Below are 96493 nucleotides of genomic sequence, written 5' to 3'. Positions count from 1 at the left end.
TGCGGGAGTAGCTCAGTTGGTAGAGCGCAACCTTGCCAAGGTTGAGGTCGCGAGTTCGAGACTCGTCTCCCGCTCCAGTTTTCACACTGGGCATTGAGTGAGTTGATCCTTGGTGTTCGGTGTCATGCGGGAGTAGCTCAGTTGGTAGAGCGCAACCTTGCCAAGGTTGAGGTCGCGAGTTCGAGACTCGTCTCCCGCTCCAAATCCAGAGGGAAGCCTGGCTTCCCTTTTTATTTGCCGAAAGCCCACGGCGATCGATCCGACGGGCGCCTTCGATGGCAACATCGAGCGGTTACAATGCGGCATACCTGATGGCGGGATGGCAGAGTGGTCATGCAGCGGCCTGCAAAGCCGTGTACGCCGGTTCGATTCCGACTCCCGCCTCCAAAATTCAAAAGCCCTGACTTGTCAGGGCTTTTTCTTTTTCTGCGTCACAGTGACATCCCGGCTCACTGGAAGAGGGGCGCGGCACTCGACAGCAAGATCAAACCCTGGAAAGCGTACTCGGCGGCATACATGAGGGCGGGGACGATCGGCATGGTGTTTCTCCTTGAGAGTCGCTCTGCGCCGTATTGCGTGAGCTGTTGAGTGAAGTATCTTCCTTGCGCTGCGCCGCCGAAACTGCGATTAATACAACTGTTGTCGCGCCCCCCGCCGATTCGGCGGAAATGTCAGACGCGTCATGCACCCAAGCCACCCGCACACGTGATCGCCGACGTGTTGTCATCTCGCAAGTGAAGAAACGGCACGTTGCCTCGCGCTTCAATCGCCCGACATCTATTTCGGAATGCGATGTTTCGTGGTCGCCGATCCCGGCGGCAATCGTATCGATGCCGGCGAACCGGTCACGCGCGGATGAACGCTGCAGCCTCAGAAGCCAAGTTGCTTGACGAACTTGTCGACTGACGTCGACCACATCTTCCCGCCATAGGTGAGCAGCAGATGGCCGTCGTGGCCGGGTAAGTCTTCCGTGTGGACGAACTGCGCGGGACTGCCCGACGCGGCGAACGCATCGAACCATTGCTGGGGTGCGTCGGGGCCCCAGTACTGATCGTTGTGCGCATAGAGCCAGAGACCGGGGATCTTCGTCGTCTTGCCGAATTCGCCGTAGACGGTTTTCATCTGTTCCGGATCGCAACTGTGTCCCGGCGCGCGCTCGGGCATGCCCCCCGCCCCTCCCGAGAAGTTGATGTAGCCGACTACCCCGGGCGGGTTGGTAGCGGCCGTGGCCACCGTGGTGAAGCCGCCGACCGAGCGACCTTCGAGCACGATGCGCTCCTTGTTCGCCCACGGCTGCGCACGAACCCAGTTCACGGCGGCGAGATTCGCTTCCGCCGTGACCTTGCCGAGCTTCTCGAAGTCAGGACGGCGTGTGCATCGGCCCTGCATGTCGAACGATGCCCCCGAGTTCTCGCGATCCGGCCCTCCCGTCGAGCCATAGCCAACGCGAACCGGTGCAACGATGGCGAAGCCCTTGGCGAGCCAGTAACGCACATGTCCCTTGAGAATCGGTTGATTCATTTTGGCGCGGACCAGGGCATCGGAGGCGCGGCCGTGCTCGAAGACGAGCACAGGGAACGGCCCATTGCCTGACGGCTTGTAGACCTCGGTATGCATGGCGACATCGCCGCCGAAGGTGCCCGCACCCGGCACCACGACGGACACGATTTCCGGTGCGGGATCTGCGGCAGCGGCAGTCGGCGTCGCGTGAACGGCGGCGTCGTCGGTGGCGGCAAAAGCCGTCGAGATGCCGGAGAAGGGCATCGCCAGAAGGAGGGCGAAAAGCCATCCTGCGCGGTGTTGTGAGCGTGCGGCGAAACGTTTCATGGTGATATGTGCCCCCGTGTTTTGGTGCGTGCATGGTGTCTCATGGCGGTACCTCGGCCGTCATTGGACGCGCAGACTGGCGCTCATACTACTTCGCGGCATGGGGCGGCGGCACTCATGCGAACGACTGATGGACAGGTGTCGATCCGGTCGCTCAGATCGTCAGCCTGTCGCCTCGATGAGGTCCGTCGAATCGGCGGCAAAGTACCGTCCCGGCGTGGTGTGGAACGTGCGACGAAAGAGCGCGATGAAGGCGCTCACGTTCTCGTACCCGAGGTCGAGTGCGACCGTCCCGACGGGTTGCCCCGATGCCAGCAGCTCAAGCGCCCGCAGCAGCCGTGCCCGTTGACGCCACGCCGTGAATGTCAGCCCCGTCTCCTCAACGAAACGCCGGCTCACCGTGCGCGGCGCAGTGTTCGCCCACGTTGCCCAGGCATCGAGCGTGCGCGCGTCGGCAGGGTTGTCGACGAGGGCGGCGGCGATGCGCCGCAGGCGCACATCGCTGGGCATCGGCAGACGGAACGCGTCAGCGGGGCTGACGGCGATCTCATCGAGTATCACGTTGATGACGTTGGTCTGCACCCGGTCAGGTGTGCCCAGATCCCATTGCGCTGCGCGCACGACGCCTTCGCGCAACAAACCCGACACCTCGATGGCTCGCGGTTGCTCGGGCAACCTCTCGCATTGGTCTGGCCGAACGTACACCGCCCAGCCGTAAAAGGGGCCGTGAGAAAACGCCGCGTGGGGGACGTTGGGCGGCACCCAGACGGCACGTGTCGTCGGAATCACCCAGGCACCCAGGCTCGTGCGAACGGTAAGCAACCCGTTGAACAGCCCGAGCAATTGTCCCGACGTGTGTTGGTGCGTCTGAGAGACACGCGGCTCGCTGTCTCGCCCGACCAGCGCGATCAACGCCGGATCTTGCATCCCCATGCGATGCACGCGCTCCATCTTCGGTTTCAGATGCTCAGGCAAACTCATGGCTTCATTGCGCTATTAAATGGCGTCAATAGTCTATCAGCGCCAATGATCGGCGCGATATGCTCGGCGCATGTTTCCGAAGGAGCGTTCATATGTCGCATTCCAATCTGCCCACGCTGTCCGCCGTCGATCTCGATCAACGCTACGATCCGCCGTCGGAGATGATCGTCAAGGGCGTCATGCCGAGGTTGTTGCCGTTTCACGTCGCCTATCTCGATGTCGCCACCTTCTTCTGTCTGGCAACGGGAAGTGCCCAGGGCCTCGACGCTTCCCCGCGCGGCGGGGAGCCGGGATTCGTCAGGGTGCTTGACGAGAAGACCGTCGCATTTGCGGACTGGCCGGGCAACAACCGCATCGCTTCGCTGCGCAACCTGACCGAGGACAACCGCATCGGCATGCTGTTTCTGTTTCCGGGGCTGGAGGTCTTCATGCGCATCAACGGCCATGCGCAGATCCGTGTCGAGCCTGCGCTGCTCGATCGATTGAAGGAAGGGGAGCGCACGCCAAAGACCGCCATCGTCGTGACCATTGACGAAGTGCTGTTTCACTGTGGCAAGGCGATCAACCGGGCAAAGCTATGGCGTGCCGAATCCCAACTCGACCGCAACGCGGTGCCGTCGATGGGCGACATGAAGGCCGCGCTGACAGGCATGGACAAAGCCACGGCTAGCGCGATGGACGAAGGGTATTACCGCGCGGTGCGCGGCGATCTGTATTGACGCCGCCGGGCGATCCGGCTTACCCCTGCGGGTTGGCCGATTCCTGCGCGCGGCGCAAACGTTCGCGGCTGTTGGTGAGGTGAGTGCGCATTGCGGCGCGAGCCGCTTCGGGGTCGTGACGGGCGATGGCGTTGTAGATGTCTTCGTGCTCGCGATTCACGCGATTGAGATACGACACCTGATCGTCGTCGGCGAGCGCCGCCGAATTCACGCGCGTACGCGGAATGATCGTGTTGCCGAGCTGTTCGAGGATGTCGTGGAAATAGCGGTTGCCGGTTGCATTCGCCACTTGCAGATGGAAGGCGACGTCGGCCGTCACGGCGTTGCCGGTGCGTTGACGAACGTGCATCTCGAAGTCATCCAGCGCCTGACGCATCAGCTTGAGTTGCGTATCGGTGCGGCGATTCGCTGCCAGACCTGCCGCTTCCGTCTCCAGAGAAATCCGCAGCTCCAGAATCGCCATCACGTCGAGCATCGTCAGAATGCTGTTGGTGTCGACCTGCAGGGAATTCTCGCGCGGCGCTTCAAGTACGAACGTACCGATGCCGTGACGCGTCTCCACCAATTGGCCCGCCTGCAGCCGCGAAATCGCTTCGCGGACAACGGTGCGGCTCACCCCGAGGCTTTCCATGATGGCCGACTCGGTCGGCAGCTTGTCGCCCGGGCGGAACGTGCCGCTGCGAATCTGCTCGGACAAGGCACTCACGACCTCTTCCGTGAGGCTGCGAGACTTGCGGCGAGGACGTGCGGGCAACGGGCTGTTCATGGACATGGCGTCGGTTGGAATTGTGGGTGACGAAACTCGCCCCCAGTTTACCTTATCGACCGTCGCATACATACGACAACCGATAAGAATCGACCGCCAATGCCACACCTCAATGACTGCCGGGCATTGGCGGCCCAAAGCACAACCTCGTGCGACTTCTCGCGATCACTCATGACTGTCTGGATCGGCACCTGGACGGCGCCGGCCCGGACAGCGTTGCTACAGGCGGACAGGCGTCAGAAATCGACCCGAATCCCCAACATGCCGACGAACTGCGAACTCGTTGCCGACGGCGTGCTGTTCTGCGAGTCGCCTACCACCGGACCGGCATTGATGATGCTCGTGGCGTTCGCCGCGAGCGATTTGCCGTTGGCGTGCTGCCACGCTTCGAGCGCGTACAGCGACGTGCGCTTCGAGAGCGAATACACCTGCGCGAGCGAGACCTGATGATAAGTGGCGGAATCGTTGATGCCGTTGGCCTTCGACGCTGCCGTGTAGCTGTACGCCGCCGCCAGGCGCCATTGCGGGGACGCGATCCACGACGCATGCACGCCCGCCGTGTTGAAGATCGCGGTGTCGTGGAACAGCGAGGCTGCCCCCGGCTTGTACTGCACGTTGCTGTAGCTCGCGCCCAGCGTCACGCTGCCGATCGTGTAGATGCCGGCAAAGGCGATGTGCTGCAAGGTATCGGCGGAGAGATAGCCCTGATTGACCGCCGACGCACCGGGCACCCCCGTCGACGCCCCGTTCCAGCTCGTGCCGGTGCCCCCCGCGTTATTCAGCCGCAGATAGCCGGCGGCCAACGACAGCGGGCCGCCGTCGTAGCGCAGTGCGCCGGAATAGGTGTTGCCCTTGCTGAATGCGCCCGCCTGTCCCCCGAAGCCGTATTGCAGGCTGGCCGTCACGCCCCACAGGACCGGCGAGGTGTACGTCACTGAGTTGTTGATACGGATCGTCGTATCGAGACCGTCGATATCGCCCGGGTGCGCGCCGGTCGCCCCCGTCACATATGCGACGGGGCCGATGGTGCCGACCATCAGGTAGTACGGCGAGTACTGACGGCCAATGGTGAGCGTGCCGACCTGGTCGTTCTTCAGGCCGACGAACGCCTGACGATTGAACATCACGCCCGACGAACTGAACGCGCCGCTGTTGACGTCGAAGCCGTTCTCCAACTGGAACAGCGCCTTCGTGCCGCCGCCAAGATCTTCGGTGCCGCGCAGGCCCCAGCGGCTGCCCGCGAGGTTGCCGTTACGCAAGTAGGTGTTCGACTTGCCGTTCTGGTTGCTGCTGTAGGTCAGTGCATCGTCGACGATCCCGTACAGGGTCACGTTCGACTGCGCGAACGCCGGTACGGCGCCGGCGGCGAGACCGGCCAATACTAGCCCGGCAAACAGTTTCGAATGTCTCACGACTTCTCCTTTTGTGATGTGTTTTGTTGGACTTCGCTTGAAACGTTGCTGCGTGCTCACTGGTGCTAAAAACGGGGTGCCTTGCCGCTCCAGTCGGCTTGGTATTTGCGCATCTGTACCGCGTCGTTACGGGTGCGCAGTCCGCAGCGCAGGTACTGCTCGTGCAGCTTGGCCAACTGGTCCTGATCAATTTCGAGGCCAAGTCCCGGTGCTTTTGTCACGGCGACTGCCCCGTTGCGGATGGCGATCTTGCCGCCGCGCACGACTTCCTCGTCTGCGGCTTGCCACGGGTAGTGCGTGTCGCAGGCGTACGACAGGCGCGGCACGCTCGCGGCGAGGTGCGTCATCGCCATGAGGCTGATGCCGAGGTGCGAGTTCGAGTGCATCGACAAACCGAGATCGAACGTCTCGCACATGCGCGCGAGCAGTTGCGTGTCGCGCAATCCGCCCCAGTAGTGGTGATCGGAAAGGATGATCTGCGCGCCATTCAGACGCACGTTTTCGCGGAATTGACGTAGATCGGTCACCACCATGTTGGTGGCGAGTGGCATGCGGGTGGCGCGGTGCAGCTCCGCCATGCCTTCGAGCGTGGGCGTGGGGTCTTCGTAATACTCGAGATCGCCGGCGAGTTCGCGTCCCATCGCAATGGCCGTAGGGAGCGACCAGTTGCCGTTCGGATCGATGCGCAGCGGCTTGTCCGGGAACGCGCGCTTGAGCGCCTTGAGGCACTTCACTTCCTCTGCGGGATCGAGCACGCCTGCCTTGAGCTTGATGCTGCCGAAGCCGTAGGTGTCGATCATCGTGCGAGCCTGCGCGACGAGTTGTTCGGCGTTCAGCGTTTCGCCCCAGCCGTCGGGGGGATAGCCGGTCGCCGGCGCGTCGATGTGGTGCGCGTACTTGAAGAACAGATACGCGCTGTACTGCACTTCCTGACGGACCGCGCCGCCGAGCAATTCGACCAGAGCAATACCCAGATGACGCGCCTGCAAATCGAGGAACGGCACTTCGAACGCGGAATAGATCTTCTCCACGTCCTTGCGCGGGTCGGTGCCCGGTGCGAGTTCGTACGCCACGCGCTCGCCGCGAACGCCCTGACGCACCACCGCCGCCACGCGCTCACGCAGGCCGTTGGTATCGAACGGGTCCATGCCGATCAGGTGGGAGCGGGTGTTCTCAAGCAACGCCAGGACCGGTGCGTCGCCATACGTCTCGCCCAACCCCACATGCCCGTTATCGGTCTCGATTTCGATGATCGACCGTAGGGCATACGGCTCGTGAATGCCGGCGGCGTTGAGTAGCGGCGGGTCGCGAAAAGCAATCGGAGTGATCGTGATGCGCTGGATTTTCACGGCGGCTAATTCCTTTTCTTCGCAGAGGCAGGCAATGGACGAATACGCAATGTGCGTTGATGAGCGTCACTTTTACGTCATCGTATGACTGGCCGTAATTTAGGTGACGCTTAGGGCACCTCTCTATCGGTGTAATCCCTGACGGACGAGAAAATATTCCGAGAAAATCGCCTGAAAACACAAGGAAATACGCGGGTGTTTCGATTTCTTAGGGAAATCTCTGAGGCGCTTGGGCATGTCTTCCGATTGCAAATTCATCACTTGAGTCATATGATGACTTACGAGAAATTCAACTCATAAGAGGAGACAGCATGGCCTTTAGCCGCAGGGGATTCTGGCAACGCACGCTTGGCGCGCTGGCATGTGCCGCCGCACTGGGAAGCATCGCGAGCACCGCAACCGCTGCGCCGGTCGCACTGAACGTCGTTGACGTCGCAGGCAACCTGGCGCTGACGCAGAAGGGCTTCGAGGCATTCCGCGACAAGTACCCGGATCTCGTCTCGAAGATCACGTTCACCAATGCGCCTGCCCCGCAACTGCCGGGCAAGATCAAGGCCATGCAAGCCGCCGGCCGTTCCGACATCGACATCGTGCTCACTGGCACCGACGCGCTCGCCGCCGGTATCCAGCAGAACCTCTGGCAGCGCCTGCTGCCCGACTACAGCGCGAAGTTTCCGGGCGTGCTCGACAAATACGCGCCGAACGTGCGCGCCATGCAGGAACTCTCGAAGGGCTACGGTCTGACCGTGACGTTCATGCCGGCGGGCCCCCTCGTCGAATACAACCCGGCCAAAGTGAGCAACCCGCCGAAGACGCCTGCCGAACTGCTTGCGTGGTGCAAGGCGAATCCCGGCAAGTTGATTTATGCGCGTCCGGCCAACTCGGGTCCGGGCCGCACGTTCCTCATGGGCTTGCCGTATCTGCTGGGCGACAAGGATCCGCACGATCCGGTCAAGGGCTGGGACAAGACGTGGGCGTTCCTGAAGGAACTCGACACGTGCATTCCGTACTACCCGGGGGGCACGTCGGCCGTGATGAAGGAACTGGGTGAGGGCAGCCGCGACATGACCGTGACCGTCACGGGCTGGGACATCAATCCGCGCGCGCTGGGTATCGTGCCGGCGACCTTCAAGGTGCAGTCGTTCGACAAGTTCACGTGGGTCAACGATGCGCATTACATCGTTGTGCCCAAGGGGGTTCCGAAAGAGAAGATGGATGTCATCGTCAAGCTGATCAACTTCATGCTCGAGCCGGCACAACAAGCGCTCACGTATGACGACGGCTACTTCTATCCGGGCCCTGCCGTGAAGGACGTGCCGCTGTCCGCCGCACCGGCAAAGAGCCAGGAAGTGATCGCGAAGTACGGCCGTCCGGAATACGCGAAGCTCATCGCCGACTTCCCGCACGCCGTGCCGCTCGATGCGACGGCGATGGTGGCGGCGTTCCAGAAGTGGGATGCCGAGATCGGCTCGCTGAAATCGAAGTGACCGGAGCGATCGGAGTCGCGTATGAAGCACAACTTTCAACACCTGCGCCTCGATAACGTGGCGCGTAGTTTCACCAACGCCGAGGGACAGTCCGTGGCCGCCCTGAACGGCCTGGACCTGACCATCGAGCGAGGGGAGTTCATTGCGCTGCTGGGGCCCTCAGGGTGCGGCAAATCGACGGCGCTCAACTGTATTGCCGGACTCACGCCGCTGACCGGCGGCGCGATCTGGCTCGACGACGAACGCATCGACGTGCTGCCGAGCGAGAAGCGCGGCTTCGGCATGGTCTTCCAGAACTATGCCCTGTTCCCGCACATGAGCGTGCTCGATAACGTTGGCTTCGGCCTGCGCATGCGCGGTGTGTCGCGCGCCGAGATCGAGAAGCGTGCCCGGGCGGCGTTGCAACTCGTGCAGCTCGTGGGGCACGAGCGCAAGCTGCCGGGGCAGCTCTCGGGCGGGCAGCAGCAGCGTGTGGCGATTGCTCGCGCCATCGTGATCGAGCCGCCCGTCGTGCTGATGGACGAGCCGCTCTCGAACCTCGATGCCAAGTTGCGCATCGAGATGCGCGCCGAGATCCGTCGCATTCACGGCAAGCTAGACCGCGCCACGATCTACGTCACGCACGATCAGGACGAAGCGCTGTCCATGGCCGACCGCATCGTGGTCATGAAGGAGGGCGTGGTGCAGCAGATCGGGGCGCCGCGCGATGTGTACTGCCGTCCGCGCAATCTGCATGTGGCGCGCTTCATGGGCTATCGCAACGTGCTCGACGTGTCGATTACGTCGGCGCAGGGCGATCACGCGCGCTTGTCGTGCGGTGGCGCCTCGTTCGATGGCGTGCTCATGGAGTCGCCCGGCGCTGAGGGCAAGGTCAGCGTGGCGATTCGTCCCGACGATTTCGAACGCGCGCAGGCCGCCAACGACAACGCCTTCGAAGTGGTGGTCGAGACTGTCGAGTACGGTGGCCGCGATTCCCTGTTGCGTGTGGCGTCGCCGTTCGGCCCGCTTTATGCACGTTTGCCCGGCGACTACGCCATCGGAGAACGTGTGCCGCTTCATGTGCCGGCCGATCGCACGCTCGTCTACGCTGGGGAACGGGCATGAGTGCCGCCGCGACTTCCGCGTCGCTCACACCGGCCCCGCGCTTCGACGGCCGGGGCTGGCTGGTCGCCCCGGCGCTCGTGTGCCTGATCGCGATGTTCGTGTACCCGTTCGCCTACGGACTGTTTCTGTCGTTCCAGCCGATGGAGGGCGGTGGTGTCTTCGCGAACTATCTGAAGTTCTTCACTGAACCGACGCTGTGGCCGACAGTGCTCATCACGCTCAAGCTCGCGGTGCCCGCGACGTTGATCAATGTGGGCGCATCGATTCCGGCGGCCTTCGCGCTGCGCAAGAGCACCCGCGCTTCTAAGTTCGTGACGATGCTGCTCGTGGTGCCGGTGACGCTTGGCACAGTGCTCATCGCCGACGGCATGCTGACGTATTACGGTCCGAACGGCTGGTTCCCGCAGGCATTGCACGCACTCCACCTGTACAGCGACGAAGTGCGTCTGACGCATAACTACTGGGGGGTATTGATCTCGCTGGTGATCTCGGGCTTTCCGTTCGCCTTCCTGCTGATCCTGTCGTACGTGACAGGCATCGATCCCACGCTCGCACGTGCAGCCGGTACGCTTGGCGCTGGGTCGTGGCAGCAGTTCCGGCTGATCTATCTGCCCTTGCTGGTGCCCGGACTGACGATGGCCGCGTGCCTGTCGTTCGTGCAGGCGTTCTCGGTGTTTCCATCGGCCGTGCTGCTCGGCGTGCCGGCGGGTGCGACGCGAGTGGTGTCGATCGCAGCGTATGAAGCGGCGTTCGAGAGTTATGACTACTCGCTCGCGTCATGCGTTGCCATCGTGATGGGTTTCGTTCAGTTGCTGATCGTGGCGGGCATGCTCGGCGCGCGCCGGGCGTTCTACAGTGGACCGACGACGGGAGGCAAGGGATGAGCGTGACGGACAAGAATCTGGCCGGAACCCTGGCCGTGCAGAACGGAGATTTCATGACGACGCCTTCGCCCGTGAGTGCGGCAGCGGTGACGCCCGCGGCACGTCGAAAGATGCGTCGCGAAGGACCGGGCTCGCGACTATGGCGCGTGCTGGTGTGGGGTGCGATGATCTTCTTCCTCGTGAATGTCGGGCTGATGATCGCCACCGTCACGACGAACTCTTTCGCGACTCGCTGGTTCGGCACGCCCTTGCCCGAGGGCTTCACGCTGCATTGGTACGCGCAGGCATGGCAAGACTTCCAGCTTGCCCAGGTGCTGTGGGTCACGGTCGAAGTCGTGGGCGCCGTCGTGCTGTTGTCGATCGCGTTGGGTGTGCCCGCGGCGTATGCGCTGGCGCGGGTGCAGTTCCCTGGCAAGCGTCTCGCGATGCTCGTGTTTCTGCTGCCGATGATGGTGCCGCCTGTCACTTACGGCATTCCGATGGCGACGGTGCTCTACAAGGTCGGGCTGGGGGGCACGCTCGCGGGTGTGATTCTCGCGAACCTCGTGCCATCGCTACCGTTCGTGATTCTGGTGATGACGCCGTTCATCGAGCAGATTGACCCGAATCTCGAAGCCGCTGCGCGTATCTTCGGCGCCAACACGCAGAAGTACTTCCGGCACGTGCTGCTGCCATTGCTGGTGCCGGGCATTCTCGCGGCCGGATTGCTGACGCTGGTGCGCACCATCGGCATGTTCGAGCTGACGTTCTTCACGGCGGGGCCCGATACGCAGACGCTGGTCGTTGCGCTCTATTACGCAGTGTTCTCGACCGGGGTGCGGGCACCACAGTCCATCGACGCGATGGCCATGATCTACATGGCCATCACCCTGCTCTGGGTGCTCATTGCATTGCAGTTCGTGAGTCCCACGCAGTTGGTCAGCCGCGTCAAGGAAGCGCCGAAGGGCGAGTAAAGGGGGTGGGAGCTGCGCGGTCCTTCGAAACGACGAAGGCCGTCCGCAGTTCCCGAAGGTTCGCCCTCGCCGTCAACGATCCGTTGAAGCGACTTGCATGGGCATGCGGTGTCTGGCGAAGACAGCGCTGCCCGATTGTTGCGTCGCAACGAAACATATCGATGGAATTCAATGGAATAAGGCGCGTGGCCCGGGCGTTCTGAGAGTGTCGTCACCGACATTTCACTCAGGAGCCAACGTCATGAACCAACGTCAATCGATGTCCGCCATGCTTACCGCAGTCGTGGCCGCCGCAGGTCTCTTCACCGCTGCCGCTGCGCACGCCGAAACCCCGCTCAAAGCCATGGGCGGCATGCTGGTCGATGGTCAGAACCGTACCGTCTACACGTTTGACAAGGACGTGGCCGGCAGTGGCAAGAGCGCCTGTAACGGTCCGTGCGCTGAAGCCTGGCCTCCGGTGACGGCGGCGCCGGGCGCAAAAGCCGAGGGCGATTACACCGTGATCACGCGCGACGACGGCAAGATGCAATGGGCTTACAAGGGCAAGCCGGTCTACCTGTTCACGAAAGACGCCGCGCCCGGCGACATGAAGGGCGATGGCTTCAAGGACATGTGGCACGCTGTCAAGCCCTGAGCGAGGGCATGGGCGGCACTGACGGGGAGCAAGAGGGTGTTGGCGTTCCGGCCGGCCGCGCGGCAAGAGGCAAAGTCGCGGCGGCTCAGTATAATTTCGCGGCAGGCGCCGGCAGTTTCCGCTGGCGATGCTTTGGACTGGCTCGCCGCCAGGCACCCTCCGCCAGGAAATTCGCCGATGACCGGTCAGGATTTGCCCAGCTTGCTCCCGGGCCTGCTGCCACGCCTATGGGCGTTCGCGCTGCGTATCACGGGCGATCGCCACGATGCCGAGGATCTCGTGCAACGCGCTTGCGTGCATGCGCTCGAGCGCGCACATCAGTGGCAGCCAGGCACCTCGGCATTGAGCTGGATGTACCGCATCGTGCATACCACCTGGATCAACGAGATCCGCGCGCGCCGCGTTCGTTCGCGCGGCAGCCTGGCGTGGGAAGACGCCGACGTCGAAGCGGTCCCGGATCTTCAGGCGTCCACGCCTGAAGACCTTGCCAGTTATCACCAGGTGTTCGGCGCCGTCGACCGTCTGCCGGAAGCGCAGCGATTCGTCGTGTTGCTCGTCGCCGTGGAGGGGCTGAGCTATCAGGAGGCGGCGCTCGTGCTCGACGTGCCTATCGGTACGGTCATGAGCCGCTTGTCACGCGCACGCCGCACCATCGGCGATCAGTTCCGCAACCCAGAGGGGCAACCCCGCCGTGCCGACAGTGCCGGCCCTGCGTCCGGCGCATGTGAGGAGGACGCGTGATGAACGAAGACGATATCCGCCTGCTCGCGTACGTCGACGACACACTCTGCGCTGCGGAGCGGCCGGCAGTGGAGGCTGCCATTACCGCATCACCCGAATTGACCGACGCGGTCGAGTCGTTGCGCGCATCGCGTCTGCCCTATCGCGAGACGTTTGCCGCGCAAGTCATTCCGCCGGTGCCGGCAAGCCTGAGCGCCAATCTCCATGCCCTGCTGCGTGCCCATGCGTTGCGGCAGATGCCGGGGGAGGCGAACGCAGCCGATGTCGCGACGCCGCTCGAGTCAGCCGCACCCCTTCGTATCGACGAGGCGCACAACCTGCCAGCCGCCAACGATTCCCCTGTCGGACGACGCGTTCGCGCGGGGTGGCTCGTTGCGGCGTTTGCCGCAGGCGTGGCGGCGACCGTCGTCACCTTGCCGTTGCTGCCGGGGATGTTGAACAAGCCGCGGGCGGGCAATGGCGGACTCACGACCGCCTCTGCGCCGCCGCCGAAGTCGCCGCAAGGCACCACGTGGGTACGGGCCGCAGCCGAATACCAGCAGCTCTATGCGCGGGACACGATCGCGTCCGTGAGGGTCGACGATAGCGACACCGAGCGCACCGTCAACGATATTCGTCAAAACGACAAGCTCGATATCAACGTTCCCGATCTGCGCTCGCAGGGGCTGACGTTCAAGCGTGTGCAACGCTTGCGTTGGCAGGACCGGGCCCTGGTGCAAATGGTGTACCTGCCGCAGACGGGCGATCCCATTGCGTTGTGCGTGGTGCGCGACCCGCGTCCGGATCAAGGGGTGGCGGAGCAGCAAATCGACCGGATGGGGGTGGTGACGTGGCGCAAGGGGCAGGTCGGTTACGCCCTCATCGGCGCACCCGGCTCGGTAGACCTCAAGGGTGTGGCCAAGGCGCTTTCGGACGGGCCTGTCGCGCCGTTGTACGGTCTGTTGATGCTGCCCGGGATTGCACGAGGGCATTCGGCTTCGTAGTCGCTCGATAGCCGCATTCTCGACGCTTTGGCAGGTTGCCCCAATGACAAAACGCCCTCGAATCCGAGGGCGTTTGCCGTTTCAGTACTTGCGTTCGCTGTGCCGGGCGCGTGCCGAGGTCACGACTGCGACAGGGCGCCATCGCGAAGCCGCCACAGGCCGAGCGGATTGCCTTCTTGCAGGGCTTCGGGCAACAGGGCGTCGGGCAGATCCTGATAGCACACCGGGCGCAGGAACCGGTCGATGGCGGTCGCGCCCACCGACGTGAACATCGCGTTCGAGGTGGCCGGGAACGGGCCGCCATGCACCATTGCATGACACACCTCGACGCCGGTCGGGAAGCCGTTGGCGAGAATCCGTCCGGCGCGGCGCTCCAGACTCGGCAGCAGGCGGCGTGCCGTCGCGGTATCGCCCGTGTCGAGTTGCAGCGTTGCCGTGAGTTGCCCTTCCAGGCGTTCGGTGATCGCGATCATCTCGTCCACCGTATCGCAAGCAATCACCACCGACGCCGGCCCGAAGACTTCGTCATGCAGCGCTGGCGCGGCGAGGAATTCGGCCGCCGTCGTGCGAAAGAGCGCGGCTTGCCCCTGACATCCTTCACCGGACTGACCGCGTGCGAGCACCGATACGTTCGGCTCGCCGGCCAGTCGTGCCACGCCCTTGTCGTACGCCTGATGAATGCCCGGCGTCAGCATCGTGCCTGCGGACTTCGCCGTGAGCGCTTCAGCGGCCGAGCGGCAGAAGCGATCGAGCGCGTCGCCCGCGATGCCGAGGACCAGCCCGGGGTTCGTGCAGAACTGGCCGACACCCATCGTCAGCGAATCGACGAAGCCCTTGGCCATCGCGTCGCCACGTGCGGCCAGTGCTTCGGGCAGCAAATACACCGGATTGATGCTGCTCATCTCGGCATAGACGGGGATCGGCACGGCGCGCGCCTGAGCGATACGTTGCAGGGCAAGGCCGCCGTTGCGAGAGCCGGTGAAGCCCACGGCGGCCATTGCCGGATGCGCGACGAGCGCCTCTCCGACGGCGCGCTCGCCCACCAGCAGCGAGAACACGCCTTCGGGCAGGCCGAGCTTCTGCACGGCGGAGCGAATGGCACGCGCCACGAGTTCCGAGGTTCCCAGATGCGCGGAGTGCGCCTTGACGATCACCGGGCAGCCAGCAGCGAGTGCCGATGCCGTGTCGCCGCCCGCCACCGAGAACGCCAGCGGAAAGTTGCTCGCGCCGAATACCGCCACGGGGCCCAGACCGATCTTTGCCAGACGCAGATCACTGCGCGGTAGCGGTTCACGCGCGGGCTGGGCAGGATCGATGGTGGCGTCGAGGAAATGGCCGTCACGCACCACGCGGGCAAACATCCGCAACTGGCCGACTGTGCGCCCGCGCTCGCCTTGCAGGCGGGCGATCGGGAGTCCGGTCTCGGCATGGGCGCGCTCGATGAGGGCGTCGCCCAGATCGAGAATCGCCTGTGCGATGGCCTCCAGAAACTCGGCGCGCCTGGCCAGCGGCAGCGCTCGGAATGGATCGAACGCGGCGCCCGCCAGTTGGCACGCGCGCGCCACATCCTGCACGGTGCCTGCACCGAACGCCGGTGTCAGCCGCTCGCCGCGCGACGGATCGAACGCCTCAAGCGTACCTGCACTGCCGCGCACGTCGGCGCGGCCGATCAACATCTCGCCGGTGATCTGCATGCGCTTTCTCCTCAGCCTTCGACTTGTTTGATCAGCGCATTGAGCGCGTCGAGTTCATCGGGCAGCAGGTCGGTCAGCGGTGTGCGCACCGGACCGGCATCGTGCCCGACGAGCTTCGCGCCCGCTTTGACGATACTCACGGCGTAGCCCGCGCGACGGTTGCGAATCTCCAGATACGGCAGGAAGAACGTGTCGAGCAGATGGCCCATCGTCTCCTGATCGTTCTCGCACACGGCGCGATAGAACTTCATTGCCGTCTTCGGGATGAAGTTGAAGACGGCCGACGAGTACACCGGCACACCCAGCGCTCGATAGGCTGCGGCATAGACTTCGGCCGTCGGCAGGCCGCCCAGATAGGAGAAGCGCTCGCCCATGCGGCGGCGAATCTGCATCATGCGTTCGATGTCGCCCACGCCGTCCTTGAAGCCGATCAGGTTAGGACACTTCTCGGCGAGACGCTCCAGCTCATCGGCACCCAGCTTCGAATTGGCGCGGTTGTACACGATCACGCCGATGTTCACCGAACGGCAGACCTGTTCGACGTGAGCGGCAATGCCGTCCAGGCTCGCTTCGGTCAGGTAATGCGGCATGAGCAGCACCCCCTTCGCGCCAAGGCGCTCGGCTTCCTGAGCGTACGCGACGGCCATGCGGGTCGGGCCGCCCGCGCCGGCGAGAATCGGCACCTTGCCTGCGCAGGTGTCGACGGCCGTCTTGATCACGGCGCTGTAATCCTGCGGCGTGAGCGAGAAGAATTCGCCCGTGCCGCCGGCCGCGAACAGCGCCGTCGCGCCGAACGGTGCCAGCCACTCCAGACGGGCCGCATAGCCACGCGCATTGAAGTCGCCGTTGGCGTCGAAGTCGGTCACGGGGAAAGACAACAAGCCGTCGGAGACGATCTGCTTCAGTTCTTGAGGTGCGGTCATTTCAAGCGTTCCTGTCGGCCGTAGGGCCGGATTCGATGTGGGAAAAAGGCGCTCAACCAGCGCTCGGCGCTGAGTTATATGTCATCGTATAACATGTCATCGGGTCGGACAAGAGGGCGTCCGGCCGAATGGCAGTGGGATAAACCCGCAAAAGCATTGGAAAGGGTTTTTCCTGATTACCGTGAAGCCTCTCGGGCACGCGCGCAACCGGGCATCTAGATGTATGATGACGCATAAGTGACGGCTGGTTGAGCCAACGTCAACGACAGTGGCGGATGATCGAGACAATGGGTTGAGAGGCGTGGCAAATTGCACACATCGACATGTGCGGACGTTGCGTCGCATCAGGAGAGCAGGGGGAGGAAGTGAGCAACATGGCATCGACGACGGACACGGCCCGCACGGCGGCGGGCGAACCGGGACAAGCGGCGAAGGACGTGCCGCGCTATATCCGGATGCAGGCAGACGACAACGTCGCCATCGTCGTGAACGACGGCGGTTTGGCTGCCGGGAGCCGGTTTGCCGACGGGCTCACGCTGGTAGACGCCGTGCCGCAGGGGCACAAGGTCGCGCTGGCGGATCTGGCCGAGGGCGCGGCGGTGGTTCGCTATGGCGTGGTGATCGGCTACGCTGCGCGGGCGTTGCCCGCAGGCAGTTGGGTCAACGAGCGCAATCTGAACATGCCCGAGGCGCCGTCGCTGGATCGTCTGCCGATCAGTACGCGGGTGCCCGCAGCGTTACCGCCGCTCGAGGGCTTCACGTTTCAGGGTTATCGCAACGCCGACGGCTCGGTCGGCACGCGCAATATCCTCGCGATCACCACCACGGTGCAATGTGTTGCCGGCGTGGTCGAATTTGCCGTCAAACGAATCAAGGAGACGTTGCTGCCGCAGTATCCGAATGTCGACGACGTGGTCGCGCTGGAACATACCTACGGCTGCGGCGTCGCCATCGATGCCCCGGACGCCATCGTGCCGATCCGCACGTTGCGCAACATCGCTACGAACCCGAACTTCGGCGGCGAGGTGATGGTGGTAAGTCTCGGCTGCGAGAAACTCCAGCCCGAGCGGCTTCTGCCTGCGGGCAGCATTCCCATCGGGAGTGCGGGGGCTGAGGGAAAGCCCGACACCGTTTGCTTGCAGGACGAGGCGCACGTCGGCTTCCTGTCGATGATCGACTCGATTCTGGCGATGGCCCGCACGCATCTGGCGCGGCTCAACGCACGGCAACGCGAGACGGTACCGGCATCCGAATTGATCGTGGGCGTGCAGTGCGGCGGCAGCGATGCGTTTTCCGGTGTCACCGCGAACCCGGCCGTGGGCTTTGCAACGGATCTGCTCGTGCGCGCCGGGGCGACGGTCATGTTCTCCGAAGTCACCGAGGTGCGCGACGGCATCGATCAGCTCACCTCGCGCGCGGCGACACCGGAAGTCGCCGAAGCGATGATTCGGGAGATGGCGTGGTACGACGCGTATCTCGAGCGCGGACGCGTGGACCGCAGCGCCAACACGACGCCGGGCAACAAGCGCGGCGGGTTGTCCAATATCGTCGAAAAGGCGATGGGGTCGATCGTGAAGTCCGGCACGGGGCCGATTCACGGCGTGGTCGCCCCCGGCGCCAAACTCGACCGTGCGCATCAGCGTGGTCTGATCTACGCGGCCACGCCAGCGAGCGACTTTATCTGCGGCACGCTGCAACTCGCGGCGGGCATCAATCTGCACGTCTTCACGACTGGCCGGGGTACGCCGTACGGACTGGCCGAGGTGCCCGTGATCAAGGTGGCAACGCGCTCTGATCTGGCGCGCCGCTGGCACGATCTGATGGATGTCGACGCGGGCCGTATCGCGACGGGCGACGCCACGATCGAAGACATCGGCTGGCAACTCTTTCACCTGATGCTCGCCGTGGCGAGCGGTGAAAAGACCTGGGCCGAACGTTGGGGGTTGCACAACGCGCTGACGCTGTTCAATCCGGCGCCGGTGACCTGATCCGGCGGCCGGAGCTCGGCGGCGCGCGTCTCAGAGTTCGGCTTGCGTGCGCGCGAGTCCGAACTCGAGCATGGCGGGGACGAAGCAGTGATTGAGTGTGTCGCGTCGCGAGAGCTTCGTGAGCACATAGCGGCGGAAGGGCGTGAGCGTGGCCCAGTCGCCGAGATCGGGCGGCAGCAGGTCGGCCAGTTCGCATTGCTTGAGTAGTCCCGGCGGCAGCGCATTCGAATCCTGCCACGCGCTCGGGGCAGGGTCGACACTGCGCCCGACCGCTTGCCCGAGATGGTGGCGCGCAATCTCATCGAGGCGCGCGGCAAAATCCTCGTCACCCGGCATGCAGGACGCCAGCGTTTCACGCGCTTCTTGCGGCAGACGCTGCCAATCGGCCAGCGACAGGTGTAGTCCGTTACGATCCAGATTGAAGCGAATCGCCATCGTGATGAACGTCAGGTTCTCGCAGGCTTCGATCTCGAAAACAAAGATAGGCAGACGCTGATAAAGATGCATGAGAGTCGCTCCCGGGAGCACCATCGGAAACAACCATGGTACTTCAAGTGAGCTAACGCCCACGCATGGCATTTCGCCGCCTGTATTTCGTGGCGACGCGTCCGATGCTCCGGGGACGATGGGTCTGGTTCTTGGGAATAGTCTCAAAATTGTCGGTTTGAGCGTGAATGTAGGCGTTTGCCGTTCAGGATGGCAACCGATGCTGAACCTTCGCCATCTCGAAAGGAGCCGACATGCCGTCCAATGCACCGCCGTCACCTTTTCCTTTTCTTCCTGTCGTGCTCGAGTCCCCCTCGGGGGCGCAAGCGCGCACGCTGACCGCTGGAGGCGGCACCGCCCGTTCGCCTGGCAAGGCAACGCGTCAGTTGTCACGCGCCAAGGGGCGTGCTGCATGCCGCAGTGCCGCGGGCGCGATACAGAGCGTACCGGGCCTGACGTTGAACGAGGAGACGGAGGCGCTTCGTGTGGAGGTTGTGCGGCGCATCGATCCCGCGTGGGTGATGTTGCTGGGGGCCATCGTCCGATGAGTGCCCCGGTCGTTTCATCGGTGGCTTGCCCTGCATCCACGTCGCTACCCACGCCGGAGGCGTCCGCCAAGGCCGTATGGGTTATCGTGTCGCCGCATGCGCGATGGACGAGTGATGCGCAGGCCGTCACCGTGTCGTCGCACGAAGTGTCCTGCACGTTGCACGGGGCGCCTGCCGATATTACCGTCTGGCTCGACCGTCTGCGGCATGGATTGCTGCTTGCAGAAGCGCCGGTGCCGGGCACGTGGCTCGCAAAGCTCATCGACGAATCGCTGGCGCATGTGCTGCCGGCAACACGTCACGATATCGTTCCGGCGTTCGGGCAGATTTGCGATGACTGGGTGCGCGGTATTTTTGCCGCACCGTTCTGGGCACGCTTTCTGGCGGGCGAATCGAGCGACATCCAGGTGCTGGCGTTTCTCGCGCAGCACTATCATCGCGCGGCCGGGGCGGACGTTCACAATCGCATTGCCGTCGAGCGCTGCACCGACGCGGCGCTGCGTCCGTTGTTGTTGCGTCAGTACCGCGAGCAGCGCGGGCAGGCGACGATGCTCGCCGCCGGACTTCTGCGTTGCGGCCCGACGGCGCGCACGTTCCTCGACAGCGGCGCGTTCGACGCGACTCATGCGCTAATCGACTTCATCATCGACGCGGCGGGCGACATGCCGACCTACGTCGGCTGTTGTGCGCTTAGTCAGGCCCCGGCAACGGTGCGTGCGGCCAGCGAGATCGAGGCGCAATTCGAGGCTATGGCGCAGCGGTATCCGTCAGCCGCCGAGGGTTTCGCGGCAGTCGGTGCCCACGCGCGGCACGATGCGAGCGTCTGCGGCGGCACGTCGTTACTTGCGCAATGGGTGGAGGAGGCCGGCGAGCCTGACGTCGCATCTCGTTTGCGCATGTTGCGAGGCGCCTATGGCGTTGCGGCGGCCTACCGTGAGATGTTCGACGCGTTGCATCGTCTCGACGAAGATATCTGAGGTCAGGGCGCGAGTCATGCCCCCGAACGGGGCATGCGACTCGTATAATGGCGTCCCAACGGCGGGGGCGGTTGCGACCCCGCGCCGTCCGCCCCCTGACCATGACAACCCAACTCGCTTACCTCGCCGCACTCGGCGCCGCGCTTTGCTGGGCCTGCAGCGGCATGATCGCCATCACGCCTGTGCGACAGGCCGGTTCCTTCCCTTTCAACTACGCGCGCATGCTGCTGGTCTTCGCGATGCTGCTCATCGCGCTGGCGGTGTTGCGCGGCTGGCCGTCGCTGACGCTGGAGCAGTGGCTGCGGCTCACGGCGTCGGGGTTGATCGGCATTCTCGTGGGCGACACGATTCTCTACACGTCGCTCGGCCGTCTCGGGCCGCGGCGTAACTCCATCATCTTCGCGACGAATGCCCCGATGACCGCCGTGCTCGGCTATTTCTGGCTCGGCGAGGCGCTCGGCTGGCGCGCCATGGCTGGCGTTGCGCTGGTGACGGCGGGGGTGGCGCTGGCCATCGCGTTCGGCGGGCGTCGAGAGGATGCGCACCACTGGGAGTCAGTGCGTGGCGACGTGCGCGTGGGCGTTGCGATCGGCCTGACGGCGGCACTGTGCCATTCCATCGGCACGCTTATTGCCAAGCCGGTCATGGCTGCAGGTGTCGATCCGGTGGGGGCGTCGGCGGTGCGCGTGGGGGTGTCGGCGTTGGGGCTTACGATGGTCGCCGCGCGGCGCGGACGCGCTATCTTCTCGGCCTTCACGCCGGGCACGCTGGCGCTGACGGCCGCCTCTGGCTTTGTCGGCGTGGCGGTGGGCATGACGCTGCTGCTTTACGGCATGGGGCACGGTAACACGGGCGTCATCGCGACGCTTTCGGCGACCACGCCGGTCATGGTGTTGCCATTGCTGTGGTTGCGCACGCGGCAGCGTCCGGCGGCGGGTGCCTGGTGGGGCGCGCTGATCGCAAGCGCGGGCGTCGCGCTGATCTTCAACCGGTAAGTGTTGCGTCGGACGGCGCTCGGGGCGAGCGCATCCGCGCCGTCCGGCCGTCAGCGCGTGAGGGGAGATTGCAGTGTGTCGGCGTTCGGATGCGACGCATCTACGCTCGCGCTGGGCGGCAACGCTTCCTGCACGGCTGCCGGACGCGGCATGGCCGGCGTCAGCAGACGTCGCAGCCACGCGGCAAAGCGCTCGAAGACGCTCGGGTCGTCATTGAACAACTCGGGACGTAGCACGCGCAGATAGTCCAGAATCTGTTCGGCCTCCTGAGCACCGACTGAACCGTAGATCACGGCCAGATCGAGGAGTGCCCGCAACTCGCCGAGTTTTTCGCGCGCTTGCAGCGACCGAGCTGTCTCCACGCTGCGCTTGGCTTCGAACACGCGCTCGCGCAGTACCGATGCGGTGCGCCATGCCGGTGTCTGCAACGTCGCTTCGAGTGTGCGCAGGTCTTGTGCCGAACTCACGATCTGCCCGGCGAGCGACTCCACGATACGTTCCTCGCCCTTCGCTTCGCGCACAATGCCTTCGGCCCAGCGGCTTGCCTGACGCGACATGTCTTCGCGCGTCCATTCGGGGCGGGACACGAAATAGAACCCATGCTGACGCGCCTGATTCAGGATGATCGAGACGACGTCCGGGAACTGCTTGTCGAACGTACGCTTGGCCCATGCATAGTGACCACCCGCGAGCAATTGCGCGACGGCGGCCTCGGTGAGCGGCACGGTGCTGTCGAGCAGACGGGCGCGCAGGAAGTCGTCGAAAGGCGGGGGTGTGAAGTGACGGTCGACGGCGGCGGAGATGCGCACGAAGGCGTCGAAGTCCTTTTGCAGATCGGCCAGCGCGGTGTCGGAGAGGGTCAGCGAAATGCGGCTCATCGTGGCAGGCTCCCTGACGTGGCGGCGATGGCGCGAAGCCACGGCGCGCGCGAGCGCACGCCCGCCAGTCGAGCGTCTGTGTGAGTGCAGCGAGCAGCAGGCGTTACCGCCGAAGCTCGTGCCACGTGCATCCCCATTGCGCGTGAAGTCATGTGCAGCGATACGTCGTGTCAACGGTGCGCTGCGGTCGTGGCCGCGCGCTGTGAAGATGGCCAGGAGGGAACACTTGCCGGCGTCCCGGCGTGCTTGATCCTCCGGCGAATATGGCGGCGATTCTAGCGTATCCGTCGCCAATGAATCACCGTGCCGCTGGCAGTCCCGACAGAATTCACATTTCGCAGGGTGCACAGCAGGCGTCTGCATGCATCAACGGCACGACGCCGCCAGAACTTTAGCGGTATCGGCCAAAAGTTCAGATCGTCATGCGGGAAGGACGGCCCGGAGGCGCCGGATAGGAATGGGGCGGAATGGGGCCTACCGGGGCGCTGCTGCACGTGGATGACCTTGGGTATTGCCAATGTCATCCACGTGCCGGGCGATGCGGCCGGGGCATGGGCGGGTCAGCCGCCAGCGGCGGGGCGCAGCAGATAGACGGCGAAACGCGAGCGAGCGTCGAGCCAGACGCGCTCGATATCCCACCCGGCAGAACTGGCCAGGGCGCGGAATTCCGTCTGACCGTATTTGTAGGAGTTCTCGGTGTGGATCGATTCACCGGTCAGGAATGTGAAGCGCTGGCCCAGCACGGTTGCCTGAAAGGGGCGTTGTGCGACCAGATGCATTTCGATACGGCTCGCCCCCGCGTTGAAGCGGGCTTCGTGACGGAAGGCGTCGAGCGGCAGATCGCCGTCGAGTTCACGGTTGATGCGTACGAGTACATTCAGATCGAACTGGGCGGTCACGCCGCGCGCGTCGTCATAGGCGGGCAACAGCACGGCCGGGTCTTTGCACGCATCCACCCCGACGACCATCCGGCGACGCGGGCCGAGCATCTTGCCGACGTGCGCGAGAAACGCGGCGGCTTGCCCGGGCGCGAAATTGCCAATGGTCGAGCCGGGGAAGAAGCCAAGCCGCGGCCCCTGCGTGGTTTGTAATTGCGGCGGCAGGCGGAACGGGCGGGTGAAGTCGGCGCGCACCGGCAACATCGGCAGGCCGGGGCATCGCCGGGAGAGGGTGGCGACCGCGTCGTCGAGGAAGTCACCGGCAATGTCGACGGGGACGTAGGCACGCGGGGTGACGAGGGCGTCGAGCAGCAGGGGGGTCTTGCGGCTCGAGCCGCTGCCGAATTCCACGACGACGGCGTCAGGTCCAACGACATCGGCAATCGCTGCGGCGCATTCGCCGAGCAGCACCGTTTCGGTGCGCGTCTGGTAATACTCGTCGAGACCGGTAATCTCTTCGAACAGTTCGCTGCCGCGCTGATCGTAGAGCCAAATACTGGGCAGCGACTTTGGGGTGTGGCCGAGACCGGCGAGTACATCGGTGGCGAAAGCGTTTTCCGGCAGAGACGGACAAACGAACGCCGTGGCTTCGTTGGCTTGGGTGGCTTGGGACATCAGCGGTCCTCCGCGAGCCTCAGGCCGCAGAATTGCCAGCGCTGATGCGGGTAGAAGAAGTTGCGATACGTGGCGCGCGAGTGTCCCGGCGGCGTGGCGAGCGATCCGCCGCGCAGCACGAACTGTCCGCACATGAACTTGCCGTTGTATTCGCCGACGGCCCCCGCTGCCGTCCGGAATCCCGGGTAGGCGACGTACGGACTTGCCGTCCACTGCCAGACCGGGCCATAACATTGCGCCATCGCTGGCTGCGTTGGTGAGGCGGCGCAGGCTGCCACCTCCCATTCTTGTTCTGTCGGCAGACGCTTGCCTGCCCAGCGAGCAAAGGCGTCGGCTTCGAAGTAGCTGACGTGCCGCACGGGGGCGTTGTCGTCGACAGGCTGCATGCCGGCGAGCGTCATCGACTGCCATTCGCCGTCATGCAATTCCCAGTACAGCGGATGTCCCCAACCTTCGCGTTGCACCGTTGCCCAGCCGTCGGACAGCCAGAGCCCCGCCATGCGATAGCCGCCGTCTTCGATGAACGCGCGCCACTCGCCGTTCGTGACGACCCGCGAAGCGATCGCAAAGGGGCGCAGCAGCACATCGTGTGCAGGGGTTTCGCAATCGAAAGCGAAATGGCCGCCGGCGTCGCCCGGGTGCCCGATGCGATGCTGCCCGGCGTCATGCGCAATCCAGTGCAGCGCAACGGCGATCTCGTTGGCAGGCGACGGATGACGGTGCGCTGGGCGCAGGGGATTTTGCGCGAAGAGATGCAGCAGGTCGGTGTGCATCAATTCCTGATGCTGTTCTTCGTGATTCAGACCCAGGGTGATGAGTGCGCGCACGCCGGGCGTCGGATCGGCGTGCAGTAGCCGCTCGTGCATGGCGGCGTCGACGTGTTGGCGATAGCGCAGCACCTCGTCGAGCGTGGGACGCGTGAGCAAGCCGCGCTGCGGGCGGGGATGGCGCGGACCGGCGGCTTCGTAGTACGAATTGAAGAGATAGGCGAAGCGCGGATCGTAGGGGCCGTAGCGTCTGCCTGACGGGACGTTCGACTCGCCGAGCAGAAACGTCTCGAAGAACCAGGTGGTGTGAGCGAGATGCCACTTGATGGGACTCGCGTCGGGCATCGACTGCACGGTGGCATCGGCGTCGGAGAGGCCTTGTGCGAAGGCGACCGACGCGGCGCGCACGGCATCGTAGCGGGCATGCAGCGGTTGGGGCGCCGTCGGTGCGTGCACCGGCAGGCCGTCGCGTGCAGTGCGCGAGCGGATGGTGTTCTGGGAGGTGCCGGAGGGCGCCTCGGCTTGCGACGTACAACAGGGGAGGGTCATGGGACACACCGTGTTGTGAAACGTGCCGACTATTGTAGACCGGTTGGCCGCCCCCGTCTGTGACGGTTCGTAACCGTGGGCGGGCGGCCGGGGTTAGGGGTCAAACGCTCACATCAGCCAGCCCGTAAGGCCGAGCAGGCTGCCAGTGGCGATGAGCCACAGCGGATTCCAGCGTGTGCGCAAGGTGATGACGACGGCTGCGAGCGTTACCAGCCCGCGCGCGACATTGACGTCGACTTCACGCGCGACCACGGCACTGCTGGCCGCGAGCAGACCGACGGTGATCGGTGCGAGGCCTGCCCGGACGGCGCGCACCCAAGGGGAGCGTTCGTGCCGGTCGACCCATCCGCCGACGAGATAGGCGAGCAACGAACTCGGCGCACATTTGGCGAGGGTGGCGGTCAGCGCGCCAGGCAATCCGGCGGCTTGCAGGCCGATCAGCGTGACGGCCATGCCGTTGGGGCCGGGCGCGGCCTGAGCGAGCGAAAAGAAGGTCACGAACTGGGCGTCGGTGATCCAGTGGCGGGTCTCGACAGCGTAGCGGTATATATCCGCAAGGGTGACATTGGTGCCGCCGACAGCCAGCAGCGACCAGAGCGAGCCGTGCAGGAAGAGATCGACGAGCGTGTTCATGGGGCGGGTTGCCGCAGACGCGCCAATCGATAGGCGCAGAGAATCGCGCAGGGACCAAGCACGCCCAGCACGAGTTGCAAAGGCAGGCCGAATACGAAGCTGCCGATGAAGGTGGCGGCGGCGAAGGTCAGCGTGCTCCAGTGTCGTTGCAGTCCGGCGAGCAGGCGCAGTGCCGTGGCGATCACCAGCCCGGTGGCGGCGGGCATGAGGCCGGAGAGCAGGTGCTGGACGAGAGGCGTTTGCCCCCATTTCGCATAGGCGAAGCCGATCAGGATGATGACGATGGTCGGGCAGAAGTAAAGACCGGCAACGGCGGCGAATGCACCGCGCGGTCCGCGAAACCGGCGTCCCAACAGGGTGGCGATGTTGGCGACGTTCGGCCCGGGCAGCAGTTGTGCGAGCGGCAGCAGTTCGACGAATTCCTGGTCCGTCAGCCAGCGGCGTTGATCCACAACCATGCGACGCGCCCACGGCAACACGCCGCCGAAGCCCGTCGCGCCGACGGTCCCGAAGGCCACGGCCAGTTCCCAGCAGGTGGGGCGGGGCACAGGGGGCGCCACGATTAGCTGTTGCTGGCGGGGCCGTGGAATTCGTGTTCGAGACGAACCACTTCCTGAGCGACGAGCGCGATGGCGTTGCGGATTTCCATGAGCGCGGTGTAGAGGGCTTGCGCGTTCTGGGGGGATTGCAGCGCGACGTCACGGGCAGCGGCTTCGATGGCGTCAAGCGACAGGGCAATGCGGTCGAGATTCTCCAGCATGGATCGATCTCCGTTGGGGCGCGCATAGCGTGCATACTCTCATCATACCCAACTGACGTATCTCGGTGGGGGATGTTAGAATGCGTGCCCTTGCCGGGGTGATGAAATTGGTAAACATAGCGGACTTAAAATCCGCCGCCTTCGGGCTTGCCGGTTCAAGTCCGGTCCCCGGTACCACTTAGGCTTCGAGCCACATCAAGCTAAGCACAGCGACAGGCGCGTGCCGTATTTCGTCTGATTGGTGCTGTCATGGGATTCCAGGCGACAAAGTTCGCGCCGGCTCAACGAAGCCGCTACATAACGATCATGCGAGTCGCAGAAGCTTCCGAAACATCTCGTTCCCCTTTGGCGTGACGGTGACAAGGCGAGACTTGGGCGAGCGCACGATCCACTTTTGATCGATGTAGAGCTTGAGCATATGCGTCCCGAGCGCACCGCCCAGGTGAGGGTGCCGTTGCGTAATATCGGCACATGGGCGTGCGAACACGCGACGTTCACGTCGCGCCGAATCCAGATCGACGCCAAGTGCATGCAACTGGAGCTCCCCGAATTGGGTTGCGACCAGTTCGGTGCCCTTCTGTCGTAACCAATGCGCCTTCATCATTGAGGCAAGTACGCTCACGGCGATCTCCCCTGCCAAGTGGTCATAGCAGGTTCGAGCATGCATGAATGCCTCGGTCGACGAACGCGTTGACGGAAGGCTCCGTGGCAAGCCTAGCTCTGTTCCCGAAGCGAGGGCGGCCATGCTTTCGATCATGCAGGCAACCTCGGCATTGGCGATCCGAAAATAGCGGTGACGCCCCTGCGCCTCAACGTCCAGCAGACCGCCCCGGACCAGCTTCATCAGATGTGCGCTGGACGATTGTGCCGAGATGCCTGCTTGATACGCCAATTCGCCCGCTGAGCGAGCCGATCCGTCGATCAATGCCCACACGATCCTGGTGCGCGCTGCGTCAGCCAGGAGTTTGGCAACCCGTGGGATATCCGGCGTATCGTCCATATTTCACCGTCCGATGAAACGTTGTCGAGTTTGATTCGTTGATACTAGCACTGCCGTCCAATGCGAATTTGCCCTGTCGTTTGATCGAGCCGGCACAGGGCTGGGCTCGTGGCGGCACGCGAAACACCATTTCACTCATGCGGGAGGCAACGCGACATGGAAATTGACAACATTCAGCAAGCTTTGCAAATTTACTTCGACGTCATGTATGAATGTGATCTGGAAAAATTTGATTTGGTATTTCACCCGACCAGTTCGCTCTTCACGATGAAAGATGGGGAATTCGGCCTGCGTCCGTTTGCTCAGTATCGCGCGGAGATTGCCACCCGTAAGCCGCCGAAGAGTGTGTTGCAGCCGCGCGTGGATGACATTCTGCAGATCGGCGTGCTGTCTCCGGAGATTGCGTTTGCACAGGTTCGCGTTCGCATCTTTGAGAAGATCTTCATCGATAATCTCAATCTGTTGAAGTTCGAAGGGCGCTGGATGATTGTCGCAAAAATCTTTCAACATGCTGAGACGGTCAATGCCTGACGAAGAAGGCTACGGCTGGCTCGAATCCGGCGGCAGGTAAGCGTCAAGAATTTGCGCGGCAGCTTTTAAACGCTACGGCAGACCGCTGTGGGTTGGGTGGAGCCAGTCGCGGTTTGTCGGAGCGGCCACCGACCGGGTTCGGCCATGAGCCGCCGCTCACCGGAATTCGCTATCACCCCTCTGTGGGGCAATTGGGCTTTTGAAAGCGGTCACCAAAGGCGGAACGAGACGAATCGATTCAGTCCTTTGATACTGGTAAAGCCTGCGCTCCTTGACGCAGGGCATTAGCCAAGACGACGAACGCCGGAGTCGGCTGGCGGCGGCTCGGATAGTACAGATGGAACCCTGAAAATGGCTGGCACCAGTCGCTCAGCACCCTCGTCAGTTCCCCGCGCTGAATGTGGGATAGCACGCGCTCTTCAGGAACGAACGCAAGCCCGGCGCCGGCGAGTGCTGCCTTCGTGGCCATCGTCGCCGTGTTGAACACAAGCTGCCCCTCGACGCGGACTCTCAACTCGCGTCCCTCCTTTTCAAACTCCCACGCATAGAGGCCCCCAGCCGTTGGCAACCGGATATTGATGCAGTTGTGTGCCGTCAGGTCCTGTGGCGTTTTCGGCTTCGGATGCTTCGCAAAATAGTCAGTTGTGCCAACGACGGCCATGCGAACGTCGGGTCCGATGCGCACAGCGATCATGTCCTTCGCAACCGATTCGCCGAGCCGGACGCCCGCATCGAGCCGTTGTTCGACGATGTCCGTGAGACCGTTATCGATGACGATTTCGATCTTGATGTCGGGGTAGTCGGGCAACAGGCGCTCAATCGCGGGCCACAGCAACAGCTCTGCGGCGTGCTCGCCAGCCGCGATGCGCACCGTTCCTGCCGGCTTGTCTCGCATCGCCGTCAGGGCGGCCAGTTCGGCCTCGACTTCTTCGAGCCGGGGCCCGACCGCCTGGATCAGCCGCTCGCCGGCTTCCGTCGGTGAGACGTTGCGCGTTGTCCGTGCCAAAAGCCTAAGCCCTAACCGCGCCTCCAGATTCCGAATAGTCTGGCTTAAGGCCGACTGCGAAACACCAAGTTTTGCGGCGGCTTTCGTGAAGCTGCCCTCGTGGGCAACGGCAAGAAACGCGGTGATATCGGAGAGATTGGATCGCGCCATTGATAAGCCTGTCTTCTAACTTCATGCCGATTCTAGCTCTTAATCGCGCGAAGCTGCGCTGCTACATTGAAAGTCGATCTATCAATGCAGGAGCGCTCATGGACATCCAAAAATGCGGTTCGCAACCTTCCGCAAAGGGACCGGCCGAGTATTTCACGGGAACCGCCAGGATCGACGCGCCATTCGCTGGCGAGGCGCCTGCCCGAATTGGCGGTGCAACCGTGACATTCGAGCCCGGCGCGCGAACCGCCTGGCACACGCACCCGCTCGGCCAAACGCTGATCGTGACGGCCGGCCTCGGCTGGGTGCAGCGCGAAGGCGAACCGGTCCAGGAAATCAGACCGGGCGATATCGTCTGGATCGCGCCGGGAGAAAGGCACTGGCATGGTGCAACGGCGACCACGGCGATGACGCACATCGCAATCGCCGAATCGCAGAACGGCAGCCCCGTCGCCTGGATGGAAAAGGTGACGGATGCGCAATATGAGGCCGGCGCGGCCGCAAACCGATAAGTGAGTCCCATGATGGAGAAACGTTGTCTCGGGAACAGTGGTCTGGAAGTTTCTGCGATCGGCCTCGGCTGCATGGGTTTGAGCTACGGCTATGGGCCGGCTACCGAAAAAGCGGATGCCATCCGGCTGATCCGGTCTGCGTTCGAGCGCGGCGTGACGTTCTTCGACACGGCCCAAGCCTATGCGCAGGGGGCGAACGAATCGTTGCTGGGAGAGGCCCTGGCGCCGTTTCGCGACCAGGTCGTGATTGCCACTAAATTCGGCTTCGAAGACGGTGACGTCCAGAAGGGGGTGAACAGTAAGCCGGCCAATATTCGCGCAGTCACGGATGCCGCTCTCAAACGGCTGCGCACCGATCGCATCGACCTTCTTTACCAACATCGTGTCGATCCCGACGTGCCAATCGAAGATGTCGCGGGCGCTGTCAAAGAACTGATCCAGCAAGGCAAGGTGAAGCATTTCGGCATGTCGGAAGCCGGTGTGCAGTCGATCCGTCGCGCCCATGCCGTACAGCCGGTGGCGGCGCTCCAAAGCGAGTATTCGCTGTGGTGGCGCGAGCCGGAGAAGGAGATCCTGCCGCTGCTCGAAGAACTCGGCATCGGCCTCGTGCCGTTCAGCCCTCTCGGTAAGGGTTTCCTGACCGGCGCGATCAACGCGAGTACCCGTTTCGATCCGTCGGACTTCCGCAATGTCGTGCCGCGCTTTTCGGAGGAAAACCGTAAGACCAATCAGGGGCTGGTTGACGTGCTGAAGGCAATCGCGGCAGGGGTGAAGGCGACGCCGGCCCAAGTTGCGCTCGCGTGGCTGCTCGCGCAAAAACCCTGGATCGCGCCGATCCCCGGCACGACGAAGCTGCATCGGCTGGAAGAGAACGTCGGCGCCGCCGATCTTGCGCTGACGGCCGATAACCTGCGCGCCATCGACGTTGCCCTCTCGACCGTCGCTGTGCAGGGCGACCGTTACCCGGCACATCTGCAAGCGCGCGTCGGTAAGTGACCGGCGGTGATCTTGCCCGACGGTGGCTCGATCGCTACAGGCCTCGCAAGCAACAGGAGCATTACCATGAAAGCATTCGGTTTCGCCGCACAATCCGCTGAATCCCAACTCGTCCCCTTCAGTTTCGAGCGGCGCGAGCTCAGGCCGGAGGACGTCTCGATCGATATCCAGTTTTGCGGCATCTGTCATTCCGATATTCACTCGGCCCGTAACGAATGGGGCGGTACGCACTATCCATTTGTGCCGGGCCATGAAATCGTCGGCCGGGTGTCAGCCGTCGGCGATACGGTCACAAAATACAAGGTGGGCGACCTTGTGGGCGTCGGCTGTCTTGTCGATAGCTGCCGCCACTGCACGTCGTGTTATGACGGGCTCGAGCAATATTGCGAGAACGGCTTCACGGCAACCTACAACAGCGAAGACACCATTGGCGGCACGGCGCATGACTTCACCTTCGGCGGCTATGCCAACAAGATCATCGTCGATGAGCGGTTCGTGCTGCGCATCCCCGAGCATCTCGACCCCGCTGCTGCTGCGCCACTACTATGCGCAGGCGTGACCACGTATTCTCCGCTCAAGCACTGGAAAGTGGGCGCAGGTCAGAAAGTCGGCATTATCGGACTCGGGGGCCTGGGCCATATGGGAGTGAAGTTCGCCCATGCAATGGGGGCGCATGTCGTGATGATCACGACGTCGCCGGCCAAGGGCCACGACGCAAAGAAGCTAGGCGCGCACGATGTTCTGATTTCGAAAGACGCCGACGCGATGGCGCAGGCCGCCAGTTCCTTCGACTTCCTGCTCAACACGATCCCGGTCGGCCATGATACCGACCCCTATATGAACCTCCTGAAGCGCGACGGGACGATGGTCATCGTCGGCGCCGTCGAGACGTTGACGCATACCAGCGGCGTTCCGTTCATCTTCAGGCGGAGGTCGATGGCGGGGTCGCTGATCGGCGGCCTTCCCGAGACGCAGGAAATGCTCGATTTCTGCGGCGAGCACAACATTGTCTGCGACATCGAGACGATCGCGATGAAGGATGTCAACGCCGCCTATGACCGCACCGTCGCGGGCGATGTGAAGTACCGCTTCGTCATCGACATGGCGACGCTCGGCGACGCTGCGGCCGGGCTGGGGACGGAGCACTCATCGTGACGCACAAGGGTGAACCGTTCCAGGGGCGCGATATTGCTCGCGACCGCGTCGGCACTGCGACGCGTCGCGCGGCTCTGCCTCCGGTCAAACGCCTAACGCGCCTCAGTACCCCCTGAACATCCCGGCACGATCTGCTGGTCGATGTTTCCAAACGGGGCGTGGCCGGTGGCGTCGAGCGCCGCCATCCTCACGCGTTCGCCAAACGCCAGATAGCGGGTGCGGGCTTCGCCATGCTCCAAAATCTCGATGCCGCGGCATTCGGCCAGGCATGCCGAGCCAGCTTCGCGCGCAGCGTTCGAGACCGTGCCCGAGCCGATGATCGTACCTGGACTCAGTTGGCGCGTGCGCGCGGCATGGGCGATAAGCCTGCCAAAATCGAAGTTCATCTCGCTACCGCTGGGCTGCCCGATCCATTCATCGTTGCGCTGCACATGCAAACGCAGATGCACCCGGCCGTCGCGCCAGTCGGTCCCTAGCTCGTCGGGGGTGAGCGCGATCGGGGCAAAGCTCGTGGAGGGCTTGGCTTGCAAGAAGCCAAAGCCCGTGCGCATTTCGCGCGGACCTAGCGCCCGCAAGCTCCAGTCATTGATCTGCACAAGCAACCGCACATGCGCGAGCGCGTCCAAAGCGCTGACCCCCATCGGCACGCGATCGACCACCACGCCAAATTCTCCCTCGAAGTCGATGCCGTCGGCCTCGCTCGCTTGGGGCACATCGACGCAAGGCCCCAGAAAATCGTCACTCGCGCCCTGATACATAAGGGGAATCGTGTCGAAGTCCGGGATCGGGGCCGTGTTGAATGCCCGCTCCATCAAACGGCCGTGATTGAGGAAGGCCGATGCGTCGCACCATTGAGGGCTGCGCGGTAGTGGGGCGGCGCAGGCGCGCGCATCGAACGCCCGCGCTTGCCGGCTGTGCGCAGCGTTGCGTGTGTCGTTGAGCGCATCGTAGCGTTGCCGCAGGGCGGGCTCGACGTCCTCCCAGCGCTCGATCGCCTCGATCAGACTTGACGCAATGCCGTCGGCCGGCACGGCTCTCGTGAGGTCACGCGAGACGATCAGCAGTTGTCCATCGCGGGTGCCATTGGCGAGGGTAGCGAATTTCATTGATCCACCTCTTCCAGAATGGCGACCGCTCGCGTCCAGCCCGCCGAAGCGGCACGAATCTTATGAGGGAAACAGCTCACGGTAAAACCGAAGGCAGGCAGCGCTTCGAGATTGTGCAGTTTTTCGAGATGGCAGTACCCGATCTCGCGTCCGGCCTTGTGCCCCTCCCAGATGAGCGATTTGTCGCCGGTCTGCGCGACACGCGCTGCCGTGTAGCTGAACGGCGCGTCCCAGCTCCACGCGTCGGTCCCCGTCAGACGGACTCCTCGCTCGAGCAAAAACAACGTTGCCTCATGACCCATGCCGCAACCCACGCTCACATAGTCGGCGTGCCCGTAGCGGCTACCGGCGCGTGTGTTGACCAGCACGATGTCCAGTGGCGAGAGCGTGTGCCCGATACGCTCGAGCTCGGCGGCCACGTCCGCAGCGGTGACGACATAACCGTCGGGGAAATGACGAAAATCGAGCTTCACGCCACTTTGGAAACACCACTCGAGCGGCACTTGGTCGATCGTGATCGACGGCTTGACCTGTCCCAGGCGCGCGTCCATGGTGGAGTGAAAGTGCCACGGCGCGTCGAGATGCGTGCCGCTATGGGTGGTCAGCGTGACCCATTCCGCAGCGGCGGCCTCGCCATCAGGGTAGTCCTCGGCCCGTGTACCCGGCAGCATGGCCATGAACTCGGGCAGCGTGTCGGCGTGCTTCTGGTACGTGATTTTCGGCGCCAGGGGCGGTGGGTCCGAGAGCACGTCGTTTTCGAGATAGATCGACAGATCGATGAAGCGGCGTTTGACTTTCACTTGGAGGCCTCCGACTGGCCGTGACAATGGGGAATGCGTGAGAAGCAGATCAGGGCAACGGCGCCGAAGAGCATGCCGGCGTAACCAAGGCTCGCGAGCGAAACGAACTTGACCAGCGTGCCGCCGAGCAACGGCCCGATGGCCGCACCGGTCATCACCATGGCGGGCGTGGCCGCCACAGCTCGCCCAGTGGGATCAAGCCGCGCGAGCAGCCCAAAAGCGAAGGTGTGGCAAAAGATCATCACCGCGGAGAGCATTGCGCTGGCCACCGCCCACGCGGCAAACCCGGTGTCTGCGGTGATGAGCATGCCCAGCACGGCCTGCACGACGGGGCCGATGAGCAACACGACGCGGGCATTCAGGCGCCGCTCGAGCAACGCAGCGGCTGGCGCGGGTACGAGATTGATCATCCCGAGCGTGATCAGCACGGCGGTAATGGCCGTCTCGCCAAAGCCGCGCACGGTGCCGATGTGCACGACAAAACTGATCAGCATCGCCTGGGTAAGCGCCATGGCGCTCACCCCGCCGATCCCGAACCAGACGTGAGCGGCAAGCCCCGGCTTGGAAACGTGCGCCATATCATTGGCGGCCCCGGTGACAGCGGACGATGCCGCCACCGTCGTGAAGGGAAGACCGATCGCGCTGACCAGCGCGGCCAAACTCATGACCACGCAAAGGATCGTGAAGAACATGCCGCCCCCGTGCGCCTGAATGAGCGGTTGCGATATGCCTAGAAACACGATCGAGGTTAGCCCCAAGCTCAGTCCTGCCAGCGCAAACACGCGGTGCGGACGCTCACTGCGGCCGATGATGCCGTGAGTCAGGCTCAGGCTTGCGCCTACCGCCAGACCCGCGACGGCATGCAAGGCCGCTATCGCCGGGAAGAGGCTCGTCGTGCGTGCGACGAAGAACGCGGCGGCAGCGATCGCAAAGCCCGCAGGCACGATCGACCGCGCGGACAGGCGCGCGAGCAGCGGGGAGCAAGCGATGCTGCTCAGTACCACGCCGGCGAGAAACAGTGTGGGCAGCGCGCCTGCGCGCTGTGGGTCGAGGCCGTAGTGGCTCACCAGCGTCGAGATCCACAGTGGCAATGCGACGAGATCAATCATGCCGGCACAGTGCGCAATCATCAGCGACAACACGCCGAACCTGCGCAAGCGAGCCGGTGTGCCTGACGCCACGTCGAGCGAGGTTGCAGGCGCAATCGTTTGGGGGTCCATCGTGCTCTCCCGGCTCAGATGGCTTGCGCCAGATACTGGTGCGTCTCGCGCATGATGCGCTCGTGCTCGGCACGGTCACCGCGGGCAATCTCGATCTCGCCCAGCCGCGCCGAGTTCTCGACGACAATCCGGCAGCGGTCCCAGCGACGCGCCTCGAACGCCATGATCGCGTCGAGCATCGTTGCGGCGCGCGCGAGTTCCTCTGCCAACACAATCGCATCTTCGATGCCGATGCCGGCGCCCGAAGCCATGTGCGGTGTGGTGGCGTGAACGGCATCGCCGACGAGCACGATGCGGCCCTGATGCCACGGGCGAGGTAACAGCAGTCGCTCAAGCGGCCGGTAGATCACCGACGCGCGTTCGTCGATCGCTGCGCGAATGGCCTGCAGGCGCGGCGCGGAAAAATCGGCAAGCAGCGCCTTGAGCATGTCCGGCGCTTGCTGCGGATCGATGAAGCTGCGTGTGGGAGCGTCTTCGGTCACAAACAAATACATCTGCTCGCGTGAGACCGGGTTGATGCCGGCCTTCACGCGTGCGCCGAGCCACATTTCCGTGCCCGCTACGTCTTCCGGGCGCGGCACGATGGCGCGCCACACGCCCTGACCGGTATAGCGTGGCGGTTCGGCATCGGCAAAGAGGGTCTCGCGAACTTTGGAGTACAGGCCGTCGGCGCCCACGACCATGTCGTAGCGGCCTTGTTTGCCGTCCGTGAATGCGACCTCAACCTCCTCGCCGTCGGCCAACAGGCTGGTGAAGGTGGCGCCGAGTGTGACATTCACGCCCGCAGCCAGCGTGGCCTTGGCGAGAATGTCGGCCAGTATCGGACGCATGATCGCGCCACCGCCGGGCACCTCGTCACCCGCCAGACGTGGTGTGGGGATCTGCGCAATCGGCGCGCCATGCGGAGCAAACAGTTTCAGGCCGTCGGTGGCCGCCCCGCGCTCGAGAAAGGCGTCGAGCACGCCGAGTGTGCGCAGCGCACGCAACGTGGGGCCGCTGATGCTGATGCCCGCGCCGTAGGAGCGCCAATCCTGGTCGATCTCCACCAGATCGACCTGCATGCCCCGCTTGGCGCATTCGATGGCCGTGGCCATGCCCGAGAAACCGCCGCCTATTACGAGCAGGCGTTGGGTCGTCATATCCATTCGATGTCTCCTTGTTCCACGTTTCTTTTTTTGCGTTTGTGACACGTCGGCGGGTTAAGGTACGCCGGCGTCGGATGCGACCAGAAACACTTCGCCCTGGGCGTTGACGTGCAGTGCGAGTTGCGTAAGCGACTGGCCCAGACACGGCCCTGCCAGGCACGCGCCGCTGACCAGATCGAACTGCGCGGCGTGGGCATGGCACACGATGCGCGAGCCGTCGTGGTTCAGATAGGCGTCCTTGCGCCAGGCCATTGGCGTATCACCGTAGTGAGGGCATGCGTTGCGCCACGCTCGCACCTGGGTCCCGCTGCGCACGACGAACATCGTGTCGTGCCCCGCACCGTGCGGATCAAACCCGCGCGCACCGGGGTCCGCCATGGCGTCAAGATGCACAAGAAAGATCGGCGGATTCACAGGCAAGCTCCGGCGCAGAGCGTTGATTGACGTACTGTCATATCAGGCAGGTCCAACCCTGGGCGCGGCACTGCCTCCAGGCGCGCCGCCCGGTACCCATTTCTCGCGCGACTGCAGCAAAAACAGTTGCGAAGCATCGGCACTCATCGGCGCACTGCGTGCACGCCACTCGTCGTCGTGCTGGTCCATGTCGGCGTCATACTCGACATGGCACCCCAGGGGACTATTGAAGTACCAGAACCAGTTCGAACCGAAGCGGTGACGGCCCGGGCCCCAGAACGACTGATAGCCTTTTGCCACGAAACGCGTGCCGGCCTCCATCAGTTCGGTCGGGCCGCCCATGTGGAACGTGAAGTGCTCGCATCCCTTCATGAATGGCGGCGTCTGGATAAAGAAGAGCGTGTGGTGATCGAGCGTGCCGGCCGGGCGCAGGAACCCTCCCACGCCCTCGAAGCGATCGGTGCAGCGAAAGCCCAGGCGCTCGACGTAGAACGCTTCGGCACGGGCAGCGTCGGGCACGAAATAGACCACATGCGAGAGCGTGCGCGGAGTGAGCGGCATATCGTCGCGCACAGCGACAACGTTGGGCCGGCGTTGCGCTGGCGCCCCCGGCGCGTTGATCGCTTCGGCCGGAAGTTCTAGCTTTTTTCTCCGGGTGACGACGAAACCCAGCGCGAAGCCCATATCGTCGACGGTCTCAAGTGAGCCGTCGGCGAGTACGCGCACTTCGCGATCGCGCCGCAACGTCTCGGCGATGGTCACGAGATCCTGGGGTGCAGCCACGCCATAAACCGTTTTTCGCAGTTGACTCGCGGTGCCCAGTGCCGGGGGCAAACGCGCGTCGGTGGCGGGCCACACTTCGATGGCGGTGCCGTCAAGTGCACAAAAACGCCCGGCTTCGCCGGGGCCCTGCTGTGCGACGAGGCCGTAGTCGATCAGATATTGGGTAGTACTGGCGAGGTCGTCCACGCCGAACACAAGATATTCGAGTCCGAGGATGTTCATGAAAGCATTCCGGCTTGGGAAAGAATGGGGGGCATCGACTCAGGCATTAGCGACGGGTGTGGCCGCCTAGCGTTTCCGCGACCCAGTCGGCGATGTAGTGGCCCGCGTTGATCGAGTTATCGAAGCTCGCATGCTGCACACCGCCCTCCCGATCGGTGAAGATCTTCAGCTCGCGCTTGGGGCTATTGACCAGTTGCTCGTACGTGCGATGCGCCCACGACAGTGGGATTTGCGAGTCACGCTCGCCGTGCGTGACGAGAAACGGCACTCGAATTCGATCGAGCACTCCATCGAGATGCACGTCCTCGGCGATGCGCATGAAATCGTCAATGTCCTTTGCACCCCAGACCCAGCACACGTGATTCCAGTAGTGCGGCACAGGGAAGTCGCCCTCGCGCTGCAGGCGCTTCTTTTGCACGTCGCGCCAGTCGTGGTTGGCCCCCCACGCCACGCCGCACGCAAAGCGGGGCTCGAACGCCACCGCGCGCGGGCAGTAGTAACCGCCCAGCGAGACGCCTTCCATGCCGATGCGCTGCGCGTCGATATCCTCGCGCGTCTCTAGCCAGTCAACCACGCGGCTCGCCCAGTGTTCGGCATCAAAGCGCGCGTGCATGCCGTGCAAGCGAAGCGCCTCGCCGGTGCCGGGCTGATCGACGATGAGCGATGACACGCCACGCTCGGCTAGCCACGCGGGCAAGCCGACGAGGTACTTCATCTCCTTCATCGAGTCCAGCCCGTTGACCTGCACGAGCACCGGCGCACGCTTCACGCGCGGCGCGCGTACGAGCAACGCCGAGAGATGCCCTTCGCCATACGGTATCTCCACGCGCTGGCAGTTCTCGCCCGTGAGCCCGATACCAATGGCAAACGACTTCAGTGCGCGTTGGTAAAGATCGACACGCCCAGGCGCGTCGTGCGCAAGCATGCGCTCGCAAGTGATCAAATAAGCGCTCGCACGCTTATATTTCTCTCCGGCCGAGAGTTGCCGCCCGCGTGCCTCGTCTTCGGTGGCAAGCTCGTGCAGCCGGTCGGCCATGGCTACCCACGCTTCGCGAAAAGCGCGCGTGCCCTGTGCATCGGGTTGTTTGGCGGCTTCTTGTAGCGGTGCGCAGATCGTTTCGATCTCGCCCATGCGCGCGCCCATTTCGATGGCCAGATTGACGGACAGATTCCAGACGTAATTTGTCGGAAAGTAACGGAACATTGCCTAACCTTTGGAGAGTGAGAAATAGGAGTTGCAGCGCATGCCTGCTGCGTCAAAGAAGTGGGATGGCGATGTTCAGCCATACGCTGCTCGATTTGGCGGTATTTGCCGCATACAGGCCTCGCTGGTAGTTCAGCGCAACGTTGAACCAGTGGCCGTCATAGGAGACCGCGGGGCCTATCGCGAAGCTGCGAGCGCGATTGCCGGCGGCGACGGTCACACCGGACTGCGCGTCGTCCGCGAACTGGTTCAGGTAGGCACCCACGACGCCGGCTTTCCAGGGCCCGAAGTTCCAGCCGAGGGTGAATTCGCCGACATACGTACTACCCGAGTGATAGCTCGTGTCGCGATTGGTCTGGTTGATCATGAGCCGGTTCGACAGTCCCACGTCGAGTCCGTCGGGGGTGTTGTAGCGAATCGCAAAGACCGGCTGCAGCGACGAGTAGCCCACCGCAACGCTGTTTTTCGTGGCGCTGTAGGAGCCCGAAGCCGTCATCAAGTCCAGGCCCGTGGCAATCGTCACGGAGGACGACGGACGCCATTGCAGAATCACTGGCGAGACGGTGACGTTAGCCAAGCCGTTCTGCACGCTGCTCTGTCCGGCGATGCTCATGTGCAGCGAGACCACCGGCAACACCAGTTGCGAGTAGACGTTGGCGCCCAGGAAATGGATCGGATATGAAGCAATAATGCGGGTCGTTGCGACCGAGGCTGACGAGCGGAACGGCAACGGCAATTTGTTGCCGTCATTGCCGTACAACGCGTTGGCAAACGTGTAACTGAATTGCTGCAGCACGAAGAGCCCCGGGATTGGCGGCAGCGAGGCGATGCCCGTGACCGTCGCACCTGCAGGGTAAGGCGAAACACCGTTCTCGAAGGCATGCGCTTGCTGCATCGCACAAGCTGCAACGAGCATGCAGCCCGGCAATAGGCTCCTGGTCTTAACGGCCATCTTGTCTCCTGATCGATCTCGCGGATCGAGTTTGTGGTGGTACTTCTTTTTTGTTCCGATCAGGTTAAGATGCCCGCTTGCATGTGAAAAATTGATTCGATCCATTCGCGAAATCGATTCGCCGAATACATCAAGGGCAAACCCGAGGGGCGGCGAATGCGCGATCGACGCATGGCCACCAGGCGCAGCGCACGACGAAAACCATTCCCCATGCGTTTCAACAAACTCGATCTCAATTTGCTGGTCGCGCTCGATGCGTTGCTCAGTGAGCACAGCATCAGTCGCGCTGCGGAGAAGGTGCACCTGAGTCAGTCGGCAATGAGCAATGCGCTCGCACGGCTGCGTGAGTATTTCGACGACGAGCTGCTTGTGCAGGTGGGCCGGAAGATGGAGCCCACACCACGCGCGGAGGGCTTGGCGGACGCGGTACGCGACATCCTCGTGCGGGTCGAGGCGAGCATCGCCACACCGCCAACGTTTGTGGCGGCCGAGTCCACGCGTGTGTTCCGCTTGCTGGTCTCGGATTTCACCTTGTCGACGCTGATCCCCCATTTTCTGAAGCGGATCTATGCGTGTGCACCAGGCGTACGAATCGAACTCTGCCCGCAGGTCGCGCAGGCAGCACGCTCGCTCGAGCGTGCGGATGTCGACATGCTGATCATCCCGATCGATTACTGCACGGGCGAGCATCCGACCGACATTCTGTTTGAAGAGGATTATTGCTGCGTGATGTGGAACGAGGCCACCCTCGCCGGCGCTGCCATCACGCGAGAACAATATCTGGGGGCGGGACATGTCGTGGTCACGCCCGGGCACGTCGATGCGGTTCTCGCCGACTGGTTTGGAGAACGCATCGGGGTGCAGCGCAAGGTCGAGATCACTACCTTCAGCTTTGCGGCGCCGGCGCAACTGGTGGTCGGCACGCAGCGTGTCGCCACGATGCATCGCCGGCTAGCGGAGCATGCGGCGCGCAGCCTGCCCATTACGATCTGCGACGTACCCGTCACGATCCCGAAGATGCAACAGGCGATGCAGTGGCACTCGCATCGAAGCGCAGATCCTGGTCTGCGTTGGTTGCGCGAAAACCTCAAGGCGTCCGTGCTAGACATGGATGGCAGGAATGCGACGGGGGCAACGCGTGTTCCCGCGGGCACTGCCGCCTGCGCGGCGGTGAAACTTCGTTGATCGCGCATGCATTGCCGTGGGTCGGTCCCACCGGCACCTCACATACGCACGTGCGAAATCGCCAGATCCATCGGGGCGCGATTCACTTCAGAACAAGCGGAGTGGGGTGTTCGACTGCAAAGCTGGAGAGTGGCGTTTGACAAACATCGCCTTCATATGACGCTTCCGGCAACTTCGTTCCTCGCGCCTTCCCGGGGCGGCGATCGCGAGTCGATCAGACGAGAAGCGGGGCGATCCGGGGGATGATGAAATCCATGAAGGCATGGACTTTTCGCGACTGCCGGCGGTTGACGTTATAGACGAAATGGATGCCGGTGGCTTGCAGGCTGCTTTGCAATGGATGATCGGGCATCAGCTCGATCAGATCGCCCTTCAGAAGCGCCTCGCGCGCCAGCCAATAAGGCAACAACCCGATGCCGGTGCCATCCAACGCCGCTGCATAGATCGCTTCGACATCATTGGCGATCAGATTCCCTTGCGGGGTGATCTCCGCAACGACATCCGTGCCGGGACAGGAGAATTTCCAGATCACCCGTTCGCCGGATTTCCGGTATCGCAGGCAATTGAAGTGCGCGAGATCGGCGGGCACCCGCGGCGCTTCGCGGTCGACCAGATAGGACGGATGGCAGCAGAGAACGCGTCGATAGCGGCCCAGCGGACGGCTCACCAGACTCGAGTCGCCCAGTTCGCCAATGCGAATGACGATATCCGTGTCGGTTTCCACAAGATCGACGTAGTCGTCGGTGATCGCGAGTTCCAGCGTCACTTTGGGATGCGCGCGCAGGAAGTCGTGGATCAGCGGTGTGACAAGGCGCTTGCCGAACATGCGCGGGGAACTTACCTTCAGCCTTCCCTGCGCCTCGTCCGAGAACGACGAAATGCTCTCGTGGATGCCATCCAGCTCGGCGAGAATCGTGTCGAGATTTTCCTTGTATGTCGCACCGGCTTCGGTCAGCGACAGCTTGCGCGTCGTTCGCGTCAGGAGCTTCACGCCAAGTTGGTTCTCCAGCGCATCCATCTGTCTGGACACGCTGGAAGCCGACAGCCCCAGTGAGTCGCCGGCATCGGTGAAGCTGAGCGTGCTGGCGACTCTCTGAAAAATTCGCATGGCTGACAGCATGTCCATCACTTTCCTCGCACGTGTTTCAAGACTGGAGAATGGCCTCGGCGCCCGGAGCGAACTTGGTCGGATGGAACTCGATCACCTGGTACTGCGCCACGCGTTCGCGCAGGAAGGGATCTTCGGCGAGCACCGCATCGAGTGCCTGCCGCGACAGATTGCCGGCAAGGATTACGCCACCCGTGCGCGGCACCTGCGGACCGGAGGCCACGAAATGCCCCGCCGCGTAATGACGATCGAGGAATTCCCGGTGTTCCGGAATGTGTGCTTCAACGACGTCCAGCGGCTGGACGTAGTGTAACAAGACGACGAACATGATCTTCACCCTATTAAACGGTCAGCATGATTTTGCCAAAGACCTCACTGGATTCGAGCATCCGGTGTGCCTCGGCGGCTTGTTCGAGCGGTAACACCTGATGCACGTGCGGGCTGAGTTCGCCGCGCGCCATATGCTCCAGCACACGGTCGAGATCGATGCGTCCGCTGCCCCGGCATCCCAGAATCTCGAGCCGTTTAGTGAAAATCGCCTTCAGGTCCAGGGGCGCTTGCGTGCCGGTCGTGACCCCGCCGAGCACCAGTCGGCCGTCCATGGCCAGCGAGGCAAGCGATTGCTCGAACGTGGCTGCGGCGACGTGCTCGAAGACCATGTCCACGCCACGACCCTGCGTCAGGGCACGCACGTCATTCGCCATGTTGGGCCCAGGCGCAACGACTGCCGCAGCGCCCAGCTTCAGGAGGCGCTCGTTGGCATGACTGTCGCGGCTGACGGCAATGACCGTTGCGCCGGCACAGCGAGCCAGCTCGACGGCCGCATACCCAAGGCCACCGTTGGCGCCGAGAACGAGCACCGATTCACCTGCACTGAGACGCCCGCGTCGCAGCATCGCCGCTGCGGTGGCATAGGTCAGTCCGAAACTCGCCCCCGCGACAGCGTCCATCCCCTCAGGCAGCGGGACCGCATTACGCGCCGGGAGGCTCACGTACTCCGCATACCCGCCATCGATCGTCGACCCCACCGTACCGAACTGACGGCACAAATTGTCTTCGCCTCGCAGGCAATGCGCGCAAGTGCCGCAAGACAGGATGGGGGCGGCGAACACGTGTTCGCCGACTTTCCTGTCCAGCACCGCGTCGCCGAGCGCGACGATCTGGCCGGAGAAGTCGGTGCCGGGAATGCGCGGCAAGGGGACTTGGAAAATGTTCCCGTCGCGCAAAAGCAGATCAAGTCGGTTCACGCCGATGGCGCGCACGCGCACAAGGACGTCGGTCGGCCCGGGCACAGGGGGCGGAACGTCAACGATACCGAGCGAATCGGCGGGACCGTACTGGTCGATGCGAACTGCAAGCATGAGATCTCCTTGGTTCTGTTGAGGAGCGGTGGAACATGCGTGCAGTTTAGAAAGCCCCCTCGCTGGGAAACAGCCGCCCTCGTGCAGAACACTTTTGAGATCCATGCAAAACCCGGTTCGGTCTTCGCCTGACCGAGCACGCCGCCAGCGGCGACGGCATGCGACGAAGCTCGGGCAGTTGGGTATGCCAAAGCCCTGGGTTCGGCAATGTCAGTTCACTTGAATGTGTGCAGGTAAGCGATCAGATCGGCGACCTTGCGTTCGTTGCCAATGCCCCAGAAGCGCATCTTCGTGCCGGGCACGGTCTTGCCGGGATTGGCGATGAAGGCAGCGAGCGTCTTGTCGTCCCAGACGATACCCGACTGCTTCATCTCTTTCGAGTATTCGAAGTCCGCCAGACTACCTGCCCGCCGGTTGGCGATGCCATTGAGTTGCGGACCGAACCCCGACGCCGCCATCGGTCCAACCGAATGGCACGACGCGCAGCGTGACGCAAACAGCGCCTTGCCCGCTTCGATATCCGGTGCGGCGAATGCCGATGCGCTGATTATGGTGAGCGCAAACGTCAGCGCGCCGATTCGCATGCGCGCGGCGGGCAGGAGAAGGGGGGCCGACGGGTTCGGGGAGATAGGGCGGGCAGTCATCGGAGGATGGAGAGTCGGTGGCGCGGTTTGACGGCAAGCCGCTAACTTACCGCTTTCCGCCGGGCACGGCCAGTGGTTCCCGCCCGGGACGGTGTGACATCGTGTCGCGAGTGCTGCGCTCGGGCATTTCCCGTCTGGCGGATGCCGGGCCGGAGCCCCCGTTCGCACCATCGCGAGCGCCGTTCGCGCTGCCCGGCCCCCGTCCGTCGCAGACGGCTCGCGCACCGCACAGCACCGCGCGATGCTTCGGGCACCGCATGCTTGCATGCCAACGTGTCCTGGAGCCTGCCCATGTCATTTGCTTTCCTCTCTCACGTCCCCTTGTGGGTCTGGTGGCTGTTCGTGGCGTTGATCGCGCTTGGGTTAGCCGCAACGCGCACGCAGCATAAGCCCTTATGGGCGGCGCTCGCGATGCCGCTCGCCATGACGGGGGTGTCTGCCTATGGGGCGGCCAGCACCTTCACGACACACGTTCCGTCGTTGATCGCGTGGGCGAGCGCCGTGGTAATTGCCGTCGTGCTGCGCGTGGCGCTGGGATGGTGGGGGAAGGTGAGCTGGGTGCCTGAGACGCGTCGCGTGCGGGTGCCGGGCAGTTGGCTGCCACTGGTCTGGATGCTGGCGATCTTCGCGGTGAAGTTCACTGTTGCCGTTTCGCTGGCGATCCATCCCGATCTCAAATCGAACGGTGGTTTCGCGGCGTGGATCGGCTTGTCGTATGGCGCGTTCAGCGGCATTTTCCTCGGACGCGCCCTGGCTATCCGGCGCGCCATGCGCAACGCCAGCGTTACCGGTGAGGCGTCGCTGGCGTCGTGAGCGGTGCTTGCGTCGCGGTGATTGCGAGATGGCGAAGGCTGTCGGCGTTTGTCCGTCGACGGCGATTCACATACGGTGATCGGCGCGTTACGCCGCACCCTTCGTCACGCTGTCCGGCAGGTCGCGGCCGTGGTACTTCTTGTAGATCGCGTTGAGCTTGCCGTTTTTCAGATTGGTCTTTACCCAGTTGTTGATCCAGTCCTTGAGCGCCGGCTGATTCTTGTTGAGCGCGATGCCCAGATCGAATTCCTTCTGCGCGAACTTCAGTTCGAGGTGCTTGTCCGGCGCGCGCTTGATCATCTCGCCGAGATTCGACGGCGTGCTCGAGAAGATGTCGACCTGACCCGTCACCATCGACGTGATGAGCGTGGCGTCGTCTTCATAACGCACGATCTGCGCACCCTTGGCGTTCTGCGTGGTGAGCGTGTCGTTCACGGTCGCGCGCGTGAGGCCGATGCGCTTGCCGTTGAGGTCTTCATAGCCCTTGATGTTCACGCTCCTGGGCCCGCCGACGATGATCGAAATGACGGCGTAGGGAATCGAGAAGTCGATCACCTGCGCTCTTTCCGGCGTAATCGAGAGATCGGCCACCACGATATCTGCACGGTTCGCTTGCAGCGTCGGCACGCGCGCTGCGTTCGTCACGGATACGATGTCGAGCTTCACGCCCAGATCCTGCGCCAACAGCTTCGCCGTGTCGACGTCCGAGCCCGCCGGTTGCAGATTGGCATCGGCAAACGAGTACAGCGGCGTACCCATGGCGATCGCAACGCGAATCTTGCCGGCCTTCTTGATGTCGTCGAGCTGATCGGCAAAGGCGGCGTGCGCCATGGCGCCGAGCAGGACTGCGGCGCAGGCCTGGGTGAGGAACGTCTTGAGTTTCATGCAGTGGTCTCCTTGGGTGTTGTGTTGTCGTGACTGCTGGCTTACAGCCCGTTGGCGAGGAACGCGCGCAGTTCGGGCGTCTGCGGGTTGTCGAGCATGTCGCCCGGACCGACTTCCCACACCTTGCCCTGATGCATATAGATGATCTGATCGGCGACGCGCTTGGCGAACGCCATTTCGTGTGTAACGAGCAGCATCGTCATACCGTCGGCGGCGAGGTCTTCCATGACGCGCAGCACTTCGCCGGTGAGCTGCGGATCGAGTGCCGATGTCACTTCGTCGAAGAGCATGACCTTCGGCGACATGGCGAGCGAGCGCGCAATGGCCACCCGTTGCTGCTGGCCGCCCGAGAGCTGCTCGGGATAGCTGTCGGCTTTTTCGGACAGCCCCACTTGCGCGAGCACGCGCTTGGCCACTTCCTCGGCTTCGCTGCGCGCGAGACGCTTCACATGCCGCAGCGCGAGCATGATGTTCTCGCGCACGCTCAGGTGCGGGAACAGGTTGTAGCTCTGAAAGACGATGCCAACTTCCCGGCGCAGTTGATGCAGATCGATGTGCGGATCTTCCACGCGAATGCCGCACACTTCGATGGAGCCGTCGTCGATGGTTTCCAGCCGGTCGATGCAACGCAGGGCCGTGCTTTTTCCCGAGCCGCTGGCGCCGATGATGGCAACCATTTTGCCGCGCTCCACTTCGAACGACACGCCCTTGAGCACGGGGTTGTCGCCGAAGCGCTTGTGAATCTGGTTGACCTTAACGATTGCCGACATTGAGCCTGTCCTCCAGTGCTGCGCTCCAGCGCGAGAGCGGGTAGCACAGCACGAAATAAAACACCCCTACCAGAGAGAACACGAGGAAGGGCTGGAAAATCGAGTTGTTGATGATCTGCCCGGCGCGCGTGAGCTCCACGAAGCCGATCACCGACGCCAGCGATGTCATCTTGATGATCTGCACGAGAAAGCCAATGGTCGGCGGCAGCGACAGGCGCACTGCCTGCGGAATGATGACCAGGCGCAGCGTCTGCCAGCGCGAGAACGACAGGCACTCGGCGGCCTCCCACTGCGCGCGGGGCATCGCTTCGACGCACCCTCGCCAGATGTCGCCCAGATAGGCGCTGGTGTAGAGCATCAGCGCGAGTGAGGCGGCCACGATGGCGGGCAGCTCGAAGCCATACACGGACAGGCCGAAGTAGACGATGAACAGCAGAATCAGCAGCGGAACGCCCTGAATCGCTTCGATGAAGACCTGTGCGGGCAGCCGCAACCAGCGGCGCGGTGAAATGCGCGCGAGCATCACGAGGAAGCCGCCTGCGCTGCCAAGCACGAACGCGATCAGAGAGAGCACCAGCGTCCAGCCGATGGACTGCACCAGATACCCGAAATAGGTCCAGGAAAAGCTGCCGATCATGAAGCGCTCCGTTGTGCCGTATCGCTGCCCGAGGTGCCTGTGGCATTCCCATTAGCGGCGCGCGACGCGGCCGCACGACGGCGCGAGGCCTGTGCCGCTTGCGCAGCGGCGCGTCGCACAGTACGGCGGCGTTTGAAGAAGTACTCGCCGGCGGCCCACGCTACGAGCTTCACGAGCAACGACAGGCCAAGGTAGAGCGCCGCCACGACGATGTACGTCTCGAGCGAGCGGAAGGTGTCCGACTGCACGGTGTTGGCGACGGCGGTCAGCTCTTCTGCGGAAATCTGCGAGGCCATGGCGGACGCCTGCATCATCAGAATGAATTGGGTGGTGAGCGCCGGGTACACCTTCTCGATGGACGGTTGCAGCATCACATGCCATGCGATGCGCCATTTCGACAGCCCCAGGCACTCGGCGGCTTCGATCTGACCGCGCGGCACCGATTCGAGTCCGGCGCGAATGATTTCCGCCGCGTAGGCGCCAATGTTGATCACCATCGCGATGACGGCCGCTGCGAACGTCGGCATGTGCACGCCAAGGCTGGCGAGACCGAAATACAGCAGGAATATCTGGACGAGGAACGGCGTGTTACGAACCGACTCGATGTAGACACTGCAAAGGCGAACGAGCCAGCGATGGCGGCTGCGCTTGGCAAAGGCGACCAGCGTGCCAGCGGCGGTGCCGATCACGACCGAGAGTGCGGTCATCTTCAGCGTGAGCCACGCGCCTTCGAGGAAAACTGGCCAGTAGGGCACCAGCGGAGCGAAATTCAGCGAGAAATGCATGGCAAACGCCTGTCTCCGGTGACGTTTCGGGGCCGACGCGCCAGGCAACTTCCGCTACGGGAATGACATCCGTGACAGCCGTGGTGGGTCTTTCTTGTACGTCGTCATATAAGTGCTGTGATTTTGCGCAGCGCGGATCGGCGTTGTCAATAGCCGGAACTTGGGGGGATACCCTTGGCCTTTACCCTGATGGAACAAGGGTTAAACGGGGTTTTGGACCGCTGCGCGGGGCGCCTCTGGTTGCGTGAAGCGGCCTCAACGACAGGTTGATGTCGACCGGCTTTGCACCTTCGTCATCGTATCTCTTGCCATCGAAGGTGACGGACCGCCCGGCACGACGGCGTGGTTCTATAATCGCGCTTTGCCGGCCTTGCGCCAGAGACGCGCGGGCGCCTTCGACCGCGTTGCCCTGATTCCACCGATTCGCCCGCTCAGTCCGATATGACGACCCTTACCGACCGCAAACCGCTTGCATTGCCCGCGATTCTGCTTGGCGTGAAGTTCTACGGTGACGACGCGTCCCAGAGCGAAGCCCGATGACGTTGTCCACGACGGCACTCGACGAACTCGACCGTAGCCTGCTCGCGTTGCTGCGCGTGAATGCGCGCGAGAGTACGGCCAATCTGGCGCGCCGCCTCGGCGTAGCGCGCACGACCGTGGTGGCCCGCATCGGCCGGCTCGAGCAAGCCGGGGTCATCGCCGGATATACCGTGCGACTCGGGCAGGACGCCGCCGGTGGCGGCCTGCAGGCCTGTGTCGGCATCAGCGTGCAGCCTCGCTCCGGTCGCGACGTGCTGCGGCGTCTGAACAAGATGCCTGAGATTCACCTGCTGTGCACCGTGAGCGGTGAGTTCGACTACGTGGCGTGGCTGCACGCCGCCTCGCCGGACCAGCTCGACGGGTTGCTCGACACCATCGGCGAGATCGACGGCGTGACCCGCACCACCACGTCGGTGGTGCTGGCGCGCAAGATCGACCGGGGCGGCGTACTCCCCTGATCATTGGCGGAGTGACAAACCCGCCATGCCCTCGACAGGCACAAGCTCCCCGGCAAATGGTCCGATACGGCCGCCAGTAATTTTCCGTAACCGGCTGTTAAGAATCGCCGCATGTGCCCGCCAGTGCTTGCGCAGCCCTCACATTTCCCGTTGATCCCCGTGTTGCCTTGACTTCGCCAGTTTGTCTGATAGTGGCGATGGTGCTAAACTTATTGAGAATTGTTTGCATTAACTTCTTCATCAATCTGGAGTGCGTATGCGCGTGAAATCCCTCGTGGCAGCGGTGTTGCTCGCCGGTGCGGCCACCTTGGCTCAGGCCGCCGAGTTTCCCATTGGCAAACCGCTGAATGTGGCGGGCATGGAAATCAACACGGTGTATCTCCAGCCGATCACGATGGAACCGGCCGGCATGATGCGCGATGCCGCCAAGTCGGACATCCACCTCGAGGCGGATATTCACGCGATCGCCAAGAACCCGAACGGTTACGCCGAAGGCGACTGGATTCCGGGTCTGGAAATCACGTACAAGCTGCAAAAGATGAAGAGCGACGGAAAGACCGCCGATGGCGCAGCCATTGAGGGTCTGATGATGCCGATGGTTGCGAGCGATGGTCCTCACTATGGCGACAACGTCAAGCTGGCGGGCGTCGGCAAGTACAAGCTGACGATGGTTGTCAACGCACCCGGCACGTTGCAGGAATTTGGTTGCAAGATGGGCGGCGCACCGGCCGCTGGCGCACACGCGGCGCATGGCGGCATGGGCCCGTGGTGCTTCGGCCGTCACGTCGACAAGGAAACCGGCGTGGGTCCGTGGTTCAAGCCGATCACCAAGGAAGTCGATTTCACTTTCTCGGGTATCGGCAAGAAGGGTGGCTACTAAGCCCGCATAACCCAGATGCAGCGTTGGCCTGTGAGCCAGCGCTGTTTTCGTTTGGAGCAGAAGGATGAATCAGCGCATCGCGCGCCTGCTGGCCACGATAGCGGCCCTGGTGGTGACTTTGTTGGCATTGGGCGCTCCGTCGCTTGCTCGCGCCGACGACTTGCCCACCTTCAAGCTGGAAATGAACAACGGCAAACTCAACCCGGCGCGTATCGAAGTGCCGGCCGGCAAGCGCATCAAGATCGAGGTGCACAACACCGGAACGAATGCCGTCGAGTTTGAAAGTCTGCAACTGCGCAAGGAAAAGGTGCTGGCACCGGGCGCGCAGTCGTTTGTCGTGATCGCACCGTTGCAGCCGGGCGAGTACAAGTTTTTCGACGATTTCCATCAGCAGGCGCAAGGCGTGATCGTCGCCAAGTAAGCCCTGCGGAAATCGTTTCAGCCATACGGTAAGACACGCATCACGAGAGGAATCATACGATGGGTCAGGTCATGTTCATCGTCTGGCGCGAAAGCGTCGAGGCATTGCTGGTCGTCGGCATTCTCCATGCCTGGCTGGCCAATCCCGAGCACGGTGCCAAGCGCGGCCTGCCGTATCTGTGGGCCGGTGTCGCGCTCGGGATTGCGGCGGCTGTGGCGCTGGGCGCCGCGCTGGTCGGCTTCACCGAGGTGCTCTCGGGCGACGCGCAGGATTACTTCCAGACCGCCATGGTGCTGATCGCCAGCGTGCTGATCGTGCAGATGGTCTTCTGGATGAAACGCCACGGGCGCACGCTCAAGCGCGATATGGAATCGTCGCTGCAGAAGAACCAGGATCGGGGCACATGGTGGGGCGTGCTCGTGCTGGTTGCGCTGGCCATTGCCCGCGAAGGCAGTGAGACGGCGATCTTTCTCTACGGCATTGGTTTCGGCCAGCAAGGCAGCGTGCCGCTGTCGATGTGGCTCGCGGTGCTGATCGGCTTCGCGCTGGCGCTCGTCACGTTCTGGCTGCTGCAGTTGGGCGGGAAGATTTTCTCGTGGCGTCTGTTCTTCCGTGTCACCGAAATCATGCTGCTGTTTCTGGCGGCGGGGCTGCTCGAGTCGGGGCTTGACCGCCTGATCTCGCTCGAGCTTGTACCGACGCTGGTCGATCAACTGTGGGATACTTCCGCGATTCTTGACGACGCCAGCCCGTTTGGCAGCCTCGTCGCTACCCTGACGGGCTATCGCGCGCATCCGGCCGGCATGAATCTGTTGGTGTACGCCATGTATTGGGTGTTCATGTGGGCGCTGCTCAAGCGGGCAGGCGCTCCGGCCAAGCAGGCCAGGCCCGCCTGAGCGGGCCGGGCGCACCGGGGGAGCGAGTCCCGTGCGGTGCGCCACAACGGTCTGAACGCACGCGCCCGGGCAGGATTCGCAAGATCCGCCGAATCGATAGACGTCTTCAGCCGCCAGGTAATCCCCCGACGTACGAGTTGAGCATGAGCATCGCCATACCTGTCCCGAACCGACTGGCCCGAGTGGGCCTTTGGATGCAACGCCACGGCAGGCTGATACGTGGCGTGCAGTGGGGCGTCGTGCTGGTTTATGCGTTCCTCATCTGCGTCCCGGTCATGATGCCGTTGCCTGACGAGACGGCGCACATCCTCGATAACCTCACCGTCTTCGCACAGTTCACGTTCTGGGGCATCTGGTGGCCGTTCGTGCTCATCAGCATGGTGCTCATGGGCCGTGTCTGGTGCGGTGTGCTGTGCCCCGAAGGCACGCTCTCGGAATTTGCGAGCCGTCATGGGCGCGGGCGAGCCATTCCTCGCTGGATGCGCTGGGGCGGCTGGCCGTTCGTGGCGTTTGCCGGCACGACGCTGTACGGTCAGATGGTCAGCGTCTATCAATATCCGAAGGCGGTGCTGCTGGTGCTCGGCGGCTCGACCGTCGGCGCGATGGTCATCGGCTATTTCTACGGCCGCGACAAGCGCGTTTGGTGCAAGTATCTGTGCCCGGTCAATGGCGTGTTCTCGCTGCTCTCGCGTCTGGCGCCGTTCCACTTCAAGGTCGACGAAGACGCCTGGCGCCGGTCGTATCACACCAACGGCCGCAAGATCATCCCGATCAATTGTGCGCCGCTCGTGCCGCTGCGCAATATGAAGGGCGGCGCGGAGTGCCATATGTGCGGCCGCTGCGCCGGTCATCGCGACGCCATCGCGCTCACGAGCCGCTCGCCGAGCGAAGAGATCGTGAAGTTCGGTGCGACCGAAAACAACAGCGTGTGGGACAGCGTGCTCGTCATGTATGGCCTGCTCGGCGTGGCCATCGGCGCATTCCACTGGACGGTCAATCCGTGGTTCGTCGCCACCAAGACCGTGCTGGCCACGTGGCTCATCGATCACAACATCATGTGGCCGTTCGAGACGAATGCGCCGTGGTACGTGTTCACCAACTACCCCGACCAGAGCGACGTCTTCACATGGCTCGACGGCGGCATGGTCGTCACCTACATCCTCGGCAACGGGCTGCTGCTGGGGTTGGCCTTCACGATCATCTTCGCGCTGGCCAACCGGGCGATGGGGCCGTGGCAGACGTCGCGCTTCAATCATCTGGTGCAGTCGCTGATTCCGATTGCCGGAGCCGGGGTCTTCATCGGTCTGTCGGCCACGACGATCAGCCTGCTGCGTGCCGAGCATCTGCCGGTGTACTGGGCAAACGACGTGCGTGCCACCATCCTTGCCGTGACCACGCTGTGGAGCCTGTGGCTGGGCTGGCGCGTGACCGGGCGTCATACCCGCTCGTTCGGGCGGCGTCTTGCCGGTATGGCCGGTGTGGTGGCGGCGCTGGCGCTGGTCAACTGGCTCTGGCTGCTGATGTTCTGGATCTGGTGACGCTGGCGGTGCCCGGGGCGTGCGCCGATTGGCGGGCGTCCGGCCCGTGGCCTACAATGTCGCCACAAGTCTTTCTGTGTGACGCCCATGTTGCTCGCTCAACGCCTCCCGCTGTATTTCCGCCTCGTTCGTCTCGATAAGCCGATTGGCACCGTTTTGCTGCTGTGGCCGACGCTCGCGGCGCTGTGGATCGCGGCGAACGGCCATCCCGACCCGCTGCTGGTCGCGATCTTCACGCTCGGCACCTTCCTGATGCGCTCGGCGGGTTGCGCCATCAACGATTACGCCGACCGCGACTTCGACAAGTTCGTCAAACGCACGAAGGAGCGCCCGATCACGTCGGGACGCATTCGCGCATGGGAAGCGCTCGCCGTGGCAGCGACGCTGGCGCTTGTGAGCTTCCTGCTGATTCTGCCGCTCAACGCGCTGACCAAGTGGCTGTCGATTCCGGCCCTGTTCGTCGCGGGCACTTATCCCTTCACCAAGCGTTTTCTGGCGATACCGCAGGCCTATCTCGGCGTGGCGTTCGGCTTCGGCATTCCGATGGCTTTCGCCGCGGTGCAGGATCAAGTGCCGGTCATTGCGTGGGTGCTGCTGCTCTCGAACGTGTTCTGGTCGGTTGCCTACGACACCGAATACGCCATGGTCGATCGCGACGATGATCTGAAGATCGGCATCAAGACGTCGGCAATCACGTTCGGACGTTTCGACGTGTTGGCGATCATGCTCTGCTATGCCGTCGCGCTCGGGATTCAGGCGGGTGTCGGTGTGTATCTCGGCTTTGGCTGGCCGTTCTGGCTGGGCATGGCTGTGGCGGTGAGCTTCGCCATCTATCACTACTTCCTGATTCGCGGACGTGAGCGCATGCCTTGCTTTGCGGCGTTCCGTCACAACAACTGGCTCGGCGCCGCCGTGTTCGCCGGTATCGCCGGACACTACCTGCTGAGCGCGTAACCCCGGCGGGGCTGCACACCGCTCTGGCGTCGTTGGCCTGGCACCCGAGAAAACGGCCCGCATGCGGGCCGTTATTTAATGACTGCGTGTAAGGCGGGGCTGTCAGGCGTCGCCCAACTCGTCGCCGAGTTCCTTGGCGCGCGTGTTGGCCGCGTGCACGCCGCGCACGATCGCGGCCTTGATGGCGTCGCGCTCGAACGAGCTGAGGGCGGCAAACGTTGTGCCACCCTTGGACGTCACACGCTCGCGCAGCACGCTCGCCGGCTCACTCGACTGCGCAGCCAGTTGCGATGCGCCCGTGAACGTGGCGATGGCCAACTGGCGCCCCTGCTCGGGCGTGAAGCCCAGTTCCTGCGCCGCTTGCTCCAGCGCTTCGATGAAATAGAACACGTACGCCGGACCGCTGCCGGAGATAGCGGTCACGCCGTCGAGCTGGCTTTCCTTCTCGACCCAGACGATCTGACCTGCGGCGCCCAGCACGTTCTCGGCGCGCTTGCGTTGGTCGGAATCGACACCTGAGAGCGCGGCCAGACCGGTAATGCCCATGCCGATCAGCGCGGGCGTGTTCGGCATGCAGCGCACGATCTGGTTGTGGCCGCCGAGCCAGCGCGCCAGATCCGACGCGCGAATGCCCGCTGCGATGCTGATGACCAGTTGTCCGTTCAGATGCGGCTGGAGGGCTTGTGCAACGTCCTTGAGGACTTGCGGTTTGACGGCCAGCACGAGCGTGTCGTAATCGCGCAGGCGGTCGTTGGGGGCGCTGGCGGTCTCGACACCATACTGCTTGGCGAGGCCTTCACGGGCCGATTCGTTGACGTCGATGGCGAGAATGTCGCGCGGGGCTGTGCCGCGCTTGACGAGTCCGCCGATCAGGGCGTTGGCCATGTTGCCGCCGCCGATGAATGCAATTCTCATAACCATCCTTTGCGTTGCGTATGTCGTTACCGTCGCTACCGTCGTTACCGTCGTTACGTCTTGCTGTGGCGAGTCGTCACGAGGCGCTCACCATCGGGGCGCGTCGCGATCAGGCCGGGGGGCCGTAATCGCGCGCGCCGAAAATCGCGGTGCCAATGCGCACCATTGTCGCACCCTCGGCAATCGCTGCCTCGAGATCGCCAGACATGCCCATCGAAAGCGTGTCCAGCGCCAGTCCGCTGGCGCGCAGCGCGTCGAACAACTCGCGCACCGCCTTGAAAGGCGCCCGTTGGCGCGCTGGATCGTCCTCGGGTTCCGGAATCGCCATCAGGCCGCGCAATTGCAGATTCGGCAGCGCGGCGATGGCACGCGCGATAGCCGGAACGTCTGCTGGCGCGACACCACTCTTGCTCGCTTCGCCGCTGATGTTCACTTGCAGGCAAACCTGAAGGGGCGGCAGATCTGCGGGCCGTTGTGCGCTCAGACGTTCGGCGATCTTCAGTCGATCGACTGAATGCACCCAGTCGAAATGTTCCGCCACCGCTCGCGTCTTGTTGCTTTGCAATGGGCCGATGAAGTGCCACTCGAGCGGTTTGCCGTCGACCGTCTCGCCAGCCAGTGCAGCGATCTTCTCGAGCGACTCCTGCACGTAGTTCTCGCCGAAGGCGCGTTGTCCGGCGGCCAGCGCGTCGCGCACGGCGTCGGCACCAAATGTCTTCGAGACGGCGAGCAATCGCACGCTACCCGCTGGACGGCCAGCACCGGCAGTGGCGCGGGCAATCCGGGAAAGGACATCGGCGAGATGTGAAGCAATGGTCGACATGAGGCAGGTTCAGGCGTCGGTCGGGCGGTGTCGTTGGCGCGAGGGGCATTGCAACGGCGTTGCAGGTCAGGGATTATAGCCGTGCCCGCACCGGAGGTGCTACCCGGGAAAAACGAGGTGCTACCCGTGCCGGCGGCACGTCAAGCGGTCGAATCGCGCGGCTTGTGGCAGACTTCGCGGTGCCAACATCCACAGGGAGCCGGAGATGAGCGCGAATTCGCAGCATGTGTACGATTTTTCAGTCCAGACGCTGTCGGGCGAAACCGTCAGCCTGTCGCAGTATCGTGGCAAGGTGCTGCTGATCGTCAACACGGCGAGCGAGTGCGGTTTCACGCCGCAGTACGCCGGCCTGCAAACGCTCTACGAACAGCTCGGCCCGCGCGGCTTCGAAGTGCTCGCGTTCCCATGCAACCAGTTCGGCAAGCAGGAGCCGGGTGATGCGCAAGCCATCCGCAGCTTCTGCGATCTGCGCTTTCACGTGACGTTCCCGATGTTCGCCAAGGTCGACGTGAAAGGGCCGCACGCCGCACCGCTCTATGCTTATCTCACGCAGGAAAAGCGCGGCGTGCTGGGCACGAAGACAATCAAGTGGAATTTCACGAAGTTCCTCGTCGATGCGACGGGCAACGTGGTGGCGCGCTATGCGCCGACGGCCAAGCCTGACGCCATTCGCGCCGACATCGAGAAGCTGCTGCGGGCCTGAGGGGCATACGGCCGGACGAAGACGCGCCCGTATGCCTGCGTCAGGCGGGCGCGCTGGTTGGCTCAGAAACCGAAACGCTCGCGAAAGCCCTGCCTTAGACGGGCGGCGCGACGAACCGCGCGCGAGCGCGGCCCGGCGGGACCCCGGGTGTCACCGGCGTCTTCACGCAGCACAATACGGGCGCCCGTGCCGGCGCTCAACGTCATCCAGCCGGACGTCTCGGCCACATGCGTCTGTCCGGCCGTCAGCGAGACGGTGTTCCGCCAGAAACTCGCGGCCAGCCACCGCGGCGCGGCGCAAAGCACGACGTCGCCCCGTTCGATATGCAGCACCGTGCCCCGGCTCACATAGGCATGAAACGATTGCCCGTGTGCCAGCGTGAGGTGCGACGGGCGCGCGGCGAATGCGCCGTTGTCGACGTTGGCCGGCGGCGCGGCGGTGTGCGCTCGGGCAATCGGCTCGCCGGCTCGGCCGGCGTTACCGTGACCTCGCGCAAGCATCGAGTCGGGGGGGAGGGGACGCGAAAGCGGCTTTGCCATGACGGGCTCCGGGGCGTTGAACAGGTGAGTACAGCGTATCGGCCGCCAGACACTCCCGGTAGGCACACAGATGCCCTGTTTCGCCCGTAACAGAGCGGCTTGCGGCAATCTGTTACGATGCCGATTCAACGAATCTGTATCTGTTATGGTCGCGTGCAATGCCCGATCATCTGCGCATGGACGCCGTCACCCCGACTCTCACCGCCCCGGACAGCACGCTGCTCATTGCGGACACCCCGAAGGCATCTTCCGCAGCCGCTGCAACGCAGACGGCTTCGGAGGATCGCACGCCGTTGTATCGTCAGCTTGCCGATCACTACCGTCATGCCATCGAGGCGGGCACGCTTGCGCCGGGCGATCGCATGCCGAGCGTGCGCACGTTGATGGAGCGGCATCAGGTCAGTCTGTCGACGGCCTTGCAGACGTGTCGCCACCTGGAGGCGCAGGGTGTCCTGGAGGCGCGTCCGCGTTCGGGCTACTTCGTGCGCACGCCTGCGCGGGCGAGCCTCGTGCCGGTGGCCGAGCCGCGTCCGTGGGTGCCCGACCTGATGCAATACGTGGGCATCAACCAGCGTGTGTCGTCGATCCTCGCAAGAGGGCTCCAGGCGGACGTCAAAATCAATCTCGCGGTCGCCCACGGTTCCCCGTCGCTCTACCCGGTCAACGAACTGCGGCAGGCCACTGTGCGGGCGTTGCGCGACAATCCGCTGCTTTACGGCACGCCGCCGCCCGGCGGCGGGGAAGCGCGCTTCCGCTCTGCGATCGCCCGGCGGGCGCTAGAGGCGCGCATGAACATCAACCCCGAGGAGATTGTCGTCACGCACGGCTGTATCGAGGCGATCAATCTCGCGTTGCGTGCGGTCGCGTCAGCGGGCGACGTGGTGGCCGTTGAGTCGCCGACGTACTACGCGCTGCTGCAAACGCTGGAGAGTATGGGCATGCGGGCGCTCGAAATTCCGACGAGTCCGCAGACGGGCATCTCACTCGAAGCCCTCCAACTGGCGAGCGAGACCTACGACAACATCAAAGCCGTCATCGTCGTGCCGCATTTCCAGAATCCACTCGGGTCGGTGATGCCGGATTCGCACAAGGCACAGCTCGTGAAGTGGGCGGAGTCGCGCGACATCGCGATCATTGAAGACGACACCTACTCGGCGCTGGGCGACGACGGCAATATTCCCGCGTCCATCCGCTCGTGGGACACCACGGGCAACGTGATTCATTGCGCGTCGCTGCACAAGACGCTGGCGCCGGGCATGCGGCTTGGCTGGATCGCGGGCGGCAAGTGGCAGTGGCGAGTGGAGATGCTGAAGTACGCGCAGACGCGCCCGAACGAAGCGCTCGCACAGATCGCAATGGGCGAGTTCATGGATTCTCCCCGCTACGACCGTCACCTGCGGCACTTGCGCACGCAGTTGCGCGAGCATCGCGCCGCGATGGCCGAAGCGATTGCCACGCATTTTCCGGCGGGCACCCGCCTGACGTTGCCTGCAGGCGGACTGAGTCTGTGGGTGGAAATGCCAGGCGGCGTCAGCTCGGAGCGACTGTTCGACGCGGCGCTTGCGAAGGGAATTCGCGTTGCACCGGGCAGTCTTTTCTCGAACTCGTCACGGTACGACCACTTTCTGCGCATCAACGGTGGCCAGCCGTTCACCCGTGAGGTCGAGAAAGCGGTGCGCACGCTGGCGACGGAAGTCTCGCGTCTGCTGGACATGCGTTCCTGAGCGGCCGGGGCCGCAGGAGCCGTCGCTTCGCTTTACACCGCGCTCAGAACTCCGGATACATCCGTCCCGGATTGAAGATGCCCGCTGGGTCGAACACCGACTTCAGATTGCGGTGGATGCGCATGAGCGGTGCGGGCAAAGGGGTGAAGACCCCAACGCCGGGTTCGCCGTAGCGGAACAGCGTGGCGTGTCCGCCGTCCTGCCGCGCCGCAGAACGTACGATCTGTGCGTCGGCGTCGGTAATCCACCATCGCTGGGCACCGCCCCACTCGATGAGCTGTTTGCCCGGCAGGCGGTGCGGTTCGGCGGTCGAGGGCACGGCCAGACGCCACAACGCCTGCCCCGGCCCGGCATCGGCGAAGAAGTTGTCCGTCTGCTCACGGATCGCGTGCCAGAATTTGGCCGCGTGAATGGCATCGACCAATTCGCCGCCCATCTTCACGCGCGCGGCCTTGATGGCGGCCGAAGCCCCCGCCAGACGAATCACCAGCAAGTCGTTGCGCCATGCACTGCCGGTGATCGGCAGCGGCTGCCCGCCCCATTCGTTGAGCTTGCGCACGGCATCGACGGCATTCATTTCGAATTGCAGCGTCAGTTCGGCAAAGGGTTGCGGCAACACTTTGAGCGACACTTCGAGGACCAGACCCAGCGTGCCGAGCGAGCCGGCGAGCATGCGCGAGACGTCGTAACCCGCGACGTTCTTCATCACCTGACCGCCGAAGTTCAGCACATGACCGCGCCCGTCCATCAGCTTCGCGCCAAGGACGAAGTCGCGCACGGCACCGACCGCGCTGCGGCGGGGCCCGGCGAGCCCGGCGGCCACCGCGCCGCCAATCGTCGCGCCCGGCCCGAAGTAGGGCGGCTCGAACGGCAGCAACTGATTGTGTTCGGCGAGCGCCGTTTCAATGTCGGCCAGCGGCGTGCCGCAGCGAGCCGTGATGACCAGTTCTGCCGGGTCGTAGGCCACGATGCCCCGATAAGCGCGCGTGTCGAGCACGTCGCCCACACGTTGCTGGCCGTACCAGGCTTTGGTGCCGCCGCCACGAAGCTGAAGCGGCGCGCGGCGTGCCGTGGCGTGCTCGATGACGGCGCGGAAGGTCTCGAGAGTGTCGTTCGTGTCGGTCATCAGCTCGGTTCAGGCGGCGGTGGCATGTCGGATTGATAGGGGCCCAGCTCACTGCCGCAGTGTTTGCAGTAGGTCGCATCGGGATCGTGCCCTTCGGTATGGCATTGCCGGCAGGTGCGCGTGGTGACGGCTTGCTTGCGCATGGCCGAATGGATTTCCGCTCCCATGATGCCGGTCGGAATGGCAATCACGCTGTAGCCTAGCAGCATCACGAAGCCGGTAATCGCCTTGCCCAGTCCGGTGACGGGCACCACGTCGCCATAGCCGGTGGTGGTGAGCGTGACGATGGCCCAATAGATGCCCACCGGAATGCTCGTGAAGCCATGTTCCGGCCCCTCGATGATGTGCATGAGAGTGCCGAAGATCACCACGATGATCGAGATGAACCCGAGAAACACGAGGATCTTGCGGCGCGCGTTGTAGAGCGCAATGCTGAGCACCCCGGCTTCGTTCACATACGCCGTGAGCTTGAGAATCCGGAACGCACGCATCAGACGCAGCAGACGCACGTCGATCAGCCCATGCAGTTCGGGCACGAGAATCGCGAGATAGGTCGGCAAAATGGCGAGCAGATCGATGATGCCGTAGAACGACAGCGCGTACCGTAGCGGCCGATGCGCACTGAGTAGCCGCGCGACGTACTCGGCCGTAAAGAGCAGCGTGAAGAACCACTCGAGGATCGCCATCGGCAGCGACGCCGTGGCCTGCACGGCGGGCACGCTCGAGACGACCACCGTGAGCACCGACAGCACGATGGCGATGAGCAGCGCGATGTCGAACAGACGCCCTTCACGCGTATCTGCCTCGAAGATGATGATGTAGAGCCGCTGCCGCCAATCGTGCGGCATCCAGTCTGACAGCGGGCGCATATCAGAACCTCGGCAGGTCGGGATGCGGCAGCAGGCCGCCGCGCACGTGCAGCTTGCCGTATTCGGCGCAGCGGGCGCGCATGGGAATGCCCTTGTCCGGATTGAGCAGTCCGACCGGATCGAATGCGCGCTTTACGCCGAAGAAGGCGTCGCGCTCTTCCGCCGAGAACTGCACGCACATCGAGTTGATCTTTTCGATGCCCACCCCGTGTTCGCCCGTGATCGTGCCGCCCAGTTCGACGCACGCTTCGAGAATGTCGCAACCGAACGCTTCGGCGCGATGCCATTCGTCGAGGTCGTTGCCGTTGAAAAGAATGAGCGGATGCATGTTGCCGTCTCCCGCGTGAAAGACGTTAATACAGCGCAATCCGTATTGTTGTTCCAGACCTTCGATGCGTTTGAGTAACGTCCCAATCGCCCGGCGAGGAATCGTACCATCCATGCAGTAATAGTCGGGCGAAATGCGTCCGGCAGCGGGGAACGCATTCTTGCGTCCCGACCAGAAGCGCAGGCGCTCTTCTTCACTACGGGAGATCTGCAACCGTGTCGCGCCTGAGGTGCGCAGCACATGAGAGATGCGCATGACCTCCTCGGCGACTTCTTCCGGGGTGCCATCCGACTCGCACAGCAGGATCGCCGCTGCGTCGAGGTCGTAGCCGGCGTGAACGAATTCCTCGACGGCTTGCGTGGCCGGTTTGTCCATCATTTCCAGACCGGCGGGGATGATGCCGGCCGCGATGATCGCTGCCACGGCGTTGCCGCCGGTCTCCACGTCGTCGAAGCTCGCCATGATGACCTGTGCGGTTTGCGCCTTGGGCACCAGCTTGACGGTGATTTCCGTCACCACGCCGAACATTCCCTCGCTGCCGATGAAGACCGACAGCAAATCGAGTCCGGGCGCATCGGGACCGAGCGAGCCGAATTCGATGGCTTCCCCCGACATCGTGATGGCGCGCACGCGCAGCACGTTATGCACCGTCAACCCGTACTTCAGGCAGTGCACACCGCCGGAATTCTCCGCCACATTGCCGCCGATGGTGCAGGCGATCTGCGATGACGGGTCCGGCGCGTAATACAGGCCGTAAGGCGCTGCGGCTTCCGAGATCGCCAGATTGCGAACGCCCGGTTGCACGGTCGCCGTGCGTGCGTAAGGATCGATCTCGACGATCTTCTTGAACTTGGCGAGCGAGAGCACCAGCCCGTCGGAGATCGGCATTGCGCCGCCGGACAGACTCGTGCCTGCACCGCGCGGCACCACCGGAATGCCCAACTGATGGCAGGCCTGCAGAATGCGCTGGACCTGAGATTCCGACTCCGGCAGCACAACGGCACGCGGCGATACGCGGCGAGACCATCGCACTCGTAAGGCGTGGTGTCTTCGCGGCGATGCAAAATGCAATGCGGCGGCACGATCTGGGTGAGCGCGTCGAGCAACTGACGCTGACGCGCTTCGAGCGCGCCGGCGTCATCGGGCGCGGCACCCGCCTGGAGCGGGCCGGACTGACCTTGCGGGGCGGTGGGCGCGTTCATGCGGCGCTCAGCCGGCCGAGCGCAACCGGAAAATCTTGCCCGGATTGAGCAGGTTGTGCGGATCGAGTGAGGTCTTGATCGCACGCATGACATCGATGGCGTCTTCCCCATGCTCGGTCACGAGGAAGCCCATCTTGTGCAGGCCTATCCCGTGTTCGCCAGTACAGGTGCCCCCCATGCGGATCGCACGCTCGACGATGCGCTGGTTGAGCTGTTCGGCCTCTTCGATCTCTTCGGGCTTGTCCGGATCGATCAGGATCGCCACGTGGAAATTGCCGTCGCCCACGTGACCTACGATCGGGCACGGCAGGCTCGACGCCCGCAGATCGTCTTCGGTCTCGCCGACGCACTCGGCCAGACGCGAGATCGGCACGCAGACGTCCGTGGTCACCGCGCGGCAGCCCGGCTTGAGCTGGAGCATCGCAAAGTACGCGCTATGGCGTGCGCCCCACAGACGGTTGCGGTCTTCGGTGCGCGTGGCCCATTCGAACCCGGTGCCACCGTTTTCCTTGGCCAGTTCCTCGACGGTCTCGGCCTGCTCCTTCACACCGGCATCGCTGCCGTGGAATTCGAAGAACAGCGTTTGCGTCTCGGGCAGTTCCATCTTCGAGTGCTTGTTGATGGCGCGCACGGCCAGCGCATCGACGAACTCGACGCGGGCCACAGGCACGCCCAACTGAATCGTCTGGATGACGCAGTTCACGGCATCCGTCATGCTGGGGAACGAGCAGATCGCGGCCGATACGGCTTCCGGCTGCGGATACAGACGCACCGTCGCTTCGGTGATGATGCCCAGCGTGCCTTCGCTGCCGACGAACAGGCGCGTGAGGTCGTAGCCGGCCGAGGATTTGCGTGCGCGCGTGCCAGTGTGGATCACGCGTCCGTCTGCCAGCACGACGGTCAGGGCGAGCACGTTCTCGCGCATCGTGCCGTAGCGCACGGCATTGGTGCCCGAGGCGCGCGTGGCGCACATGCCGCCAATACTGGCATCGGCGCCCGGGTCGATCGGGAAGAACAGACCGGTGTCGCGCAGTGCTTCGTTGAGCGCCTTGCGGGAGATGCCGGGCTGCGTGGTGACCGTCAGGTCTTCTGCATTGATCGAGACCACCTGATTCATTTCCGACAGATCGAGCGACAGACCGCCCTCGACGGCAAGCAGATGACCTTCGAGCGACGAGCCTGCGCCATACGGAATGATGGGAACGTCGTATTTGGCACACAGCTTGACGATCTGCGAGACTTCATCGGTGCTGTGCGCGAAGGCGACGGCGTCGGGCAGCATGGGGTCAAACGGAGACTCGTCTCGGCCGTGATGCTCGCGTAGCGCCTCCTTGGTGCTCACGCGCTCGCCCAGAAGGGCTTGCAAGTCGGCGAGCAGGGCGTCCGGAAACGGACGCTTGGCGGCGAACGGCAGGTGGGGGTGATTCACGGCTTTCTCCTTCGGGTCTCCGGGCGGCCAGCGCCAGCAGGCGATGGCAGGCTCCATATTGGGTGTGGGGTCTTGGGCACGGGCCGGCAAGTCCGGACGCGCAATGGTACGGCGGGCACGCACCCTGACACCTCATGAGCGGGGATTTTACGCCGTGACGGCGTTTTTCCCCACCTTTTGCGTCATATCATACGGACTTGCCGCCAAGGCGTGCCATCGGAATTGCCTGAAAAATAGGCATCGAGGGCAGAGGCGGTCAATTTCAATCAAAGCAGGCAGGTCGTCCGGCGGCCGAACTTGGGCGCTGGCGGGCAAGATATGCCGTAAGGGGTAGGTGTCAGAAGATGGGTAATCGTTTGAGCAAGATCGTCACGCGCACGGGTGACGGTGGCAAGACCGGCCTCGGTGACGGGGCACGTGTCGACAAGTTCAGCCTGCGTATCGTCGCCATCGGCGAGATCGACGAGACCAATTCGCACATCGGCGTGTTGCTGTGCGAAGACCTGCCGCCGGATGTGCGCGCCATGCTGCTCGACATTCAGCATGATCTGTTCGATCTCGGCGGGGAACTGAGTATGCCGCGTCACACGTTGCTCGGCGACGCGCAGGTGGTCAAGCTCGACGACTGGCTGGCGCACTACAACGCGGATTTGCCGAGTCTGAAGGAATTCATTCTGCCGGGCGGCACTCGCGCGGCGGCGCTGGCGCATGTGGTGCGAACCGTATCGCGCCGGGCCGAACGCGCCATGGTGGCGCTCGGTGCCGAAGAGACGGTGGCCCCCGCGCCGCGTCAGTACATCAACCGCCTGTCCGATCTGATGTTCGTCCTTGCGCGCGTGCTGAACCGTGCGGGCGGCGGCACCGATGTGCTGTGGCAGCGCGACCGGGCCGAGGGCGGGGCGCAGTAAGCGCTTTGCCGCGGCCCTTGCTACGGTCACGACGTCTGACGCCAGGGCGGCGCTCGGCCGCCCTCGACATCAGTTGCCTGCGCCGCGAGCCAGACGGCGCGCACGCACGGCGTCGGCCAGGGTATCGAGCACCTTCAGGCTGTCTTCCCAGTTGATGCAAGCATCGGTGATGCTCTGACCGTAGGTCAGCGGCTTGCCCGGCACGTGATCCTGACGGCCGGCAACGAGGTGCGACTCGACCATCACGCCGATGATACGGTCGTCGCCGCCGGCGATCTGGCGCGCGATGTCCTCGCACACCGGGATCTGGTTCTCGTGCTTCTTCTGGCTGTTGGCGTGCGATGCGTCGATCATCACGCGCGCTGCCAGACCCGACTTGGCGATGTCGTCGCAGGCGGCCTGCACGCTGGCGGCGTCGTAGTTCGGCGTCTTGCCCCCGCGCAGGATCAGGTGGCAGTCCTCGTTGCCCGACGTCGACACGATGGCCGAATGGCCACCCTTGGTCACCGACAGGAAATGGTGAGGCTGCGATGCGGCCTTGATGGCGTCGACGGCGATTTTCACGTTGCCGTCCGTGCCGTTCTTGAAACCGACCGGGCACGACAGGCCCGACGCCAGTTCGCGGTGCACCTGCGATTCGGTGGTGCGTGCGCCGATGGCGCCCCACGACACGAGATCTGCGATGTACTGCGGGCTGATCATGTCGAGGTACTCCGTACCGGCGGGCAACCCCAGTGCGTTGATCTGGGCGAGCAGTTCGCGGGCAAGGCGCAGGCCTTCGTTGATCTTGAAGCTGTTATCCATGTGCGGGTCGTTGATCAGACCCTTCCAGCCCACCGTCGTGCGCGGCTTCTCGAAGTACACGCGCATCACGATTTCGAGTTCGCCTTTCAGGCGCTCGCGCTGTTCTGCCAGGCGCGCGGCGTATTCCAGCGCGGCTTTCGTGTCGTGGATCGAGCACGGGCCGATGATGACGACGAGGCGGTCTTCCATGCCGTGCAGCACGCGGTGAATGGCGCCGCGCGAGCGATGGATGAGGTCCGCGCTCTGTTCTGAGCAGGGGTACTCGCGAATCAGATGCGCCGGCGGCGTCAGTTCCTTGAGTTCACGAATACGGACATCATCGGTGTTGTGGGGAGGCATGGTTTTTCTCCTGGGGCAGTTCGGACTGCGGTTCGATTCTCGGGATGCGGGTCAAAAAAAAACCGCCAGACTCGCTGGCGGTTTTTCAGGATTCGTTTCGGTGCTTACTGCTGCAACTGCCCCTCTCCTTCCGCCAGCGGTGTGAGATTCGCAAAAAAGTAAAAATAAAACTTATTGGCGGTCATGAGGGATGTCGTTGACACTGCTTCGCAGGCATTTGCCGTGCACAGAAACAACTTTATACGCCTAATCGCATGACCCTGCAACCGTGTGGGGCCGCTAAACGGCAGGAAAACGCGCGGAAATGTCGCATATCGATATGTCAAATTGCATCAAATAATCGCAATATTTGAAAATCATGCGAAAACGCCCGGTTTGACCCGGGCGCTTTGCTATGCTTGACGCATTTTTTGCGGTGCGCCATCCGACGCGTAACGCCGGATGGGCCGGGCCAGCCTTATGCGGCCTCCTGCGGCCTTATGCCGTGCCACCGACCGTCATGTTTTCCATGCGCAGCGTCGGCTGGCCAACGCCCACCGGCACGCTCTGGCCTTCCTTGCCGCACACGCCGACGCCCGAATCCAGCGACATGTCATTGCCGATCATCGTCACATCCTTGAGCGATTCCGGACCGTTGCCGATCAGCGTGGCCCCCTTGACCGGGTACGTGATCTTGCCGTCTTCGATCATGTACGCCTCGGACATCGAGAACACGAACTTGCCGTTGGTGATGTCGACCTGACCGCCGCCGAAGTTCACGGCATACAGACCGCGCTTGACCGACGCGATGATTTCCTCCGGGTCCTTGTCGCCGCCGAGCATGTAAGTGTTGGTCATGCGCGGCATCGGCAGCGCGGCATACGATTCGCGGCGGCCGTTACCCGTGACCGGCATCTTCATCAGACGCGCGTTCAGGCTGTCCTGCATGTAGCCGCGCAGAATTCCGTCTTCGATGAGCGTGGTGCACTGCGTTGCATTGCCCTCGTCGTCGACGTTGAGCGAGCCACGACGGTTCGACAGCGTACCGTCGTCGACCACCGTGACGCCCTTGGCCGCCACGCGTTCGCCCAGGCGACCGGAGAATGCCGAAGAGCCCTTGCGGTTGAAGTCGCCTTCCAGGCCGTGGCCGACAGCTTCGTGCAGCAGCACGCCGGGCCAGCCCGGGCCGAGCACGACGGTCATCGCACCGGCCGGGGCCGGGCGGGCGTCGAGCTTGACGATGGCGCCGTCGACCGCTTCCTTGACATATTTCTCGAGCAGATCGTCGGTGAAGTACGCGTAGTCGAGGCGTGCGCCGCCGCCGCTGTTGCCGATTTCGCGGCGGCCGTTGGATTCGACGATGACGGTGACCGACACGCGCACGAGCGGACGCACGTCGGCGGCGATCACGCCATCGCTGCGCGCGACCAGAACGACATCGTATTCACCGGCCAGACCGGCCATGACTTGCTGCACGCGCGGATCGCGCGCGCGGGCCAGCCTTTCGATGCGCTCGAGCAACGCCACCTTGCCGTTGGCATCGAGAGAAGCCAGCGGGTCGGCGGGCAGATAGAGCCCGTGACCGGTGGCGTTCGCGAGCTTGCTGCCGACTTTCACGCGCCCGCGTCCGGCCGTGGCAATGCTGCGCGTGGCGGCGGCCGCGTCCTTCAGTGCGATTTCGGAGATGTCGTCGGAATAGGCGAACGCGGTGCGGTCGCCCACGATGGCGCGCACACCCACGCCCTGATCGATCGAGAACGAACCCGATTTGACGATGCCCTCCTCGAGGCTCCACGCTTCGCTGCGCGTGTACTGGAAGTACAGGTCGGCATAGTCCACGCGGTGCGTGAAGATGTCGCCGAGCGCGCGTTGCAGGTGGCTTTCGTCGAGGCCGTACGGCGTGAGCAGCAGCTCGCGGGCCGTAGCCAGGTTCTGGATGCCGGTGTCGATGATTTTCATGCGGTGTCAGGCCAAGGAAATGTATTCGGGAGATGAGGGCGGAATCGGGGAAATCAACCTTACAGCACACGGTGCCGCCACGCGGGCAGGCTCTGACGCACGCCCGTCAGCCGGGCTGGGTCGATGTCGCCAACGACAACGCCCGCGCCTTCCACTTCTCGCTGGGCGACGATGTCGCCCCACGGATCGATCAGCATGGAGTGCCCCCAGGTGCGCCGCCCGTTTTCGTGATGCCCGCCCTGCGCGGACGCCAGCACGTAACACTGATTCTCGATAGCGCGCGCGCGCAGCAGCAATTCCCAGTGCGCGCGGCCCGTGGTGTAGGTAAAGGCGGCGGGTACAACCACAAGCGTACAGTCGCCCATCGCACGGTACAACTCGGGGAAACGCAGGTCGTAGCAGACCGACAGTCCTACGCGCCCAAAGGGCGCTTCAAACGTGCGTACGGCATCGCCCGGGCGAATGGTGCGTGCTTCGTCATAGGCTTCTTCCCCTTTGACGAAGTTGAACAGGTGAATCTTGTCATAGCGCGCGGCCGGGGCGCCGTCGGGCCCGAAAACCAGGGTGGTATTGAGCACGCGCTCCGGTTCGGGGGCCGCGAGCGGCAGCGTACCGCCGATCAGCCACACGCCGTGACGGCGGGCTGTCTCGGCGAGAAAGTCCTGAATCGGCCCGTGACCCGGCGCCTCGCGCAAGGCGAGCTTGTCGGTGTCTCGCTGGCCCATGTGGCAGAAGTACTCGGGCAGCAGCACCAATTGCGCGCCGCTATCCGCTGCCTCGGCCACCAGGCGGGCGGCCTCGCGGAGGTTTCGTTCGACGTCGGGGGCGCTCACCATTTGCGCGGCTGCGACGCGCACGGGGGCGTCGGTGGGCGCAGATGCGGCGGCTGACTTCGTGTCGGGACTCGTCATGTAATGGCTGGATTCGGAGCGGATAACCGTGTCGGGCTGAAAAGCGTGTCAGGCGAAGCGTCCGGATGCGCTCAGTTGCCGCGCATACCGACCGGCGGGAGGTCGTTTCGCGCCTCGGGCCGGGCGACCGGGGATGCGTTGATCTTACTCTTATTGGCGTCGCCCTGTCCGATGACCGGATTGTCCCAGGAGCCGGTCACGTGGTAGGTCGTCGAGAGCGTGCGCGAGAGCTGCTCGCCCAGCGCCAGTTGCGCAAAGAACGAGCCGATACCCAGCGCCGGATTGATGATGGCCCACGCGAGCGACGCCGACGCTGCGTTGATCTTCGGCAGCACCAACACCGTCAGGTCCTGCGTCTCGCGGGCGAGATCGGTGTGCCCGTCGATCTTGATCGTCGCCGTGCTGGAATTGATCGTCAGATCGTCGGTATTCGCCACCCCGGCTTGCATGGTGGCGTTGCCTTCGATGCTGTCGAACGGCAGACCGCTGCCGATCACGCTGTTGAAGTCGAACGTCAGGATCTTGGCAAGCGTCTGCACCGACAGAATGCCCAGCAACTTGGCCAGTCCCGGGTCGGCCTTCAGAATCTGCCCGCGCTTGAGGTCGATCGCGACACGGCCGCCGAGCGTCGGGTAATCGATGGCATCCGGGCCGCCGCGCCAGCCGAAGCGGCCGGAGACTTTCCCCGAGCCGTCCTTGAGGGTCTTGGGCAGGCCGAGACGATCGAGCAGGCCGCCCGCGTCCTTCACTTCGAGATTGAAGTCGAGTACGGTGCGTCGCGGCACGTCGTCGTCGCTGCCGGCGGCGGCTGCCGCTGCCGCGCGGCGGCGCGAAGTGCGCCAGTTGCCCTTGACGTCGAGCGTGGCGGCGCTGTTGCTCAGTTCCAGCTTGGTGAGTTGCCACACGGGCACACCGTCCTCGATGTCGTTATGCGCGTTCAACTGCAAGCGGCCCAGCGGCTTGTCGCGCAGCACGAAATCGTTGGCGACGACATCGATGGCCGGGAATTCGTCGCTCGGCTCGTCGAGGACTTGCGTGAGGACATCGTTGCCGTGGTCTTCGCGCGGGATCACCAGTTTGGCCAGCCGTGCGCGGATGGTGCCCGACGGGTTCTTCGCATCCGGGGCATGCCATTCGGCGAAGCCGGAGACGAGATCGGAAGCGAGGCTCACCTGCCAGTCGCGATCGTTGCGTTGCGCTCCCACGACCAGTTCCGGCCACTGGCGCGACATCAGGCGCACTTGCCTGGCATGCAGGGCAAGACGTGTCGGCAGGTAAGGGGTCAGTGCACCGAACTCGTCGCGCGCGGCCGCTGCCGTGGCGGCGGGCGCGGGCGGTGTGCCTTGCGTGACGGGGGTGACGGTATCGCTGCCGAGCGACGCGATCACACTGCGCCAGGCGTCCACGTCCAGCGTGTCGAACTGGGCGGCTGCCTGCACGCCTTCGCGCGGTGCCGGCACCGGTTGGTTGATACCGATGCCGCCCCGCAGCACCTCGATGTGCCCGCCGTTGCCGCTGCTGCGTTGCTGAACATAGTTGCCTTGCACGCTGCCGATGGCGAAGTCGAGCGTATCGATGCGGCGCCCGCCCGGGTTCGCCTGTGGCCGCAGCGTGAAGCGTGCGGGCAGTGCCGTCTCGGCGCTCTTGCCGAGCGGTGCAGGCAGGTTCACCGCAAGACCGGCGAGCGTGGATTGCACGGCCACGTCGGTCATGCCCTGGCGCACCATCACCGTCGCCGTATAAGGTGTGGCGCCGGTCATGCGTTTTGCCAGTTGTGCCAGCGTGGCGTTCTCGCGGTTCTCGCGCAGTGCCTGCGCGCTCATCGTGCCGTTGATGTTCAGGGCAATGGTGCCGTCGTCGCGGCTGCCGCCCGAAGCGCGGACGTCGCCGCCGAGGAACGTGCCGCGCAGATTGTCGAGCGAGATGCCGCGCTCGGTGAACGCCAGTTCGCCGTCCACTGCGCCGAAGGTCGGCAGACCGCTCAGCAGCGTGACATCGTTGCGCAGGAACCGCGCGCGTCCCGTGACCTTCGAGCGGTCGGTGTGTTCCAGCGGCATCGACAACTGCAACGCCAACTGCGCGGTGCCATTCGCGCGCGTGTCTTCGGTGACGTCACCGATCCAGTGGCCCACCGGGCTGCCGTTCAGGTACTTCACGAAGTCGGCGGCGGGGCCGCGTGCGTCGCCCTTGAGGGTGAGCACGGAACTGTCCTGCCCGATGTCGTTGATGTCGCCCAGCACCTGTGTGAGCGTCACGCCGAAAATCGAACCGCTGTCGATGGCGATGTGCAGCTTGTCGGCATCGAAGCGCAGATTGCCGCGCACTTTCTCGAAGGCGGGCCAGACTTCGGTGTGACCCGGACGCAGCGGCGAGGGATTGAACGTGACGTCCGCAAGCGGAATGTCGATGCGGAACTTGCCACCACCCTTGCCGTACGGGAAGTCCTCGAGATCGCCTTGCACGGCGAACGGTGCATTCTGCACCGTGCCCGCGAGCAAGGCGCGTTGCAGATAGTCGCGTACGCTCGCGCCGATGTCCGTCGGCAGATAACGCGGCACCGAATTGGCGTTCGCATGGGCGATGTTGCCTTTCAGGTCGACGATGCCGTTGCCTTTGCCCCCGTTATGCCATGTGCCGCTCACGTCACCCGTCAGTTCGCTGTTCTGCAAATGCAACGCATCGACACGCACCTGCACGTTTGCCGGGGCGTCGTGCTTGGTCGCCGAGTGGGAGACACGCCATGACGTGCGCGCGGTGAGGGCGTCGAGATCGATGCGTGGCTGATCGAAGCGGCCGGGGAAGTCCAGGGTGGCGTTCTTCGCGTCCAGTGTCAGGCTGCCGCGAGACTGATCGGCGTCGATGTGACCGCTCAGATTGGCGAAGCCGGGGCGCCCCGCATTGGGCGCGCCCGGATGCGCCGGCGGCTGCTGGCTCGGCGCACTGTCGATGCCCAGCGCTTCAAAATCGGCCACCACGCGGTAGCGGTCGCGTTCTGGCGGCAATTGCTTGATGCCCGGCAGGTCGCGCCAGTTGCCCGGTCCGTGGGGCTTGGGGGCCTGAAAATTGATGTCGAAATTGGCCAGACGGCCGCGCGGGCGGAAGCTCGCGAGCGTGTCGCGCGTGGGCGAGTCGATGGGCAGCGACGGCACGAGCGCCATGGCGGCACCGATGTCGAAGCGCGGGCCCGCGAGCGCCACATGCAAGCCGCGCGTATCGGTGCCGGGGATGTACGTGCCGCGCAGATCGGGGACGTCGAGCGTCGGACGGCCTGCTGCCTGCAACGTCAGATCGCGCGCGCGCAGATTCCAGCCGGCGTCGGTCTGAGGTCCCGTGCGGGTCACGTCGATGCGGCCCTGCGTGGCGTCGAAGGTGAGGGGCGGCAGGTTGTCGGCCAACTGCACCGAGGTGCTTTCGCCGGCGGCCCGCAGCGTGGCCCCTGTGATTGCGCCGCCATCGAAGTCGACCCATGCGCGCGCGGCAACCCGGCCGCGCGACGCCTTGCCCGGCAGATCGACGTAGCGGGCCAGCTCGGTCAGATCGAGCGTGCCGACGTCGGCGTAGATCTGACCGCGCCAGCGCTTGACGTCACCGGGACGGGCGAACAGCGGGTTGGTGAAACGGGCACGAATGTCGAGCGGGGCGACGACGCCGGGCGGCGGATTCGCCTGCATGCCGAAGCGATGTTCGAAGCCGCGATTGCGCAGCATGGCGTTGACCTGCGAGACAACGACTTCGGGCACATCGCGCCCGGCGTCGCGCCAGCGCACGGTGCCGTTGCGAATGACGATGCGCGCCTGACGCATGAGCCAGTCGGCACCCGTCGTGTCCGTCGCGCCGCCATTCCCGGCGACCGGTATGCCCGCGACGAGGATCGTACCGTCGGCGCGCCGCTCGACGGCGAGGTCAGGTTCGTACAGCGTGAGGCTCGACAGGCGAAGGTCGAAATGGATCAGGCTGGTCCACGAGAGCACGGCATCGAGACGGTGGAGCGTCAGGCCCGGTTCGACAGGTGGCGGCGCGCCGGGCGATGCATCACTCACCACGGGCGGACTGTCGGATGCCGCCGGTGCCGATGCGCCGGAGGCTGCGGCCTGGCGCGCGGGCGGCGCCGGCGCAATCCCCCGGGCGACCTTCGAGGCCTTGGGCGCTGCGCTGGGCGCGGTGCGCATGATGCGCACGTCTTCGAGCGTGAGATAGGGGTGCCAGCCGCGCCAGTCTGCGTCGATGCGGCCGATGGTGACGGGCAGCCCGACCGCGCGCGAGGCCGCCGCTTCGATTTGCGGGCGGTAATCCGACACAGAAGGGAGGATGACGTACCGGGTCGCGAGAATGACGGCGCCCAGTCCGAAATAGCCGATGACGATAAGCGCCAGCAGCCATTCCAGGCCCAGGCGCAAGCCACGCGGCAGTGACGAGAACCAGGACCGGGTCGCAGTCGGCGAGGCAGGCGGCTTACGGTCGGTCATGCTGCGCGTCTACGAGGGAATGTGGTAGTTTCTGTGGCAAAGACTGTAACACAAGCCCAAGGCCCTCCGAAGGCCCGGCCATAGGAGAAATAGACATGTGATCCGGCGTTTGATCGCGCATCGGTAAGCATGCGAAAGTCTCTTCATTCTCATTGCTGACCGGAACCCCGCCAGTGAGTTCACCCGAAAACCCGATCGAAATTCCGTCTTACTCGCGCTATGCGGCGCGTATGCTGGCGAGCCGCCCTGCGCTCGCCGAGGCGTTGCCCGCGCTCGCGGAGCATCCCGTGGACGCGCGCTGGCTCGCCCGTCGCTTCGAAGCCATCACCGGTACCGTGCTCTCTCCGCCCGAGCAGCCCTCCGGGGTGTCGGGCATTGACGAGGCGGGCCTCGCGCGGGCATTGCGGGTCTTGCGCATCGAGGCGCTGTGCGCCGTGATGCAGCGCGATCTGGACGGCCGCGCCGAGTTGTCCGAGGTCACCGAAGCCATGACGGCGTTGGCCGAGTTCGCCGTGCAGGCGGGCATCGCCGTGCTCTCGCGCGAACTGGAAGCCATCCACGGCGTGCCGCGCAATGCCGAAGGCGAGCACCAGACGCTCGGCGTGGTCGGCATGGGCAAACTCGGCGGGCGTGAGCTGAATGTCTCGTCGGACATCGACCTGATCTTTCTGTATGAAGACGACGGTGACACATCGGCGCCCGACGATGCCGACCCGGCCGCCGCGAACCGCCTGCGGCTGCTGTCGAACCACGAATTCTTCACCAAGCTCGGCCGCAAGCTGATCGGCTTGATTTCCGAACTCACGCCGGACGGCTATGTGTTTCGCGTGGACATGCGCCTGCGCCCCAACGGCGATTCGGGGCCGCTCGTGTGCAGCCTGCCGATGCTCGAAGAGTATTTCTACGTGCAGGGGCGCGAGTGGGAGCGCTATGCGTGGATCAAGGGGCGTCTCGTCTCCGAGCTGGCAAGCGAGCCCGGCAAGCGCATCGAGCGTCTGCTGAGCGCGCTCGTCCAGCCGTTCGTTTTCCGGCGCTATCTGGATTACGGTGTGATCGGCGCCATTCGGGCGCTGCACGAGCAGATTCGTCACGAGGCGGAGCGCCGCGCACGGGCCAAGCCCGCTCGCATCAACGATATCAAGCTCGGGCGTGGCGGCATTCGTGAGGTCGAATTCTCGGCGCAGGTGTTTCAATTGATCCGGGGCGGTCAAGAGCCGGAACTGCGCGTGCGGCCAACGCTTGCCGTACTCGGCGTCGCGGCGCGACGCGGCTGGCTCGCGCAGAGCGTCGCCGACGAACTGGCGAATGCCTACGTCTTCCTGCGCAAGCTCGAACACCGCATTCAGTATCTGGACGACGCGCAGACGCATATTCTCCCCGGTCCCGGCGACGATCGCCTAGCGGTTGCGCGCGCGATGGGCTTCCCGGACGAAGCCAGCTTCATGACCGAGCTCGACGAGCATCGCGAATTCGTGGCGGCACAGTTCGACGAGATCTTCGCCGACAAGGCGGGCGGCAATGCACAGAAGGGTGGGAAGCGCGGGGCGTCCGGCACGGGCGAGTGCGAATGCCCGCCCGAGTTGTGGAGTGAATGCCTGGCCGACGAGGCGCAGACGGGCGATCTCGGCAATCAACTCACGCGTCTCGGTTTCGCGGACGCCGAAGGGGCGCTCGACCGTCTGCGGGCCGTGTGGACATCGTCACGCTACAAGGCGCTGGGCGAGACCAGCCGGCGGCGCTTCGATCAACTCGTGCAGCGCGCCGTGGAAGGCGCCGCAGGCACAGGCGAAGCCGATGCCGTGCTCGCGCGCATGCTCGATCTGCTCTCGGCCATCAGTCGCCGCAGTTCCTATCTGGCGCTCCTCACGGAGTATCCGCGTGCGCTGGAGCGCGTCGTCAAGGTGCTGGCCGGCTCGCGTTGGGCGGCCGGCTATCTGATCAGCCATCCGCAATTGCTCGATGAACTGCTCGACGACGAAGCGCTCGCCGCGCCGTTCGACTGGCCGTCGTTCAAGACGCAACTGTTATTGAGCCTGAACTCGGCCGGTGCGGCAGGCAACGTCGAAGTGCAGATGGACATTCTGCGGCGTGCGCATCACGCCGAGGTGTTCCGCATTCTGTTGCTCGATTTGCAGGGCGCGCTGTCGGTCGAAGCGATTGGCGACCGCCTCTCGGAACTGGCCGACATCATTGTCGACGTGACGATTTCGACCGTCTGGCCGCACGTGGCGACACGTCACCGCGAGGTGCCGCAGTTCTCCGTCATCGCTTACGGCAAGCTCGGTGGCAAGGAACTGGGCTATGCGTCCGACCTCGACCTGATCTTCCTTTACGACGATGACGACGACCGCGCGCCCGACGCCTACGCCGCGCTCGCCCGCCGGTTCGTGACGTGGCTTACCACGCACACGGGCGCGGGCATGCTCTTCGACGTCGATCTTCGGTTGCGGCCCAACGGCTTGTCGGGGCTGCTGGTGACGAACATCGAGAGCTTCCGTCAGTATCAGTTCCGCGAAGGCAACGCGAATACCGCATGGGTCTGGGAGCATCAGGCGCTTACGCGGGCGCGGTTTTGCGCCGGCGACGAGACTATTGGCGCGATGTTCGAGAACATTCGTGCGCAGGTGCTCGCCACGCCGCGTCAGGCGCTGCCGCTCGCACAGGAAATCGTGGCGATGCGACGCAAGGTGCTGGAGGGGCATCCGAACCCCAGCAAGCTCTTCGACCTGAAGCACGACCGTGGCGGCATGGTCGACATCGAGTTCACCGTGCAGTATCTGGTGCTGCTGTATTCAAGCGCGCACGCGTCGCTACTGCGCAATGCGGGCAATATCGCGCTACTTCGCGAAGCGGCCCAGCTCGGATTGATCGACGCGAAGCTTGCCGGCGATGCGGCCGCGGCTTATCGGACGTATCGCAAGCGTCAGCACAAGTTGCGGCTCGATGGGGTGGAAGCGGCGCGCGTGCCGGCGGCTGACGTCGAGGCCGAACGCGAGGCCGTCATGGCGCTGTGGGATTCGGTGTTCGCAGACGCAGGAACGGTCTGAGGGGCTGATATATCCCGGCGGATGGCGGACGCGGGCGGTCGATGATTCGCCGCCCGTGGGTCCGTAAGTCCGTGAGTCCGTGGGCCGGTGATGGCGCTGCGTGCGATGCGGGCTGCGCGCGTCATGAACGCACTCAGAGTGCGAGCATCTCCCGCGCGTGCTTGCGCGTCGTTGCCGTAATCTCGACGCCGCCGAGCATCCGCGCAATCTCCTCGACGCGTTCCGTGCGGCCGAGCGGCTCGATTTCACTCATCGTCGTATCGCCATCGCTGCGCTTCTTCACGCGCAGATGCTGATGACCGAGGGCGGCCACTTGCGGCAAATGGGTGACGCACAGCACCTGCCGTCCCTGACCCAGTTCGCGCAGCAGGCGGCCGACCACTTCGGCCACGGCGCCGCCAATACCGGAATCCACTTCGTCGAAAATCAGCGTCGGCGTGAGGCTCGCGCTGCTGGCGATCACCTGCAAGGCGAGGCTGATGCGCGCCAGTTCGCCGCCCGACGCGACTTTGGCCAACGGCCGCGTTGGCACGCCTGGATGGCCGGCGACGAGAAACTCCACGGTCTCCAGGCCGAACGATTGCGGTTCGGGCGTCGGACTCAGCGCGACGTCGAAGCGTCCGCCCGGCATCGAGAGATCCTGCATGGCGCGCGTGACTTCGCGCGAAAGCGACGCCGCCGCTTTGGCGCGTGCTTTCGACAATTCCTTTGCCAGCTTGAGATAGGTTGCATGTGCAGCGTCGGCGGCCGCCTGCATGGCGGCCGTGTCCTGCGAGGCGGTCAGCTCTTCAAGCTGTGCGCGTCGTTCGGCATGCTCGGCAGGCAATTGGTCGGGGGCGACGCGGAACTTGCGCGCTGCCGAATGCAGTGCGTCGAGCCGTTGCTCGACCACTGCCAGGCGCTCCGGATCGAGATCGACGCGCTGTGCGTAATGGGTGAGCGAGTGAACCGCTTCGCGCAACTGGATCTCGGCGGGCTCCAGCGCGGCGAGCGTATCGGCGAGGCCCGCGTCGATCTCGGCCAGTTCGCGAATCTGATGCACCACATGGCCCAGCGACGGGACGATGGCGCCGTCGGCTTCCGCCAGCGTGTCGAGCGCGCTCTGCACGCCGTTGATAAGGCTGGCGGCGTGCGAGAGCCGGCGATGCTCGGCGCTCACGTCATCCCATTCCCCTTCCTGCGGATTGAGCTTGTCGAGTTCCGACGTCTGCCATTCGAGGCGTTCGCGCTCCAGTTGCAACTCGCGATCGCGCCCGTGGGCTTCCTCGCATCGTTTGACGAGACGCCGCCATTCCTTGTGCGCCGCTGCCGTGTCGGCCATGAGCTGAGTGGCGCCGGCATGCGAGTCGAGCAGACGGCGTTGCGCGTCGGGACGCAGCAGTTGCTGATGGGCGTGTTGTCCGTGAATGTCGACGAGCATCTCGCCGAGTTCGCGCAACTGGGCGAGGGTGGCGGGCGTGCCGTTGATGAAGGCGCGCGAGCGTCCGCCCGAGTCGAGCACACGGCGCAGCAGCACGCCGCCGTGTTCTTCGAGCGTGAGCGCCTGAGCTTGCAGCCAGGCTTCAAGGTCGGGACGGGCCTCGGCGTCGGCGGCGAACTCAGCGGTAATGTCGGCGCGCGTCTGGCCGTTGCGCACCATGCTGGTGTCGCCACGCTCGCCCATGGCCAGCGCCAGCGCGTCGATCAGAATCGATTTGCCCGCGCCGGTTTCCCCCGAGAACACGGTGAAACCGGCGGAGAATTCCAGGTCGAGACGATCGACGATCACGAAATCGCGAATCGAGAGACTGCGTAGCATGGGATATCGGGGCTGGCGTGAGGTCAGTTCTGCGGCGTATCTTCGTCGGAGATATGCTCGTTCCAGTGCAGCTTGCGGCGCAGCGTGGCGTAGTAGTTGTAGCCGACCGGGTGAAGGAACGTCACCTGATGTTCGGAGCGGCTCACCAGAATCCGGTCGCCCTGACGTAATTCGGCAAACGACTGCATGTCGAAGTTGGCGCCGACTTCGCGACCGCCGGTAATCGTGATGACGATGTCGCTCGAGTCCGGCAGCACGATCGGGCGGTTCGAGAGCGCATGCGGGGCGATCGGCACGAGCACCACGCCGCCAAGGCGTGGGTGCAGGATCGGGCCGGAGGCCGAGAGCGCGTAGGCGGTCGAGCCGGTCGGCGTGGCGACGATCAGACCGTCCGAGCGTTGCTTGTACATGAAGCGGCCGTCGACATCGACACGCAGCTCGACCATGCCCGAGATGCCCGAGCGGTTCACGACCACGTCGTTGAACGCGAGCGTCTCGAAGAGCGTCTGGCCGTCGCGCTCGATGCGCGCCGCGAGCAGCGTGCGCTGCTCGCCTTCGAAATGCCCTTCGAGCATGGCCGGCACGACCTGCCGCATCTCGTCGAGGGGAATGTCGGTGATGAAACCGACGCGTCCGTGGTTCACGCCGATGAGCGGCACCTTCGACGCAGCAAGCTGACGGCCAACACCCAGCATCGTGCCGTCGCCGCCGACGACCACGGCCACATCGACCTGCGTGGCGATTTCCTGGATGTCGAGGGTGCGGTAAGGATTGGCGGCTTCGCCGATGTTGTGCGCCGTGTCTCGCTCGAAGACGACGTGATGCCCGCGCTGGGCAATGCATGCCGCCAGCGTGAGCAATGGCTCGGCAACGCCGTCGGCATGGTATTTCCCGACGAGCGCTACGGTCTTGAAAGGGCTCCCTGTTTTCATGCCGCCATTACACCATAAGTCGATGACAGCAACCATCGGCATGCGCCGCGTGGTGCGGTTCTTGCCTCGGGGTTTGCCGCACGCCGCGTACGTACATTTCGCGTTACAATTTTTGCCATGCTAGATCAACGTGCGCAAGCTCTCCTCAAAACCCTGATCGAACGGTACATCGCGGATGGCCAACCGGTCGGATCGCGCACGCTTTCCCGTTACTCGGGGCTCGACCTGTCCTCGGCGACGATCCGTAATGTGATGGCCGACCTCGAAGCGCTCGGCTTCGTGTCCAGCCCGCACACTTCTGCCGGACGGGTGCCTACGCCGCGTGCCTACCGCCTGTTCGTCGATACCATGCTGTCGGTGCGGCCTCTTGAAGAGGCGGCGCATCAACTCGCGTCGCACGTTCAGACCCGGTTGCAGCCGGCGGGCCCGCAGCAATTGGTCGCCTCGGCGGCGCAGGTGCTCTCGAATCTCTCCCAGTTCGCGGGCGTGGTGCTCACGCCGCGCCGCAGCCAGATCTTCCGCCAAATCGAATTCCTGCGCCTGTCGGACAAGCGCGTGCTGCTCATCATCGTGACACCCGACGGCGACGTGCAGAACCGCATCATCCTGACGGAAAAGGACTATTCCCCGGCGCAGTTGGTCGAAGCGGCGAATTATCTGAACGCCCACTTCGGCGGACAGAGCTTCGACGACGTGCGCGCTTACCTGCGGGGAGAACTCGATGCGCTGCGCTCCGACATGAGCGCCTTGATGCAGGCTGCCGTCCAGGCCGGCAGCGACGCCATGGCCGACACCACCCGTGAGAGCGTGCTGATCTCGGGTGAGCGCAATCTGCTGGGCGTGGAGGACCTGTCGTCGAACATGGAACGGCTGCGCAGGCTGTTCGACGTGTTCGAGTCCAAGACAGGCCTGCTGCAACTGCTCGACGTGTCGAGCCGCGCGCAGGGCGTGCAGATCTTCATCGGGGGCGAGTCGAGCCTCGTGCCGATCGAAGAGATGACGGTCGTCACGGCACCGTACGAAGTCGACGGCGAAGTCGTCGGCACGCTGGGCGTGATCGGCCCGACGCGCATGGCTTACGAGCGGGTGATCCCGATCGTCGATATCACAGCCAAGCTGCTCTCCAACGCGCTCAGCCAGCACTGACCACAGACGTGCGCCCGCATCGCGCGGGCTTCACGCGGGATTCGCGCCGGATTCTCGCCGAATTCGCGCTTCACGCCGGATTCACGTTACACCTCCGTAGCATTCCTTTACACGCTGTCACACTCGGCAGGCTTACGCTCGAAGCGTCACTTATGGCGAAGTCCCGAACATCGCGCTCGCCAAAGGATTCGGACAGAACAACACGGCAACGCGATCAAAGCAACGCTTGGCGCACGAGCCGGAAGGGCCCGGAGTATCTATGAAATCCCTGATTTCCTGGCGGACGATGGTCCGTTATCTCGGCGTCGGGCTCGTGCTCGGGGCCGTTGGCGCGGCGGGTATCCCTGCGCTGGCGCAGGCGCAGAGCGCCGATCCCCCGGGCCGGGTGGCCCGTCTGAGCGAATTCGACGGCACTGTCACATACGCTCCCGCTGGCACCAGCGACTGGCGCTACGCCGACCGCAACCGGCCGCTGACCACTGGCGACGCCGTCTGGGTCGACCGTAACGGCCGTGCCGAGATGCACGTGGGCGGTACGGCGGTTCGCATGGGCGCGTCCACGAGCGTGGCGCTCTCGGCCGTGACCGACCAGAATGTGCAACTGAACGTAACGCAGGGCACGGTCGGCCTGCGCCTGCGAACCTACGATCCGAATCAGCCGTACGAGATCGATACGCCGAATCTGGCGTTCGTCCCTCAACAGGCCGGTGAGTATCGTGTCGACGTCGATCCGAACGGGGTGACGACCGTGAGCGTCTGGCGCGGTGCGGCCACCGTCTACGGGCAGGGCGCCTCGGTGCCGCTGCAACAAGGGCAGCGCGTGGCGTTCGTCGGGCAGAACCTGACGCAGCAGCCGAGCGGCCCGCTCGTGGCCGATGCTTTCGACCAGTGGGTGCGCCAGCGAGACGCCCGCGAAGACGCTTCCGTCTCCGCACGCTATGTGCCGCGCGACATGACCGGCTTCGAGAGCCTGGACGACTACGGTGCGTGGCAGGAAACGCCGAGCTACGGCGCGGTGTGGGTGCCGTCGAACGTGCCTTCGGGCTGGGCGCCGTATCGCACCGGCCATTGGGTCTGGGTGGACCCGTGGGGCTGGACATGGGTCGACGACGCGCCGTGGGGCTTCGCGCCGTATCACTACGGCCGTTGGGCGTATGTCGACGCGCGCTGGTGCTGGGTGCCGGGACCGGTGGCGGTGCGTCCGGTGTACGCCCCGGCGCTGGTCGGCTGGGTGAGCGGCAGCAGCGGCGGGAATCAGTGGGGCATCTCGTTTGCCGCGGGCGGCGTGGGACTCGCCTGGTTCGCGCTCGGACCGCACGATCCGTATCGGCCCGCCTATCGCGCCAGTCCGTCCTACGTCACCAACATCAATCGGTCGACGGTGATCCAGACGACCAACATCACGAACATCAACGTCAACAATGTATACGTGAACCGTAACGTGCGCGGCGCCGTGTCGACGATGCCTGCGCAATCGTTTGTGCAGGGCCGTCCGGTGGGCGCGCCGGTGGCGTTGGCCGCACCGCGCGCCGGCCAGACGTGGCGTGTCGGCAATACGCCCGGGGTCGCGCCAGTGCAGCAGAGCGTTTTTGGTAACAGCCGTCCCGCTGCGGGGGCGCCGCCGGCGGGCGTGTTCAACCGGCAGGTGCTCGCCACGCGCGCGCCGGTTGCCCGTGCGATGCCGTCGCCTGAGTTGACGAGCCATCTGCACGCGGTGCCGAATGCTGGCGGTGCGCCGTTGGTGTTCGGTCAGAACGCGCAACAAGGCCAGAACCCGAGGCCGGGGAGCCCGAACGCGCAAGGGCGTGTGCAACCGCGCGTGACGGTCGTCGGCACGCATGGGCCGGTGGGGGCACCGATAGGGGCGACTGGGGCGATGCCTGCACGGCCCGCAACCGGCGCGACCGGCGCCACTGGCGCAACACCTGCTCACGGCGCGCTGCCGGCGACTGGCGCCGTCCCGCCGATGCATGGTGCGCCGGGCGCGCCCGGCCAGCCAGGGGTTCCGGGTGTCCCGGGGCGTCCGGGGGTGGCGGGGGGTGGCGGGGGAACCCGGTGTGCCGGGAGTTCCGGGAGTTCCGGGAGTTCCGGGAGTTCCGGGAGTTCCGGGGGTGGCGGGGGTGGCGGGGCATGGCCCTTATCAGAATCGTCCGGGGCAAGCTGCGCCGCAGGCCCAACAACCTGTGGCGCGTGGTGAGCGAGCGGGACCGTCCGGTGTGCCCCATCCTCCGGGAACGAACGCGCCCGAGCAGCCCGCCGCACGCGGCGAAGCGCTGCAGGCCGTGCCGCAGCCCGGGCACGACGCGGCGCAACGCGACATGCAGATGCGCCGCCCGTCGCCGGAAACGCGAAATGCTCCCGCAGCACCGGCACCGCAGCGCGCTCAACCGGAGGAGGCCGAAGCGGCCCGTCGGCCGCAGCAGTGGCAGTCGCATGCACAGCCGCAGGCACCGCAGCCGCAGTTCCAGGCGCCACCGCGTCCACAGCCTCAACCGCAGATGGAGCGCCCTCAGCCGCGTCCGGAGCCGCAGGCCGAGCGGCCGCAAGCGGCCCCGAAGCCTCAGCCGCAGCCGGAACGTCAGCAGGCGGCGCCCCATGCGCAACCTCAGGAGCATCCGCACCCGCAACCCGCGCCGCGTGAAAACAAGCCGGAAGGCGCACGTGCGCCGTCGCACGAGGCAGAGCATGCGAGCGCAGCCCATCGTCCGTCGAAAGAAGACGAGCATCCGCACGGCTGAGCGTCGATGGTTCCTGCACCCTCCGTCGCCTTAAGCTGACGGAGGGCCGGGCCGGGGGCGCAGCCCGCGCCCTCCGGATTTGGGCCGGGTTTGCGGTAAAGTACGGTCCATGCGCTTCGATCCCGAACCTATTTCGCATGGCCAGTCCGGCAAGACTGCCGTTCTGCTGATCAACCTTGGCACGCCTGACGAGCCGCGTCCCGCGGCCGTGCGTCGCTATCTGCGCGAGTTCCTGTCGGACCCTCGCGTTGTGGAAATTCCCCCGCTGGTGTGGCAACCGTTGCTGCGGCTGGTGATTCTGCCGTTGCGCTCGCGTCAGTCCGCGCAGAAATATGCGACGGTCTGGACCCGCGAAGGCTCTCCGCTCAAAGTGAACACCGAGCATCAGACAAACGCGTTGCGCGCCTTGCTGCATGCGAACGATTACGACGTGGTCGTCGATTACGCCATGCGCTACGGCAATCCGTCGATTCCGGAGCGCATTCGCGCGCTGCGGCAAAATGGCGTGGAACGCATTCTCGTGCTGCCGCTGTATCCGCAATATTCGAGCAGCACGACGGCCACGGCCAGCGACGCTGTCTTCCGGGTGCTCGGCCGGTTGCGCAATCAGCCCGATGTGCGCACCGTGCGTGACTATCACGATCACCCCGCCTATATCGAGGCGCTGCGTCAGCAGGTCGAGGGCTATTGGCAGCAGCATGGCCGGCCGGACTTTGCGGCGGGCGAGCGGTTGTTGCTGAGTTTTCACGGAGTGCCTCGCCGCACGCTCGATCTGGGCGATCCGTATCACGATCAGTGCGTAAAGACGGCGCGTCTGCTGGCCGCCGCGCTCGGTCTCGACGAGACCACCTGCCGTCTGACGTTCCAGTCGCGTTTTGGCAAGGCGGAATGGCTTCAGCCGTACACGGCGCCGACGCTTGAGGAACTGGGCCGAGGCGGTACGCCGCGTGTCGACGTGTTCTGCCCCGGCTTCACCTCCGACTGTCTCGAAACCCTGGAAGAAATCAACATGGAAGGCCGTCACGCGTACCTGTCTGCGGGCGGCAAGGCGTTCCACTTCATCCCTTGCCTGAATGGCGCGAGCGCCTGGATTACGGCGCTTGGCGAGATCGCGGCGCGTCATTTGCAAGGGTGGCCCGTGCTTTCGCCGGAGGGGACGGCTCAGGCGTCGCCTGCGGCGGTTGCCTCGACTCGTCAGCGGCAAGTCGCGGCCATGGCCGCGTTCGATGAAGCCAGTGCTGCGGCTGCGGCTGCCGCAGCCGCGCAGGGCCAGCCGGGAGCGAGCACGTGACGGTCAAGGTCGACGATTCTCCGCAGGCCGCCACGCGCATTGACAAATGGCTGTGGGCCGCACGTTTCTTCAAGACGCGTTCGCTCGCCACGCAAGCGGTCGACCGTGGCCGCGTGCTCTGCAATGAGGCCCGCGTCAAACCGGCCCGTGACGTCCGTCCGGGTGACATTGTCACGGTGGACAATGGCAGCACGCGCTGGGAAGTGCGAGTGAAGGCGATCGCCGAAGTCCGGGGCTCGGCACCCGTCGCGCAGTCGTTATATGAGGAGACGCAAGCGAGTATCCGTGCGCGTGCTGACGAAAGTGAGCGCCGACGTCTGTTTCAGGAGCCTGCGGCGCAGCTGCACGGGCGCCCGACCAAACGGGATCGGCGGCGTCTCGGCGGGGTCGGCGAGTAGCCCTGCCCCGAACGTGATGATGCCCCGGATGCCTGCCGGCGGCGTTTTCTACGCCTGAATGAACGCCGCCGCTGGCGAAGTGCGCAGCGGCGGACGTTGAAGTGGAGCGGAGTTCAGTTGTCCCGCGCAAGGCGGAAAGGACCGGGAAAAACGGCTTCACACACGACGGCACCGCGTCGCGCGTGCCCGGACGATCAGCGCGAAGGGATTCCGGTGTTGGACGAGCGCGCCGGCATGCCCGGCATTTCGACATAGTGATGCAGCACGGCCCGCACGCTACCGTATTCGGTATCGCGCCGCGTGACTGCGCCGGACAAGCAGATCGTAATCGTTACCGTCGTCACCAACGCAAGGATGAAGACAACAGCCAGTGGCAGCTTCATGATGCGCTCCTGAAAGAACACTACGCCGAACGGGGGGACGTCCGGCGAGCGGCCGGGTCCAGCACGGCACATCCATCAACTGGACCGTAATTCATGTTAGGTCGCAGCAACGGCCGATACAATAGAGGACTCGTAACGCGTGTAACCGGATATTTACCGGCACGCCGCGCGCACCGGCATGGCGCACAGAATGCCCGCCAGCTCTTGAAATCGGTGTGAACGCCCCTACTATCCAAAGGGATTTGAACCGGTGGTGCATCGTTGTGGTGCGCCGCAAGAACCTTTTGACGACTCAAGCTCATGACTGAACAGCAAAACACCCCCGACCAGCCGATTCCGTCCCAGGCCGAAGCGGCCCCGAACGACGCTGCGCTCGCGAACGACGCGCTGCCCTCGGTCGAGGCGCAGCTTCTGGCCGCCCAGGCCGAAGCGGCCAGCCTGCGCGACGACGCGCTGCGCGCTCGCGCCGAGATGGAGAACGTCCGCCGCCGTGCGGAAGATGAAGTGGCAAAGGCCCGCAAATTCGCGGTGGAGAGCTTCGCGGAGAACCTGCTGCCGGTGATCGACAGTCTGGAAGCCGCGGCAGCCGACCAGAGCGGCGACGTAGCCAAGCTGCAGGAAGGCGTCGCCCTGACCCTGCGCCAACTCGTCTCCGCGCTCGAGCGCAGCAAGGTGACGGTCATCGACCCGGCCGGCGCAAAGTTTGATCCGCATCAGCATCAGGCGATCTCTATGGTGCCGGCTGAACAAGAGCCGAATACCGTTGTATCAGTGCTGCAAAAGGGTTATCTGATCGCCGACCGCGTGCTGCGTCCGGCCCTCGTGACCGTCGCAGCAGGCAAGTGACCCCGCGGCCATGACATCATGGCAAGCCCTGGCCTTCTGACCTGATGATTGGCAGGCAGTCGGGTGGCGCGCAAGGCATGGCAGGCCGCCGACGTCAGTATCGACGGAAGCGGCCGGGCAACCGCAAGGATGCGCGATGATGGCAAGTGATCTTCCGGGCATGACAGGCGTCGACGGCACGGCATTCGAGGTGTTTTCGATGCACGAGCTGACGACTGGAACGTTCGACGAAGGGCTGCGTCGTGCAGGCGACGCGCTGGCGGTGGTGTTTTTCTGGGGCGTCGACTGTTTTAACTGCGAAGCCGCCAAGAAGACCATGCTCGCGCAGCGCGAGGCCATCGAGGCCTTGGGGTTGTGCTGGTTCCATGCCAACGTGTACGCCGACATGGCGCTGGGCAAGCGCTTCGCGTTACACGGGGTGCCGACGTTTTTCTTCTTCCACGAAGGCAGGAAGCTGGGCCGGGCAACCGGCTGGCAGGGCTTGCCCCAGTTCCGGCTGGCGGTGGCCGCCGCCCGCGAGAAAATCGCGGCGGCGGGGGGCAAAACCGGACAGCAGGAAGGGTCTTGAAATGTACCGGGCTGCACCCATATCTCGTGCAGATCAATGAATTGAATGGGCCACAGGCCCGACGGAAAGACGCAAAGGACGCTAGGAGAAATTCAAATGGGAAAAATTATCGGTATTGACTTGGGCACCACGAACTCGTGCGTGGCCGTCATGGAAGGCAATCAGGTCAAGATCATCGAAAACGCGGAAGGTGCCCGCACCACGCCGTCGATCATCGCCTATATGGACGATGGCGAAATTCTGGTCGGCGCACCGGCCAAGCGTCAGGCGGTGACCAACCCGAAGAACACCCTGTACGCCGTCAAGCGCCTGATCGGCCGCCGCTTCGAAGAAAAGGAAGTGCAGAAGGACATCGGCCTGATGCCGTACAAGATCGTCAAGGCCGAGAATGGCGATGCCTGGGTGGAAGTGCGTGACCAGAAGCTGGCCCCGCCGCAGATTTCCGCCGAAGTGCTGCGCAAGATGAAGAAGACCGCCGAGGACTACCTGGGCGAGCCGGTGACCGAAGCCGTGATCACGGTGCCGGCCTACTTCAACGACAGCCAGCGTCAGGCTACCAAGGACGCAGGCCGTATCGCCGGTCTGGAAGTCAAGCGCATCATCAACGAGCCGACCGCAGCCGCACTGGCTTTCGGTCTGGACAAGAAGGAAGGCGGCGACCGCAAGATCGCGGTGTATGACCTGGGTGGCGGCACGTTCGACATCTCGATCATCGAAATCGCGGACGTGGACGGCGAGCACCAGTTCGAAGTGTTGTCGACCAACGGCGACACGTTCCTGGGCGGCGAAGACTTCGACCAACGCATCATCGACTACATCATCGGCGAGTTCAAGAAGGAACAGGGCGTCGATCTGTCGAAGGACGTGCTGGCGCTGCAACGCCTGAAGGAAGCGGCTGAAAAGGCCAAGATCGAACTGTCGTCGAGCCAGCAGACCGAAATCAACCTGCCGTACATCACGGCCGATGCCTCGGGTCCGAAGCACTTGAACCTGAAGATTACGCGCGCCAAGCTCGAAGCGCTGGTCGAGGAACTGATCGAACGCACGATCGAGCCTTGCCGCCTGGCGATCAAGGATGCCGGCGTGAAGGTGAGCGACATCGACGACGTGATTCTGGTCGGCGGTATGACCCGCATGCCGAAGGTGCAGGACAAGGTCAAGGAGTTCTTCGGCAAGGAGCCGCGCAAGGACGTGAACCCGGATGAAGCCGTGGCCGCAGGTGCCTCGATTCAGGGCTCGGTGCTGTCCGGCGACCGTAAGGACGTGCTGCTGCTCGACGTGACCCCGCTCTCGCTCGGTATCGAAACGCTGGGCGGCGTGATGACGAAGATGATCACGAAGAACACCACGATCCCGACGAAGCACTCGCAAGTGTTCTCGACGGCGGACGACAATCAGCCGGCCGTGACGATCAAGGTGTATCAGGGTGAGCGCGAGATGGCCGCCGGCAACAAGTCGCTGGGCGAGTTCAACCTCGAGGGCATTCCGCCCGCTGCACGTGGCACGCCGCAGATCGAAGTGACCTTCGACATCGACGCCAACGGTATTCTGCACGTGGGCGCGAAGGACAAGGCGACGGGCAAGGAAAACAAGATCGTCATCAAGGCGAACTCGGGCCTGTCGGATGCCGAGATCGAGCAAATGGTGAAGGATGCCGAGCTCAACGCCGAGGAAGACAAGAAGGCACGCGAGCTGGCCGACTCCCGTAACCAGGGCGACGCGCTGGTTCACAGCACTCGCAAGGCGCTGACTGAGTACGGCGACAAGATCGAGGCTTCGGAGAAGGAAGCGATCGAGTCGGCCATCACGGCACTGGAAGGCGCACTGCGTGGTTCGGACAAGGCAGATATCGATGCCAAGGTCGAAGCGCTGGGCACGGCCAGCCAGAAGCTCGGCGAGAAAATGTACGCCGACATGCAGGCGCAAGCCGGTGCTGCGGGTGCCGCAGGTGCCGAGCAAGGCAAGCCGCATGACGATAACGTTGTTGATGCGGAAGTGAAGGAAGTCAACGACAAGAAGTAAGGTGTGCATGGCGCGCGGCGCACACCGATGTGCGCTGCGTGTAGGCCGGGTATCGAAGTTCTCTGCGAAGGGAATCTCGACCCGGCTTTTTGCCTGATGGCGACATGCGCCAACATTGGAAAGACTTATGGCCAAACGTGATTACTACGAAGTCCTTGGCGTCGCCAAGAACGCCACCGACGACGAAATCAAGAAGGCGTATCGCAAGCTGGCGATGAAGTACCATCCGGACCGCAATCCGGACAGCAAGGACGCCGAAGAGAAGTTCAAGGAGGTCAAAGAGGCCTACGAGATGCTCTCCGAGCCGGAGAAGCGCGCTGCGTATGACCAGTACGGTCACGCGGGCGTCGACCCGAATATGGGCGGCTTCGGCGGTGCGGGCGGTCAGGGCTTCGGCGGCTTCGCAGACGCGTTCGGAGACATCTTCGGAGACATCTTCGGTCAGGGCGGCCCCAGCGGCGGCCGCGGTGGCCGGGCTGGCCCGCAGGTGTATCGCGGCGCGGATCTGCGCTACAACATGGAGATCACGCTCGAGCAGGCGGCGAACGGTTTCGACACGCAGATTCGTGTGCCGAGCTGGGAAGAATGCGAGGTCTGCCACGGCAACGGCGCGAAGCCGGGCACGAAGCCCGAGACCTGCCCGACCTGTAACGGTTCGGGTTCGGTGCGCATGTCGCAGGGCTTCTTCAGCATTCAGCAGACCTGCCCGAAGTGCCACGGGACTGGCTCGTACATTCCCGAGCCCTGCACGAACTGCCACGGCTCGGGCAAGATCAAGAAGACCAAGACGCTGGAGATCAAGATCCCGGCGGGTATCGAAGACGGCATGCGCATCCGTTCGTCCGGCAACGGCGAGCCGGGTGTGAACGGCGGTCCGGCGGGCGACCTGTATGTGGAAATCCACATCAAGGCGCACAACGTGTTCGAGCGCGATGGCGACGACCTGCATTGCCAGATGCCGATTTCGTTTGCAACGGCGGCCCTCGGCGGCGACATCGACGCGCCGACGCTGCACGGCAAGGCCACCTTCGAAGTGCCGGAAGGCACGCAGACGGGCAAAACGTTCCGCCTTCGCGGCAAGGGCATCAAGGGCTTGCGCGCGAGCTATCCGGGCGATCTGTACGTGCATGTGCAGGTGGAAACGCCGGTCAAGCTCGACGACAAGCAGAAGCAGATGCTGCGCGACTTCGACACTTCGCTCAAGGCGGGCGGTGCTCGCCACAGCCCGCAGTCGAAGGGCTGGTTCGATCGCGTGAAACAGTTCTTCGAGTAATTTCATGCAAAGTGAAGCGCCTTTGGCCGCGTTCGCGCTGTTGGACGACAGCGCGGATCCGGCCGGTGGGGCGCGTCTGTATACCGGGCTCGTACGCGAGGTGACTTGCGGCGAGCCCGGTGTGCTTTCCGACGCGCTTCGCGAAGTGGAAGATGCCACGCGTCAGGGGCTGCACGCCGTGTTGCTGGCCGACTACGAATTCGGTGTGCGTCTGGGCGGCGTGCAGACACTGGCGGCGCGCCGCGCACCGGGACAGTTTCGCGCGCTGTTGTTCCGTGAATTGCAGCGGCTCGACGCTACGCAGACACAGGCGTGGCTCTCGCATCAGGAAGCGACGTATGGCAGCGACGGCGTGGCTGCCGCGCCAGCCATTGGCGACAGCGACGAGATTCGCCCGCCCAGCGTGGCGGGGGTTGCGGCGCTGCAAAGCGACGTCGGCGACGCCGCCTTCGACGACGCTATTGCCCGCATCCACGAGTGGCTCGCGCGAGGCGAGTGCTACCAGATCAACTACACGTACCGTCTGAATTTCGAAGCGTTCGGCTCGCCTGTGGCGCTGTACCGTAGACTGCGCGCACGTCAGCCGGTGCCTTACGGCGCGCTCGTTGTGTTGCCCGGCTCGCAGGGCGTGGCGGGTCGAGCTGTCCTCTCGCTCTCGCCCGAACTGTTCCTGCGTCATTCGCGCGGCCAGATCGAAGCGCGACCCATGAAGGGCACGGCGCCCGCTTGCGGCGACGCGTCGGAGGATGCCAAGCGCAGCGCAGCGCTGGCCGCCGACGAGAAGAATCGCGCCGAGAATCTCATGATCGTCGATTTGCTGCGCAACGATCTGGGGCGCATCGCAACGTCGGGTTCGGTCAAGGTGCCGAAGCTCTTCGAGGTGACGCGCTTCGCGAGCGTATTGCAGATGACGTCGACGGTGACGGCCACGCTGCCGCAGGCGACGTCGTTTGCCGACGTCCTGCGCGCGCTGTATCCCTGCGGATCGATCACTGGCGCGCCGAAGCATCGCACGATGCAACTGATCGGCGAACTCGAAGCGTCGCCGCGCGGGCTGTACACCGGCGCAATCGGCTGGCTCGATGCACGCGAAGACGACCCGCAAGCCCTCGGTGACTTCTGCCTGTCTGTCGCGATTCGAACGCTGGAACTCGAAGCGCCGGATGCCAGCGGCTTGCGGCGCGGGAGACTCGGCGTGGGTGCGGGGATCGTGCTCGACAGCAAAGCGCACGAGGAACGCGAAGAGTGCCGGCTCAAGGCGCGTTTTCTGAGCGCGCTCGATCCGGGCTTCGAACTCTTCGAGACGATGCAGGCAACGCGAGACGGCGGCGTGGCGCATGTCGAGCGGCATTTGGCGCGTCTCGCGGCATCGGCGACGTACTTCGGTTTCCGTTTCGATGGTGCGGCGTTACGCGCACAACTCGACGCCGTTGTCGCCACGCTCGCCGAAGACACTATCTACCGGGTACGTCTGGCGCTCTCACACGACGGCACGGCCGTCACGACGCATGCGGTGCTGGCGCCGCTGCCAGGCAAAACGGTGACGGTGCTGCTTGCGCAGGAGACGAACGCCACGCGTGCCTCAGACATGTTCCTGCGGCACAAGACCACCGTGCGCGAACGCTACGACGCCGCCTGGCGGGCTGCGCAAGCGCAGGGCGCCTTCGACATGCTGTTCTTCAATGAACGGGGCGAGTTGACTGAAGGCGGACGCAGCAATGTGTTCGTCAAGCGCAACGGTATCTGGATGACACCCCCGTTGTCGTCTGGCGTGTTGCCGGGGGTGATGCGCGGCGTGATGCTGGCCGATCCGGCGTGGGCCGCGGTGGAAGCCGTACTCACGCGCGAGGATGTTCTGAGTGCGCAAGCCATCGTGGTGTGTAACGCACTGCGCGGCGCACTGCCTGCGAGCTTGGCTGCCGCCTGAGGCAATGGATTCGAGCCGTGCGCGAGTGCCAGTCGCGCCGCCCGGCGGCAAACCACGCAATGTGGTTTGTGGATGAGATCGCTCATCAATCAGTTGGGAAAATTCTCAATAAATCTCCTTCGTGCCCCGCGGACTGCGGGGTATCCCACGCGTTCCCGCATCGACTGACGCTCGCCCGAACTCCCGTGTCTCGCCGATGACTGCGGAGGGGCAGCATTGACATAGGCGTCTCGCCGTCGTGGAAGTCGACTTCTGTTGAGTGTCGTCAGGCGATCGATCAGCCAGTCCGTTCTTGCTTTTACCGCGCAGAATCGTTCGAGCCGGCGTCCGATGTTTATTTGACTCAAGGAGTGAGAAAACATGAACGAGAACGATCTGGAACTGCAGCTTAACGAAGACCAGATTCGCCATATTCAGGCGATGACCGGGCAACGTATTGGGGCGATTCGGGTGGTATCGAATTTCCCGGGGCTTCAAGGGATACAGGGCGTGCAGGGCGTGCAAGGTGCGCAGGGTATGCAAGGCGCTCAAGGCTTGCAGGGCGTCCAGGGTATGCAAGGCCCGCAGGGGTATCAGCAAGCCCAAGGCCTGCAGGGGGCTCAGGGCATGCAAGGACCGCAAGGGATGCAGGGGGCTCAGGGCATGCAAGGACCGCAAGGGATGCAGGGGGCTCAGGGCATTCAAGGACCGCAAGGGATGCAGGGCGTCCAAGGCATGCAAGGCCCGCAGGGCTATCAGCACGCGCAGGGTGTGCAAGGCCCACAAGGCGTGCAGGGCGCTCAGGGCGTGCAAGGGCCGCAGGGGATGCAAGGCGTTCAGGGCATGCAAGGACCGCAGGGCTATCAGCACGCGCAGGGTGTGCAAGGCCCACAAGGCCTGCAGGGCGCCCAGGGCATGCAAGGGCCGCAGGGGTATCAGCACGCTCAAGGCGTGCAAGGCCCGCAAGGCATGCAGGGTGCTCAGGGCGTGCAAGGCCCCCAAGGCATGCAGGGCGTTCAGGGCATGCAAGGCCCGCAGGGCTATCAGCACGCCCAAGGTGTGCAAGGCCCGCAAGGCATGCAGGGCGTTCAGGGCATGCAAGGACCGCAGGGCTATCAGCACGCCCAAGGTGTGCAAGGCCCGCAAGGCATGCAGGGCGTTCAGGGCGTGCAAGGACCGCAGGGTTATCAGTACGCGCAAGGTGTGCAAGGCCCACAAGGCCTGCAAGGACCGCAGGGCTATCAGCACGCCCAAGGTGTGCAAGGCCCGCAAGGCATGCAGGGTGCGCAGGGCGTGCAAGGACCGCAGGGCTATCAGCACGCGCAAGGTGTGCAAGGGCCGCAAGGCATGCAAGGCGTTCAGGGCGTTCAGGGCGCACAGAGCCCACAAGGCATTCAAGGCGCTCAGGGCGTGCAAGGACCGCAAGGCGTTCAAGGTCCGGAACAGGCTCAAGGCATTCAAGGCGCCCAAGGGCTGCATTGATCGCAATGCCGATGTCTGCGGCACGGGAGTGTGCAGAGGACTTGCGCTCTCGTGCTCGTTGACGAACCGTGCGGCTCGGCAGCCGATTCGCCGAGCCGCGAATCCCAGATGAGATATCGCTTTCGATAGCTCACATTGGAGTTGCGATGATGTCGTCAACCCTCATGAATTTGTCGGCGGAACAACGCGCAAAGCTGTTTGACGTCACGGGCGCGCCGTTGCGCAGACTTCGTGTCGATGCTGTCAGCGGTACTGCGCAGGCGATCGATCGCCACTGCCGGCGGTGTCTGCTCACTGAAGACTTGCCCGGGGTTCATATCGCGCCGGACGGCATCTGCGATGCCTGTCATGCCTTCGCTGCGGAATCCGCACGCGGCGATTACACGCAACGCAAACTGCTTGACGTGGTCGCCGCATGTCGGGGCACGGGGACACCGGATTGCGTGCTGGCGTTCTCGGGCGGAAAGGACAGTGCCCTCACGTTGCTGCTTGCTGTGAAGGAACTGGGTTTGCATCCCGTTGCCGTGCTCGTCGATAACGGATTCATTCCCGACGAAGTCAAGGACAACGCGTCGACGTTCTGTGCGCGCTTCGGCGTGTCGTTGGTGATCGAAAAAATCGATATTCGCAGGATTGCCCGCGAGTCGCTCCAGTCGGCCTCCGGGCGAATTCCGTGCACATCGTGCATCAGTGGCGTCTTCGCCGCGATGGCGAAAACCTGCCGGGCACTCAATCTTCGTCTCATCCTCAGTGGCCATCGATTTCCGCCACTTGCTTATCCCGTGAGCGGTTTCACGAAACGTGAAGCGGACAACGGCTTCATCTGCGCTTCGCCGCTATTGGCCAGAAAGCTCAGCGAGGCAGAGCAAATGCAATGGATTCGAGACGCAGGCTGGAAGCCTGTTTCGATGGCGGGTAACACATCGAATTGCAAACTGATCGGTGTGGTGGAGCAGCATCTCTACGATGTACAGGGTTTCAATCCGCATATCTACGAGGTCTCGAAGGAGATTCGAGCCGGGTTCTACGACCGCAAGGCGGGTTTCGGGAAAGTGGATCGTCCGGAGATCACGCCGGAGCATCAGCAGTGGGTTCTTGACCGGCTGCGGCCCGATACCCCCGAGGTCTCCGACAAAACAGAGTGAGTCATATGCACGATTCCATCATCGTTACCGACAACTTCTATCGCGACCCGGATGATGTCCGAACGTTTGCACTGGATCAGGCGTTCACGGTGAAGGGCAATTATCCCGGCGCTCGCACGGGGCCGTTCCTGCACGACGGTGTGATGGGCGCCATCCAGAATATCGTCAAGTCACCGATCACGTATTGGCCGCCGGACACCTACAACGGTGCGTTTCAATATAGCGTCAAGCACGACATCACGTGGGTGCATGCCGATCACACCACGATATGGTCAGGCGTGGTCTACCTGACACCCGACGCTCCGCCCCAGGCCGGTACGGCGTTCTTCCAGCACAACGAAACGGGTTTCGATCTCTACCCCGACGACGAACGGCAGCGCGAATGCTGCGATGCCGATGCAACCGCCTGGGAACGCTGGACGATGACCGACCGAATCGCAAACCGCTTCAATCGCCTGATCCTGTTTCGTGGTCGCCGCTTTCACGCGAGTCAGGGGCACTTCGGCGATTGCAAGGAGAACGGTCGTCTGTTCCAGACATTCTTTTTCAACACGCAATGCTAATGAGTATCTTCTTACCTGAAGGGAGGCAATGAGATGGCAGCTTCGGAACTGTTTTTCCCGGTGGGCTCGCTCGGTCTGAGCAAGGAGCAATCAGCGAAAATCAAGACGGCTTTCGGACATGAGGTCGATAGCGTGCCGCTGTATCGCGTGGTGCCGGTGTCGTCTGACGATCGCTTCGTGCCGTTGGCCGACGTGCCGGGGTTACCGGGCATACTCGTTCACTACGGCGACGCGGCTGCATCGGCCGGTGCCAATATCATCGCTTCGGTAATTTCGGAGATGAAGCAGGGAACCGACGATTCTGCGGTATTCGCTGCGCACACGAAGCTGATGGCGCCGCATCCGGAAGAGAGTGGCGCCGCCAAGGCGCGCGCGCCGGCGGCAGGCAAAGCGAAGTGAATTGAAGCCCTCGTCTCGATGACCGCGCAACGTGGCAAAGGGAGCGATATCGCGTCAGGTGATGCCGGCGATCTTCTGGTGATGGTCAAGGTTGCCGAGCGTTGCAATATCGACTGCGATTATTGCTATATGTACCGGGGAGCCGATCAAGGGTGGCGGCAGCGTCCAAAATTCCTGAGCGAGTCTCATCTCGACCACCTGGTCGAACGACTGATCGAGCACCGCAGTGCATTTCCATCGGCGCGAATGACGCTGGAGATTCACGGGGGCGAACCGCTATTGCTTGGCAAACGGCGCACAGCCCGCTTCTTCACGCATTTGCGCAATCGTTTGAGCAAAGCTGAGCTGGCGATCGTGACGCAAAGCAATGGTGTGTTGATCGACACGTCATGGCTGGATTTGTATGCCGAGTTTGGTGCGACGCTCGGCATCAGTTGCGATGGCCCCCCAGCGCTGCATGATCGGCATCGATACGATTTCGCAAAGCAGGGAACGGGGGCTCGCGTCGAGCAAGCGATTCGCCTGTGTCTTTCCTACCCGCAATCGCGGCGCGTGTTCAACGGCGTGCTGGCGGTGATCGACCCCAACAACGATCCGGTGCGAATTCTCTCCTACTTTCGCGCGTTGGGGCTTAGCGACGTCGACTTCCTGTTGCCGGATGCCAATTTTGCCGCGCCTCCCCGGCACATCCAGGCGTATACGCACGCGCGTCTGCTGAATTTCCTGTGCCGAGGATTCGATGCGTGGCTCGCTATCGATGATCCTGGCTTCCACGTGCGCATCTTCGAAACGTTCATCCGGGGCGTACTCGGCCGTCGTTCCGAACTCGATGCATTTGGTGGCGCGTTGGCACCGATCGCTGTGGTGGAGAGTGACGGCAGTTATCGGTTGCTCGACGTGCTCTCCATCTGCAAGACAGATGCCAGCTTCACGGGATTGGGTCTTGAGACGCACAAGCTCCAGGACTTTGTCGACCTCGCGCGTACGCGCTATCCGGAGGTTCACGCGGCGTGTCGCCAATGTGAAGCGTTCGTCGCGTGCGGTGGCGGGTATGTCGCTCATCGCTTCGATGGCGAAAGTTACGACAATCCCAGCTTCTATTGCAGCGCGTTGGTCGGGTTCTATCGACATGTTCGTGCGCGCGTGAACCAACTCACGACGGCAACGCCAGCGGGCTAAGTTGGCACGCGCGCAGTGCCGTGCGCGGCGTCAGTGTGACCGAGATCGACCTGCTTTTCTCCGTACAGCGGCGTACGAACACGCCGCTGTACGTTCTTTCCTCAGCTTCCCTGACGCGTTGCCATTTGCGGCACGAACAGATCGCTCCACTTTGCGGGGCGCGTCTTGATCGTGCCCGCGCGGCCCATGAACTCGACGTACTGCATCAAGCCGTTAGGCGTCGTGGTGAATTGCAGCCCCGGGTCAGCGATCATCTGCTCGATTTCGGCTTGCGGCAGATTCATCTTCGACACGCGCAGGAACGTCTTCGCCGCCCCCACATGGTCCTTTGCGATGTAGGTGGCGGCTTCTTCCTGCGCGTCCAGAATCGCCTGCACCAGCTTCGGATTCTGCACGGTGAACTGCTTCGGTGCGAACACCACATCGATCGTGATGTTGCCGAGCACGTCGGTCGAATTCAGCACGCGCTTGATACGCGGGTCCTTCAGTTCCTGATACGAGAACGGCGGCGAGGTGAAGTGCGCCGTGATTTCCGTCTTGCCCGAAAGCAGTGCGCTCACCGCTTCCGGATGACTCAGGCTGACCGTTTGCGGATCGAGTTTCGCGTAGTTCTCGATGCCGAACGTCTTGGCCACGGCCATTTGCAGCAGCACGGCGGAGAGCGACGTCTTGATGCCCGGAATGGCAATCT

89 protein-coding genes, 4 tRNA genes and 1 pseudogene (1 of these 94 only partly in view) are annotated in these 96493 nt (G+C 63.9%); 47 read left to right on the top strand and 47 right to left on the bottom strand.

Annotation, left to right across the window (positions count from 1 at the left end):
- Position 1: 1 nt before the first annotated feature.
- From PBR20603_RS13040 to PBR20603_RS13030, 3 genes are all read left to right on the top strand, one after another.
- Positions 2 to 77 (top strand) — tRNA-Gly (locus PBR20603_RS13040).
- A gap of 49 nt (positions 78 to 126) precedes the next feature.
- Positions 127 to 202: transfer RNA gene (locus PBR20603_RS13035), tRNA-Gly, on the top strand.
- Positions 203 to 313: 111 nt separating this feature from the next.
- Positions 314 to 387, top strand: a tRNA-Cys gene (locus tag PBR20603_RS13030).
- A 483-nt stretch (positions 388 to 870) separates the two neighbouring features.
- Here PBR20603_RS13030 and PBR20603_RS13025 read toward each other — a convergent pair.
- Both PBR20603_RS13025 and PBR20603_RS13020 read right to left on the bottom strand, forming a co-directional pair.
- On the bottom strand, positions 871 to 1827 hold the full coding sequence (locus PBR20603_RS13025) for a dienelactone hydrolase family protein (RefSeq protein WP_246174620.1): 957 nt from the start codon (positions 1825 to 1827) through the stop codon (positions 871 to 873).
- A gap of 162 nt (positions 1828 to 1989) precedes the next feature.
- Complete coding sequence (locus PBR20603_RS13020) at positions 1990 to 2808, bottom strand: AraC family transcriptional regulator (protein WP_217425962.1); 819 nt, start codon at positions 2806 to 2808, stop codon at positions 1990 to 1992.
- Between the two features lie 92 nt (positions 2809 to 2900).
- Between PBR20603_RS13020 and PBR20603_RS13015 the strand changes: the two genes are divergently transcribed.
- A complete protein-coding gene (locus PBR20603_RS13015; protein WP_150559924.1) occupies positions 2901 to 3527 on the top strand; it encodes a pyridoxamine 5'-phosphate oxidase family protein in 627 nt (208 codons plus the stop codon).
- Positions 3528 to 3546: 19 nt separating this feature from the next.
- Here the strand turns inward: PBR20603_RS13015 and PBR20603_RS13010 are convergent, their stop codons facing one another.
- The 3 genes from PBR20603_RS13010 to PBR20603_RS13000 all read right to left on the bottom strand — a co-directional run bounded on the left by PBR20603_RS13010 (position 3547) and on the right by PBR20603_RS13000 (position 7054).
- Positions 3547 to 4293: a FadR/GntR family transcriptional regulator gene (locus PBR20603_RS13010; RefSeq protein ID WP_150559923.1), complete on the bottom strand. Its 747-nt coding sequence runs from the start codon at positions 4291 to 4293 to the stop codon at positions 3547 to 3549.
- Positions 4294 to 4529: 236 nt separating this feature from the next.
- On the bottom strand, positions 4530 to 5705 hold the full coding sequence (locus tag PBR20603_RS13005) for a porin (RefSeq protein WP_246174618.1): 1176 nt from the start codon (positions 5703 to 5705) through the stop codon (positions 4530 to 4532).
- A gap of 65 nt (positions 5706 to 5770) precedes the next feature.
- Positions 5771 to 7054, bottom strand: coding sequence for a glucarate dehydratase family protein (locus PBR20603_RS13000; protein ID WP_150559922.1), 1284 nt, complete (start codon positions 7052 to 7054; stop codon positions 5771 to 5773).
- A gap of 311 nt (positions 7055 to 7365) precedes the next feature.
- Between PBR20603_RS13000 and PBR20603_RS12995 the strand changes: the two genes are divergently transcribed.
- The 7 genes from PBR20603_RS12995 (at position 7366) to PBR20603_RS12965 (ending at position 13840) form a co-directional block, all read left to right on the top strand.
- A complete protein-coding gene (locus tag PBR20603_RS12995) occupies positions 7366 to 8541 on the top strand; it encodes an ABC transporter substrate-binding protein (protein ID WP_150559921.1) in 1176 nt (391 codons plus the stop codon).
- Positions 8542 to 8562: 21 nt separating this feature from the next.
- Entirely contained in the window at positions 8563 to 9645 is a 1083-nt protein-coding gene (locus PBR20603_RS12990) for an ABC transporter ATP-binding protein (protein WP_150559920.1), read from the top strand.
- A complete protein-coding gene (locus tag PBR20603_RS12985; RefSeq protein WP_150559919.1) occupies positions 9642 to 10529 on the top strand; it encodes an ABC transporter permease in 888 nt (295 codons plus the stop codon). Before PBR20603_RS12990 ends, PBR20603_RS12985 begins: the two co-directional genes overlap by 4 nt.
- Positions 10530 to 10582: 53 nt before the next feature.
- The gene (locus PBR20603_RS12980; protein ID WP_343041934.1) at positions 10583 to 11482 is read left to right on the top strand and encodes an ABC transporter permease; all 900 of its coding nucleotides are present in this window, start codon (positions 10583 to 10585) and stop codon (positions 11480 to 11482) included.
- Between the two features lie 241 nt (positions 11483 to 11723).
- Complete coding sequence (locus PBR20603_RS12975) at positions 11724 to 12116, top strand: COG4315 family predicted lipoprotein (protein ID WP_150559917.1); 393 nt, start codon at positions 11724 to 11726, stop codon at positions 12114 to 12116.
- A 177-nt stretch (positions 12117 to 12293) separates the two neighbouring features.
- Positions 12294 to 12857: an RNA polymerase sigma factor gene (locus PBR20603_RS12970; protein ID WP_150559916.1), complete on the top strand. Its 564-nt coding sequence runs from the start codon at positions 12294 to 12296 to the stop codon at positions 12855 to 12857.
- Positions 12857 to 13840 carry an anti-sigma factor family protein gene (locus PBR20603_RS12965; RefSeq protein WP_150559915.1) on the top strand — a complete coding sequence of 328 codons (984 nt, stop codon included), beginning with the start codon at positions 12857 to 12859 and terminating at the stop codon, positions 13838 to 13840. Before PBR20603_RS12970 ends, PBR20603_RS12965 begins: the two co-directional genes overlap by 1 nt.
- Positions 13841 to 13959: 119 nt before the next feature.
- Here PBR20603_RS12965 and PBR20603_RS12960 read toward each other — a convergent pair whose 3' ends face one another.
- Together PBR20603_RS12960 and kdgD are read right to left on the bottom strand one after the other, a co-directional pair.
- A complete protein-coding gene (locus tag PBR20603_RS12960; protein ID WP_150559914.1) occupies positions 13960 to 15534 on the bottom strand; it encodes an aldehyde dehydrogenase (NADP(+)) in 1575 nt (524 codons plus the stop codon).
- A gap of 11 nt (positions 15535 to 15545) precedes the next feature.
- On the bottom strand, positions 15546 to 16457 hold the full coding sequence (gene kdgD, locus PBR20603_RS12955) for a 5-dehydro-4-deoxyglucarate dehydratase (protein WP_150559913.1): 912 nt from the start codon (positions 16455 to 16457) through the stop codon (positions 15546 to 15548).
- Positions 16458 to 16912: 455 nt separating this feature from the next.
- Here kdgD and garD point away from each other — a divergent pair, with 455 nt between their 5' ends.
- A complete protein-coding gene (garD, locus tag PBR20603_RS12950; RefSeq protein ID WP_425495812.1) occupies positions 16913 to 18445 on the top strand; it encodes a galactarate dehydratase in 1533 nt (510 codons plus the stop codon).
- Between the two features lie 30 nt (positions 18446 to 18475).
- On the opposite strand, the gene PBR20603_RS12945 is transcribed toward garD, so the two are convergent.
- Complete coding sequence (locus PBR20603_RS12945) at positions 18476 to 18952, bottom strand: nitrate reductase associated protein (RefSeq protein ID WP_150559911.1); 477 nt, start codon at positions 18950 to 18952, stop codon at positions 18476 to 18478.
- A 233-nt stretch (positions 18953 to 19185) separates the two neighbouring features.
- Here PBR20603_RS12945 and PBR20603_RS12940 point away from each other — a divergent pair, with 233 nt between their 5' ends.
- From PBR20603_RS12940 to PBR20603_RS12930, 3 genes are all read left to right on the top strand, one after another.
- On the top strand, positions 19186 to 19479 hold the full coding sequence (locus PBR20603_RS12940) for a hypothetical protein (RefSeq protein ID WP_150559910.1): 294 nt from the start codon (positions 19186 to 19188) through the stop codon (positions 19477 to 19479).
- Positions 19476 to 20456, top strand: a complete 981-nt coding sequence (locus tag PBR20603_RS12935) for a hypothetical protein (protein WP_150559909.1) — start codon at positions 19476 to 19478, stop codon at positions 20454 to 20456. The genes PBR20603_RS12940 and PBR20603_RS12935 overlap by 4 nt, the downstream gene beginning before the upstream one ends.
- 101 nt (positions 20457 to 20557) lie before the next feature.
- Positions 20558 to 21451: a DMT family transporter gene (locus PBR20603_RS12930; RefSeq protein WP_150559908.1), complete on the top strand. Its 894-nt coding sequence runs from the start codon at positions 20558 to 20560 to the stop codon at positions 21449 to 21451.
- A gap of 50 nt (positions 21452 to 21501) precedes the next feature.
- Here PBR20603_RS12930 and PBR20603_RS12925 read toward each other — a convergent pair whose 3' ends face one another.
- The 6 genes from PBR20603_RS12925 to PBR20603_RS12900 all read right to left on the bottom strand — a co-directional run bounded on the left by PBR20603_RS12925 (position 21502) and on the right by PBR20603_RS12900 (position 26591).
- Complete coding sequence (locus tag PBR20603_RS12925; protein WP_150559907.1) at positions 21502 to 22329, bottom strand: DUF4088 family protein; 828 nt, start codon at positions 22327 to 22329, stop codon at positions 21502 to 21504.
- Positions 22330 to 22889: 560 nt separating this feature from the next.
- Complete coding sequence (gene egtD, locus PBR20603_RS12920) at positions 22890 to 23882, bottom strand: L-histidine N(alpha)-methyltransferase (protein WP_150559906.1); 993 nt, start codon at positions 23880 to 23882, stop codon at positions 22890 to 22892.
- Positions 23882 to 25198 carry an ergothioneine biosynthesis protein EgtB gene (egtB, locus tag PBR20603_RS12915; protein WP_150559905.1) on the bottom strand — a complete coding sequence of 439 codons (1317 nt, stop codon included), beginning with the start codon at positions 25196 to 25198 and terminating at the stop codon, positions 23882 to 23884. The genes egtD and egtB overlap by 1 nt, the downstream gene beginning before the upstream one ends.
- A gap of 108 nt (positions 25199 to 25306) precedes the next feature.
- Entirely contained in the window at positions 25307 to 25831 is a 525-nt protein-coding gene (locus PBR20603_RS12910) for a chromate transporter (protein ID WP_150559904.1), read from the bottom strand.
- A complete protein-coding gene (locus PBR20603_RS12905) occupies positions 25828 to 26379 on the bottom strand; it encodes a chromate transporter (protein ID WP_246174616.1) in 552 nt (183 codons plus the stop codon). The genes PBR20603_RS12910 and PBR20603_RS12905 overlap by 4 nt, the downstream gene beginning before the upstream one ends.
- Before the next feature lie 14 nt (positions 26380 to 26393).
- On the bottom strand, positions 26394 to 26591 hold the full coding sequence (locus PBR20603_RS12900; RefSeq protein ID WP_150559902.1) for a hypothetical protein: 198 nt from the start codon (positions 26589 to 26591) through the stop codon (positions 26394 to 26396).
- Positions 26592 to 26683: 92 nt separating this feature from the next.
- On the opposite strand from PBR20603_RS12900, the gene PBR20603_RS12895 reads away from it, so the two are divergent.
- Positions 26684 to 26768, top strand: a tRNA-Leu gene (locus PBR20603_RS12895).
- 127 nt (positions 26769 to 26895) lie between these two features.
- Here the strand turns inward: PBR20603_RS12895 and PBR20603_RS12890 are convergent.
- Positions 26896 to 27591 (bottom strand): ArsR/SmtB family transcription factor, encoded by a 696-nt coding sequence (locus tag PBR20603_RS12890; RefSeq protein ID WP_150559901.1) that lies wholly within the window; start codon positions 27589 to 27591, stop codon positions 26896 to 26898.
- 156 nt (positions 27592 to 27747) lie between these two features.
- On the opposite strand from PBR20603_RS12890, the gene PBR20603_RS12885 reads away from it, so the two are divergent.
- Positions 27748 to 28122 carry a nuclear transport factor 2 family protein gene (locus PBR20603_RS12885; RefSeq protein ID WP_150559900.1) on the top strand — a complete coding sequence of 125 codons (375 nt, stop codon included), beginning with the start codon at positions 27748 to 27750 and terminating at the stop codon, positions 28120 to 28122.
- A gap of 238 nt (positions 28123 to 28360) precedes the next feature.
- Here the strand turns inward: PBR20603_RS12885 and PBR20603_RS12880 are convergent, their stop codons facing one another.
- The gene (locus tag PBR20603_RS12880) at positions 28361 to 29278 is read right to left on the bottom strand and encodes a LysR family transcriptional regulator (protein WP_150559899.1); all 918 of its coding nucleotides are present in this window, start codon (positions 29276 to 29278) and stop codon (positions 28361 to 28363) included.
- A gap of 98 nt (positions 29279 to 29376) precedes the next feature.
- On the opposite strand from PBR20603_RS12880, the gene PBR20603_RS12875 reads away from it, so the two are divergent.
- From PBR20603_RS12875 to PBR20603_RS12865, 3 genes are all read left to right on the top strand, one after another.
- Positions 29377 to 29790: a (R)-mandelonitrile lyase gene (locus PBR20603_RS12875; protein ID WP_150559959.1), complete on the top strand. Its 414-nt coding sequence runs from the start codon at positions 29377 to 29379 to the stop codon at positions 29788 to 29790.
- A gap of 12 nt (positions 29791 to 29802) precedes the next feature.
- A complete protein-coding gene (locus tag PBR20603_RS12870; RefSeq protein WP_150559958.1) occupies positions 29803 to 30786 on the top strand; it encodes an aldo/keto reductase in 984 nt (327 codons plus the stop codon).
- A 66-nt stretch (positions 30787 to 30852) separates the two neighbouring features.
- Positions 30853 to 31941, top strand: coding sequence for an NAD(P)-dependent alcohol dehydrogenase (locus PBR20603_RS12865; RefSeq protein ID WP_150559957.1), 1089 nt, complete (start codon positions 30853 to 30855; stop codon positions 31939 to 31941).
- A gap of 92 nt (positions 31942 to 32033) precedes the next feature.
- On the opposite strand, the gene PBR20603_RS12860 is transcribed toward PBR20603_RS12865, so the two are convergent.
- From PBR20603_RS12860 to PBR20603_RS12825, 8 genes are read right to left on the bottom strand one after another with little or no spacing between them, the layout of a single operon-like run.
- The gene (locus tag PBR20603_RS12860) at positions 32034 to 33047 is read right to left on the bottom strand and encodes a fumarylacetoacetate hydrolase family protein (RefSeq protein WP_150559898.1); all 1014 of its coding nucleotides are present in this window, start codon (positions 33045 to 33047) and stop codon (positions 32034 to 32036) included.
- Positions 33044 to 33847 (bottom strand): cyclase family protein, encoded by an 804-nt coding sequence (locus PBR20603_RS12855; protein ID WP_150559897.1) that lies wholly within the window; start codon positions 33845 to 33847, stop codon positions 33044 to 33046. The genes PBR20603_RS12860 and PBR20603_RS12855 overlap by 4 nt, the downstream gene beginning before the upstream one ends.
- Positions 33844 to 35067, bottom strand: coding sequence for an MFS transporter (locus PBR20603_RS12850; protein WP_217425961.1), 1224 nt, complete (start codon positions 35065 to 35067; stop codon positions 33844 to 33846). Before PBR20603_RS12850 ends, PBR20603_RS12855 begins: the two co-directional genes overlap by 4 nt.
- Positions 35068 to 35081: 14 nt before the next feature.
- On the bottom strand, positions 35082 to 36212 hold the full coding sequence (locus PBR20603_RS12845) for an FAD-dependent oxidoreductase (RefSeq protein WP_150559896.1): 1131 nt from the start codon (positions 36210 to 36212) through the stop codon (positions 35082 to 35084).
- Positions 36213 to 36266: 54 nt separating this feature from the next.
- A complete protein-coding gene (locus PBR20603_RS12840) occupies positions 36267 to 36626 on the bottom strand; it encodes a Rieske (2Fe-2S) protein (RefSeq protein WP_246174615.1) in 360 nt (119 codons plus the stop codon).
- A 42-nt stretch (positions 36627 to 36668) separates the two neighbouring features.
- Positions 36669 to 37631 (bottom strand): VOC family protein, encoded by a 963-nt coding sequence (locus tag PBR20603_RS12835; protein WP_150559895.1) that lies wholly within the window; start codon positions 37629 to 37631, stop codon positions 36669 to 36671.
- A 46-nt stretch (positions 37632 to 37677) separates the two neighbouring features.
- Positions 37678 to 38835 (bottom strand): alpha/beta hydrolase family protein, encoded by a 1158-nt coding sequence (locus tag PBR20603_RS12830; protein ID WP_150559894.1) that lies wholly within the window; start codon positions 38833 to 38835, stop codon positions 37678 to 37680.
- Positions 38836 to 38887: 52 nt separating this feature from the next.
- Entirely contained in the window at positions 38888 to 39787 is a 900-nt protein-coding gene (locus PBR20603_RS12825; protein ID WP_150559954.1) for a SphA family protein, read from the bottom strand.
- Positions 39788 to 39997: 210 nt separating this feature from the next.
- On the opposite strand from PBR20603_RS12825, the gene PBR20603_RS12820 reads away from it, so the two are divergent.
- Entirely contained in the window at positions 39998 to 40972 is a 975-nt protein-coding gene (locus tag PBR20603_RS12820) for a LysR family transcriptional regulator (RefSeq protein WP_150559893.1), read from the top strand.
- Between the two features lie 214 nt (positions 40973 to 41186).
- Here the strand turns inward: PBR20603_RS12820 and PBR20603_RS12815 are convergent, their stop codons facing one another.
- From PBR20603_RS12815 to PBR20603_RS12800, 4 genes are all read right to left on the bottom strand, one after another.
- Complete coding sequence (locus PBR20603_RS12815) at positions 41187 to 42098, bottom strand: LysR family transcriptional regulator (protein WP_150559892.1); 912 nt, start codon at positions 42096 to 42098, stop codon at positions 41187 to 41189.
- A 19-nt stretch (positions 42099 to 42117) separates the two neighbouring features.
- Entirely contained in the window at positions 42118 to 42408 is a 291-nt protein-coding gene (locus tag PBR20603_RS12810) for a YciI family protein (RefSeq protein ID WP_150559891.1), read from the bottom strand.
- Positions 42409 to 42421: 13 nt separating this feature from the next.
- On the bottom strand, positions 42422 to 43441 hold the full coding sequence (locus PBR20603_RS12805) for an alcohol dehydrogenase catalytic domain-containing protein (protein WP_174977907.1): 1020 nt from the start codon (positions 43439 to 43441) through the stop codon (positions 42422 to 42424).
- A gap of 215 nt (positions 43442 to 43656) precedes the next feature.
- A complete protein-coding gene (locus PBR20603_RS12800) occupies positions 43657 to 44085 on the bottom strand; it encodes a c-type cytochrome (RefSeq protein WP_343041933.1) in 429 nt (142 codons plus the stop codon).
- 291 nt (positions 44086 to 44376) lie between these two features.
- Between PBR20603_RS12800 and PBR20603_RS12795 the strand changes: the two genes are divergently transcribed.
- Positions 44377 to 44898, top strand: coding sequence for a DUF6622 family protein (locus tag PBR20603_RS12795; RefSeq protein WP_150559889.1), 522 nt, complete (start codon positions 44377 to 44379; stop codon positions 44896 to 44898).
- A gap of 87 nt (positions 44899 to 44985) precedes the next feature.
- On the opposite strand, the gene PBR20603_RS12790 is transcribed toward PBR20603_RS12795, so the two are convergent.
- Genes PBR20603_RS12790 through PBR20603_RS12775 form a run of 4 tightly spaced genes read right to left on the bottom strand, consistent with a single transcriptional unit; the run spans position 44986 to position 47975 of the window.
- Positions 44986 to 45783 carry a transporter substrate-binding domain-containing protein gene (locus PBR20603_RS12790; RefSeq protein WP_150559888.1) on the bottom strand — a complete coding sequence of 266 codons (798 nt, stop codon included), beginning with the start codon at positions 45781 to 45783 and terminating at the stop codon, positions 44986 to 44988.
- A 41-nt stretch (positions 45784 to 45824) separates the two neighbouring features.
- Positions 45825 to 46553: an amino acid ABC transporter ATP-binding protein gene (locus PBR20603_RS12785; RefSeq protein ID WP_150559887.1), complete on the bottom strand. Its 729-nt coding sequence runs from the start codon at positions 46551 to 46553 to the stop codon at positions 45825 to 45827.
- Positions 46537 to 47190, bottom strand: a complete 654-nt coding sequence (locus PBR20603_RS12780) for an amino acid ABC transporter permease (protein ID WP_150559886.1) — start codon at positions 47188 to 47190, stop codon at positions 46537 to 46539. Before PBR20603_RS12780 ends, PBR20603_RS12785 begins: the two co-directional genes overlap by 17 nt.
- Positions 47187 to 47975, bottom strand: a complete 789-nt coding sequence (locus PBR20603_RS12775; protein ID WP_150559885.1) for an amino acid ABC transporter permease — start codon at positions 47973 to 47975, stop codon at positions 47187 to 47189. The genes PBR20603_RS12780 and PBR20603_RS12775 overlap by 4 nt, the downstream gene beginning before the upstream one ends.
- 536 nt (positions 47976 to 48511) lie before the next feature.
- Here PBR20603_RS12775 and PBR20603_RS12770 point away from each other — a divergent pair.
- From PBR20603_RS12770 to ubiA, 6 genes are all read left to right on the top strand, one after another.
- Complete coding sequence (locus tag PBR20603_RS12770) at positions 48512 to 48973, top strand: Lrp/AsnC family transcriptional regulator (RefSeq protein WP_150559884.1); 462 nt, start codon at positions 48512 to 48514, stop codon at positions 48971 to 48973.
- Between the two features lie 256 nt (positions 48974 to 49229).
- Positions 49230 to 49853 carry an iron transporter gene (locus PBR20603_RS12765; RefSeq protein ID WP_150559883.1) on the top strand — a complete coding sequence of 208 codons (624 nt, stop codon included), beginning with the start codon at positions 49230 to 49232 and terminating at the stop codon, positions 49851 to 49853.
- Positions 49854 to 49917: 64 nt separating this feature from the next.
- Positions 49918 to 50274 (top strand): cupredoxin domain-containing protein, encoded by a 357-nt coding sequence (locus PBR20603_RS12760; RefSeq protein ID WP_150559882.1) that lies wholly within the window; start codon positions 49918 to 49920, stop codon positions 50272 to 50274.
- 59 nt (positions 50275 to 50333) lie between these two features.
- Entirely contained in the window at positions 50334 to 51170 is an 837-nt protein-coding gene (locus PBR20603_RS12755) for an FTR1 family iron permease (RefSeq protein WP_150559881.1), read from the top strand.
- Between the two features lie 143 nt (positions 51171 to 51313).
- A complete protein-coding gene (locus PBR20603_RS12750) occupies positions 51314 to 52708 on the top strand; it encodes a 4Fe-4S binding protein (protein WP_174977906.1) in 1395 nt (464 codons plus the stop codon).
- 87 nt (positions 52709 to 52795) lie between these two features.
- Complete coding sequence (ubiA, locus tag PBR20603_RS12745) at positions 52796 to 53662, top strand: 4-hydroxybenzoate octaprenyltransferase (protein ID WP_150559880.1); 867 nt, start codon at positions 52796 to 52798, stop codon at positions 53660 to 53662.
- Between the two features lie 102 nt (positions 53663 to 53764).
- Here ubiA and proC read toward each other — a convergent pair whose 3' ends face one another.
- Both proC and PBR20603_RS12735 read right to left on the bottom strand, forming a co-directional pair.
- Positions 53765 to 54577 carry a pyrroline-5-carboxylate reductase gene (gene proC, locus PBR20603_RS12740; RefSeq protein ID WP_150559879.1) on the bottom strand — a complete coding sequence of 271 codons (813 nt, stop codon included), beginning with the start codon at positions 54575 to 54577 and terminating at the stop codon, positions 53765 to 53767.
- A 109-nt stretch (positions 54578 to 54686) separates the two neighbouring features.
- The gene (locus PBR20603_RS12735) at positions 54687 to 55400 is read right to left on the bottom strand and encodes a YggS family pyridoxal phosphate-dependent enzyme (protein ID WP_150559878.1); all 714 of its coding nucleotides are present in this window, start codon (positions 55398 to 55400) and stop codon (positions 54687 to 54689) included.
- Positions 55401 to 55605: 205 nt separating this feature from the next.
- Here PBR20603_RS12735 and PBR20603_RS12730 point away from each other — a divergent pair, with 205 nt between their 5' ends.
- Complete coding sequence (locus tag PBR20603_RS12730) at positions 55606 to 56103, top strand: glutathione peroxidase (RefSeq protein WP_150559877.1); 498 nt, start codon at positions 55606 to 55608, stop codon at positions 56101 to 56103.
- Positions 56104 to 56165: 62 nt separating this feature from the next.
- Here PBR20603_RS12730 and PBR20603_RS12725 read toward each other — a convergent pair whose 3' ends face one another.
- Positions 56166 to 56642, bottom strand: coding sequence for a hypothetical protein (locus PBR20603_RS12725; RefSeq protein ID WP_150559876.1), 477 nt, complete (start codon positions 56640 to 56642; stop codon positions 56166 to 56168).
- 158 nt (positions 56643 to 56800) lie between these two features.
- Between PBR20603_RS12725 and PBR20603_RS12720 the strand changes: the two genes are divergently transcribed.
- Positions 56801 to 58366 (top strand): aminotransferase-like domain-containing protein, encoded by a 1566-nt coding sequence (locus PBR20603_RS12720; RefSeq protein ID WP_246174613.1) that lies wholly within the window; start codon positions 56801 to 56803, stop codon positions 58364 to 58366.
- A gap of 43 nt (positions 58367 to 58409) precedes the next feature.
- On the opposite strand, the gene glcE is transcribed toward PBR20603_RS12720, so the two are convergent.
- From glcE to PBR20603_RS12700, 4 genes and pseudogenes are all read right to left on the bottom strand, one after another.
- A complete protein-coding gene (gene glcE, locus PBR20603_RS12715; RefSeq protein ID WP_150559875.1) occupies positions 58410 to 59492 on the bottom strand; it encodes a glycolate oxidase subunit GlcE in 1083 nt (360 codons plus the stop codon).
- On the bottom strand, positions 59492 to 60361 hold the full coding sequence (locus tag PBR20603_RS12710) for an ion transporter (RefSeq protein WP_150559874.1): 870 nt from the start codon (positions 60359 to 60361) through the stop codon (positions 59492 to 59494). Before PBR20603_RS12710 ends, glcE begins: the two co-directional genes overlap by 1 nt.
- A 1-nt stretch (position 60362) precedes the next feature.
- Positions 60363 to 61891: pseudogene (locus tag PBR20603_RS12705) on the bottom strand (FAD-linked oxidase C-terminal domain-containing protein).
- 7 nt (positions 61892 to 61898) lie between these two features.
- Entirely contained in the window at positions 61899 to 63320 is a 1422-nt protein-coding gene (locus PBR20603_RS12700; protein WP_150559873.1) for an FAD-binding oxidoreductase, read from the bottom strand.
- Positions 63321 to 63664: 344 nt separating this feature from the next.
- Here PBR20603_RS12700 and PBR20603_RS12695 point away from each other — a divergent pair, with 344 nt between their 5' ends.
- Complete coding sequence (locus PBR20603_RS12695; protein ID WP_150559872.1) at positions 63665 to 64228, top strand: cob(I)yrinic acid a,c-diamide adenosyltransferase; 564 nt, start codon at positions 63665 to 63667, stop codon at positions 64226 to 64228.
- 69 nt (positions 64229 to 64297) lie between these two features.
- Here PBR20603_RS12695 and aroG read toward each other — a convergent pair whose 3' ends face one another.
- The 4 genes from aroG to PBR20603_RS12675 form a co-directional block, all read right to left on the bottom strand.
- Complete coding sequence (gene aroG / locus PBR20603_RS12690; protein ID WP_150559871.1) at positions 64298 to 65371, bottom strand: 3-deoxy-7-phosphoheptulonate synthase AroG; 1074 nt, start codon at positions 65369 to 65371, stop codon at positions 64298 to 64300.
- A 477-nt stretch (positions 65372 to 65848) separates the two neighbouring features.
- Positions 65849 to 67309 (bottom strand): metalloprotease TldD, encoded by a 1461-nt coding sequence (tldD, locus tag PBR20603_RS12685; RefSeq protein WP_150559870.1) that lies wholly within the window; start codon positions 67307 to 67309, stop codon positions 65849 to 65851.
- 59 nt (positions 67310 to 67368) lie between these two features.
- Positions 67369 to 68220, bottom strand: coding sequence for a carbon-nitrogen hydrolase family protein (locus PBR20603_RS12680; protein WP_150559869.1), 852 nt, complete (start codon positions 68218 to 68220; stop codon positions 67369 to 67371).
- A gap of 71 nt (positions 68221 to 68291) precedes the next feature.
- Positions 68292 to 72686 (bottom strand): YhdP family protein, encoded by a 4395-nt coding sequence (locus tag PBR20603_RS12675; RefSeq protein WP_150559868.1) that lies wholly within the window; start codon positions 72684 to 72686, stop codon positions 68292 to 68294.
- Between the two features lie 173 nt (positions 72687 to 72859).
- On the opposite strand from PBR20603_RS12675, the gene glnE reads away from it, so the two are divergent.
- Entirely contained in the window at positions 72860 to 75733 is a 2874-nt protein-coding gene (gene glnE, locus PBR20603_RS12670) for a bifunctional [glutamate--ammonia ligase]-adenylyl-L-tyrosine phosphorylase/[glutamate--ammonia-ligase] adenylyltransferase (protein WP_150559867.1), read from the top strand.
- A gap of 133 nt (positions 75734 to 75866) precedes the next feature.
- Here glnE and recN read toward each other — a convergent pair whose 3' ends face one another.
- Both recN and PBR20603_RS12660 read right to left on the bottom strand, forming a co-directional pair.
- Entirely contained in the window at positions 75867 to 77531 is a 1665-nt protein-coding gene (recN, locus tag PBR20603_RS12665) for a DNA repair protein RecN (RefSeq protein WP_150559866.1), read from the bottom strand.
- 23 nt (positions 77532 to 77554) lie between these two features.
- Entirely contained in the window at positions 77555 to 78463 is a 909-nt protein-coding gene (locus PBR20603_RS12660; RefSeq protein ID WP_150559865.1) for an NAD kinase, read from the bottom strand.
- 117 nt (positions 78464 to 78580) lie between these two features.
- Here PBR20603_RS12660 and hrcA point away from each other — a divergent pair, with 117 nt between their 5' ends.
- The 5 genes from hrcA to PBR20603_RS12645 all read left to right on the top strand — a co-directional run bounded on the left by hrcA (position 78581) and on the right by PBR20603_RS12645 (position 84036).
- Positions 78581 to 79609 carry a heat-inducible transcriptional repressor HrcA gene (hrcA, locus tag PBR20603_RS12655; protein ID WP_150559864.1) on the top strand — a complete coding sequence of 343 codons (1029 nt, stop codon included), beginning with the start codon at positions 78581 to 78583 and terminating at the stop codon, positions 79607 to 79609.
- 259 nt (positions 79610 to 79868) lie between these two features.
- Entirely contained in the window at positions 79869 to 81806 is a 1938-nt protein-coding gene (locus tag PBR20603_RS24150; RefSeq protein ID WP_174977893.1) for a DUF6600 domain-containing protein, read from the top strand.
- 19 nt (positions 81807 to 81825) lie between these two features.
- A complete protein-coding gene (locus tag PBR20603_RS24145; protein ID WP_174977892.1) occupies positions 81826 to 82347 on the top strand; it encodes a hypothetical protein in 522 nt (173 codons plus the stop codon).
- 109 nt (positions 82348 to 82456) lie between these two features.
- Complete coding sequence (gene hemH / locus PBR20603_RS12650; RefSeq protein WP_150559863.1) at positions 82457 to 83638, top strand: ferrochelatase; 1182 nt, start codon at positions 82457 to 82459, stop codon at positions 83636 to 83638.
- Positions 83635 to 84036, top strand: coding sequence for an RNA-binding S4 domain-containing protein (locus PBR20603_RS12645; protein WP_150559862.1), 402 nt, complete (start codon positions 83635 to 83637; stop codon positions 84034 to 84036). Before hemH ends, PBR20603_RS12645 begins: the two co-directional genes overlap by 4 nt.
- Positions 84037 to 84230: 194 nt before the next feature.
- Here the strand turns inward: PBR20603_RS12645 and PBR20603_RS12640 are convergent, their stop codons facing one another.
- Positions 84231 to 84419, bottom strand: a complete 189-nt coding sequence (locus PBR20603_RS12640; protein ID WP_425495811.1) for a hypothetical protein — start codon at positions 84417 to 84419, stop codon at positions 84231 to 84233.
- Positions 84420 to 84719: 300 nt separating this feature from the next.
- Here PBR20603_RS12640 and grpE point away from each other — a divergent pair, with 300 nt between their 5' ends.
- From grpE to PBR20603_RS12590, 10 genes are all read left to right on the top strand, one after another.
- Positions 84720 to 85265, top strand: coding sequence for a nucleotide exchange factor GrpE (gene grpE, locus PBR20603_RS12635; protein WP_150559861.1), 546 nt, complete (start codon positions 84720 to 84722; stop codon positions 85263 to 85265).
- 139 nt (positions 85266 to 85404) lie between these two features.
- Positions 85405 to 85833 carry a thioredoxin family protein gene (locus PBR20603_RS12630; protein ID WP_246174609.1) on the top strand — a complete coding sequence of 143 codons (429 nt, stop codon included), beginning with the start codon at positions 85405 to 85407 and terminating at the stop codon, positions 85831 to 85833.
- A gap of 96 nt (positions 85834 to 85929) precedes the next feature.
- Positions 85930 to 87855, top strand: coding sequence for a molecular chaperone DnaK (gene dnaK / locus PBR20603_RS12625; RefSeq protein WP_150559860.1), 1926 nt, complete (start codon positions 85930 to 85932; stop codon positions 87853 to 87855).
- Positions 87856 to 87982: 127 nt separating this feature from the next.
- A complete protein-coding gene (gene dnaJ / locus PBR20603_RS12620) occupies positions 87983 to 89128 on the top strand; it encodes a molecular chaperone DnaJ (protein ID WP_150559859.1) in 1146 nt (381 codons plus the stop codon).
- A 4-nt stretch (positions 89129 to 89132) separates the two neighbouring features.
- Positions 89133 to 91055: a chorismate-binding protein gene (locus tag PBR20603_RS12615; protein ID WP_174977905.1), complete on the top strand. Its 1923-nt coding sequence runs from the start codon at positions 89133 to 89135 to the stop codon at positions 91053 to 91055.
- A 360-nt stretch (positions 91056 to 91415) separates the two neighbouring features.
- Positions 91416 to 92516, top strand: coding sequence for a collagen-like domain-containing protein (locus PBR20603_RS12610; protein ID WP_150559858.1), 1101 nt, complete (start codon positions 91416 to 91418; stop codon positions 92514 to 92516).
- A 68-nt stretch (positions 92517 to 92584) separates the two neighbouring features.
- Positions 92585 to 93661 carry an adenine nucleotide alpha hydrolase family protein gene (locus tag PBR20603_RS12605; protein ID WP_246174607.1) on the top strand — a complete coding sequence of 359 codons (1077 nt, stop codon included), beginning with the start codon at positions 92585 to 92587 and terminating at the stop codon, positions 93659 to 93661.
- A 5-nt stretch (positions 93662 to 93666) separates the two neighbouring features.
- Entirely contained in the window at positions 93667 to 94224 is a 558-nt protein-coding gene (locus tag PBR20603_RS12600; RefSeq protein WP_150559857.1) for a DUF6445 family protein, read from the top strand.
- A 33-nt stretch (positions 94225 to 94257) separates the two neighbouring features.
- A complete protein-coding gene (locus PBR20603_RS12595; protein ID WP_150559856.1) occupies positions 94258 to 94623 on the top strand; it encodes a hypothetical protein in 366 nt (121 codons plus the stop codon).
- 18 nt (positions 94624 to 94641) lie between these two features.
- Entirely contained in the window at positions 94642 to 95802 is a 1161-nt protein-coding gene (locus tag PBR20603_RS12590; protein WP_150559855.1) for a radical SAM protein, read from the top strand.
- 101 nt (positions 95803 to 95903) lie between these two features.
- Here PBR20603_RS12590 and PBR20603_RS12585 read toward each other — a convergent pair whose 3' ends face one another.
- A protein-coding gene (locus tag PBR20603_RS12585) for an ABC transporter substrate-binding protein (RefSeq protein ID WP_150559854.1) crosses the window boundary here: on the bottom strand, positions 95904 to 96493 show its 3' portion. 439 nt of this gene lie beyond the right edge of the window; only the last 590 of its 1029 coding nucleotides appear in the window; its start codon lies beyond the right edge, outside the window; its stop codon occupies positions 95904 to 95906.

This window comes from Pandoraea bronchicola, from assembly GCF_902459805.1.
Taxonomy (GTDB): Bacteria; Pseudomonadota; Gammaproteobacteria; order Burkholderiales; family Burkholderiaceae; genus Pandoraea; species Pandoraea bronchicola.
Note: the sequence above shows the minus strand (reverse complement) of the source record. Positions and strands in the feature narration are given on the sequence as shown.

Coding starts and splice junctions, on each gene's coding strand:
- PBR20603_RS13025 (WP_246174620.1), bottom strand. CDS start 1,827: ATGAAACGTTTCGCCGCACGCTCACAACACCGCGCAGGATGGCTTTTC.
- PBR20603_RS13020 (WP_217425962.1), bottom strand. CDS start 2,808: ATGAGTTTGCCTGAGCATCTGAAACCGAAGATGGAGCGCGTGCATCGC.
- PBR20603_RS13015 (WP_150559924.1), top strand. CDS start 2,901: ATGTCGCATTCCAATCTGCCCACGCTGTCCGCCGTCGATCTCGATCAA.
- PBR20603_RS13010 (WP_150559923.1), bottom strand. CDS start 4,293: ATGAACAGCCCGTTGCCCGCACGTCCTCGCCGCAAGTCTCGCAGCCTC.
- PBR20603_RS12995 (WP_150559921.1), top strand. CDS start 7,366: ATGGCCTTTAGCCGCAGGGGATTCTGGCAACGCACGCTTGGCGCGCTG.
- PBR20603_RS12990 (WP_150559920.1), top strand. CDS start 8,563: ATGAAGCACAACTTTCAACACCTGCGCCTCGATAACGTGGCGCGTAGT.
- PBR20603_RS12985 (WP_150559919.1), top strand. CDS start 9,642: ATGAGTGCCGCCGCGACTTCCGCGTCGCTCACACCGGCCCCGCGCTTC.
- PBR20603_RS12980 (WP_343041934.1), top strand. CDS start 10,583: ATGACGACGCCTTCGCCCGTGAGTGCGGCAGCGGTGACGCCCGCGGCA.
- PBR20603_RS12975 (WP_150559917.1), top strand. CDS start 11,724: ATGAACCAACGTCAATCGATGTCCGCCATGCTTACCGCAGTCGTGGCC.
- PBR20603_RS12970 (WP_150559916.1), top strand. CDS start 12,294: ATGACCGGTCAGGATTTGCCCAGCTTGCTCCCGGGCCTGCTGCCACGC.
- PBR20603_RS12965 (WP_150559915.1), top strand. CDS start 12,857: ATGAACGAAGACGATATCCGCCTGCTCGCGTACGTCGACGACACACTC.
- PBR20603_RS12960 (WP_150559914.1), bottom strand. CDS start 15,534: ATGCAGATCACCGGCGAGATGTTGATCGGCCGCGCCGACGTGCGCGGC.
- kdgD (WP_150559913.1), bottom strand. CDS start 16,457: ATGACCGCACCTCAAGAACTGAAGCAGATCGTCTCCGACGGCTTGTTG.
- garD (WP_425495812.1), top strand. CDS start 16,913: ATGCAGGCAGACGACAACGTCGCCATCGTCGTGAACGACGGCGGTTTG.
- PBR20603_RS12945 (WP_150559911.1), bottom strand. CDS start 18,952: ATGCATCTTTATCAGCGTCTGCCTATCTTTGTTTTCGAGATCGAAGCC.
- PBR20603_RS12940 (WP_150559910.1), top strand. CDS start 19,186: ATGCCGTCCAATGCACCGCCGTCACCTTTTCCTTTTCTTCCTGTCGTG.
- PBR20603_RS12935 (WP_150559909.1), top strand. CDS start 19,476: ATGAGTGCCCCGGTCGTTTCATCGGTGGCTTGCCCTGCATCCACGTCG.
- PBR20603_RS12930 (WP_150559908.1), top strand. CDS start 20,558: ATGACAACCCAACTCGCTTACCTCGCCGCACTCGGCGCCGCGCTTTGC.
- PBR20603_RS12925 (WP_150559907.1), bottom strand. CDS start 22,329: ATGAGCCGCATTTCGCTGACCCTCTCCGACACCGCGCTGGCCGATCTG.
- egtD (WP_150559906.1), bottom strand. CDS start 23,882: ATGTCCCAAGCCACCCAAGCCAACGAAGCCACGGCGTTCGTTTGTCCG.
- egtB (WP_150559905.1), bottom strand. CDS start 25,198: ATGACCCTCCCCTGTTGTACGTCGCAAGCCGAGGCGCCCTCCGGCACC.
- PBR20603_RS12910 (WP_150559904.1), bottom strand. CDS start 25,831: ATGAACACGCTCGTCGATCTCTTCCTGCACGGCTCGCTCTGGTCGCTG.
- PBR20603_RS12900 (WP_150559902.1), bottom strand. CDS start 26,591: ATGCTGGAGAATCTCGACCGCATTGCCCTGTCGCTTGACGCCATCGAA.
- PBR20603_RS12890 (WP_150559901.1), bottom strand. CDS start 27,591: ATGGACGATACGCCGGATATCCCACGGGTTGCCAAACTCCTGGCTGAC.
- PBR20603_RS12885 (WP_150559900.1), top strand. CDS start 27,748: ATGGAAATTGACAACATTCAGCAAGCTTTGCAAATTTACTTCGACGTC.
- PBR20603_RS12880 (WP_150559899.1), bottom strand. CDS start 29,278: ATGGCGCGATCCAATCTCTCCGATATCACCGCGTTTCTTGCCGTTGCC.
- PBR20603_RS12875 (WP_150559959.1), top strand. CDS start 29,377: ATGGACATCCAAAAATGCGGTTCGCAACCTTCCGCAAAGGGACCGGCC.
- PBR20603_RS12870 (WP_150559958.1), top strand. CDS start 29,803: ATGGAGAAACGTTGTCTCGGGAACAGTGGTCTGGAAGTTTCTGCGATC.
- PBR20603_RS12865 (WP_150559957.1), top strand. CDS start 30,853: ATGAAAGCATTCGGTTTCGCCGCACAATCCGCTGAATCCCAACTCGTC.
- PBR20603_RS12860 (WP_150559898.1), bottom strand. CDS start 33,047: ATGAAATTCGCTACCCTCGCCAATGGCACCCGCGATGGACAACTGCTG.
- PBR20603_RS12850 (WP_217425961.1), bottom strand. CDS start 35,067: ATGGACCCCCAAACGATTGCGCCTGCAACCTCGCTCGACGTGGCGTCA.
- PBR20603_RS12845 (WP_150559896.1), bottom strand. CDS start 36,212: ATGGATATGACGACCCAACGCCTGCTCGTAATAGGCGGCGGTTTCTCG.
- PBR20603_RS12835 (WP_150559895.1), bottom strand. CDS start 37,631: ATGAACATCCTCGGACTCGAATATCTTGTGTTCGGCGTGGACGACCTC.
- PBR20603_RS12830 (WP_150559894.1), bottom strand. CDS start 38,835: ATGTTCCGTTACTTTCCGACAAATTACGTCTGGAATCTGTCCGTCAAT.
- PBR20603_RS12825 (WP_150559954.1), bottom strand. CDS start 39,787: ATGGCCGTTAAGACCAGGAGCCTATTGCCGGGCTGCATGCTCGTTGCA.
- PBR20603_RS12820 (WP_150559893.1), top strand. CDS start 39,998: ATGCGTTTCAACAAACTCGATCTCAATTTGCTGGTCGCGCTCGATGCG.
- PBR20603_RS12815 (WP_150559892.1), bottom strand. CDS start 42,098: ATGGACATGCTGTCAGCCATGCGAATTTTTCAGAGAGTCGCCAGCACG.
- PBR20603_RS12810 (WP_150559891.1), bottom strand. CDS start 42,408: ATGTTCGTCGTCTTGTTACACTACGTCCAGCCGCTGGACGTCGTTGAA.
- PBR20603_RS12805 (WP_174977907.1), bottom strand. CDS start 43,441: ATGCTTGCAGTTCGCATCGACCAGTACGGTCCCGCCGATTCGCTCGGT.
- PBR20603_RS12800 (WP_343041933.1), bottom strand. CDS start 44,085: ATGACTGCCCGCCCTATCTCCCCGAACCCGTCGGCCCCCCTTCTCCTG.
- PBR20603_RS12795 (WP_150559889.1), top strand. CDS start 44,377: ATGTCATTTGCTTTCCTCTCTCACGTCCCCTTGTGGGTCTGGTGGCTG.
- PBR20603_RS12790 (WP_150559888.1), bottom strand. CDS start 45,783: ATGAAACTCAAGACGTTCCTCACCCAGGCCTGCGCCGCAGTCCTGCTC.
- PBR20603_RS12785 (WP_150559887.1), bottom strand. CDS start 46,553: ATGTCGGCAATCGTTAAGGTCAACCAGATTCACAAGCGCTTCGGCGAC.
- PBR20603_RS12780 (WP_150559886.1), bottom strand. CDS start 47,190: ATGATCGGCAGCTTTTCCTGGACCTATTTCGGGTATCTGGTGCAGTCC.
- PBR20603_RS12775 (WP_150559885.1), bottom strand. CDS start 47,975: ATGCATTTCTCGCTGAATTTCGCTCCGCTGGTGCCCTACTGGCCAGTT.
- PBR20603_RS12770 (WP_150559884.1), top strand. CDS start 48,512: ATGACGTTGTCCACGACGGCACTCGACGAACTCGACCGTAGCCTGCTC.
- PBR20603_RS12765 (WP_150559883.1), top strand. CDS start 49,230: ATGCGCGTGAAATCCCTCGTGGCAGCGGTGTTGCTCGCCGGTGCGGCC.
- PBR20603_RS12760 (WP_150559882.1), top strand. CDS start 49,918: ATGAATCAGCGCATCGCGCGCCTGCTGGCCACGATAGCGGCCCTGGTG.
- PBR20603_RS12755 (WP_150559881.1), top strand. CDS start 50,334: ATGGGTCAGGTCATGTTCATCGTCTGGCGCGAAAGCGTCGAGGCATTG.
- PBR20603_RS12750 (WP_174977906.1), top strand. CDS start 51,314: ATGAGCATCGCCATACCTGTCCCGAACCGACTGGCCCGAGTGGGCCTT.
- ubiA (WP_150559880.1), top strand. CDS start 52,796: ATGTTGCTCGCTCAACGCCTCCCGCTGTATTTCCGCCTCGTTCGTCTC.
- proC (WP_150559879.1), bottom strand. CDS start 54,577: ATGAGAATTGCATTCATCGGCGGCGGCAACATGGCCAACGCCCTGATC.
- PBR20603_RS12735 (WP_150559878.1), bottom strand. CDS start 55,400: ATGTCGACCATTGCTTCACATCTCGCCGATGTCCTTTCCCGGATTGCC.
- PBR20603_RS12730 (WP_150559877.1), top strand. CDS start 55,606: ATGAGCGCGAATTCGCAGCATGTGTACGATTTTTCAGTCCAGACGCTG.
- PBR20603_RS12725 (WP_150559876.1), bottom strand. CDS start 56,642: ATGGCAAAGCCGCTTTCGCGTCCCCTCCCCCCCGACTCGATGCTTGCG.
- PBR20603_RS12720 (WP_246174613.1), top strand. CDS start 56,801: ATGCCCGATCATCTGCGCATGGACGCCGTCACCCCGACTCTCACCGCC.
- glcE (WP_150559875.1), bottom strand. CDS start 59,492: ATGACCGACACGAACGACACTCTCGAGACCTTCCGCGCCGTCATCGAG.
- PBR20603_RS12710 (WP_150559874.1), bottom strand. CDS start 60,361: ATGCGCCCGCTGTCAGACTGGATGCCGCACGATTGGCGGCAGCGGCTC.
- PBR20603_RS12695 (WP_150559872.1), top strand. CDS start 63,665: ATGGGTAATCGTTTGAGCAAGATCGTCACGCGCACGGGTGACGGTGGC.
- aroG (WP_150559871.1), bottom strand. CDS start 65,371: ATGCCTCCCCACAACACCGATGATGTCCGTATTCGTGAACTCAAGGAA.
- tldD (WP_150559870.1), bottom strand. CDS start 67,309: ATGAAAATCATCGACACCGGCATCCAGAACCTGGCTACGGCCCGCGAG.
- PBR20603_RS12680 (WP_150559869.1), bottom strand. CDS start 68,220: ATGACGAGTCCCGACACGAAGTCAGCCGCCGCATCTGCGCCCACCGAC.
- PBR20603_RS12675 (WP_150559868.1), bottom strand. CDS start 72,686: ATGACCGACCGTAAGCCGCCTGCCTCGCCGACTGCGACCCGGTCCTGG.
- recN (WP_150559866.1), bottom strand. CDS start 77,531: ATGCTACGCAGTCTCTCGATTCGCGATTTCGTGATCGTCGATCGTCTC.
- PBR20603_RS12660 (WP_150559865.1), bottom strand. CDS start 78,463: ATGAAAACAGGGAGCCCTTTCAAGACCGTAGCGCTCGTCGGGAAATAC.
- hrcA (WP_150559864.1), top strand. CDS start 78,581: ATGCTAGATCAACGTGCGCAAGCTCTCCTCAAAACCCTGATCGAACGG.
- PBR20603_RS24150 (WP_174977893.1), top strand. CDS start 79,869: ATGAAATCCCTGATTTCCTGGCGGACGATGGTCCGTTATCTCGGCGTC.
- hemH (WP_150559863.1), top strand. CDS start 82,457: ATGCGCTTCGATCCCGAACCTATTTCGCATGGCCAGTCCGGCAAGACT.
- PBR20603_RS12640 (WP_425495811.1), bottom strand. CDS start 84,419: ATGAAGCTGCCACTGGCTGTTGTCTTCATCCTTGCGTTGGTGACGACG.
- grpE (WP_150559861.1), top strand. CDS start 84,720: ATGACTGAACAGCAAAACACCCCCGACCAGCCGATTCCGTCCCAGGCC.
- PBR20603_RS12630 (WP_246174609.1), top strand. CDS start 85,405: ATGGCAAGTGATCTTCCGGGCATGACAGGCGTCGACGGCACGGCATTC.
- dnaK (WP_150559860.1), top strand. CDS start 85,930: ATGGGAAAAATTATCGGTATTGACTTGGGCACCACGAACTCGTGCGTG.
- dnaJ (WP_150559859.1), top strand. CDS start 87,983: ATGGCCAAACGTGATTACTACGAAGTCCTTGGCGTCGCCAAGAACGCC.
- PBR20603_RS12615 (WP_174977905.1), top strand. CDS start 89,133: ATGCAAAGTGAAGCGCCTTTGGCCGCGTTCGCGCTGTTGGACGACAGC.
- PBR20603_RS12610 (WP_150559858.1), top strand. CDS start 91,416: ATGAACGAGAACGATCTGGAACTGCAGCTTAACGAAGACCAGATTCGC.
- PBR20603_RS12600 (WP_150559857.1), top strand. CDS start 93,667: ATGCACGATTCCATCATCGTTACCGACAACTTCTATCGCGACCCGGAT.
- PBR20603_RS12595 (WP_150559856.1), top strand. CDS start 94,258: ATGGCAGCTTCGGAACTGTTTTTCCCGGTGGGCTCGCTCGGTCTGAGC.
- PBR20603_RS12590 (WP_150559855.1), top strand. CDS start 94,642: ATGACCGCGCAACGTGGCAAAGGGAGCGATATCGCGTCAGGTGATGCC.